98 protein-coding genes and 1 other annotated feature (2 of these 99 only partly in view) are annotated in these 115,343 nt (G+C 42.7%); of the genes, 71 read left to right on the top strand and 27 right to left on the bottom strand.

From position 1 onward, the window contains the following. The 8 genes from ACZ5Q0_RS04025 to ACZ5Q0_RS03990 all read left to right on the top strand — a co-directional run. Nucleotides 1–1,266 carry the end of an S-layer homology domain-containing protein gene (locus tag ACZ5Q0_RS04025; protein ID WP_447182741.1) on the top strand. 1,458 nt of this gene lie to the left of the window's left edge, so only the last 1,266 of its 2,724 coding nucleotides appear in the window; its start codon lies beyond the left edge, outside the window; the stop codon is at nucleotides 1,264–1,266. A gap of 1 nt (nucleotide 1,267) precedes the next feature. Then, nucleotides 1,268–2,380 (top strand): DUF4430 domain-containing protein, encoded by a 1,113-nt coding sequence (locus ACZ5Q0_RS04020; RefSeq protein ID WP_447182740.1) that lies wholly within the window; start codon nucleotides 1,268–1,270, stop codon nucleotides 2,378–2,380. A 108-nt stretch (nucleotides 2,381–2,488) separates the two neighbouring features. Further along, entirely contained in the window at nucleotides 2,489–3,316 is an 828-nt protein-coding gene (locus tag ACZ5Q0_RS04015) for an energy-coupling factor transporter transmembrane component T (protein WP_464827284.1), read from the top strand. Beyond that, on the top strand, nucleotides 3,304–5,001 hold the full coding sequence (locus ACZ5Q0_RS04010) for an ABC transporter ATP-binding protein (RefSeq protein ID WP_464827258.1): 1,698 nt from the start codon (nucleotides 3,304–3,306) through the stop codon (nucleotides 4,999–5,001). Before ACZ5Q0_RS04015 ends, ACZ5Q0_RS04010 begins: the two co-directional genes overlap by 13 nt. Before the next feature lie 171 nt (nucleotides 5,002–5,172). Beyond that, on the top strand, nucleotides 5,173–6,756 hold the full coding sequence (locus ACZ5Q0_RS04005) for an S-layer homology domain-containing protein (RefSeq protein WP_447182737.1): 1,584 nt from the start codon (nucleotides 5,173–5,175) through the stop codon (nucleotides 6,754–6,756). A gap of 12 nt (nucleotides 6,757–6,768) precedes the next feature. Further along, nucleotides 6,769–7,455: an ECF transporter S component gene (locus ACZ5Q0_RS04000; protein ID WP_447182736.1), complete on the top strand. Its 687-nt coding sequence runs from the start codon at nucleotides 6,769–6,771 to the stop codon at nucleotides 7,453–7,455. Nucleotides 7,456–7,685: 230 nt separating this feature from the next. Continuing rightward, nucleotides 7,686–8,567: an AAA family ATPase gene (locus ACZ5Q0_RS03995; RefSeq protein ID WP_447182735.1), complete on the top strand. Its 882-nt coding sequence runs from the start codon at nucleotides 7,686–7,688 to the stop codon at nucleotides 8,565–8,567. Between the two features lie 20 nt (nucleotides 8,568–8,587). Continuing rightward, complete coding sequence (locus ACZ5Q0_RS03990) at nucleotides 8,588–9,808, top strand: vWA domain-containing protein (RefSeq protein WP_447182734.1); 1,221 nt, start codon at nucleotides 8,588–8,590, stop codon at nucleotides 9,806–9,808. 196 nt (nucleotides 9,809–10,004) lie between these two features. Here ACZ5Q0_RS03990 and ACZ5Q0_RS03985 read toward each other — a convergent pair whose 3' ends face one another. From ACZ5Q0_RS03985 to ACZ5Q0_RS03925, 13 genes are all read right to left on the bottom strand, one after another. Next, nucleotides 10,005–10,538, bottom strand: a complete 534-nt coding sequence (locus ACZ5Q0_RS03985) for a nucleoside-triphosphatase (RefSeq protein WP_447182733.1) — start codon at nucleotides 10,536–10,538, stop codon at nucleotides 10,005–10,007. A gap of 2 nt (nucleotides 10,539–10,540) precedes the next feature. Then, nucleotides 10,541–11,620, bottom strand: a complete 1,080-nt coding sequence (locus tag ACZ5Q0_RS03980) for an ABC transporter substrate-binding protein (RefSeq protein ID WP_446819244.1) — start codon at nucleotides 11,618–11,620, stop codon at nucleotides 10,541–10,543. A 23-nt stretch (nucleotides 11,621–11,643) separates the two neighbouring features. After that, complete coding sequence (locus ACZ5Q0_RS03975) at nucleotides 11,644–12,426, bottom strand: ABC transporter ATP-binding protein (protein ID WP_446819245.1); 783 nt, start codon at nucleotides 12,424–12,426, stop codon at nucleotides 11,644–11,646. Continuing rightward, entirely contained in the window at nucleotides 12,423–13,460 is a 1,038-nt protein-coding gene (locus ACZ5Q0_RS03970) for a FecCD family ABC transporter permease (RefSeq protein WP_446819246.1), read from the bottom strand. The genes ACZ5Q0_RS03975 and ACZ5Q0_RS03970 overlap by 4 nt, the downstream gene beginning before the upstream one ends. Nucleotides 13,461–13,672: 212 nt before the next feature. Further along, entirely contained in the window at nucleotides 13,673–14,236 is a 564-nt protein-coding gene (locus tag ACZ5Q0_RS03965; RefSeq protein WP_447182732.1) for a TorD/DmsD family molecular chaperone, read from the bottom strand. Nucleotides 14,237–14,254: 18 nt separating this feature from the next. Further along, a complete protein-coding gene (locus tag ACZ5Q0_RS03960; RefSeq protein WP_446819248.1) occupies nucleotides 14,255–15,094 on the bottom strand; it encodes a hypothetical protein in 840 nt (279 codons plus the stop codon). Between the two features lie 15 nt (nucleotides 15,095–15,109). Beyond that, nucleotides 15,110–15,676 (bottom strand): 4Fe-4S dicluster domain-containing protein, encoded by a 567-nt coding sequence (locus tag ACZ5Q0_RS03955; protein WP_446819249.1) that lies wholly within the window; start codon nucleotides 15,674–15,676, stop codon nucleotides 15,110–15,112. 18 nt (nucleotides 15,677–15,694) lie between these two features. After that, complete coding sequence (locus tag ACZ5Q0_RS03950; protein ID WP_447182731.1) at nucleotides 15,695–18,106, bottom strand: molybdopterin-dependent oxidoreductase; 2,412 nt, start codon at nucleotides 18,104–18,106, stop codon at nucleotides 15,695–15,697. Nucleotides 18,107–18,124: 18 nt separating this feature from the next. Further along, nucleotides 18,125–19,255, bottom strand: coding sequence for an NADH-quinone oxidoreductase subunit I (locus ACZ5Q0_RS03945; RefSeq protein WP_446819251.1), 1,131 nt, complete (start codon nucleotides 19,253–19,255; stop codon nucleotides 18,125–18,127). Nucleotides 19,256–19,520: 265 nt separating this feature from the next. Beyond that, nucleotides 19,521–20,234, bottom strand: coding sequence for a FadR/GntR family transcriptional regulator (locus tag ACZ5Q0_RS03940; protein ID WP_446819252.1), 714 nt, complete (start codon nucleotides 20,232–20,234; stop codon nucleotides 19,521–19,523). Nucleotides 20,235–20,255: 21 nt separating this feature from the next. Beyond that, on the bottom strand, nucleotides 20,256–21,941 hold the full coding sequence (locus ACZ5Q0_RS03935) for a hydantoinase B/oxoprolinase family protein (RefSeq protein WP_446819253.1): 1,686 nt from the start codon (nucleotides 21,939–21,941) through the stop codon (nucleotides 20,256–20,258). Nucleotides 21,942–21,977: 36 nt separating this feature from the next. After that, nucleotides 21,978–24,029 carry a hydantoinase/oxoprolinase family protein gene (locus ACZ5Q0_RS03930; protein WP_446819254.1) on the bottom strand — a complete coding sequence of 684 codons (2,052 nt, stop codon included), beginning with the start codon at nucleotides 24,027–24,029 and terminating at the stop codon, nucleotides 21,978–21,980. An 89-nt stretch (nucleotides 24,030–24,118) separates the two neighbouring features. Beyond that, complete coding sequence (locus ACZ5Q0_RS03925; RefSeq protein ID WP_446819255.1) at nucleotides 24,119–26,119, bottom strand: oxidoreductase; 2,001 nt, start codon at nucleotides 26,117–26,119, stop codon at nucleotides 24,119–24,121. A 645-nt stretch (nucleotides 26,120–26,764) separates the two neighbouring features. On the opposite strand from ACZ5Q0_RS03925, the gene ACZ5Q0_RS03920 reads away from it, so the two are divergent. The 12 genes from ACZ5Q0_RS03920 (at nucleotide 26,765) to ACZ5Q0_RS03865 (ending at nucleotide 35,729) form a co-directional block, all read left to right on the top strand. Then, nucleotides 26,765–27,199 (top strand): hypothetical protein, encoded by a 435-nt coding sequence (locus tag ACZ5Q0_RS03920; protein ID WP_446819256.1) that lies wholly within the window; start codon nucleotides 26,765–26,767, stop codon nucleotides 27,197–27,199. Nucleotides 27,200–27,225: 26 nt separating this feature from the next. Further along, nucleotides 27,226–27,954: a CPBP family intramembrane glutamic endopeptidase gene (locus ACZ5Q0_RS03915; RefSeq protein WP_446819257.1), complete on the top strand. Its 729-nt coding sequence runs from the start codon at nucleotides 27,226–27,228 to the stop codon at nucleotides 27,952–27,954. A 127-nt stretch (nucleotides 27,955–28,081) separates the two neighbouring features. Further along, nucleotides 28,082–28,384 (top strand): FmdB family zinc ribbon protein, encoded by a 303-nt coding sequence (locus ACZ5Q0_RS03910; protein WP_446819258.1) that lies wholly within the window; start codon nucleotides 28,082–28,084, stop codon nucleotides 28,382–28,384. A 78-nt stretch (nucleotides 28,385–28,462) separates the two neighbouring features. Further along, nucleotides 28,463–29,188 (top strand): HAD family hydrolase, encoded by a 726-nt coding sequence (locus ACZ5Q0_RS03905; protein ID WP_464827257.1) that lies wholly within the window; start codon nucleotides 28,463–28,465, stop codon nucleotides 29,186–29,188. Nucleotides 29,189–29,202: 14 nt separating this feature from the next. Then, a complete protein-coding gene (locus ACZ5Q0_RS03900; protein ID WP_446819260.1) occupies nucleotides 29,203–29,475 on the top strand; it encodes a late competence development ComFB family protein in 273 nt (90 codons plus the stop codon). 6 nt (nucleotides 29,476–29,481) lie between these two features. Then, nucleotides 29,482–29,925, top strand: a complete 444-nt coding sequence (rnhA, locus tag ACZ5Q0_RS03895; protein WP_446819261.1) for a ribonuclease HI — start codon at nucleotides 29,482–29,484, stop codon at nucleotides 29,923–29,925. Nucleotides 29,926–29,954: 29 nt separating this feature from the next. Continuing rightward, complete coding sequence (locus ACZ5Q0_RS03890; protein ID WP_446819262.1) at nucleotides 29,955–30,617, top strand: YkgJ family cysteine cluster protein; 663 nt, start codon at nucleotides 29,955–29,957, stop codon at nucleotides 30,615–30,617. A gap of 407 nt (nucleotides 30,618–31,024) precedes the next feature. Beyond that, nucleotides 31,025–32,194: an ABC transporter substrate-binding protein gene (locus ACZ5Q0_RS03885; RefSeq protein WP_446820813.1), complete on the top strand. Its 1,170-nt coding sequence runs from the start codon at nucleotides 31,025–31,027 to the stop codon at nucleotides 32,192–32,194. A 129-nt stretch (nucleotides 32,195–32,323) separates the two neighbouring features. After that, complete coding sequence (locus tag ACZ5Q0_RS03880) at nucleotides 32,324–33,199, top strand: branched-chain amino acid ABC transporter permease (protein ID WP_446819263.1); 876 nt, start codon at nucleotides 32,324–32,326, stop codon at nucleotides 33,197–33,199. After that, nucleotides 33,200–34,096 (top strand): branched-chain amino acid ABC transporter permease, encoded by an 897-nt coding sequence (locus ACZ5Q0_RS03875; RefSeq protein WP_464827256.1) that lies wholly within the window; start codon nucleotides 33,200–33,202, stop codon nucleotides 34,094–34,096. Continuing rightward, entirely contained in the window at nucleotides 34,084–34,848 is a 765-nt protein-coding gene (locus ACZ5Q0_RS03870; RefSeq protein WP_446819265.1) for an ABC transporter ATP-binding protein, read from the top strand. Before ACZ5Q0_RS03875 ends, ACZ5Q0_RS03870 begins: the two co-directional genes overlap by 13 nt. Next, a complete protein-coding gene (locus ACZ5Q0_RS03865) occupies nucleotides 34,845–35,729 on the top strand; it encodes a DMT family transporter (protein WP_446819266.1) in 885 nt (294 codons plus the stop codon). The genes ACZ5Q0_RS03870 and ACZ5Q0_RS03865 overlap by 4 nt, the downstream gene beginning before the upstream one ends. Here the strand turns inward: ACZ5Q0_RS03865 and ACZ5Q0_RS03860 are convergent. Further along, nucleotides 35,726–36,682, bottom strand: a complete 957-nt coding sequence (locus ACZ5Q0_RS03860; RefSeq protein WP_447182729.1) for a SpoIID/LytB domain-containing protein — start codon at nucleotides 36,680–36,682, stop codon at nucleotides 35,726–35,728. The genes ACZ5Q0_RS03865 and ACZ5Q0_RS03860 overlap by 4 nt on opposite strands. A gap of 148 nt (nucleotides 36,683–36,830) precedes the next feature. Between ACZ5Q0_RS03860 and ACZ5Q0_RS03855 the strand changes: the two genes are divergently transcribed. From ACZ5Q0_RS03855 to ACZ5Q0_RS03845, 3 genes are all read left to right on the top strand, one after another. Next, nucleotides 36,831–37,289: a tRNA (cytidine(34)-2'-O)-methyltransferase gene (locus ACZ5Q0_RS03855; protein ID WP_446819268.1), complete on the top strand. Its 459-nt coding sequence runs from the start codon at nucleotides 36,831–36,833 to the stop codon at nucleotides 37,287–37,289. Nucleotides 37,290–37,480: 191 nt separating this feature from the next. Next, nucleotides 37,481–38,746, top strand: coding sequence for an HD-GYP domain-containing protein (locus tag ACZ5Q0_RS03850; RefSeq protein ID WP_447182728.1), 1,266 nt, complete (start codon nucleotides 37,481–37,483; stop codon nucleotides 38,744–38,746). A 47-nt stretch (nucleotides 38,747–38,793) separates the two neighbouring features. Continuing rightward, the gene (locus tag ACZ5Q0_RS03845) at nucleotides 38,794–39,711 is read left to right on the top strand and encodes a GGDEF domain-containing response regulator (RefSeq protein WP_446819270.1); all 918 of its coding nucleotides are present in this window, start codon (nucleotides 38,794–38,796) and stop codon (nucleotides 39,709–39,711) included. An 81-nt stretch (nucleotides 39,712–39,792) separates the two neighbouring features. On the opposite strand, the gene ACZ5Q0_RS03840 is transcribed toward ACZ5Q0_RS03845, so the two are convergent. After that, entirely contained in the window at nucleotides 39,793–39,966 is a 174-nt protein-coding gene (locus ACZ5Q0_RS03840) for a 4Fe-4S binding protein (protein ID WP_446819271.1), read from the bottom strand. 421 nt (nucleotides 39,967–40,387) lie between these two features. Between ACZ5Q0_RS03840 and ACZ5Q0_RS03835 the strand changes: the two genes are divergently transcribed. The 21 genes from ACZ5Q0_RS03835 (at nucleotide 40,388) to ACZ5Q0_RS03735 (ending at nucleotide 71,239) form a co-directional block, all read left to right on the top strand. Further along, on the top strand, nucleotides 40,388–41,050 hold the full coding sequence (locus ACZ5Q0_RS03835; RefSeq protein WP_447182727.1) for a thiamine diphosphokinase: 663 nt from the start codon (nucleotides 40,388–40,390) through the stop codon (nucleotides 41,048–41,050). A 47-nt stretch (nucleotides 41,051–41,097) separates the two neighbouring features. Continuing rightward, entirely contained in the window at nucleotides 41,098–41,967 is an 870-nt protein-coding gene (cdaA, locus tag ACZ5Q0_RS03830) for a diadenylate cyclase CdaA (RefSeq protein ID WP_447182726.1), read from the top strand. Further along, the gene (locus tag ACZ5Q0_RS03825; protein WP_446819274.1) at nucleotides 41,870–42,865 is read left to right on the top strand and encodes a CdaR family protein; all 996 of its coding nucleotides are present in this window, start codon (nucleotides 41,870–41,872) and stop codon (nucleotides 42,863–42,865) included. Before cdaA ends, ACZ5Q0_RS03825 begins: the two co-directional genes overlap by 98 nt. Next, nucleotides 42,862–44,511, top strand: coding sequence for an NAD(P)/FAD-dependent oxidoreductase (locus tag ACZ5Q0_RS03820; protein WP_447182725.1), 1,650 nt, complete (start codon nucleotides 42,862–42,864; stop codon nucleotides 44,509–44,511). Before ACZ5Q0_RS03825 ends, ACZ5Q0_RS03820 begins: the two co-directional genes overlap by 4 nt. Before the next feature lie 46 nt (nucleotides 44,512–44,557). After that, complete coding sequence (gene glmM / locus ACZ5Q0_RS03815) at nucleotides 44,558–45,910, top strand: phosphoglucosamine mutase (protein ID WP_447182724.1); 1,353 nt, start codon at nucleotides 44,558–44,560, stop codon at nucleotides 45,908–45,910. A 706-nt stretch (nucleotides 45,911–46,616) separates the two neighbouring features. Continuing rightward, nucleotides 46,617–48,434 (top strand): glutamine--fructose-6-phosphate transaminase (isomerizing), encoded by a 1,818-nt coding sequence (glmS, locus tag ACZ5Q0_RS03810; protein ID WP_447182723.1) that lies wholly within the window; start codon nucleotides 46,617–46,619, stop codon nucleotides 48,432–48,434. Between the two features lie 292 nt (nucleotides 48,435–48,726). Next, a complete protein-coding gene (locus ACZ5Q0_RS03805; protein ID WP_446819278.1) occupies nucleotides 48,727–48,939 on the top strand; it encodes a helix-turn-helix domain-containing protein in 213 nt (70 codons plus the stop codon). Nucleotides 48,940–48,978: 39 nt separating this feature from the next. Next, nucleotides 48,979–49,581 carry a DUF1819 family protein gene (locus ACZ5Q0_RS03800; protein WP_446819279.1) on the top strand — a complete coding sequence of 201 codons (603 nt, stop codon included), beginning with the start codon at nucleotides 48,979–48,981 and terminating at the stop codon, nucleotides 49,579–49,581. Further along, nucleotides 49,582–50,160: a DUF1788 domain-containing protein gene (locus ACZ5Q0_RS03795; protein WP_446819280.1), complete on the top strand. Its 579-nt coding sequence runs from the start codon at nucleotides 49,582–49,584 to the stop codon at nucleotides 50,158–50,160. Nucleotides 50,161–50,172: 12 nt separating this feature from the next. Further along, nucleotides 50,173–53,763, top strand: a complete 3,591-nt coding sequence (gene brxC / locus ACZ5Q0_RS03790; protein ID WP_446819281.1) for a BREX system P-loop protein BrxC — start codon at nucleotides 50,173–50,175, stop codon at nucleotides 53,761–53,763. Nucleotides 53,764–53,777: 14 nt separating this feature from the next. Next, on the top strand, nucleotides 53,778–57,425 hold the full coding sequence (pglX, locus tag ACZ5Q0_RS03785; protein WP_447182722.1) for a BREX-1 system adenine-specific DNA-methyltransferase PglX: 3,648 nt from the start codon (nucleotides 53,778–53,780) through the stop codon (nucleotides 57,423–57,425). 20 nt (nucleotides 57,426–57,445) lie between these two features. Further along, the gene (gene pglZ, locus ACZ5Q0_RS03780; protein WP_446819284.1) at nucleotides 57,446–59,968 is read left to right on the top strand and encodes a BREX-1 system phosphatase PglZ type A; all 2,523 of its coding nucleotides are present in this window, start codon (nucleotides 57,446–57,448) and stop codon (nucleotides 59,966–59,968) included. A gap of 12 nt (nucleotides 59,969–59,980) precedes the next feature. Beyond that, nucleotides 59,981–62,035 carry a protease Lon-related BREX system protein BrxL gene (gene brxL / locus ACZ5Q0_RS03775; RefSeq protein ID WP_446819285.1) on the top strand — a complete coding sequence of 685 codons (2,055 nt, stop codon included), beginning with the start codon at nucleotides 59,981–59,983 and terminating at the stop codon, nucleotides 62,033–62,035. A gap of 147 nt (nucleotides 62,036–62,182) precedes the next feature. Then, on the top strand, nucleotides 62,183–62,530 hold the full coding sequence (locus ACZ5Q0_RS03770) for a four-helix bundle copper-binding protein (RefSeq protein ID WP_446819286.1): 348 nt from the start codon (nucleotides 62,183–62,185) through the stop codon (nucleotides 62,528–62,530). Between the two features lie 247 nt (nucleotides 62,531–62,777). Further along, complete coding sequence (locus ACZ5Q0_RS03765) at nucleotides 62,778–62,930, top strand: hypothetical protein (protein WP_464827255.1); 153 nt, start codon at nucleotides 62,778–62,780, stop codon at nucleotides 62,928–62,930. A 221-nt stretch (nucleotides 62,931–63,151) separates the two neighbouring features. Beyond that, entirely contained in the window at nucleotides 63,152–64,669 is a 1,518-nt protein-coding gene (locus tag ACZ5Q0_RS03760; RefSeq protein ID WP_447182721.1) for a type I restriction-modification system subunit M, read from the top strand. Between the two features lies 1 nt (nucleotide 64,670). After that, nucleotides 64,671–64,931, top strand: coding sequence for a restriction endonuclease subunit S domain-containing protein (locus ACZ5Q0_RS03755; protein WP_447182720.1), 261 nt, complete (start codon nucleotides 64,671–64,673; stop codon nucleotides 64,929–64,931). Further along, nucleotides 64,874–65,929, top strand: a complete 1,056-nt coding sequence (locus tag ACZ5Q0_RS03750) for a restriction endonuclease subunit S (protein ID WP_447182864.1) — start codon at nucleotides 64,874–64,876, stop codon at nucleotides 65,927–65,929. The genes ACZ5Q0_RS03755 and ACZ5Q0_RS03750 overlap by 58 nt, the downstream gene beginning before the upstream one ends. Nucleotides 65,930–65,943: 14 nt before the next feature. Next, nucleotides 65,944–69,099 (top strand): type I restriction endonuclease subunit R, encoded by a 3,156-nt coding sequence (locus tag ACZ5Q0_RS03745; RefSeq protein ID WP_447182719.1) that lies wholly within the window; start codon nucleotides 65,944–65,946, stop codon nucleotides 69,097–69,099. 10 nt (nucleotides 69,100–69,109) lie between these two features. Further along, nucleotides 69,110–69,823: a M48 family metallopeptidase gene (locus ACZ5Q0_RS03740; protein WP_446819291.1), complete on the top strand. Its 714-nt coding sequence runs from the start codon at nucleotides 69,110–69,112 to the stop codon at nucleotides 69,821–69,823. A gap of 129 nt (nucleotides 69,824–69,952) precedes the next feature. After that, nucleotides 69,953–71,239, top strand: a complete 1,287-nt coding sequence (locus ACZ5Q0_RS03735) for a DUF4830 domain-containing protein (protein ID WP_446819292.1) — start codon at nucleotides 69,953–69,955, stop codon at nucleotides 71,237–71,239. A gap of 88 nt (nucleotides 71,240–71,327) precedes the next feature. Here the strand turns inward: ACZ5Q0_RS03735 and ACZ5Q0_RS03730 are convergent, their stop codons facing one another. From ACZ5Q0_RS03730 to ACZ5Q0_RS03720, 3 genes are read right to left on the bottom strand one after another with little or no spacing between them, the layout of a single operon-like run. Beyond that, entirely contained in the window at nucleotides 71,328–72,122 is a 795-nt protein-coding gene (locus tag ACZ5Q0_RS03730) for an ABC transporter ATP-binding protein (protein ID WP_446819294.1), read from the bottom strand. Then, nucleotides 72,122–73,036: an ABC transporter permease gene (locus ACZ5Q0_RS03725; protein ID WP_446819295.1), complete on the bottom strand. Its 915-nt coding sequence runs from the start codon at nucleotides 73,034–73,036 to the stop codon at nucleotides 72,122–72,124. Before ACZ5Q0_RS03725 ends, ACZ5Q0_RS03730 begins: the two co-directional genes overlap by 1 nt. 24 nt (nucleotides 73,037–73,060) lie before the next feature. Next, nucleotides 73,061–74,071, bottom strand: coding sequence for an ABC transporter substrate binding protein (locus ACZ5Q0_RS03720; RefSeq protein ID WP_446819296.1), 1,011 nt, complete (start codon nucleotides 74,069–74,071; stop codon nucleotides 73,061–73,063). 118 nt (nucleotides 74,072–74,189) lie between these two features. Continuing rightward, nucleotides 74,190–74,446: a binding site (T-box leader), on the bottom strand. 494 nt (nucleotides 74,447–74,940) lie between these two features. Here ACZ5Q0_RS03720 and ACZ5Q0_RS03715 point away from each other — a divergent pair. The 6 genes from ACZ5Q0_RS03715 to ACZ5Q0_RS03690 all read left to right on the top strand — a co-directional run bounded on the left by ACZ5Q0_RS03715 (nucleotide 74,941) and on the right by ACZ5Q0_RS03690 (nucleotide 84,696). Beyond that, a complete protein-coding gene (locus ACZ5Q0_RS03715) occupies nucleotides 74,941–75,630 on the top strand; it encodes a DUF1538 domain-containing protein (protein ID WP_446819297.1) in 690 nt (229 codons plus the stop codon). Further along, the gene (locus tag ACZ5Q0_RS03710; protein ID WP_447182718.1) at nucleotides 75,627–76,355 is read left to right on the top strand and encodes a DUF1538 domain-containing protein; all 729 of its coding nucleotides are present in this window, start codon (nucleotides 75,627–75,629) and stop codon (nucleotides 76,353–76,355) included. Before ACZ5Q0_RS03715 ends, ACZ5Q0_RS03710 begins: the two co-directional genes overlap by 4 nt. Next, complete coding sequence (locus ACZ5Q0_RS03705) at nucleotides 76,352–77,086, top strand: P-II family nitrogen regulator (RefSeq protein WP_446819299.1); 735 nt, start codon at nucleotides 76,352–76,354, stop codon at nucleotides 77,084–77,086. The genes ACZ5Q0_RS03710 and ACZ5Q0_RS03705 overlap by 4 nt, the downstream gene beginning before the upstream one ends. A 518-nt stretch (nucleotides 77,087–77,604) precedes the next feature. Then, nucleotides 77,605–78,489: a helix-turn-helix transcriptional regulator gene (locus tag ACZ5Q0_RS03700; protein WP_446819301.1), complete on the top strand. Its 885-nt coding sequence runs from the start codon at nucleotides 77,605–77,607 to the stop codon at nucleotides 78,487–78,489. 234 nt (nucleotides 78,490–78,723) lie between these two features. Next, entirely contained in the window at nucleotides 78,724–79,140 is a 417-nt protein-coding gene (locus ACZ5Q0_RS03695) for a hypothetical protein (protein ID WP_446819303.1), read from the top strand. A gap of 45 nt (nucleotides 79,141–79,185) precedes the next feature. Further along, on the top strand, nucleotides 79,186–84,696 hold the full coding sequence (locus ACZ5Q0_RS03690) for an Ig-like domain-containing protein (protein WP_447182863.1): 5,511 nt from the start codon (nucleotides 79,186–79,188) through the stop codon (nucleotides 84,694–84,696). A gap of 277 nt (nucleotides 84,697–84,973) precedes the next feature. On the opposite strand, the gene ACZ5Q0_RS03685 is transcribed toward ACZ5Q0_RS03690, so the two are convergent. Both ACZ5Q0_RS03685 and ACZ5Q0_RS03680 read right to left on the bottom strand, forming a co-directional pair. After that, the gene (locus ACZ5Q0_RS03685; protein WP_447182717.1) at nucleotides 84,974–86,518 is read right to left on the bottom strand and encodes a copper amine oxidase N-terminal domain-containing protein; all 1,545 of its coding nucleotides are present in this window, start codon (nucleotides 86,516–86,518) and stop codon (nucleotides 84,974–84,976) included. 406 nt (nucleotides 86,519–86,924) lie between these two features. Next, nucleotides 86,925–87,338 carry a MarR family winged helix-turn-helix transcriptional regulator gene (locus ACZ5Q0_RS03680; RefSeq protein WP_446819306.1) on the bottom strand — a complete coding sequence of 138 codons (414 nt, stop codon included), beginning with the start codon at nucleotides 87,336–87,338 and terminating at the stop codon, nucleotides 86,925–86,927. 579 nt (nucleotides 87,339–87,917) lie between these two features. Between ACZ5Q0_RS03680 and ACZ5Q0_RS03675 the strand changes: the two genes are divergently transcribed. Then, nucleotides 87,918–89,291: an aldehyde dehydrogenase gene (locus ACZ5Q0_RS03675; RefSeq protein WP_446819308.1), complete on the top strand. Its 1,374-nt coding sequence runs from the start codon at nucleotides 87,918–87,920 to the stop codon at nucleotides 89,289–89,291. A 168-nt stretch (nucleotides 89,292–89,459) separates the two neighbouring features. Next, nucleotides 89,460–90,032, top strand: coding sequence for a carbonic anhydrase (locus ACZ5Q0_RS03670; protein WP_464827254.1), 573 nt, complete (start codon nucleotides 89,460–89,462; stop codon nucleotides 90,030–90,032). 160 nt (nucleotides 90,033–90,192) lie between these two features. On the opposite strand, the gene ACZ5Q0_RS03665 is transcribed toward ACZ5Q0_RS03670, so the two are convergent. Continuing rightward, nucleotides 90,193–91,251 (bottom strand): DUF1646 family protein, encoded by a 1,059-nt coding sequence (locus tag ACZ5Q0_RS03665; RefSeq protein WP_446819311.1) that lies wholly within the window; start codon nucleotides 91,249–91,251, stop codon nucleotides 90,193–90,195. Between the two features lie 691 nt (nucleotides 91,252–91,942). Between ACZ5Q0_RS03665 and ACZ5Q0_RS03660 the strand changes: the two genes are divergently transcribed. The 7 genes from ACZ5Q0_RS03660 (at nucleotide 91,943) to ACZ5Q0_RS03630 (ending at nucleotide 96,410) form a co-directional block, all read left to right on the top strand. Further along, nucleotides 91,943–92,428, top strand: coding sequence for a hypothetical protein (locus ACZ5Q0_RS03660; protein ID WP_446819313.1), 486 nt, complete (start codon nucleotides 91,943–91,945; stop codon nucleotides 92,426–92,428). Nucleotides 92,429–92,771: 343 nt separating this feature from the next. Then, on the top strand, nucleotides 92,772–93,215 hold the full coding sequence (locus tag ACZ5Q0_RS03655) for an RrF2 family transcriptional regulator (protein ID WP_446819315.1): 444 nt from the start codon (nucleotides 92,772–92,774) through the stop codon (nucleotides 93,213–93,215). Nucleotides 93,216–93,594: 379 nt separating this feature from the next. Further along, complete coding sequence (locus ACZ5Q0_RS03650) at nucleotides 93,595–94,545, top strand: cation diffusion facilitator family transporter (protein WP_446819317.1); 951 nt, start codon at nucleotides 93,595–93,597, stop codon at nucleotides 94,543–94,545. 155 nt (nucleotides 94,546–94,700) lie between these two features. Further along, a complete protein-coding gene (locus tag ACZ5Q0_RS03645; RefSeq protein ID WP_446819318.1) occupies nucleotides 94,701–94,952 on the top strand; it encodes a hypothetical protein in 252 nt (83 codons plus the stop codon). A 188-nt stretch (nucleotides 94,953–95,140) separates the two neighbouring features. After that, entirely contained in the window at nucleotides 95,141–95,311 is a 171-nt protein-coding gene (locus tag ACZ5Q0_RS03640; RefSeq protein ID WP_446819319.1) for an H-type small acid-soluble spore protein, read from the top strand. A gap of 186 nt (nucleotides 95,312–95,497) precedes the next feature. Beyond that, on the top strand, nucleotides 95,498–95,944 hold the full coding sequence (locus ACZ5Q0_RS03635) for an MOSC domain-containing protein (protein ID WP_446819320.1): 447 nt from the start codon (nucleotides 95,498–95,500) through the stop codon (nucleotides 95,942–95,944). Nucleotides 95,945–96,221: 277 nt separating this feature from the next. Further along, nucleotides 96,222–96,410, top strand: coding sequence for a hypothetical protein (locus ACZ5Q0_RS03630; protein WP_446819321.1), 189 nt, complete (start codon nucleotides 96,222–96,224; stop codon nucleotides 96,408–96,410). A 301-nt stretch (nucleotides 96,411–96,711) separates the two neighbouring features. Here ACZ5Q0_RS03630 and ACZ5Q0_RS03625 read toward each other — a convergent pair whose 3' ends face one another. Next, nucleotides 96,712–97,377, bottom strand: a complete 666-nt coding sequence (locus ACZ5Q0_RS03625; RefSeq protein WP_446819322.1) for a LysE family transporter — start codon at nucleotides 97,375–97,377, stop codon at nucleotides 96,712–96,714. An 86-nt stretch (nucleotides 97,378–97,463) separates the two neighbouring features. Further along, entirely contained in the window at nucleotides 97,464–98,399 is a 936-nt protein-coding gene (locus ACZ5Q0_RS03620) for a ketopantoate reductase family protein (RefSeq protein ID WP_447182716.1), read from the bottom strand. 351 nt (nucleotides 98,400–98,750) lie between these two features. On the opposite strand from ACZ5Q0_RS03620, the gene ACZ5Q0_RS03615 reads away from it, so the two are divergent. Together ACZ5Q0_RS03615 and ACZ5Q0_RS03610 are read left to right on the top strand one after the other, a co-directional pair. Continuing rightward, nucleotides 98,751–99,914: a trypsin-like peptidase domain-containing protein gene (locus tag ACZ5Q0_RS03615; RefSeq protein ID WP_446819325.1), complete on the top strand. Its 1,164-nt coding sequence runs from the start codon at nucleotides 98,751–98,753 to the stop codon at nucleotides 99,912–99,914. A 92-nt stretch (nucleotides 99,915–100,006) separates the two neighbouring features. Beyond that, a complete protein-coding gene (locus ACZ5Q0_RS03610; protein WP_446819326.1) occupies nucleotides 100,007–101,302 on the top strand; it encodes a CCA tRNA nucleotidyltransferase in 1,296 nt (431 codons plus the stop codon). Nucleotides 101,303–101,335: 33 nt separating this feature from the next. On the opposite strand, the gene ACZ5Q0_RS03605 is transcribed toward ACZ5Q0_RS03610, so the two are convergent. Further along, entirely contained in the window at nucleotides 101,336–102,079 is a 744-nt protein-coding gene (locus ACZ5Q0_RS03605; RefSeq protein ID WP_446819327.1) for an SIR2 family NAD-dependent protein deacylase, read from the bottom strand. Between the two features lie 503 nt (nucleotides 102,080–102,582). Beyond that, a complete protein-coding gene (locus ACZ5Q0_RS03600) occupies nucleotides 102,583–104,394 on the bottom strand; it encodes an S-layer homology domain-containing protein (RefSeq protein WP_446819328.1) in 1,812 nt (603 codons plus the stop codon). A 483-nt stretch (nucleotides 104,395–104,877) separates the two neighbouring features. Here ACZ5Q0_RS03600 and yedF point away from each other — a divergent pair, with 483 nt between their 5' ends. The 7 genes from yedF (at nucleotide 104,878) to ACZ5Q0_RS03565 (ending at nucleotide 110,302) form a co-directional block, all read left to right on the top strand. After that, a complete protein-coding gene (gene yedF / locus ACZ5Q0_RS03595; RefSeq protein ID WP_446819329.1) occupies nucleotides 104,878–105,456 on the top strand; it encodes a sulfurtransferase-like selenium metabolism protein YedF in 579 nt (192 codons plus the stop codon). A 20-nt stretch (nucleotides 105,457–105,476) separates the two neighbouring features. Beyond that, nucleotides 105,477–106,622: an aminotransferase class V-fold PLP-dependent enzyme gene (locus ACZ5Q0_RS03590; RefSeq protein WP_446820714.1), complete on the top strand. Its 1,146-nt coding sequence runs from the start codon at nucleotides 105,477–105,479 to the stop codon at nucleotides 106,620–106,622. Nucleotides 106,623–106,773: 151 nt separating this feature from the next. Further along, complete coding sequence (locus ACZ5Q0_RS03585; RefSeq protein ID WP_446819330.1) at nucleotides 106,774–107,175, top strand: RrF2 family transcriptional regulator; 402 nt, start codon at nucleotides 106,774–106,776, stop codon at nucleotides 107,173–107,175. A 123-nt stretch (nucleotides 107,176–107,298) separates the two neighbouring features. Further along, nucleotides 107,299–108,918: a hydroxylamine reductase gene (gene hcp, locus ACZ5Q0_RS03580; RefSeq protein ID WP_446819332.1), complete on the top strand. Its 1,620-nt coding sequence runs from the start codon at nucleotides 107,299–107,301 to the stop codon at nucleotides 108,916–108,918. A 66-nt stretch (nucleotides 108,919–108,984) separates the two neighbouring features. Beyond that, nucleotides 108,985–109,308 carry a cupin domain-containing protein gene (locus ACZ5Q0_RS03575; RefSeq protein WP_446819333.1) on the top strand — a complete coding sequence of 108 codons (324 nt, stop codon included), beginning with the start codon at nucleotides 108,985–108,987 and terminating at the stop codon, nucleotides 109,306–109,308. 16 nt (nucleotides 109,309–109,324) lie between these two features. Beyond that, entirely contained in the window at nucleotides 109,325–109,834 is a 510-nt protein-coding gene (locus ACZ5Q0_RS03570; protein ID WP_446819334.1) for a CGGC domain-containing protein, read from the top strand. 87 nt (nucleotides 109,835–109,921) lie between these two features. Then, complete coding sequence (locus ACZ5Q0_RS03565) at nucleotides 109,922–110,302, top strand: ATP-binding protein (RefSeq protein WP_446819335.1); 381 nt, start codon at nucleotides 109,922–109,924, stop codon at nucleotides 110,300–110,302. 229 nt (nucleotides 110,303–110,531) lie between these two features. Here the strand turns inward: ACZ5Q0_RS03565 and ACZ5Q0_RS03560 are convergent, their stop codons facing one another. After that, on the bottom strand, nucleotides 110,532–110,918 hold the full coding sequence (locus ACZ5Q0_RS03560) for a hypothetical protein (protein ID WP_464827253.1): 387 nt from the start codon (nucleotides 110,916–110,918) through the stop codon (nucleotides 110,532–110,534). A gap of 26 nt (nucleotides 110,919–110,944) precedes the next feature. On the opposite strand from ACZ5Q0_RS03560, the gene ymfI reads away from it, so the two are divergent. The 3 genes from ymfI to ACZ5Q0_RS03545 are packed head-to-tail and all read left to right on the top strand — an operon-like array spanning nucleotide 110,945 to nucleotide 113,889. Further along, nucleotides 110,945–111,697: an elongation factor P 5-aminopentanone reductase gene (gene ymfI / locus ACZ5Q0_RS03555; protein ID WP_446819336.1), complete on the top strand. Its 753-nt coding sequence runs from the start codon at nucleotides 110,945–110,947 to the stop codon at nucleotides 111,695–111,697. Between the two features lie 42 nt (nucleotides 111,698–111,739). Beyond that, nucleotides 111,740–112,381, top strand: a complete 642-nt coding sequence (locus ACZ5Q0_RS03550; RefSeq protein ID WP_446819337.1) for an HAD family hydrolase — start codon at nucleotides 111,740–111,742, stop codon at nucleotides 112,379–112,381. A 41-nt stretch (nucleotides 112,382–112,422) separates the two neighbouring features. Next, nucleotides 112,423–113,889 carry a S41 family peptidase gene (locus ACZ5Q0_RS03545; protein WP_446819338.1) on the top strand — a complete coding sequence of 489 codons (1,467 nt, stop codon included), beginning with the start codon at nucleotides 112,423–112,425 and terminating at the stop codon, nucleotides 113,887–113,889. A gap of 159 nt (nucleotides 113,890–114,048) precedes the next feature. Here the strand turns inward: ACZ5Q0_RS03545 and ACZ5Q0_RS03540 are convergent, their stop codons facing one another. Next, nucleotides 114,049–115,343 carry the final stretch of a glycosyltransferase gene (locus ACZ5Q0_RS03540; RefSeq protein ID WP_464827252.1) on the bottom strand. The gene runs 1,468 nt beyond the window's last position, so only the last 1,295 of its 2,763 coding nucleotides appear in the window; its start codon lies off the right edge, out of view; its stop codon occupies nucleotides 114,049–114,051.

The raw sequence follows: 115,343 nt of genomic DNA, 5'->3' as shown, positions 1-115,343 counted from the left end.
GGAGGATTATTCCATCAGAAACCCGGCTATCCTATGAGCGGGTGGAAATACCGGGTAAATGGGGAGGATGCTGCTAAGGGAGCTTCTCTGTACCAGGTACAAGATGGAGATAGGATAGAATGGTACTATACATTAGATTATACCCGGGATGCTGATTATTCAGATAACCAGGCTGTTAAAAAGGAAGCAGATAAAAAACTGGATACTGATAAAGTAACCCATAAATTACAACAGTACCAGGTAGAGCTGAAAAACACAAAAGATCTAATGACCTTTGTAAACAACCTGCCTCTTTCTCTGGAACAAAGGTCCAAGCTTCACCAGGATTTTTCTGCTCATCAGGTGCAGATCAATAAGCAGATCAAACCTGAGGTTGAGACTGTGCTGACTGATGAGTTAGAGGAAGTGATACTTCTGATTCCAGCGGGGGCCACCGGGGAAACTTGGCAGGCCAGTATTAAGGAACTGGATAAAAACCAGGAACCAGGTCAGTTTGCAGTTATTACCAGGTCACCTGTATACCGGTTTGAGCCTTCTGGCCAGCAATTTAAACAGCCGGTAACTATTAGTTTACCATTGGATATGGCTGCCTATAATTATCTTGACAAGCTGGCGGTGGCCAGGTTTGATAATACGGAAAGAAAATGGAAAACTATACCCGGAATTATTGACCTGCAAGCAGGAAGAGCCTTTTTCCATACTGATTATTTTTCCGATTTTGCACTGGTGCAAAGGCCGGATCGGCTGGAATTCCCTGATTTATCAGAGGATTTTGACTGGGCTCGTGATGCGGTAGAGATCCTGGCTGGACAGGGTATCATCCAGGGAACGGGTTCTGGTTTTGAACCGGGGCGTTTGGTTAACCGAGGGGAATTTATCCAGATAGTGACTAAATCCCGGGGTATAGAGTGCAGTACATCAGAGCAGGTGTTTAGTGATGTGTCTGATGGGCATTGGGTAGCACCTGCAGCGACAGCGGCTTATGGCCATGGTCTAATAGCTGGTTATCCTGATGGCAGCTTTAAACCGGATCAGCCGATTAGCAGGGCCGAGGTTGCGGCTATTCTTTCCCGGGCAGCGGGCAGAGAGGATTTAGCTAATGGGGAAACTGGTGTTCCGCTGGACTGGGCTAAAAAAGCCTTAAAGTGGGCTTATGAGCAGGAAATCATAGCCAGTAGTTCGGGAATAGACGTGAATCGGGCTCAGGCAGCTACTGCTGTTTACAATTGGCTTAACCTTCTGCCGCAAAACAGTTGGGAGGAATAAAATGAGAAAATGGTTTACGGCTATATGTTTAGGGTTATGGATGCTAACTAGTGTTTTAGGATGTGGTGGAACGCTTCCTGCCCCTGATCGTCAAGCTACTGCGGTCAGTCAGTCAAGAGTTCAGAAAACCGGGATAAATGATGGGGCCGCTAAAAAAGCAGCCTTATCTAGTCAGCAGCCGCTATCAGATTCAAGGGCTCCTAATAACCCGGGAGCAGTTGGTGAAAAAGACAAATCGGCCGGGTTATCCCAGTCGGTAGATACTTTTCATCTGGTAGTAACCCGTGATTTTGGGGCGGAAACTTTATTTAACCAGCGCCTGGAAATCAGCGGTGGGGATAGTTTGATGGAAATCATGGATGCTGAGCTTAATCTGGACACCCGGTTTGGAGGCAGTTTTGTCAGCAGTATTAACGGTCTGGGCAACACATCAGGCGCTCAGGGCGGTGGTCCAAAAGACTGGTTCTTCTATATTAATGGTATATGTAGTGCTAAAGGAGCCAACGATTACCAGGTGCGCTCCGGGGATGTAATCTGGTGGGATTATCACGGTTGGTCCTATGGGCCGGGTATACCAGCGGTCATAGGCTCTTTTCCCGAACCGTTCCGGCATGGTTTTAACGGCCGCCGGGGGGCTACTACTATAATGTATATTGACAATGGCCAGGCTGGAGCGGAAAAGTTAGCCATGGCTCTGCGCAGTTCAGGAGTGAGTAGTGTAGAGGTTAAAAAGGCTAGTGAGGAAGCTCTTAAGAGCCGTTCTGGTCCGGTGATAATGGTAGGTACCTGGCCGGAATTGAAAACGATTAATTATTTAAATACTTTAAATGACTCTTATCGCAAAACGGGGATGTTTGTCCATTTCCAGCCGGCAGGTCTGGGACTACTTGATGTCCAGGGAAAGGCTGCTCGGGTATGGGAAGGCAGTGCTGGTGTAATTACTGCTACGGCCGGGGGACTAGGGGATGGTAACCCGTTATGGTTGGTAACCGGAACTGATCAGGGAGGACTGGAACAGGCGCTTAGTATTTTAATTAATAATCCCCAAAAGATCCAATTTTGCAATGCAGCGGCGGTTTTATCAGGGGAGGTTATTCCCCTGCCATTACGCTAAATAAGGCCGGACGGAAAGGATAGTTGTAAATTTGATGGATACTGAAAAAGGGAATGAGAAGTTTAAGTGCAACCAAAAGATTTTATTAATCACCTTCATCCCTTGACTATGACGTTTTTTACCTGTGCTATATTTGTTCTGGGATTAGTATTTTCACACCCTTTATATATTCTGGGGTTGTGGCTGGCGGTGATGGCAGTAGCTATTTCCGCCGGTCACCAGCAAACGTTACTGACGGCTTTAAAGTTTTCCCTGGTGATGGCCATTATTATCCTGGCGGTTAATGCACTTTTTTTACCGGCCGGGACTGAATTGGCAGCAATTAACTGGGGAAGGTTTAAACTCCGGGTTACCAGAGAGGCCTTGGCTTATGGGGCTGGTATGAGTTTACGATTATTTCTCCTTATCAGTGTTTTTGCTTTGTTTAACTGTTTAGTGGAGCCGGATCGCCTGCTGGCCCTTACCAGAGGAATCAAAAACAAAACTTTATTAATCATTATTCTGTGCCTGAGATTATTTCCTCTGGTAGTATTAGATTCTCGCCGTATTATAGAGGTGCAGCGCACCCGGGGACTGAAGATAATGCGAGGTAACCTGGTGGAAAGAATCCGGAGTTTAATACCGATTTTTTCGGTACTTTTATTAACCTCTCTGGAGCGTTCCACTCAAATGGCAGAGTGCCTTTATGTCCGGGGGTATGGCAGTGGACCACGCAGCGTTTATCATTTAGAATACTGGCACATAACTGATATAATACTGCTGCTAGTAATAATAGTCGCTTTTATAGGTGGTCTGCTTACAGCAGTTTGGGGTTGGTCTGTATATGATTATTATGCTGTTATACCCCAGGGATTATTGGTACACAGTGGCGCAGCCTGGGGGCTGGCAGCAGTTTTTGCCCTACCAGCCTTGATGAACTGGGGATGGAAAAGTTGATACAATTAGAAATTAACCATTTAACCTATAATTATCCGGACTCAGAGATACCTGCTTTGGACAATGTTAATCTGCAGGTTCAAGCTGGGGATTTTATTTTAATTACCGGAAAATCAGGCAGTGGTAAATCAACTTTACTAAGAGTGTTGGCCGGGCTGGTTCCGGATTTTTATGGGGGCCGTTTAAAAGGTAGTGTACGGTTAGATAATACAGCTTTATCAGATCTAAAGCGGCGGCAACTGGCTAGTAAAATCGGGATCCTGTTTCCAAACCCGGACAGTCAGCTGGTGATGAATCGGGTGGAAAGGGAGCTAGTATTCGGCATGGAAAATATGGGGGTAAATCCCCCATTAATAAAAAGGCGCTTAGTGGAAACAACTTCTGCCCTGGGTTTAACTGAATACCTGGATCGTCCGGTAGCTGAATTATCGGGTGGGGAGAAACAAAAGGTGGCCCTGGCGGGAACACTGATCACCCAGCCGGATATTTTGCTGCTGGATGAACCTATGGCCCAGCTAGACCCAGTAGCGGCTGAGGAGATACTCAGTATTATACGGCGATTAAACGAAGAGACCGGGATAACCATCATCATGACGGAGCAGCGTTTAGACCGCTGTTGCCATATAGCTGATGCGATTGTGGTAATGGAAGCCGGGAAAATTGTTGGCCAGGGAAAAAGCCCAGCCCGGTTAGCCAAATGGGCCATTACTAACAACCCGGCCCTGCTGCCACCCCTGGCCCAGGTTTTTGCCGGGGAGCGGTGGCCGGAAATCCCGGTTACCGTAAAGGAAGGGAGAAGAATTTTAAAATCCCTGGGAACATGGGCTGGGTCCAAGATAGAAGTAATAAGGTCGGTAGAAGTATGCCCCACCGGTCCTCCCATACTGGACATCGACCGGGCTAATTATACTTACCCCGGTGGTGGGCAGGCCCTGACAGATATCAGCCTTAAGGTATGGCCGGGTGATTTTATTGCTATTATGGGAGACAATGGGGCAGGTAAGAGTACCTTGTTAAAACTTATGAATGGACTGTATAGACCTACCCGGGGCCGGGTGATGGTTAATCATATAGATACCCGCAGAGCCGGGGTTGAAGAATTAGCCCCTATAGCCGGCTACCTTTCCCAAAATCCGGGTGATCATCTGTTTTTGCCATCGGTAAGAGAGGAAGTTACCTGGGCCGTAAAAGGAGATCCTGGCAGGGAATCCAGGGTGCAACCGTGGCTAAAGGCTTTTAACCTGCTGGACAAGGCGGATTATAACCCTCGTGATCTAAGTACTGGAGAACAACAGCGAGTGGTACTAGCTTCCATACTAGTGTCGGAACCTAAGTTATTGCTCCTGGATGAACCTACCCGGGGATTAGATTACCAGCTGAAACATGAGCTGGGAGTAATACTGGAGGATCTGGCCCGGCAGGGTACGGCAGTAGTAATGGTTTCCCATGATGTTGATTTTGTGGCAGAACATGCCAGCCGGGTGGCCTGGATGTCCCGGGGCCGGTTAGTGGATGAAGGGAGTAAATACAATGTGCTGGGAGGTTCAAACTTTTATTCGCCTCAGGTAGGACGCCTTTTTAGCCATATAGCCAGCCAGGTTATTACCGTGGAACAAGGACGTCAGGTTTTGCGGCACATTATTAACTCCAGTTCGGAGAAGAGGGGTTTTCAGGAGATCTTATAAGTGGATTACCGGATATAGGTGATACAGTGGAGGATTTACCTGTTTTTCTACGGGGTATTAGTGGATTAAACCGGTTATTCGAAGATTTAGCAGCAGCAGGCTTTCTATCTAGAAAATATCTACTCTGGTTTAGTGGCAATGATTATAACGAAGTAATAAGGAGGAATTTGTGTGGGATTAAAACGGATTGTTCCCGGGCTAGTTGTAGCCATAATGCTGGTATGTTCTATGATACCGCCGGCCTATGGAGAATCTAATGGCCCGGTTGCTAATAGCATTCAGCAGGCGGTAACTTATCTAAAAGGGGTGCAAAATCCAGATGGCGGTTTTCCCTGGCAGGACGGGGATGAAACTAGTGATCCGGTCGCTACTGCCTGGGTAGTTATGGCTTTAAAGGCAGCCGGGGAAGATTCCCAGGGGAATACCTGGACTAAGGAAGGTAAACACCCGGTGGATTATCTGTGCCAAAAAACCCACTTGCTGGAAACCACCTGTGATTATGCCCGCACTGGAATAGCTCTGGCCGGGAAGGACAGTCCGGCTCATCTGTTACAGAAAATAGAATCTTTTCAACAGCCTAATGGGCACTTTAGTCAAACTGCTCTAGGAGAAGACGGTTTTATCAACTCTCACATGTGGTCGATATTAGCCCTACATACTAACGGTGTAAAAATTAGTCATCCGGAAAAGGCTTTACAATGGCTTTTATCCCGGCAAAATGAAGATGGTGGATTTGGCTGGTATGAGAATTTAGATAGTGATGCTGATGACACGGCAGTAGCAGTTCAGGTCATGGCTATTCTAGGTGAGAAGCCGGGTCAATCAACTTCTCTACAAAAGGCCTTAAATTATCTGAAAACATGCCAGCAGGCTGATGGTGGTTTTAATTCCGGTTGGGCTGATCGCCAGTCTAATACTAGTACTAGTGCCTGGGTATTACAAGCTCTGACGGCTGCTGGAGAAGATCCGTATAGTCAGAAGTGGTCAGTTAAAGGTAATAATGTAGTCGATTATTTATTCAGTTGCCAGGATAAATCGGGCTCCTTTCGTTGGATAGCAGGTGAAAAGAGCGCCCCCCTCCAGAGTACTGCCTTTGCTTTATCGGCTCTATCCTCTTTATCGGAAGTATCTTCTCGTTGGCCTGGCCGTAAGGCAGAAGTCAACCCTGATCCCTGGGTGGATAGCACCCGGAAACTGGCGACAGATTCCCAGGTAGAGGACAGGACCAGTCTTTTTTCTGATTTATCCCCAAATCATTGGGCGTATCAGGCTATTGAAGGACTGGCGGTTAACGGAATCGTAAACGGTTACCCGGACAAAACTTTTCGACCTGGTCAATCAGTTAGCCGGGCTGAGTTTACCTGTATGCTGATAGGATCTCTAGGTATAGATGAGTCAGAGAAAACAAATGGGGTGGCTTTCCCGGATGTTAATCACTGGCACTGGGCGGCCAGCTATATAGGGAAAGCTCATCAGGAGGGATATATAACAGGGCGGCCGGAGGGATTATTTGATCCGGATGGATTAATCAGTGGAGCAGAACTGGCATCCATCCTGGTTCGGGTGATAGATCCTGTTACCCAGGACAATCATAACAACCTTCCTTACTGGTATTCCGGTTATGTACAAACTGCTGACCGATGGGGACTGCTGTATCCTGATTTTGATCCTAACCGATCGGCTACGCGAGCTGAATGTGCCTACAGTCTGGCCGCTATTCGCACCATTTATCAAGACCAGGTCCAGCAGCAATAAAAGGAATTGAATATGAATAACAAATTTATAATAGCACTGCTAGGTGCCCTTTTGATTTTGCTGGCTAGTATCATTCCCCACAATCCTTTGTATCAGGCTAACTGGGCCTTACTGACCTCCCTCATTGTGGTTGTGTTGCTGGTTATTATTTTTTGGACCTATGATAAATCATCGCTGGATCTACGGCAGATATCCTTTTTGGGTACTATAGCAGCAGTAGCTGCTGCTTCCCGGGTAGCCTTTGTCGGTATTGCCAGTGTTCAACCAGCTACTTTTATCATTATAATGACTGGATATATTTTTGGCGGCCAGGCTGGTTTCATAACTGGAGCAGTATGTGCCTTAGTATCTAACTTTTTTCTAGGACAGGGTCCCTGGACTCCCTGGCAGATGTTGGCCTGGGGTTTATGTGGATTTATAGCCTCCTGGGTAGGTAAACCAAATCAATTTCGCCTTTTCCCGCTGGCTTTTTTGGGAATATTCTGTGGTTACCTGTTTGGTATGGTCATGAATACCTGGCACTGGGTAGCACTAGTTTATCCCCTTAATATAAAGACATTTCTGGCTACCTATGCTGCCAGCCTTCCCTTCGATACCCTGCATGCGGCAGGCAACCTGGCCTTTGTAATATTTCTGGGCCACCCGGTTTACTCTATTCTATCCCGCTTCAAAACCAAAATGCCCAACATCCCAATCTAAGGAAGCGAGGGGACGGTCCCTTTGCTTCCCTTGGGTGTGAGGGTGTGATTCTGATAAGATGCCGAGAAAACGGAGCAAAAAGATCATCCCCTTTGCTTCCCTCTGGCTTTCACCTGGTTCGCTCCAACAACCCGCTGTTTAGGTGCGGGCGCGTTGACGCTTACTTTTATATTTGCTAGTATTTTAAAAGATTAAGGGGAAAATATTTATGGTTTGGAGGAAAAAATGGAATGGCAGCCAAAAAGGGAATAAGTTATCGGGGTTCATCTGATTACATAGCTTCAGATGAATTAATGAATGGGGTTAATATTGCCATAGCCTTACAAAAACCGTTGCTGATAAAAGGCGAACCTGGCACGGGTAAGACTATGCTGGCCCAGAGTATTGCTGATTCGTTGGGTATGGACCTTTTAATCTGGAACATTAAATCGACCACCAAGGCCCAAGAAGGATTATATGTATATGATACTGTACAGAGGCTCTATGATAGCCAGTTTGGGGATAATGATGTCTCCGATATCAAACGCTATATTAAGCTGGGCAAGATGGGGGAGGCCTTTGTAGCTGATAAACCGGTGGTGTTATTGATTGATGAAATTGATAAGGCGGATTTGGAGTTTCCCAATGACCTATTGTGGGAGCTTGACCAGATGAGTTTTTATATTCCCGAGACCAAGGAAACAATTACTGCGAAGAATCGACCGATTGTAATAATAACCAGTAACGCCGAAAAGGAATTACCGGACGCCTTTTTAAGAAGGTGTATCTTCCACTATATTGCTTTTCCTGATCCAGAAAGTATGGCACGTATAGTATCGGTACACCATCCTAACCTGGAAAAGCATCTTTTGGAGCAGGCTTTGGATACATTTTACATGCTGCGTAATATTCCTAATATTCAGAAGAAGCCTAGTACTAGTGAGTTAATTGACTGGTTACAGGCCCTGGTAGTAGGAGGGGTTAATCCCAATCGCATCAGATCCGAAATACCGTTTTTAGGGGTTCTGCTCAAGAAAAATGAAGATTTGGATACCTTGCTTAATATGCTTCACAATAAGGCTCAATCCCGTAATCAAAATATCAGAAATACCGTTAACCGGTACCGTTATTAACGGTTTTAAGAGGTAACTATATGTTTACGCATTTTTTTTACGTGCTCAAAAATTATGGAATTCCGGTATCCATGAACGAGTGGCAGGTACTCCTGGAAGCCCTGGAACAAGGTCTGGCCGGGTCTAGTCTAACCGAATTTTATTATCTATGTAGGGCAGTGCTGGTTAAGTCAGAGGCCCATTATGACCGTTTTGACGTGGCGTTTGCCAGTTATTTCGGTGATGTAGAAACTCCAGAAGGATTACCAGATAAAATATGGGAATGGCTGGATAAAGAGTTACCACCCCTGGAAATTACTGATGAAATGCGGCGTAAACACCAGCAGCTTGATTTAGATGAATTAAAACAGCTTCTGGAAAAAAGGCTGGCGGAACAAAATGAAGAACATCATGGCGGGAACCGCTGGATAGGTACCGGGGGAACCTCACCTTTTGGACATTCAGGTTATCATCCGGGTGGTATACGCATCGGTGGGCAATCCCGTAACCTGTCAGCCGTTAAGGTGGCCGGGATGAGAAGATTTCAGGAGTTCCGAACTGATGAGACCTTGGGGGTACGCCAATTTCAGGTAGCCTTACGCAAGTTACGCCAGTTTACTACTCGTTTAGAGGGAGCTAAAACTGAGCTGGATCTGGAGGGCACTATTGACCAGACCTGTAAAAATGCTGGCCGCCTGGAGCTGGTCTGGGATCGTCCCCGGGAAAATGGGATTAAGGTACTGCTGCTTATGGATTCAGGAGGATCTATGGTAGCCTATAGCCAGTTATGCAACCAATTGTTTACAGCAGTAAATCGTTCCCACCACTTTAAGGATCTGAAGGTTTTCTATTTTCATAACTGCATTTATGACTGGCTGTATCATGACCCGTCCTGCCGGCAAAGTGATTTTACGGAAACCGAGTATATATTACAAACTTATAGCACCGATTATCGGGTTATTCTTGTTGGTGATGCCAGTATGGCCCCCTATGAACTGACGCGGCCCGGGGGGATTATTGAATGGGATTTATACAACGAGCGGCCCGGACAGGAGTGGCTCAGCCGTCTGCGGCGCCGTTTTGAATATTCAGTATGGCTTAACCCGATCTCCCGCCAATATTGGGACTGGATGGATGGGGCCTTTACTATCCGCAAGATCGGTGAGATCTTTCCTATGGAAGAGCTCACTGTGGACGGGTTGGAACGAGCGATAAAAAGCTTACGAAGCCGGACGGCTGTCAACCCGGTAGTCCTAAAATAAAATACCCTGAAATACTAAAAGAGAGGGAGAACTCCCTCTCTTTTCATATAATAATATGCCCGGTATGATGGAGGAGGCAAGAAGACGGTTCCTTCACTCCCTTAAAAAGGGAAAAAGAAGCAAAGGGACCGTCCCCTTGCTTCCTAAGGAGGCGGGAAAGGGAAGCTGGATTCCCTTTTCCGCCTTTTGGGCGGGTTTAAACCTGCTCAAAAGGAGAGAACTTGTTTACTATATGGTTAAATAGCAGGCTTAATTCTGAACGGTTGGCAACTGTTACCTGTAAAACTTGCACATCATTTCTGGATTTTATGCTGTCTAAAAAGGAATTTTCTTTGGCTTTTAGGACCCCTATTACTGGTAATGGAGATGTCAACAGCTCAAAAACCATGCATTGAAAGCGGTAGGCCTGGGCCTCAAAGACGCCTAATTCATCCATGATTATTAGATCTGGCTGGGATCCCAGGCATTTTTGCAGAACAGAAACTCCATAAGTCTCAAAGGTTTCGGTTATGCCAGTTAGCCGGTCTTCATTATTGTAACGGCATATCCAGGGGATATCAGTATAGTCATCTGCCGTCAGGCTTTGTAGTATGAAACTGCGTTTGTTATCAACCCGGAGCCGGGGAATAGTTTTAAACCCGGCTATTGACCCTTTAAAATTGCTCAGGCTCCGATTGATTATAGTGCTTTTGCCTACCTGGATTTTCCCGGTTAAGAAAATGTTTTTCATTTCTACCTGGCCTTCTGGATAATTAACTTAGTTTCCTGGTCAGATAAATTATAAAATAGGAACTCTTTGTAAAACTGCTTCATATCTTTTTCCAGGTCAATACTATAATAATCTGGATATAATATCCCGGCCAGCCACTTTACTCCTAATAGACGCATAACAGAAGGAGGGCGGTTAATCCAGTCGTAAGGCGCATTGGGAATCTCGTAAACTTGTTGATTTTGTACAGCCTGCAGATTGTTCCATTTACTGCTATTCGTTATACTGTTATAAACCTCATGGTGGCGATCCCCATCAGTACTGATAATTATAACCTGGGGATCCCATAGCAATAGTTGTTCCAGGGAAACCTGCATTCTTCTGATATTTTCGCTTTCGTTAGGGTTAGCTACATTTAATCCTCCCGCCAAATCAATAGCTTCCGAATTTACGGTTCCTTTCCTTTCCGTCTCTAACCCTGCTGGGCCTTCGGCATAGTATATCCGAACCCGGTCATTTTCTGGGATGTTTTGCAACCACCGGTCAATTTCCTTCCAGGTGTTGGTACAGTAGTCGGCCAGTTTACCAGCCCGTTCCTCTTTTTCCAGCAGACCTCCTAGAAAACGGTAGGCCTGATCCATGTTTTTCAAACTTCCATCCACCATTAAAACTGGTATATCCAGCTGCTTTTGTATTGCATCAGCATCAGCAATGTACTGGGGGGATACATCCCCCATACTAATAATTACATCAGGGTGTACTTTAATAAGTTCCTCAATATTACCGGTATTGCTGTTGCCGTTCCATCGTCCCAGCACAGGCAAGTTATGGTATTCGGAAAGAATATATTTCTTTTCCTCATCTCGTAAAGGAGAATTCCACCCGGCTAGTTTTTCCGGAGCCAGGGTATAAACAAAAATACTACCTACCGAAGAAGTCGCATAAACTTTGTTAATGTGCCGGGGGATGCGGACCTCTCTACCGGCCATATCTTTAATCTCTACATAATCACTGTCACCAGTAGTTTCCGGGTTATTGCATCCTGTAACCGAAAACATCAGCAGCATAATCAACATGGACATCGCCATTAACCGTTTTAGCATAATACACCTCCAGGCAATCTTAATTAAGCCACTACGGGAACACAGATTCTTATTTCTTCACCGTCTTTATCAGTAGTATGAATTACTTCTACATTCACGTCATATACAAAACTTAAATTAGCCTCAGTAATTACTTCATCAGGTGAACCCACCATATAAACATGACGGTCTTTAAGCATCACTACTTTGCTGGCATAGTAAAAGGCATGGTCAGGAAAATGGGATGCCATAATGACCCCCAGCCCTAGGGATGCCAGTTTGTGGATATATTTTAATACCCGGGCCTGGTTACCAAAATCAAGGTTAGAAGTCGGTTCATCTAGTACTAATATTTCTGGCTCCTGGGCCAGAGCCCGGGCAATCAAGACCATCTGCCGCTCTCCACCGCTAAGCTCGGTAAAAATCCTTGGCTCCAGGTGTTCGATATCCAGCATCTGCATAGCTTGACGAGCAATATGAATATCATATTTAGAGGGAACGGCAAAGTTATTAATATGAGCAGTGCGTCCCATTAAAACAACATCCAAGACGCTGAATGGAAATGGGGGAGTGTGACACTGGGGGACATAGCCCAAAAACCTTGCTTTTTCCCGGCGGGTTAAATGGCTAATATTACGACCGTTGAGCAACACTTCTCCCTGGTAGGGCTTTAGAAGACCAAGGATAGCTTTTAAGAGGGTGGTTTTCCCGGTTCCATTAGGTCCAAGTAAACAAACTACCTCACCAGAATTAACATCCAGGGAGACATCGGAAAACACTTTATTTTGTTGATATCTAAAAGATAGTTCACGGGCTTCCAGTTTCACTGCCAACCCCTCCTGCCATTTGCTAACATATATAAGAAAAAAGGTGCTCCTATTAGTGAAGTAAGAATACCCAGGGGTATCTCTACTGATATAAGAGTACGGGCCAAAGTATCCACCAGGAGCAAGAACGAGCTGCCGATTAGTAGTGATACCGGTAAAAGAATCTTATAGTCTGGTCCGACAATGGCACGGGCTAGATGAGGGATAACTAGTCCTACCCATCCGATGATTCCGCTGATGGAAACTGCCGATGCAGTAAGCAAGGTAGCCGAACAAATTACCAATCCTCTTAAACGATGAGTATTAACCCCCATGGCTTCAGCTTCCTCATCACCAAAAGAGAGCACATTTAGTCGCCAACGAATGAGGTAGAGGGGAATTAACCCTACCAGCATAGGCAGTAATACAAACTTCATATCTCCAAAGTCCAAAGAAGCTAGGCTTCCCATTAACCAATAAGTGATGGCCGGCAATTTATTAAAAGGATCAGCAATATATTTAATCAAAGAAACCAGGGATGAAAACAGGGTCCCTACCAGAATTCCCCCCAGAGCCAGAATTAGTGCGGAATCATTTTTTCTTATCCTGGTGCTGATGATATAAGTTACTAAAACAGCTAACATACCAAAAAAGAAAGCTGACAACTGTATTCCCACCATGCCCCAGGAATTTACTATGGCTAAAGCTGCTCCGAAACCGGCCCCGGCCGAAGCTCCTAATATATCCGGGGATACCAGGGGATTTCTGAAAATTCCCTGGTAAGCGGTACCTGATACGGATAGAGCGGCACCGATTAACACTGCCCCTAGAATCCGAGGCAGGCGTATATCGAACACCACCGTTGCTATGGTGGAAGGGATAGTTAAAGGAGCTCCTGTTATCCTGGAAATTACCAGTGCTACTATTTGCTGTGGATATACCTGGTAACGACCCAGCATTAAAGCCACAAAAATCAGGAGTAACAAAGTAGCAATTAGGATGGGCTTCAGGCCCTTTATTGTTTTGGTATAAAATGTGATTGCTGGTTCTGCCATGTTTATACTCCTTTGAAGTAGACAGAAAATCTAAACTAGATAATGATACCGGGATATTAAATCCAACGTATCTTTCTTACGAATAGGCAGGTACCCCAAACTCTAAAATAATCCTTAGCATACTATCCGGGTCGACGCTTCTACCAGTTACAAAACCGCACAAGACGTCGACCTCGTTGATATGGTATGCTGTTATGATACTAGTCTTAAATTTAAACTTTCCGGTCAGTATAGGGCTCTGTTTGAAACATTTCCATCAACAAATCACTGGTAAATGAATACCAGGGATGGCGGCTGGCTTTTCTAACCTCCTGGGCAAAGGTAATAACCCATTGCCCCAGGTGCTTTTCGATAAATTGCTGTTTGTACTGCAAAAAATCACCCGCGGGGTTAGCAGCAGCCATAGCTTCTAGATAAGCCAGGAACCAGGTTTCTACTGCGATATGGTCGGGCATATCGCCAAAATCACTGGCTAGTTGTAAACCTGCTTCCAGGTAACTTTGGCTTACTTCTACTGCGGCCGGGCCTAATACGGTCCCTTTTTGCATACTTATTTCATGGCCCCGGTAAACAGATTCATAAGGAGGAACCTCTACATGGCTGGGCCCAACGAATAGGCGGCAATACTCCACTTCCAATTCATCCAAATCACTAGGAATAGGAGCAGTTTTTTTAAACGCTTCATCGTACAGACCTTGCTCGATAGCAGACAGTAACTCCTGATTAGGATAAGATAGTGCCAGAGCCAGTAATTCGTATCGATGTTGCCTAAGCATAAAATTCATCCTTTCCGACTAAAACAGGGGGCCTTTTACGGCTACGATAAAATGCATCATTTTTGAAGCAATTTCTCCGATTACTACACAGATTAGTCCAATGTTAAGAGCAGCTATCTGACTGTTTCCCTGACCTTTAAATGATTTTGCCATCAGATAAGCCGGAACCAGCAAACCGATAATTACCCGGACTAAGGTTCCTAACCAAACTGAAGGAACAGCTGTTCCCCGGGCAGCAAGAGCTGACATGACCATTCCTACCTGAGCTTCGTAAGCAATATTTATGATGATACTGACCAGAATCACCAGGAAAACCCCTACTGTAATTGAACGTAGAAAGTCGGATGATACTTCTTTAGCTGCCAGTACCAGGAACAATAGTCCACCCATCAGCAGCCCGGAAAGAATATCGACCAGTACTACCATGGTGGTATTCCAGGCGGGTATGGCTTGGGTAGAAGCATAAATCATACCCATGCAAATAAAGGTACCCACACCTGCCAGGACAGCTACATAAAGCAGGGGATCGATACGGTGAAGATCTTTTTGTTCCTTTTTTTTGGCTAGAAGGAAATAGAGCACAGTACAAGCGGTGAAAGCCCCGGCGAATAATCCTTCTCTTGACAACCAGGAACTAGGATTAGCGATCAGGTTCATAAATCTATCCATACGGCCTAGGTGAATTGTAGCGAAAGCTACTCCTAATACGGCTAAAACAACTGCTACCAGCAAAATTTTGGGGGCAGAAGCTCCAAAATTTTTGCGATCTATAATGCGGCCAACCGTAAACCAGACCATCAGTCCGATAGATGTTCCCAATAGCAGGTAACTTAATGCCAGGCTATAGGCTATTTCCATAATCTACTCGCCTCCTTAAAACACATAATGGGTTAATGGATGAGTACCCTGTTCTGGTAATAGTACTTTACTGCTGCGGTGATTAATCAACTGTGCTACCTCGGAATTGGGATCATTCAAATCGCCAAACTTAATGGCCCGGGTCGGACAGCATTTTACACACATGGGAAGTTCTCCTTTGTCTATGCGATGAGCACACATGGTACATTTATCGCTGACTCCGGCATCTTTATCAAATTGTGGGACATCATAGGGACATACCCAGGCACAGTACTGACAGCCAATGCATTTGCTTTTATCCAGATCAACGATACCATCTTCACGTTTGTGCATAGCACCGGAAGGGCATGACTTTACACAGGGAGCATCTTCACAATGCTGACATGGTACTGGAGTCCAATACATTTTCAGATTAGGGTAGACCCCGACCGGTTTGTCAAAATGTATATTTCCTTGCGGGTTTAGTACTCGCATCCGGGCTATCCCTAAGGGGACATTATTCTCCATCTTGCAAGCGACTGTGCAGGTTCGGCAACCTACGCACCTTTTCATATCAATAACCAGAGCATATTTTTTACTCATTATTCAGTCCCCCCTTTCTTAAGCTTTTTCAATTTCGACCAGATTGTCATATGGAGCATAGTTGCTTTCAAAAACGGCATCTTGAACTGGATTTAATTCCATATGAGTCAAAGAGGGCAGATGACCGTCTTTAAACTGTTTTTTCCAGAAGCCTTCGTAAATATTTACGCAACCTTCCTGCATACTTTCAGTGATACGTGCTCTTAAAACCACATGACCACGGTCGTTAAACACTTTGACCATATCGCCGTCTTTAATATTGCGTTTATCGGCATCGGCTTTACAGATATCCACTCTCGGTTCCGGATTGACTTCCTGAATCCAGGGTAGAGTTGCATGCTGGGAATGAACCGTAAATACACTATGAACATTCATAAAAGTAAGAGGATATTTTTCGGCTTTAGGCTTACGGTTACTTTCAAGTGGTTCTACATAAACGGGCAGGGATTCACCCAGTTCATGTAAAAAGTCCAGATAAATTTCCAGCTTACCCGATTTAGTAAAATACTTTTGATCTTCAAAAGGAATAAAATCTTCCGGATAAAGAGCTGAAGTTACTCCAGTTTCCCATAATTCCTTTTTATCAATATCGCGCAGGCGATCTTCCAGGAAATTATCGATGACTTCGTTGATACTGTCTTCTACTGACCCCCAGTACTTGCCATAACCCATACGTTCGGATATTTCCGCATATATGGTATGATCCTGCTTAGTTTCCCACATGGGTTTAATGCACTGTTTCCGTAACTGGAAATAGAAATTAGACCAGGAGGCTACTAGTTCACCTTCCTGCTCATACCAGGAACAGGCGGGCAGAACCACATCAGCATAAGTGGTAGCATCATTCATTAACTGTTCATTAACCACAATCAGCTCCAGCCGGGGAGCGATTTCATTGATAAACTTATTGTAATTAGGCATCTGGGTTCCGTAATTGTAATGGTTAAACCATATACCCCGGATCGGATAAGGTTCATCTTTAGGTATTTTTTCAAACATATGGCTGCCCACAACCATTTTTTCTTCATATCCTTCATCCAAACGAGGGTTTAACCAGCAGGGAGGAGTACCGGCGATAGTTTTAAATAGGGTACCTCCTGCCCAGGAAACCCCTCCACCTCTTTTGCCGTGGTTACCACATATAGCTCCCAGCAGGATAGCATTTCTAAAGGCTTGATGCCCTTGCCAGTAGCGATTAGCACCTTGGCTGATTTTAATAGCGGCTGGATTGGTGGTGGCATACTCAATAGCCAGTTTAGTAATAACTTCTACTGGTACTTCACATACCTGGCTGGCTTTTTCCGGTGTCCACCGGGAGATATAATCAGCAATTAAATCCCAGGCAGTACGACACTCCGCCCGGGTACCATCTGCCAGGGTTACTTCTACTTTGCCTGACAAGGCCTGGCCCGTACCTCCCCGGGGACGAATAGCACCAGTAACTGCATCAATTGCTATATACTCATCGGCACTGCCCCCATTCAGGTCGTTAGGGGTTAAGAACTGGCCGTTATCAGTACGGACCAGGTAAGGACCGGTAGTATTATCAGTTAAGAATTTTTTGTCATGCAAGTTTTTGTTTAATATAACGTTCATCATACCCAGCAATAAAGCTGCATCAGTTCCAGGGCGTAAAGGTACCCACTGATCGGCTTTAGCGGCAGTATTGGAAAAACGGGGATCGATGACGATTAGCTTCATACCATTTTCCTTAGCATCCCATATAAAACGGCTATCATTAAGAGCTGTTTCCGCATAGTTACAGGCAATGAAAATAGCCAGTTTCGAATTCATCAAATCCGGCCAGGGATGACCATCCTGCAGCATTCCGGTAGCAGGGAAAAAGCCTACATTAGAAGCTAAATCTCCCATAATACCAAGATTAGTCAAAATAGTACCTTTCATAACATTGGCAATCCGGTGGGAAATAAGCTGTCCAAACACACCATAGTCACCGGTCATGCTGATCCAGGACATAGCTCCGTCACCATATTTTTTCTGGATTGACTTAATTTTTTCAGCGATATAATCATAAGCCTCATCCCAGGATACTCGTTTCCATTTGCCTTCTCCCCGTTCTCCTACTCTCATCATGGGATATTTGACCCGGTCAGGGGAGTAGGTCTTCTGCATAGCGTTGGATATACCTTTCAGGCAAATCCGGTTATACCTGGGATCGGGAAACTCAGCCGGTTCTACCTTGACAATGCGTCCGTCTTTAACGTGTACCAGATGCCCGCAACTATTAACACAGTTGGGAGCACAGGTAGTACGTACCAGTTTTACGCCTTCTTCTGTGCTGGCAGCGGCCTTAGCCTGAGCCGGTTCAAAAACCTGGCTAAATTGACAGGCTCCATAGGTTACCGCGGCGGTGGCTGCCGAAGCCTTAACAAAGGTACGTCTATTCATCTTTAGCTTATTGTCTTCCACATACAGCACCTCCCATTGTTACATTGTTGATTCATGCCATGTGAGCCTCGGTTTATTACGGTTGTTACTGCACCTCATACATATTGGTTGACCAGTATCAGAGCAACTCCAAAAATGCTGTCCGCACTGGGAACAACGCCGGCGTTCACCCTCTAATAAAGGTATTCGCTGGGGTGGTGCATCATTGGGGATAGCCCAGTCTACGGTAATGGCCCTGGCCGGGCAGATGGCTGCACATAACCCACACATATTGCAGGCGGTCGGATCTACGGACAGTTGTACCGAGTCATCCCGTTGCACCATTTTCATGGCTCCCGACGGACAAAGTGTGGCACAACTGTTGCAAAAACTACAATCGGGTCCTATTTCCGGATGTCGTAAATAACCAGGTTCCAATATTTTTGCCTGGTCAGGATCCAGGTGGGATACAATATGGGTAAAGAGTTTACGACGCAGAGACAGGCTTTGGGCAAAGGGGTTATTCTCTTTATCTACCGTTTCCCCCAGAAGTAACTGAGCAGCAACCTGTTGAGCCTCCCGGGTAAAAGACCGGAGAAAACCTCTTCTGGTATAATCCACCGGCTGCTGATCGTTATCTATAAATTCCGGTGCCAAATCCTGAACCTGGAAGCAGTTGGCTTCAGGTGGGTAGATACGGGCCAACTTTTGCCAGGTATTATTCCAGTTAGTTTGGCCGGAATGGCAACTACAGCCTTTACAAACCTCCGGCTGGTAAAGTATACTAATCTTGGAAATATCTCGCCTTAACAGATAAAGAATTAACTCCGGGGTTAGTTCACCCAGGCAGTTAAGCTTGAGAGCATCTTTAATCGGAGCGGTATTATGACAGCTAATCCATAAACAGGGGCGCGGATCTTTGCCAGCGCTGATCACCTTGGCAACCGCGTCCCATAACTCATCCATGACTCCGGTGGGGCAGGCTACCGCACACAGCCCGCAGGCTATGCAATCTTTAATCTCTACGCGGTTTCCTTTTTGCTCTATACCCTGTACCGGGCAAACATCAACACAGGAGCTACATAGCTGTCTGCCCGTGCGCACATTAAGGCACAGATGGTTATGCAGGTTAATCTTACCTTTAGGGGTATTTTCCGGTTGATTAATGAGGTCCAGCAGTCTGGTCAGCATTTTTTCACCTCCTTTCACTGGCCAAAATTCATTGAAAAAATCACCCGGCTCTTACGCATTTAACTTTCGAGCCATCCCGACAAAACCCTTCGAAAGGTAAAAATGTTTACCGGTAATTGTAAAATAGGATTACATTTAAACAAAAAAGAGATGACCATTTGGTCATCTCTTTTGTTCACTAATCATGGAACGGGCGAAAAACAAAGGGAACAGTTGACTGTTCCCTTTGTTTTCGCCTTCTAATCCCCTTGCTGATACCTATTATCTATACTTTGAAGAAAACTCCGCTGGACATTTTTTTGTAGTAATCAAGGTGGTTAGACATGGCTTCTTCCGCCCGGCTCACATCTTGTTCCACTATAGCCTGGTAAATATTTAGCAGGCTTTGATTTAATACCTGTCTGGTTTTTTCCGGAGCCGGTACGGTCATGGCATATAATTCCTGCGCCATGGTGGTAGCGTGTATGGTAATGATAATCAATGGATTGTGGGTGGCAGCAGCTACCTGGCGATGAAATTCGATATCCTGGCTGTGGTATTCATAATCATTTAGGTCCTGATAATTAATAGGCAGAGCTGCTGCCATAGCCTGTATATCCTCTGCAGTGCGGCGCATAGCAGCCAGGCCACAACCTTTTACTTCGACCATAGAACGAATTTCGCTAAGATGAGTACTAGTGATCTGATTACTGTTAAGGGATAGGGCCAGATACCGGCCTAGATAATTGGTGACTTGTTCAATATTACTGCTGCTTACATACCAGCCCCCCTGACAGCCCTGTTTAGAGCGGAGAAGATTTTCTCTTTCTAAAGTCTGTAAGGCATTACGAACGGTAGGGCGGCTTACACCATATTCTTCAGCCAGGGCGGTCTCAGCCGGCAGCTTCTGTCCTAGCTTTAGTTCGCCCCGTAAAATGGAATTGACCAGATCCTCTGCTATTTGATCACTTACGTTGCGTATTTCGGTTGGTTTTTTCAAAAGGGATACCTCCTTGGACTCTTAATCCCTACTTTTAACACCTTTATAAAACCGGGCCACTGCTTCATCACTAATGTAACCAGCCTTAATATCGTGTTCAATTGCGGAGGTTAAACGTTCTTTTGCCGGTCCGTATCCTCCTCCTCCGCCAGCTACCTGTCGGAGAATGGTTCCCCGGGGAAGGGGACCTATCAGGTCTTTACCGGCCGGTTTGATTTTCTGACCATTTGGAAAAGTTATGTCCAGGCGGTTAGTACTACCTGGATGTCCCCCGGCTAATCCAAAAGCCGCAGCCTCAGGTACTATACCATCGCCAAAAATATTAGCATATATTTCTGCCTCGGTTATTTCAACGATAGTTTCTACTCCTAATCCACCCCGCCACTTGCCTGGGCCGGCTGAATCCCGGGCAAATTCAAACTGGTGAAATAAAACCGGGTTTTCCAGTTCGAACATTTCGGGATCCTGGGCGGTGATACCTCCGCCTCCACCAATTAAGCCCAGATGTGACCAGCCATCATACCTGCAGCTGGCACCGCTGCCTCCTTTACAGGCATTGATTAGCATATCAGCGAAGTGGCGCTGCCGGCGGGTATCATAGCCGGACAACATTACACACAAAAGGGGATTCCATCCGGCTGTAACTCTATGGGGAATAGCTTGAAATAAAGCCTTTAAAACTACTGCCCCGATCTGATCAGTTAAATGGTTACCAAAACCTGTAGCCGCTGGAAAAGCCGGGTTTAAAATACTACCCTCGGGAACGGTAAAACTTAACGGCTGCATCATACCTTGGTTTTTAGGAAAAACGTTTTCCAGACTCATCAGTAAGGCTAGTAGCGAACCAGAAACGGTTACTGCCAGGGGAGCATTAACATAACCTGAAGTCTGAGGGGAAGTGCCACTATAGTCAAAATTTATCCTTCCGTCCTGAACAGTTAAACAAAGCTGGATTTGTAAAACCTTTTCAGGATCTATGCCGTCACCAAAGACTGAATGAGAGGATTTATATATCCCTTCAGGGATGGCGGCAATCTGTTTTTTCATAGAAAGCTGAGAAGACTCAAATAGGTAAAACAGATTCGCAAAAAATTCAGAGCGGGTGTAATCATTAATTAGATTTTCTAATTCCTGTCTAGCCAGGTGGCAGGCTCCCATCATGGGTTTAATATCTTCTTTAACTATAGGAAGCCGTATATTGGCAAATACCAGATCCCATACATCACGGCGCAACTGACCCTTTTCACATATTTTAAGTGGGGTCAAACGTAAAGCCTCCTGCCAGATCTCCTGGGCGTGCGGGTTATAGCCACCTGCTACTGCTCCGCCTACGTCAGCCTGATGGGCATTTACGGCTACAAAGCAAATCAGCTCATTCTGCCAAAAAACTGGTTCTACTATCTTAACATCAGATGTCTGATTTCCACCGGTAAAAGGATCATTATGAATAATTACATCACCGGGATAAAGTTCTTTGGCAAAATAATCAGCGATAGCCTTTATCGAGGAAGGCACTGTATAAGCCATGATGGGTATAAACTCACTTTGCTCCCAAATACCACCGTCTGGGCCATAGATGCCGGTACAAAAATCCCGGGCTTCACTCAGATTAAGTGAACGACAACTATGTATCATAGCCATAGCCATCTGGCGAGTAACTGATTTTAATTTTTTTTGCATGACTGCAGCCGATATGGGATCCACCATTGCAGTTACCATCTCCTTAATACATAGCCAGGCACTTTACCCGATTTGTTCCATGATAAAACTATTATCGTCTGGACAGGAGAGAACGAATCCGGTAGGTACTACTACGGTAGAATGGCGCTGTTCTATAAGAGCCGGACCGAACAGCTTGTAACCGGGATATAGAGCGTCACCGTCATAGACGGGAATCTCCATATAAGAACCTACTTCCTCCAGGCAAGCTAAACGGCTGCCTTTTAAAATTAGATGCCGATTATTTTTAACTTCATTTTTAAAAATAGGTGGCTGCCAGCTAGTGCCCTGAACGACAATAGAGAGACCTACTATTTCGATTTCTGTATCCAAATCAGCCAGATCATATCCGTAGGTATTATAGTGATGATTATGGAACAAATTACTTAGTACCTGGCTATCCAACCGATCAAATTCCAGGATGTCCAACCCTAGCTCGTAATGCTGGCCCTGATAACGAAGAAAAATCTTTTTTTTAGTTACAGACAGGCTTTCATAAGGGGCCTGCTGTAAGGCATAAGACCATAATTTCCCATAAAGTGATTCTAACTCTAACCAATCAAAATCATTAATAGAATGAAAATAGTACTGGTAATAATCACGTCGGTAACTGCAGCAAAGCATACCCAGGGCACACATAACCGATGATTCACGGGGAAGGATCAATCGGCGAATTCCTAGTTCTTTAGCCACATAAGCCGCGTGCAGCGGACCCGCCCCGCCACCGACTACCAGAGTCATGTGCCGGGGATCATAACCCTTTTCCAAAGTAATCTCTTTGATTCCGGCTGCCATTTCAGTGTTTACCATCCGGTAAATTCCCTGGGCAGCGGTAACTATGTCAATATTTAATGGATCAGCGATGTTAGTTTTTATAGCTTGGCAGGCAGCCTCAGTGTCTAACTGTAAACGTCCTGCTAAAAAATAATCGGGATTAATGAGTCCAAGGACTAAATCGGCATCAGTACAAGTAGGATGTTGTCCACCTGACTGGTAACAAGCCGGGCCGGGCCAGGCCCCTGCACTGGATGGACCCACATGAAGTAATCCCCCATTATCTACCCAGGCAATACTTCCACCGCCGGCACCGATGGTATTTATATCAATTACGGGCATACCTAGCCAAAGTCCATCTATAGTAGCGCAATCACTCATCCCCGGAGTACCAGCTTGGACCAGGGAAACATCAAAACTAGTCCCCCCCATATCCATAACAATGGCGTTTTCTATCTGAATACTGGTCGAGAGATATTTGACCAGGGCTGTACCAGCCGCTGGTCCTGACAACAGGCTCATAACTGGTAACTGTAGGGCCTGGTCAACTGCTACCGTACCTCCATTGGACTGCATGATAAGCATATTACCATTAAAACCGGCTAGTCTTAATAGGTCTAATAGCTGAGTTAAATAACTTTGCAAAACAGGGGCAACATAAGCATCCAAAACCGTAGTACTTACCCGGCGGTACATATGTACCCGGGGCAGAACCTGGTGGCTGAGGCTTATGTGTACCCCGGGTAAAAACTGTCTGACTAATGCGGCTAAAGCCTGCTCATGTTCAGGATTTATATAACTATGAGCCAGGGTAATCGCTATGGACTCAATGTTCTGGTCGGCTAATTCCTGTAATTGTTGCTGGGTATGTTCGTGATCAAGGGGTCTAAGAACCTGCCCTAAGTAGTCCATCCGTTCCCGAATAGGAATGCGCCACCATCTTTCTATCAGGGGGTCAGGGGAGCTGCGGTGATTATTGTATACGTCATCTCGCACGCCCTGGCGCATTTCCAATAAATCGATTAAACCTTCTGTAGTTAATAAAGCAGTCCGGGCACCGCTACGAGTCAAAACTGCATTTGTAGCAACGGTTGTACCATGCACGATCAAATCAACCTGGCCTAAAAACTGGGATAAAGTCATATTTATTTCCTGGGCTAATTGTTCCAGCCCGGAGATAATACCATAATCAGGGGAAACGGGGCTAGACAGAGATTTATAACTCATATAAGAGGTATCATTCCCAATCATAAAATAATCTATAAAAGTACCGCCTGCATCAATTCCTAAAGTATAACCCATCTTGATACCTCCTTAGGAAGCAGGGGGACATCCCTTGTTTCCCATTTGCTTTTCCCGCAAAGGGGACCGTCCTCTTGTTTCCTATTATTTTATATTACCTGGTTAACCAGTTCAAAGGTGTCGTGGATAGCATCTAATACCTGGGCAGGTTGGCGGGCATCTCCCAGTAAATATAGCTGGGGTACGCTGCCTTCCAGCAGGGAAAATAGTTGTTTACTGGATTGGCTGCCGGTAGCGGTAACTACAGTATCGGCCGGGAGCCAGCGGCGTGAACCATTATGTTCAACCTGAATTCGCCCTGGTTCTAGGGAGATTACTTTGGTTTGGTCATACATATTTACTCCCAGTAGGTTAAGATGTTTAAGGGTGGCCCAGCGTTGTCCCTTTAGCATATCACGGGCCCATCCGCGTTTCATTTCCACCAGGTGTATCTGGTAGGCCCCCCTGGTTAGTAGCTGTCTCAGGATGTCGGGTTCCTCTGCCTGGTGCAGCAGCATAAAACTAAGGGCTTCCGGGCTGATGGTTCCCTGGGTAGCCAGGTAAAGTGCAGTTTCGCAACCGGTTGAACCACCGCCTATGACTACTATATTAGGGCCCTTAACGGATTGCCCCTTCAGGACTGACCAGGCATCGATGACCGTGCACTGATCTTTTGCCGGTAGGGCAGGTTCATGTGGTTCAGCACCGGTAGCTATGAATACTATCTCTGGTTCCATACTCATAATCGTCTCGGGAGTAGCATTTGTGCTGTATCGGATGGAAACATGTAATTCCTTTAGTTCTTCTTCATAAAATTCAATCAGGCTTTTAAATTCGCTTTTTCCCGGAGGAACAGCAGCAATATTCCATTGCCCACCTACAGTAGCCTTTTTTTCTAACAAAGTTACCTGGTGTCCTTTTAATGCGGCTATCCGGGCTGCTTCCAACCCAGCCGGGCCGCCCCCAATTACTAATACATTTTTTGTAGAGGATGGTATCCGTAATTCCCTGGGTGCTTCCAGACCCGCCTGGGGGTTTATTGCACAGGTGACCCCCAGTTTTTGAGCTTCCGGGTTAAATACGCTTTCCAGGCAGTTCATGCAGGCAATGCAGGGGCGGATTCTTTTAGACTGGCCGTTACGGGCTTTGTTCCCCCAGTAGGGATCAGCTAAAAAGCCCCGCACCACAGATACTAAATCAGCTTGACCCCACTGCAATATCTGTTCAGCTACCTCCGGGTTATTTATTCGGTTACCTGCTGCTACAGGTATACTGACACATTCTTTTATTTTTCCGGCCAGGTAGGCATAGTTACCCCGGGGGACCTCGGCTTGTATTTGGGGAACGCGGGACTGATGCCAGCCTCCAGTTACATTAAGCAGGTTAAGGGAGGCTTTTTCTAATTCCCGGGCAAAAACTTGTAGTTCCTTCCAGGTGTTACTTCCCGGAACGAAGTCATTACCACTTAAACGCATACTGATAGGCATATCTGGGCCCACAGCACTACGTATGGCCTGTATTACTTCCAGACCGAAGCGCATGCGATTTTCCATATTGTTTCCGTAGTGATCCTTGCGCTGGTTAGTTAAAGGGGACAGAAACTGGCTGATCAGGTAGCCGGTACTGCCTATGACCTCTACCAGATCATATCCGGCTTTCTTAGCCCTGCCGGCAGCCTGGGCGAAAGTTTGTAGCAGGTTTTGGATATCTTCTATGGATAGCTCGCGGGGGATTTGCCTGGTTAATCCTGAGGGAACCGGGGAAGGAGCAACTACTTCGTAGCCACCAAGGTAAGCCTGGGAATAGGCTCCCGAATGAAAAAGCTGAATGCCAATTCCGGCTCCGCCTGCCTTGACCCTGGATACCAGTTCCTGGTGACCAGGTATAAATTCGTCAGCGTGGATTGATACAAATCCGCCATAAACACCAGCCGGCTCTATAGCGGTTCCCCCAACCATTACCAGTCCGGCTCCTCCCCGGGATCTTTCTTCATAAAAGCGGATAAGGCGTTCATTAACTTTTCCATCGGGGCTATAGGAAAGGTGCATGGCAGAGAGGATGATTCTGTTTCTCAATCTCAGTTTACCTATATCGATGGTTTCAAAAAGCATAACATTCCTCCTATTGTCAAAATACAGTATAATTACCAGCTTACCGATAGAGCATAGCAACTATGTTTTCTACCAGTAGTATACCTCAGGTTTACTTAAAATGCTCAGCCCCTATATATTTTTATTATCAAATATCAATAAGCGTACTATAATTTTTTACCACATAAACCAGGTGGGCGAAATTTTTTATGGTTAAGGGAATAAATCATCGCAGATAAGGAGAGCACGAGAGAATTAAACTCTATCTAAATGGGGATAAGACGATAACAACAACATATTCCCAAATAAGGAAGCCTAACAAGTTATCCGTAATACTGCAGCCTAAATAGGGAGATAGGGAACTATAGCCGGAATATGCATAATCTGGAGACAGGTAGCCCGCTTGTAGGAATATACAGGCTATAATAAAGATATTCCGGAAGGTTTTTTAAACAGGGAGAATGGGGATTATTCCTATGGGGTATTTATTTTAGAGTGGTTATTTTATAATGATTTGGAGGAGTAGATATCTTGAAGGGATAAGCTAAAGATAAGTTATTAAGTCTTTTTAACCAGTACTAAGATCTAAAGAGTTTTTTCTTAGGCTTTGAATATAGTTGGGCTTTTTGCTATAGTGTTTAAACAATTGGTGGGAAAGGTAGTGTAATGATGGCAGTAACCCTGGGGCTCTTTGCCGGAGTCATCTTTTTACTGTACTCAATATATTTTATTCAGATTATAAAAGGCTCTCCAGGAGAATTTGAAACGGATTTGCTTAAAAGTTTTGCCGCCTGGATGATAGAAAAAGGGCCGGCTGCCCGGGGACAGGTATGGCGCATGATAGGGTTCTCAGCTATTTTGGAGATTATATATTTTGTACTAGTATTTACCGTTATATCTAATCCGGTTATGCAAATGGTTACCGGTTTTTTTACGGGTGTAGAGGTTATTCACTTATCCAAGGTAAGCCTGGCTTTTAGACGATTCTTCCAGGGGAAGAGTATGCTAAAAGAGGTATTCAACTGGCGGATAGAAAGATTGAGTGCGGTTTTCTTTTTCACTCATTCACTACTGGTTATTTTTAGCCTGATCTGGGGTTAAAAAACCGGAGGACTTACTGGAAGGGGATGTATAATCTGGCTAAAGTATACAGAAAACCTCCCTGGGGGTTATTTGATATTATCATCGTATACCTGGGTATAATTTTGGCCGGAATTATTTTTGGCATGCACGGTGACGGGTTATTAATTTGGCTTACTCGTTTTGGGATTAAAGATACTCCTTTAATGTATTTTATTCTGGGATTTATGGTGCAATTTACGGCTACCATACTATTAGTAATTATCATGGCAGGTATCCGGGGGGCCAGTTTAAAAGATCTGGGGATAAATATTCCCGGTGGCAGGTTGTTTGTAACTTATGGTCTAATCGGGGGTATGGGACTACTTCTTATCATATTGATTTTAAGCTACCCGGTAAACTTGTTACAGCCCGATATTCAACCCCAGGTATTTGAGCAAATGCTGCGTTCCACAATCTCTGGCCCGTCTTTTTTAGTATTGTTTATTATGGGGGCGGTGCTGGCACCACTATCAGAAGAACTTTTTTACCGGGGAATGATTTATCCGGTGCTGCGTTATCCCTTGGGGCCGATCTGGGGAGCCTTAGTAGCTGGATTAATCTTTGGGGCGGCCCACTGGGATGTATGGAGGGCTATACCCCTGGCCGTAGGGGGAGTAGTATTATGCTATCTCTATGAAAAATCCGGCAGCATATTTGTAACCGCCCTGGCCCATGGTATCTGGAATGGGATTATGGCAGGGGCTGTTTATATCAGTATGACCCATGTGGTGTAAAAGTAGATTGACAAACACCAGCAGGAGTACTATAAAAATTAAATAGGATTATCTCTATTCCTGTTTCCTTAAGCCATATTTATATGTAGCTATTTTAATTTATAAAACTGTTAGGGGAGGTTCTATCATGCCCATCTATGATTATAAATGCGAAAAGTGCGGTCGTTTCGAAAAAATGCAAAAGATAACCGAATCGGCCTTAACTGAATGTCCTACTTGTGGTGGTCAAGTCCAGCGTTTGATCAGCAAAAATGTAGGTATTATGTTTAAAGGTTCCGGGTTTTATTGTACTGACCATAACCGGATTAAGGACCAGGCCCGCAGCCTAAATAAAGAACGCCAGAAAGATAATCAGGCCTTACTAGATGGAGATGTAAAGGGGTTTGTGGAACAGTCTGAGAGTACTACCAAAAAGGTAATGGATGTATAACTCCCCGGCCAGGGGGTTTTTTATTATTTAAGCAGTTACGCAGGATTTTAGCCGGGTATGCCGTAATGTACTGTTAGAATGGCATATGAGGTGATTTTTTTGCTAAAAGCTATAACCTTTGATTTTTGGAATACGTTATATAAAGGACCAGCTGATGCAGTATTGGATAATAGCCGGGCTAAGAATGTGCAAAAAGTTTTAGCTCCTCTGGGGTATCAGTTTACCATCGAGGAAATAAGCCGGGCCTTTAAACAGGGATGGAAAACTGCCTACCAGCGGCAAAGGTGGTATGGTGAAGATATAGGCCCCCGGGGTCAGGTAGCATGTATTGTGGATGAACTGGGATTAAAGCTGGACAAAGATAACTACGAAGAGCTTTATCAGGTTTATACCCGTACTTTATTACAGGTCCCGCCCCAGTTAAATGATGATGTCCGGCAAACTCTGCCGGTACTAGCCCAGAAATACCAATTAGCCGTTATTTGCAATACCGGGGCTAGTCCTGGAACTATCCTGCGTCAAATTCTTAATAAGGATGGCATTGGTATTTATTTTAACTACCTGGTATTTTCCGATGAAGTAAAGTTTGCTAAGCCTAATCCCCGTATTTTTTCTTATACGTTGGATTATCTTAAGGTTAAAAATACCTGGGCAGCCCATATCGGAGATGATGTAGTAACAGATGTGATCGGGGCTCGTAAAGCGGGAATGACAGCTATCTGGTTATGCCCTTCTCCATCCTGGCCAGTTTTGGAAGCTGACTACCATATTGAAAGAGTGGGACAACTGCTCAATATAATTTAAGGCGTGATAAACTTATGAAGATTAAAAATATAGCTGAGGATATGGTCTGGCAGGAACTGGACACAGTTTTAAAGGCTAAACCAGGTGCCTGCGATTGCAGCAAATGCCGGGCTGATATTGCTGCTTATGCTCTTAACCATATACAGCCTCGCTACGTAGTCAGTAATACTGGAGCTACTATTACCAGGGCGGAATTTCTGGATCGGGATCTTCATACGGTGGTTATAGTAGCCCTGGCGGAAGCTGTAGAAGTGGTGACTAAAAACCCTCGCCACGACAGGGAGTAACTTATGATGAAAGAAGTAGTTATTTATACGGATGGTGCCTGCTCAGGTAACCCTGGGCCGGGTGGCTGGGCAGCTGTTTTGTTATTTGGTGAGCATCAAAAAGAAATCAGTGGTGCTGAAAAGCTGACTACTAACCAGCGTATGGAACTAAGGGCCATTATTGAGGGGCTAAAAGCCTTAAAGGTTACCGGCTGGAAGGTAGTTGTTAATACTGATAGTGCTTATGTGGTCAATGCTTTTAAGCAAGACTGGATTTCCCGGTGGCGTAAAAACGGGTGGAAGAACAGCCGCAAGGAAGATGTAGCTAACCAGGATTTATGGAAGGAACTTCTGGGGCTAATGGAAAAAAACCGAGTGTGCATAGAAAAAGTAAAAGGCCATGCTGGAGATCACTGGAACGAACGTTGTGATGAACTGGCCCGCCAGGCCAGCAAGCAAAGCGATGATTAACATTAATCCAGCCGGGGTGGTCGAAGAAGATGTTATATAAAAACAGCCGCATAGAAGTCTACCAGGCCGAGGAAAATGGCAGATTATCTATAGGAATCAGGGTGCATAGTGATGATGCTTCTCTGGCCGATCTTTTGGAGGTATGGCAGCCTTTATGTGATGATACCCGAATATTTAAAAGTTACGGGGTGAATAACCATTCGGCCTGCCGGGGTTGTACGAATAACTGTTGTAATACTGCTTATGTTATTCCGGATTTAATTTCTTTTAAAAAAATGGCCGCCTACCTAAAATCTGATTACCCTTCCTTTATTAATCGTTATTTTCAGGCAGAAAAGGTTTCCCGGGGGCTTTTACGCATGGTGCCTGAGCCATGCATATTTTTAAAGGAGCGCATTTGTGAGATATACCCGGTAAGGTCATTAATCTGCCGTTTCTACCTATGCAGTCCCTTACTGGGTGACACTGAGCAACTAATCTATTCTATTACCTGGACGGGTATTACGGCTACGCTTTTATTTGCCCAGGGCCGGGGACTTATACCACCATTAACCGGGAATGGAATAACCAGTTTTGACCGTTTATTTATTAATCTTTTCACAGAATATAGATCTGATCCCAAGGTGGAGCTGTTTTTAAAAGCCAAAAATTATGAAGATATTCCCCTTAAACCTTTTATACACAGTCTCTGAAAAAATCTGCCAGATTTTTACTACCTGCCAAATTTGTAGAGAGCCAAATGGTCGGTAACGGGCAAACCAACTGTCAAGTTATGTAAAATTGGCAGTTTTCTCGTATATAGGGAGGATTTTTGCTTACTAAAAGGAATAAATAATCTGTTATACTTTTTTAGATGAGCGGAGGTGGAAGGCGAACAACATCCCGAATAAAATACCTGGTGCGATTTATCAGGTGATAAATCGAGGGTATCATAGTGCATAAATATTCCTTTTATTTTCACGGTGACAACCTGGAGAGCGGCAGGTTATACAATATAATCTTGTTTTAAACCATGCCTTTAGCAGGTACATATTTATGCCAAGAATATTTAAGAAGGCCGGCGTTATTATAGTGTTTTCTAGCAACAGGGAGGGGACATATATTGAGAGGCAAAGGAAAAGCCAGATGGGCGGTAATTTTATCTCTAGTTTTAGTTTTCGCACTATTAGCAGGTTGTGGTGGGGGCAGTTCAAGTTCTGATGTAATTAAGCTAGGGTTTTTAGGAGCTAAAACCGGAGATGTAGCTAATTATGGAATACCTGGTGAAAAGGGTATGAAAATGGCTATCGAGGAACTAAATGCTAATGGTGGTGTCCTGGGTAAAGAGGTAGTCGGTATATACGAGGATAATAAGGGAGACAGTTCAGAGATTGCTAACATATCTCAGAAGTATATTACCCGGGATAAAGTAGTAGCTTTGGTAGGAGATCCCTGCACCGGGTTAACCAAAATTGCAGCTGATATAGCCCAGAAGAACGGGGTAGTATTATTTTCAGCTGGTGCTACAGGAGACGGAGTAGTGGAAATTGGGGACTTTGTATTCCGTAATACCTTACTGGATATTTTTGCAACTCCGGTAGTAGTAGACTGGATGATGAATGACCGGGGGTGGAAAAACGTAGCAGTTATTACTTCATTAAATAATGGGTATAGTACTGCCTTAACTCCAGTATTTAAAAAAGCCCTACTGGATAAAGGTGCGAATATTGTAATGGAAGACAGCATCAATGATAAGGAAACCGATTTTAGTGCCCAGATTACCAAACTTAAAGGAACCGGAGCGGACGTAATCGTATTTACCGGCTACTATACTGAAGCAGCTCTAATTATGAAGGAAGCCAAAAAACAAAGTCTAGATATTTCTCTAGTTGGCGGCGATGGGCTGTATGGTCAGGACCTGGCTAAACTGGGTGGGGAGGCTGTAGCGGGAAAAGTTATTTTCTATTGCGGCTTTTCCACTGATCAACCTAGTCCGGAAACTGCTAAATTTTTGAAAAACTATCGCCAGAAATATAATGAGGATCCCGATATGTTTGCCGCCCAGTATTATGATGCGGTGATGATACTGGCTCAGGCCATGGAAAAGGCCAAAAGCAGTGATCCTAAGGTATTCAAGGATGAATTGGCTAAACTTAAGGATTATCCAGGGGTGTCAGGTAACACCACCTTCCGTGAGGATCGTGAACCTATTAAAAGTCCGGTCTTCTTGCTAACGGTAAAAGACGGGAAGTTTGCTCTGGTTGACAAAATACCAGTTAACGTCGAGTAAACAGTTGCATTCTTCAAATGGCCCGCCCTTTACGGACGGGCCATTATTGAGACTATATAGAGTTTAAAACAGGCCTAATTTATCTGTGCTAAACTGTGTATAGTCAAATTGCAACAGGGGAGGAAGCTTATGTTCTGGGAGCAACTGTTAAACGGTATTACCCTGGGCAGTACCTATGCCCTTATAGCCCTGGGGTATACCATGGTATATGGCATTATTCAGTTAATTAACTTTGCCCATGGTGAAGTTTACATGATCGGGGCTTTTGTGGGCCTTTTTATGGTCAGTGCTTTAGGACTGAATATATTTATCGCGCTTTTAGGGGCCATGCTGTGTTGTATGGTCCTGGGGATGTTTATTGAGAGGGTGGCTTACCGGCCTTTAAGGGGGAAGTCTACCCGTCTTTCTGCTCTGATCAGTGCTATTGGAGTTTCGATTTTTCTTTCTACCCTTATGGCTCTGATTGCCAAAACTAATACCCGCAGCTATCCTGAAGTTATTGCTCGTCATACCTATCATTTAGGGGCTATGGATATTTCTTCATTACAGATAATTATCCTGGGTGTCTCTGCTATTCTGATGGTAGGCCTTCAGTTTATGATCCAGAAAACCCGTATTGGTAAAGCTATGCGTGCTTCCTCCCAGGATCTGGATGCTTCTTTTTTAATGGGGATTAACGTAAACCGGGTAATTTCTTTTACATTTGCTATCGGATCAGCTCTAGCTGCAGCTGGTGGGGTTATGGTAGGCATTTACTATAATGCGGTATGGCCTTATATGGGTATGATGGCTGGTTTGAAGGCGTTTGCTGCAGCGGTTTTAGGCGGTATTGGTTCCATACCCGGGGCTATGATTGGGGGTATAACCCTGGGAGTTATGGAAATCATGGGGGTGGCTTACTTGTCATCCTCCTACAAAGATGCTATTGCCTTTGGCATTCTCATACTAGTGTTGCTAGTTCGGCCCCAGGGGATACTGGGCCAAAAGATGACCAAAAAAGTGTAGGTGAAGAATTTGGACGCATATTTGATGCAATATATTGATCCATATTATTTAAGAATACTTATTTTAATAGGCATTAATATCATTCTGGCTCTGGGGCTTAATATCATTACCGGGGTAACCGGACAACTATCCATGGGACATGCTGGATTTATGAGTTTAGGAGCATATACATCGGCAATCCTTTCATTGCAGTTAGGAGTACCCTTCTGGATAGCCTTATTAGGGGGGGCCTTTATGGCAGCCTTTTTTGGCTTTTTAATAGGTATTCCTACCCTCCGATTGGAAGGTGACTACCTGGCCATGGTAACCATAGGTTTTGCGGAAATTATCAGGGTGTTTTTCCTGAATTTTGAACCCGGGGGTAAGGCGGTTGGTCTAGCTGGGATTCCGCAGAATACCAATTTTTCCGTGGTAGTCCTTCTGGTGATAATAGTCATTTTCTTAAATGCCCGGCTGTTAAACTCCCGGATGGGAAGAGCCTTGTATGCTATCAGAGAAGACGAAATTGCGGCCGAGTCCTGCGGAGTTAATACTACCGGTTTTAAGGTTATGGCTTTTGCTTTGGGATCCTTTCTAGGCGGACTGGGGGGTGGCTTATATGCCCACTATATGTTTTTTATCAATCCTCAGGACTTCGGTTTTATGAAATCTATTGAATTGTTGAATATGGTAGTTCTAGGTGGTATGGGTAGTATCCCCGGTACTATCCTGGGGGCCATTATTCTTACCTTGGCCCCGGAACTTTTAAGGGTAGTAGCTGAGTATCGCCTGCTGTTCTACGGAGCTTTACTAGTTATTTTGATGATTTTCCGGCCTAACGGTTTACTGGGGGATGTGCGTATATATGATATCCGTAAGCGCTGGTGGAAAAAAGAGGTGAAAACATGTCAATCCTGACCCTGCAGGAAATAAGCCAGGAATTTGGCGGGCTGCGCGCCCTGAATGCTGTGGACCTGATGGTAGAGGAAAAGCAGATTTACGGTATTATTGGACCTAACGGTGCAGGAAAGACGACTCTTTTTAATATTATCACCGGAATCTATATTCCCACCGAAGGTACGCTGATGTTTAAAGATCAAAAACTCAACGGTATCGCCCCATACCGGATTGCCCGGCTAGGTATTGCCCGGACTTTTCAGAATATTCGTTTGTTTCCTAAGCTGTCGGTGCTGGATAATGTCCGGGTAGGCAGACATGGTATAACCCGCAGCGGTTTATTAAACAGTATGTTGAGCTTGCCGTGGGCCCGTCGTGAAGAAAAGGAAATAAGGGAAAAGGCCGGCTACCTGTTGGACTTAGTAGGGCTTTATGACAAATCTATGGAGTATGCCGTTAATCTGGCCTACGGAGAGCAAAGGCGCTTGGAGATTGCCAGGGCCTTAGCTTTAGACCCTAGCCTGCTTCTGTTGGATGAGCCGGCGGCCGGGATGAATAGTACCGAAAAGGTTGAACTAATGGAGCTGATTTATAATATTCGGGAAAAAATGAGTTTAACCATTCTGCTGGTTGAACACGATATGAACCTGGTTATGAATATATGTGAACGGATTGCCGTTCTTGATTACGGCAGGAAGATCGCTGACGGTTCGCCTGAGCAGGTAAAAAACGACGAAAGAGTCATTCAATCTTATCTGGGTGTGGAAGCATGAGAAACACCCCGGTATACCTGGCCATAGTTTTCGGAGTAGTTTGTATGTCTACTTCGTCTATAATGATCCGGCTTTGTAGTGCACCAGCTATGGCTATTGCCTTGTACCGGGTGATATTTACTGTAGGGATAGCTGCCGCCCTGGAAGGCAAATATATTAAAAGCCATATCGCCCGGATAGAACACCGGGATCTTCTTTTTATTGTGGGGTCGGGATTTTTTCTGGCCCTGCATTTTGCATTTTGGATTACTTCGCTGGAATACACCAGCGTTTCCAGTTCAGTATTGTTTACTAACCTGCAGGTTATTTTTGTACTTATATTCTCGGCCTTTTTTTTAAAGGAAAAAGTTAACAGCCGGGTATTGGGGGGAATTTTGATTGCCCTGACCGGCAGTGCCCTGATTGCAGGTGGTGATTGGCAAATGGGCCGATTTATAGGGGATATGTTGGCTCTGGCCAGTGGATTTTTTGTAGCTATTTATTTTCTCATTGGCAGAAATATTAGAGCTCGGGTAAGAACTATAACTTATACATTGCTAATCTCCGCTGTGGCCGGGTTGGTTTTGCTGATCAGTTGCCTGGGGATGGGAACTCAGCTTACAGGTTTTCCCGGACTGGACTGGCTGTTATTTATCCTTATGGCACTAGGGCCAGGAATTGGAGGACATACTGTTCTTAACTGGGCATTAAAATATGTAAAGGCTCCCGTAGTCGCAGTTTCTATTTTGGGGGAAGCGGTGGGAGCCAGTATATTAGCCTACTTAATTTTTAATGAAGCTCTGTTGTGGTACCAGTTAATAGGCGGAGCCTTTATTTTAACCGGAATCTATACTGCGGTTGCTAATGAGCGTACAGGTACCACTGGAAACGCAAAAATTTAACTATATAGCTGGGTAAACTGTACCCGGGGAAAATAGTGCTGCACAATGGTACGGGCCTGGTGCCCTTTTTTAGCCATAGCCCAGGCTCCCCACTGTTCCATGCCTACCCCATGTCCCCAGCCACTGCCTTTAAAGACAATATCATTACCTTGTAGCTTTACACTGTTCAGGTTGGTGGAATAAAGACGGTCAAATCCTATTTCCTGGCGCAGGTCTACCGCTTTAATGGAAGCCTTACCAGCGCTGATGGTAGTTGCCCTGCCCGAGGGACCCCGTTCACTTATCTTAATATCGTCCAGGTTACCGGCCTGGCTGCCCATGATATTTTTTACCTTCCAGCGGGGCACCTTAACCGTCCAATTACGGTATTTGGCTGGAGCATATTTAATACCTTCAGTTTTAACTGAGACTATATAAGGAGTTTTGCGGGCTAATTTTGGAAAGCCCTCTGCCATAGTAGCCGTTTTTCCATCGGAAGCTGCGTGGAACAAAGCGTGAACAAATTTACCCTGGTAGGTCAATACCTGCCCCCGGGTTTCTTCCACAGCCCGGGATATATCAGGGGTAATCATCTTAGGGTCGTAGGCCTGAAATTCAGTATGATTATCACTGGCATCCGTATTATGCTTATCACGGGTCCCGTTTTCATACTCTAGTAATGCCAGGGTGGTGGTGCGGGCTACAATGGCCTGAGCTTTCAAAGCCTCCAGGGGGAATTTAGGACCTATTTCCGCTGCTACCACTCCTTTAAGATATTCTTCTAATTTTATTTCCTCGGTTTTCCCGGTTTCACTACGATAAAGGCTAATAGTAGGTTCTTGTTTATATTTAGCTACTTCCGGGGCCAGGCGGGGAGCTTCAGGTTTTTTAGCCTGTTTTTGACATCCGGCCAGGGTAAATAATAGGGCGGTAACTAGGATTCCCGCCAGCCATTTTTTAGGTAATGGTAACACTCCCATCTCTCCTTTAGTTTTTTTTAGTTTTTCCCGGGTGATTTTTGTTATGAGTGGCAATGTTTTGTATAATTTTTTTAGGTTTTATTAGCAATCAGCCGTAACGGCGCTAATGAATAAATAATTCCAACTAGGGAGGGACCATCTTTTGCATATTGTTCTGGTCGAACCGGAAATACCCCAGAATACTGGTAACATCGCTCGTACCTGTGCCCTAACCCGTTCTACATTACATCTGGTCAAACCACTTGGTTTTTCTATTTCCGATCGCTATTTAAAAAGGGCGGGGCTGGATTATTGGGACAAAGTAGAGGTTAAAGTATGGGAGAATTTTGAGGAGGTTTTATATCATTATCCGGAGGGTAATAAATACCTGGCTACCACTAAAGCTGAACACTCCTACCATGAGGTTAATTACAGCCTAAGTGATATGGTGGTTTTTGGAGCGGAAAGCCGGGGCTTATCTCCATCGATTTTAAAAAGGTTTCCGGAGCAGCTTATACGGATTCCTATGCTGGATATAGGGCGCTCCTTGAACTTAAGTAACTCGGCAGCCATAATTATTTATGAAGCTTTGCGCCAGATGAATTTTCCGGGATTAAGATAAAAACAGGCATTAGAGGAGGAAAGAGGCTAATTAATGCCGGCTTTTTCTGCTTATTACTGTAAGATGTGAAATCCAGGGTAAGTAGTATAATATTATTGTGGACCTGGACTTACGGAAAAATCATGCAGGGGAACGAACATTATCCAGGAATCAATATAATCCCATATCAACTGTTAAATAGGGAGGTAGTTATGCTACTTAAAGAACCCGATATTGGTTTATTGGATCTTAGTGTGAGCTTGTCTGAGGCAGTGGACCTGGTGAGTCCTAATGTGGCTAATCATCATAAACAGGTAGCCTATATTGCATCCAGTATTGCGGCTCAGGTGGGAATGAATGAAAATCAGCAAGCAGATCTGGCTATGGCCGGGGCTTTACACGATATAGGGGCTTTATCTCTGGAAGAAAGAGTCAATGCGCTGAATTTTGAGGATACTATGGCTTCTGAACATGCCGAAATTGGTTACCAGTTATTAAAACAGTTCCAGCCATTAGCACAGGTGGCTAAGCTGATTCGTTACCATCATACTAATTGGAACAGTGTTCATGGTAAAGAAATGCCGGAAGAGCTAGTCCCAGAAGGCAGCCATATCCTGCATCTGGCGGACCGGATCTCCGTATTGATTAGCCCACAAGCCTGTATTCTGGAACAGGTGGATAATGTGGTAAACAGGATAAAGAAATATAGCGGCACCCGTTTTGTGCCTGAGTATGTGGATGCTTTTAGGGAATTATCTCAATGCGAATACTTCTGGATGGATATCAGATCGCCATCCATTAATTACATACTTTCCCGACGATTTCATGGTAACAGAATAAGGCTAACCATGGATGATTTGATTGATCTGGCCAAAATATTTGCCCGCATTATAGACTTCAGGAGTCCTTTGAATGCTACCCATTCCAGCGGGGTAGCTACAGTAGCAGAAACCCTGGTACGTAAAGTGGGTTTTTCCGAGCTGGAATCTAAAATGATGAGGGCAGCCGGGTATTTTCATGATCTGGGCAAACTGGCCGTTCCTCCTCATATATTGGAAAAGCCAGGCCGGTTAACTGAGCGGGAGTTTTTAGTTATAAAACAGCATCCTTACTATACTTACAGTATTCTGGGGAATTTTAAAGAACTGAATATTATCAATGCCTGGGCATCTTTCCATCACGAACGTCTGGATGGGTCAGGTTATCCTTTTCATTTAAAAGAAAAGGATCTGCCGGTTGGCTCCCAGATCATGGCTGTAGCTGACGTATTTACTGCTATCAGTGAAGACCGTCCTTACCGCTCGGGAATGAACCACCAGGAAGCGGAAAAAACCTTGTACAGGATGGTAGCTGATGGAGCCATCAATAATGATGTAGTCCGGTTATTGTTTACCAATTATGAAGAAATAAATCAAGCCAGAATTGAGGCCCAATTAGCGTCTGCTCATGAATATCAGAACCTGAAGGATCCTATGTAATTATTAATGATGCTAGTAGATGTTTAAATTATTTGGAGTTGATGAGTGTGAAGGTTTTAATAGCTGATGATGATGCATTATCCCGGCATATACTGCAAGATGCTCTATGCTCCTGGGGGTATGAGGTTATGGTTACCTGCAATGGGGATGAAGCCTGGCAGGTTCTAAAACAGGATAAATATCCTAACCTGGTGATTCTTGATTGGGTAATGCCCGGTCTGGAGGGCATAGAAATATGTCAGCGTATCCGGCAAAGGTGTAAGGCGCGCTATATTTATGTAATTATGCTTACTGCCCGGAACAGTCATGAGGATATAGTCCGGGGCCTGGAAGCGGGAGCAGATGATTATATGGTCAAGCCCTTCCATCATGAAGAACTTAAATCCCGGCTTAAAATTGGACGACGGGTTATCGAACTGGAGGAGCGTATTTTGCAGATGGCCCGTACAGACTATCTGACTGGTTTGCTAAACCGGGGTGCCTTTATGGAAAGATTAGAGGGTGAGATTAGCCGGTCCTGGAGGGATGGACAAAACCTGGGGATCATTATTATAGATATTGATCACTTTAAGGCGGTTAATGATCGCTATGGACACCAGGTAGGTGATCTGGTTTTACGGGATTTTAGTCACTGTTTGGCTAGTATGTGCCGGAGTTATGATTTTGTAGGGCGTTATGGGGGAGAAGAGTTTATCGTTAGCTTGCCCGGGGCTGATTGCCAGGAAACCACCCAGGTAGCAGAAAGAATCCGCCAGCGGGTAGCAGAAAATACCACCTATACCGCGGAAGCAGGTATAAAGGTTACGGCCAGTTTTGGTATTGCCGCCATTATGCCTGAACAGATTAAAAATGCTGATGAGCTGATTTATAAAGCGGATCAGGCATTGTATGAGGCTAAAGAAAGGGGAAGAAATCAGGTAGTCCGCTGCAGAAGCTGTAAATACGGGTGCAGTAGAACTAAATAAAAAAGTGAGAAGTATAAAAAACCCGGCAAAGCCGGGTTTTTTTAGCGAGATTAAAATAAAAGTTGGGGTGATGCCCAATAATTACTCGCCTGGCTGGGGTGCCTCTACCGGACACACATCAGCGCAGGAACCACACTCGGTGCAGAGCTCAGGATCAATTTCGTATTTATCGTCTCCCTCGCTGATGGCTTCTACGGGGCATTCGTCAGCACATACTCCGCAGGAAATGCATTCATCGGTTATTACATAAGACATAGTGTTACCTCCTTTGCTACAAATCAATTAATTGCATTATAGTTAACGCATTTTTTTTTGTCAATTAAGTAGACCAAAAACCCAAAAGCCAGGTGAAAATAGTACTAATCAGGCCTAACATACTAAACCGCGCAGTATTGCATTATTGAATAGGGGACATTATACCCGCCTGACCAGGGGAATTAAACAAAATCATTTATATTTATACCATACTTCAGTACTTTTTATATCGTCAATAATAAGACTAACCAGGAAGGTGGCAGGTTTATATAATTAAAAGGCAGCAAGTAGGGATTAACTTTGCCTGGCCTATAATTCTGTTATAATATGTAGCATAGATTATAGACATAAATTTGATTATATAATGTTAGTTTGATCGAGGGTTTCACAGTGAAGAAATTGATATACAGGAGAACTGATCATGAAAGCGGTAATTATGGCTAATGGGGAATATGGATCCCTTAATGGTTATAAATCTATATTCAAGGACCTGGACCTTATTATATGTTCAGACGGAGGTGCTAACTACGCCTATCAAATAGGCCTAGTGCCTGATTATATTGTTGGCGATATGGACTCTATTGCCCCGGAGGTCAGAGAACATTATAACCGTATGCAGGTGCCGTTAAAAAGATATCCTAAAAGGAAGGACTTTACTGATACCCAGTTAGCCATGTCCCTGGCGGAAAACCTGGGAGTAAACCAGATAGTGTTTACTGGTACTATTGGTAAGCGCCTTGATCATACCCTTTCTAATCTTTATTGTTGTCTGGAACAAGTCCACAAAGGTCTAAAGGTCATGCATTACCACCCGGATTACCAGGTATATTTGTTTACAGGGAAATTGGAGATACAAGGAAAGCCCGGGGACATTGTTTCCGTATTAGCTCTTAGTGATTGTTGTCAGGGAGTTTCGGAAAAAGGATTTCAGTATCCTTTGGAAGATGTAGTACTAGAGAAAAAAAACCCCTACGCCATTTCTAATGTTCTAGCTGATACCGTGGGTATAATAACGGTACAGGAAGGAATTCTGGCCGTTATTCACTACCGGGAAATTACCCCATCATCCGGTGACAGCTTATAGGACGTATTTGGATTTTAGGTAAATATCATTTACGGAGGTCAGGGTAGTTGGATCTCAGCTTTTTATCCGGGGTTTTTGCCAGCCCCTGGGATATTATCCGCAGCTTAATAGACATAGCGATAGTTGCCTATATATTTTATCGGATCCTGGGGGTAATTCGCGGAACACGGGCAGAACAGCTCTTAAAAGGGCTGACCATTTTGCTGGTGTTTTCTGTTGCCGCCAGTGCCATTAAACTGGAAATGGTAAACTGGCTTATTGAAAAGTTATGGATCTTGTTTGCTATTACTTTGCCAATCGTTTTTCAGCCTGAATTACGTCGTCTGTTGGAACAGCTAGGGCGGGGAAGGTTCTTTATGCATGGCCGTGATGCCCGGGAGGAAATGGCAGAATACCAAAATGTTATACGTGAGATCGGAGATGCTGCTGCCGTACTATCCCGCAACCGGGTAGGGGCTTTGATTATTCTTACCCGGGATACTGATATCAATGAATACCTGGATAGCGGAGTACACATGGATTCGCTAGTGTCTTCCGGTTTATTAATTAATATTTTTGTTCCCAATACTCCCCTACATGACGGGGCGGTTGTTATTAGCGGCGGGCGTATCCAGCGGGCCGCCTGTTTTATTCCCTTAAGTGATAATCCATACCTTGACAAGGAATTAGGTACCAGGCACCGGGCCGGACTAGGAATTACCGAAGTCTCTGATGCCATAGCAGTTATTGTATCTGAGGAAACCGGAGCTATTTCCGTGGCAGTAGGTGGAAGATTACAGCGCTATCTAGATACAGGAGGCTTAAAGGAGCTGTTAAAAGATGAAATGGGAAGCCGGGAACGGTGGACCGATGCCTTCCGGAGAAGGCGGTCGGGTGGGGGAGAAGCCCCATCAGAAGAAGAGAACCACCAGTCTTAAAATTGTATCTGTTTTTCTCGCTGTTCTCCTCTGGTTTTATGTAATGAATCAGGGACAGTTAAGCGGGGCTACCAATATTATTTCCACTAGACTGGAATATCGCAACGTGGCTGAAGGACTCACAATAGAAGGACCGGAAAATATTTCGGTTAAGCTGTGGGGAGCATTTCAACCGGCAGAAGAGGTTAAGGCCTATGTAGATTTGAACGGGCTGGGAGAAGGTACCTATCAGTTACCGGTTAATGTGGATACGGTCCGGGGTGCGATGTTTAGCACACCACAGCCGAGAACAGTTCAGGTGGAAGTAAAAAAACTAAAAGAACATATTGTATCGGTGCGTTATGAAATAATTCATAATCCGCCGGCTGGTTACCAAGTACTTGATGTAGTAACGGTTCCTGATCGCTGTGTAGTTAAAGGGGAACACGAAGCGGTCAGCCGGGTAAGTTCGGTAATTAGCCCGGTTAACTTAGCTAATGTTACGGACTTAACCACTTTTTCTTCCCGCTTAATCCCCCGGGATGTTAACGGCAATGTAGTTACCGGGGTACGCATTGTACCTGAAACAGTTAAGTTTTATGCGGTGGTAATACCTGATCAGACCAGCCAGAAGGTGCCGGTGAAGGCAATGTTTAGCGGCACCCTGGAAAGTGGTTATGAGATGGGGGAAGTACTAGTAAATCCTAATATGTTAGCTGTTTTAGGAACGCCCCAGCAGGTTAAGAAAATCGCGGAGTTATCTACAAAAGCTATTGATTTAAACGGGAAAAAGTCTTCTTTTACTGAAGTGGTTGATGTAGCCGTCCCCGGGGATATCAAGGTTTATCCAGCCCAAGTTACGGTTAGTGTACAGATTATTGAATCCCCTACTAAGCCGGTTAAAGAGGAAGAAGAATGAAGCTGCGTATACGAGGTATCAGATTACCCCTGGATTATGAGGAACAGGATCTAATCCAGGCGGCAGCCCGCCGGGTAGGTTTAAAGGCAGCCGACTTAAAAAGCCTGGTCAAAGTAAAAAAGGCTGTGGATGCCAGACGGCGCCAGGTTGTTTTTACCTATACAGTAGATGTGGAGCTAGCTGATGATGCTAAACTGGTGCAGGACAAGCTGGACTCGCCGGAGATTACGGTAATAGTCCCCCGGGATAACCTGGTATTAGTACCCGGGCAGCAGTCCTTGCCCCATTCTCCAGTTATTGTAGGTTCTGGGCCAGCCGGGCTTTTCTGTGCATTATTACTAGCCCGTCATGGTTATTGTCCGGTGATAATTGAACGGGGAGAAGATGTGGATCGGCGGATAGAAAAGGTGGAAACCTTCTGGCAGCAGGGAATATTAGATTCTTCCTCTAATACCCAGTTTGGAGAAGGAGGAGCAGGTACCTTTTCCGATGGGAAGCTGACGACCCGTATTGGTGATCTGCGTATTAACTATGTGCTTAAAACCTTTGTTGATCATGGTGCAGATGAGGAGATATTATACCTGAAAAAACCCCACGTAGGTACAGATGTAATTCGTAAAGTAGTAAAAAACATCCGGCAGGAGATTCTGGATCGGGGTGGTCAGGTCTATTTTAAAGCCTGCCTTACTGATATAAGTATTAACCAAACCTATCTGGAAAGCATAATTATAAACAATCAGGTAGAGCTAGACTGTTCGGTACTAGTTTTAGCAGTGGGGCACAGTGCCCGGGATCTTTATCGCCTGTTGGAGAAAAAGGGCGTAACACTAACCCCGAAAGCCTTTGCGGTAGGAGTACGGGCCGAGCATCCTCAGGATTTTATTGACCAGACTCAATATGGTGATTATGCTAGCCACCCCCGGCTGGGAGCAGCCGATTATCATCTTACTTACCAGGACCGGGCTAGGGGGCGTTCCCTGTACACTTTTTGCATGTGCCCGGGGGGATATGTCATTGGGGCAGCCTCATCACCGGGTCAGGTAGTGACTAATGGCATGAGCTTTCGGGCCCGTAATTCAGGAATAGCTAATAGTGCCCTGGTGGTTACTGTAGATCCACGGGATTGGAACTATACCCCTTTAGGGGGAATGGATTTCCAGGAAAAACTGGAGTACCGTGCCTTTGCAATGGGAGGAGATAACTATCAGGCTCCTGCGCAAAAGATGGTCGACTTCCTTAACCGAACCCGCAGCCAGGATTTGAAGGGATCTATAGCCACCTTTAAGCCTGGAGTAGTACCGGTTAACTTATGGGATTTACTGCCCCGGGAAATTTGTCAGGTATTAGAGCAGGGATTAAGATACTGGAACCGCAAAATGCAAGGCTTTATTCATAACCAGGCAGTTCTTACTGGAGTAGAAACTCGTACCTCAGCCCCTTTACGCATAGAGCGAAGTACTGAGCTTAATTCTCTCAATGTGAAAAATCTTTACCCATGCGGAGAGGGGGCCGGCTATGCCGGAGGAATTATTAGTGCGGCTGTGGACGGTCTGCGGGTGGCAGAACAGGTGGTGCAAACCTACCGTAAACCGGAAGGTATAATACAATTGGATGACCCGACCATAATTAATGCCCGTACCCTGTAAGAGTCCGGGCTAATATACTGTATATGTGTTAGGAGGTAGGATTAAAGTGGGGATTTTGTTTGGCACTGATGGTGTTAGAGGTATTGCCAATGTAGAACTAACCCCGGAGAAGGCTTTTGCTCTGGGCCGGGCAGGAAGCTATGTCCTCGCTAAGCGAAGTGGCGGGGATCGGCCGCGTATTCTGGTAGGTAAGGATACCCGCATATCCGGGGATATGTTAGAAGCAGCTCTGGTGGCTGGTATTTGTTCAACTGGTGCCGATGTACTGACAGCGGGAGTAATTCCGACCCCGGCAGTAGCTTATTTAACGCAAAAGTACAGGGCATCCTGCGGAATAGTTATTTCTGCTTCTCATAACCCGGTAGAAGATAACGGTATAAAATTTTTTGGCTCCAGCGGCTACAAGTTACCTGATGACATCGAAGCAGAGATTGAAGAATTAGTACTAAGTGGAACGGAAGGGTTACCACGTCCCAACGGCAAGGATATCGGCCAGGTCTATGATGTTCATGAAGCCCTTAACAATTACCTGTCTTTTATCAGCAGTTGTTATGATCTAAATGAAGACTTGGCAGATCTTAGTATTGTGGTAGATTGTGCCAATGGAGCTGTCTATAAAGCAGGGCCGGAACTGTGGACGCGCCTGGGAGCCCGGGTTATACCCATTAACCACACCCCTAATGGTGTTAATATTAATGATCGCTGTGGTTCCACTCATACCGGGGGACTAAAACGAGCAGTGGTCGAACATAAAGCTGATCTGGGGATAGCCTATGATGGGGATGCGGATCGCTGTATAGTAGTAGATGAACGTGGTGATGAGCTGGACGGAGATTATATAATGGTGATCTGTGCGCTGGATATGCAGCGGCGGGGACTGCTCAAACCTTCTCAGGTAGTAGCTACAGTAATGAGTAATATAGGTCTGGATATTGCCTTGCGGCGTGAGGGTGTTGAAGTAGTAAGCTGCAAGGTAGGTGACCGTTATGTACTGGAAAAGATGCAAGAAACCGGTGCTCTGCTAGGGGGAGAACAGTCTGGACATGTGATTTTCCTCCAACATGCTACTACTGGAGATGGACTGCTTACTTCTCTTAAATTAGTAGAAGCCTTAAAACGCAGTGGATTAACTTTATCCGAGCTGGCCCGGGAAATGGAAAAACAACCCCAGTTATTAGTCAATCTGCGCCTTGAGAACAAAGAGGAAATACTCTCGCATCCAGCTGTTGCCGAAGCCATCAAACAGGCGGAGGGAAAATTAGGGGAATGGGGAAAACTGGTAGTCAGACCTTCGGGAACCGAACCCCTGGTACGTCTCATGGCCCAGGGACCAGAACATTATCTATTGGAGGAAGTGATTGGCGAGATAAGGGAAGTTATCGAAAGGGTGCAGGATTAAAGCTGTTAAACCTGACCAGGGTTTGCTAAACAGCATCAAGAGTAACTTTTGGTAAATGGAGGTGATAGCCTATCTTTGTTAAAGATTTAAGCGCCTGACCCGGAATTATCCATAAGCAGGGTAACCGGGTGACGAGGAGGGGATTTATCGAAATATTCGGCGGATGATCCCCCGGTGTACCACCATCGAAAGTACCGTTCCAAAACCGTGTAGTAATATGCGAACAAAAGCGGTATATGTGGAAACTCCTAAATACCTAACCTTAAAAAGGGCCTGCTCTGGCAGAGCCTGCCCCGGGCTGGGAAGTAAGCAGATGAGTAGCTTAAGCTTCCCGATTCCAGGTCTTTTTTCCCTGTAAAAACGTGGATATAGTTAACCGGATCTATGTCACCTTGGTGACCTGGTCGTCCTATGCCATGGATACGGAAACCATTTAAAGGGTTTTCTGGGATAAATAGCACAATATTAGAAACAATTCTTTAAGCCGGACCTTAATAAAGAATCTGGCAGATAGAAGGATAGTTGCGACTATGTAAACAGAGAAAAACCTCGAAGAAAAGGTTAAGGGTTAACTAAGCAAAAGATTATGACCAGGGGTATAGCTGGTATATTCATTAATATACCGCCCTTTGGGAATATTAAGTTATGCTTAGCTGGACATTTTCACGAGGGGTCTTACCTGAAATAATAGGGAGAGATTAGATATATGTGCGGAATTATGGGATATATCGGACGCAAGAATGGCGTACCGGTTATAATAAATGGTCTTAGCAAACTGGAATACCGCGGCTACGATTCAGCTGGGATATGCATACTGCAGGATAACCAGCTTAAGGTGGTCAAAAAAAAGGGACGCCTGGCTGAGATGGTGCAGGCCCTGGGAGAATCGCCGCAGAGTTCACTGGGAATCGGGCATACCCGCTGGGCTACCCACGGCGTTCCCAGTGATACTAATGCTCATCCTCATCTGGATTGTCAGGGACGGATTGCATTAGTACACAATGGCATCATTGAGAATTATGCCTTACTGCGTAAAGAGCTTATTTTAGAAGGGCATGACTTTGTTTCCGAAACGGATACTGAGGTCTTAGTTCACCTGATAGAAAAATATTACCAGGGCTCATTGGAAGTAGCTCTGCGCCAGGCCTTAACTCAGGTACAGGGAGCTTATGCTCTGGCGGTTATCTGTAGTGATGAACCAGATAAGATAGTGGTAGCTAAAAAAGACAGCCCCCTGATTATAGGACTAGGCGAAAATGAAAACTTTATAGCTTCGGATATTACTGCTATTTTAGGACATACCACATCAGCATATATTCTGGAAGATAACCAATTGGCGGTAGTAACGGCTGATAAGGTGACTATTACCGATCAGGCCGGTAACCTGGTGGAAAAGGACATATTCCCGGTTACCTGGGACCCGATTTCCGCAGAAAAAGGTGGCTATGATCACTTTATGCTAAAGGAAATCCACGAACAGCCTGAAGCAGTACGGCAGACCATGGGGGGTAAGATAAAACAGGGCCGGGTCGATCTGGATGATCCGGAAATTGAGGGCCTATTTGCCGGGGTGAAAAAAATATATATGGTAGCCTGTGGTACGGCTTACCATGCTGGTTTGGTAGGGCGTATTGCCATTGAAAAACTGGCCCGTATCCCGGTGGAAACGGATATTGCTTCTGAATTTCGCTATAGGGAAGTTCTCTGGGAACCTGACCAGCTTATGATTGTCATCAGCCAGTCGGGAGAAACCGCCGATACCCTAGCCGCCCTGCGGGAAGCTAAACGCAACGGGATTAAAGTACTGGCCATTACTAATGTGGTAGGCAGTTCCATGGCCCGGGAAGCCGATAAGGTTATCTATACCTATGCCGGGCCGGAAATAGCGGTGGCCTCCACCAAAGCTTATACAACCCAACTGGTGCTTATGTACCTCCTGGGCCTGCACCTGGCCCGTATCCGGGGAACTATGGATGAAAAAGAACTGGTCCAACTGGGCCGGCAATTAGCGGGAATCGATGTCTGTATCGAAAAAGTGCTGCAACAGGAGCCGAAAATAAAAGAACTGGCCCGGCGTTATACCGGAGTTCAGGACACTTTCTTTTTAGGGCGGGGTTTCGATTATGCAGTAGCTATGGAGGGGGCCCTCAAGTTAAAAGAAATCTCCTATATCCATGCCGAGGCTTATGCTGCCGGAGAACTAAAACACGGTCCTTTAGCCTTGATATTTGAAGGGGTACCGGTATTAACCCTGATAAGCCAGGATTCCCTGGTGGAAAAATCCATGTCCAACATCAAGGAAGTCAAAGCCCGGGGTGCAGTTGTTATCGCCATCTGCAAAGAAAACCTGCAGGAGGAATGTCAGGAATGTGACGAACAAATCCTTTTACCTAACATAAACCCTATCCTGGCTCCCATCGTCGCCGTTGTCCCCCTGCAGATCTTCGCCTACTACATGGCCGTTAACCGGGGAGCCGACGTAGATAAACCCCGCAACCTGGCTAAAAGTGTGACGGTGGAATAGGGGGAGCGGTATAAGGCCATGTCATTGTAATATTAAAATAAAGTTTGATTTTTTATAATAAAGTTTGTCCCAATTCAATTCATTATCCCTCTCCTATTTAGTAGGAGGGGGATTTATTTATTAATGCGCCAAAAGGTAATTGATTAAAAAAGAATACTAAAAAAGTATACTAAAATCTCCGGGAAATAAGAAAAAATCGCAAATTAATATACACTTCTATTGAGAATAACAAAATATATGGTAAAATATAACATATATGCTTTTAAATATTAAAATCAAGAGGTATTAAATTATGGACGTATGCTATAATAAACTATTTAAACTGTTAATTGATAAAGGTATGAAAAAAACTGACTTGCGAATATTAACCGGAATCAGTCCCAACACCTTGACAAAGTTATCAAAGAATAAATACGTTTCAATGGAAGTTTTAGTCAAGATATGCCGTGCGTTGGATTGTGATTTCGGGGATATTGTTGAAGTAGTGAAAAGTTCTGAAAAATGAAAAGCAAACTAATAAGACAAAATATCAGGTGAAATAGATATGGAAAGAAAAGAATATAGTGCAGGAATGGTTAAGCTATCTTTCTGGTTTTGCGAGTTTCGTAAAGTAATTAGACTGCTTGAGAGCGGAAAAACTCTGGTGGAAATTAAGAAATTAAATTTAGAGGAAAATATATTCTCTGCTCCTACACAGGCAAGGGCAATTCAAATTTTTAATACAGTTTCGAATCGTGTAAAAGGTTTAGATTCGTCGTTTTATAAACTATTCGAGAATAGCGATCTGTCCACGCAAAAAATTATTGTACTAATCGCAATTATGCAGACGGATAGGCTATTCTTTGATTTTGTTTATGAGGTTTATAGAGAAAAACTGATTATTGGCAATGACGATATGGCCGATAGCGATATCCGAATTTTCTTTAAGAACAAGCAATTGCAGAGTGAAAAGGTTGCAAAATGGACAGATTATACGCTTAAACGGTTGGGCACCTGTTATAAGACAATGCTTATGGAAGCTGGTTTGATAGGTCGCTCTTCCGGAACTAGAAAAATTTTAAAACCTATTTTAGATAATGCTTTGGAAGAATGTCTTAGAAGCAATGGCATGGAAATAACAATTCGTGCCTTAACGGGGGTGAGATAAATGCCTAGTTTGGAAGAAAGATTAGACAAAGCCGAGCGTATGATGAAAACGCCTAGTTTTCGCCAGAATAAAGGCCTTGGAAATGAAGTCGGCTATTACATTTTTGATTACCCAGCAGAGCAAGAATTAGTCGTTAGAGAACGAATCGAATATTTGAAAGCAAAAAATGCAAAGTCTACCGATGGTTTTGAATTGGTAGTCTTTGATCTTTATGATATTGTGATCGATATACTGGAGCAGGAAGGATTTATGGAGCAGTGCTTCCAGTTTGAAAAGAACAAAGGGATGGCTCACATCGTAAAGGCAGTCGGAAATTTACTGCAGATCGATAATGATGCTGGCATGATTGTTCAGTATATTCAGGAGCGTACACCGGAGGAGGCAGTTATATTTTTAACCGGCATCGGAAAATGCTATCCGTTACTTCGGTCACACAAGATATTAAACAACTTACATCAAGTGATTGACCGTGTGCCCGTTGTGATGTTTTACCCGGGAAAATATGACGGGCAGGAGCTGGTCCTTTTTTCCGAAATTAAAGACGACAACTATTATAGAGCATTCCGGCTCGTTGATTAAGGAGTGTGAGCAATGATTATCAAAGATATGTTTGCAAAACCGATTGATCGGGATATTAAAGGCGTTATCAAAGTTGGTCAGGGTGATGAAACAAATATCCGGCAGGAGCTTGAAGAATACGTTGTTACAAGAGAGCTGCAAAAACATTTTGCAGACTTTTTTGGAAGCTACAAGAAAGGAATAATTGGCGATACCGATAAAATGGGCGTTTGGATATCTGGTTTTTTTGGTAGTGGTAAATCTCACTTTCTGAAAATTCTTTCCTACCTGCTTGGTAATGTTGAAGTGGATGGGAAAAAAGCAATTGACTATTTTGTTGAAGACAATAAAATCATTGATCCAATGGTACTAGCTGACATGAAGCTAGCTACTGGTGTACCTACCGATGTTATCCTATTTAATATTGATTCCAAAAGCGAAATGACCGGCAAACAATCCAAGGATGCGATCGTCTCTGTTTTTCTGAAAGTATTCAATGAAATGCAGGGATTTTGTGGTTCTGTTCCTTTTCTAGCTGATCTGGAAAGACAACTTGTTGAAAAAGGTCGTTATGCTGAATTCAAAGGATTGTTTGAAGAACAATTGGGGAAACCGTGGGAAGAATCCCGGCGTAAATTTTATTTCATTCAGGACAGTATTGTTGATGTTCTTAATAAAATGGGGTTCATGAGTGAGGCAGCCGCCCGTAACTGGTGCGAAAAAGCAACTGAACCTTATAATATCAGTATTGAAAACTTTGCCCGGTTGGTAAAGGAATATCTTAGCCATAAAGATGATAACTATCATATTGTTTTTCTGGTGGATGAGATCGGTCAATACATAGGTGATGATTCCAAATTAATGCTTGATCTGCAAACCGTAACTGAGGATTTGGGTACGGCTTGTCATGGTAAGGTCTGGATCGTTGTGACCAGCCAGCAGGATATTGATTCTATAACAAAGATCAAAGGCAATGATTTCTCGAAAATTCAGGGGCGTTTTGATACCCGTCTCTCTCTTTCCTCAGCTAACGTCGATGAGGTTATTAAGAAGAGAATTCTGGATAAAAACATGACTGCTGAACAAACCCTTAGGCTGCTCTATGAACAGAAGTCTACTATTATCAAAAACCTGATTGTATTTAATGATGGCGTAGAGAAAAAACTGTATGCTGATGACAGTGAATTTGCTGCCGTTTATCCTTTTGTACCTTATCAGTTTAACCTGCTGGGCAGTGTCCTGACTTCCATCAGAACTCATGGAGCGTCAGGTAAGCATCTGTCAGAGGGTGAACGTTCCATGATTGCTTTGTTCAAGGAATCAGCAGTAAAACTGATGGAGTGTCCTGTTGGTACGCTTATTCCATTCAATGTGTTCTATGATGCCCTGCACCAGTTCCTGGATCACAGCCATAAGGGTGTGATAAGCCGCGCTATGGACAACAGCTATATAAATCCTGATAAACTTGAAGAGTGTTTTGCCGTTAACGTTTTGAAAACACTGTTTATGATTAAGTACGTCAAAGAGATAACGGCTAACATCGAAAATATTACAAGTCTAATGATCTCCGATCTTGATACCGACAGAATAGAACTAAAAAAGCAGGTTGAAGAAGCTCTGAAAATACTTGCCCGTCAAATGTTAGTTCAGAAGAATGGTGATATCTATGTGTTCCTGACCGATGAGGAACAGGAAATCAATCGGGAAATAGACAGCCAGAATGTTGAGATGGCCGAGATAATAAATAAGGTTTCCGAGCTTATTTTTGAAGATATTTTCAGTGATAAAAAATACCGATATCCATCGTTTAATGGAAGGTATAGCTTTGCTTTTAATCAGATTGTGGATGATCGTCCCTATAGGGCAAATCAAAGCCACGATATTGGTGTAAAGGTACTTACCCCGTACTCTGAATATGGCTCCGAAGATACCACTTTGCGAATGATATCAGGTCAGAGCAAGGAAGTTCTTGTGGTACTACCTGATGATTCTGCTTTTTTGGATGAAATTAGAAGTGCATTAAAAATCGAAAAATACCTGCGACTGACTACATCAAGCAGGGTAATGAAATTCGAGCAGATTAAAGAAGCCAAACGTGCAGAGATGAGGGAACGGAATAGCAATGCCAAGCTTTTTCTTATTGAATCTATGAAAAATGCAGATATCTATGTAAATGGCGATAAAGCCCAGATCGGTACAAAGGATGTGGCCGCTAGAATCAATGATGCCCTTGGCCGTTTAGTTTCTACTGTATACCATAAGCTGCCTTATATTGATACAGCCATGAGCGAAGCTAATATACGGGCAATGTTCAAGACCTCAAATCAGCAGACTCTTACGCTGGAAGGCGGTACAGAACCGAATATCCATGCACTTAATGATATGTTGAGTTTTATTTCTGCTAATTCTGCCATGCACATTAAAACTTCCATGAAAAGCCTGATGGATCGCTTTATGAAAGCACCTTATGGTTTCGTGGAAGATGATGTGGAATGGCTCGTTGCCAAACTATTCAAGAACGGCGATATTTCCTTTACTGTTAATGGCAGCAGTGTTACCCTACTTAATAAATCTGAGGATGAAATTATTCGTTATATTACCAAAAAAGAATTTGTTGAGAAACTTTTGACCGAAAAGCGTGAAAAGGCCAATGAAACCCAGAAGAAAGCTGCTCGTGAGGTCATGAAGGAATTATTTGATGTTTCCAGCGTTAATGACGATGATGATTCCATGATGCGTTCATTCCAAACATACAGTCAGAACGTAATCAACGAACTTGAGAAATACGAAATAATGTATAAGAACCAACCTCTGCCTGGCAAAAAGACGGTTTCAGAAGGTAAGAACTTGCTTCGAGCGATAACTCAAATTCAATCTCCAATGGAATTCTTTAAAAAAGTTAATTCTGATAGAGACGATTACCTAGATTTTGCTGAGGATTATGAACCTATAAAGTCATTTTTTGCCGGTGAACAGAAGATTATCTTTGAACGTGCCCTGCGTTTAATGAAGACTTATGATGAAAGCAAAACTTTCATTGTGGATGAAAAAGTTGAAGAATACGTTGCTTCTATAAAGGCTATTTTGAAAAAGCATTCTCCATATAGTGAGATCCCTAAACTGCCTGAACTAATCGATAAATTCACCGATGCTTATATGCGTGTTTTATCTAATATGGAAGCTCCTGTACTTGCAGCTATTGATGATGCAAAAGCCAGAGTATTTGAAGTCCTTAACACTAAGCCATATAAATCTGAGCTAAATGATCGTTATACTAAACTGTTTGCTGAAATTTATGATAAGGCGAATCATTGCAATAATGTAGCCACATTGCAGAATATCAAAGTTGAAGCAGATGCTTTAAAAGTTAGACTCCTCAATGAAATATCAAAAAAGGATGAGAAGATAGCTGAGGGATGGGTTCCTCACGGAGGCAGGGGTACAACAGAGCGAAAACCTCAACCTAAGATTAAGAAAAGAAAAAATATTAGTATCAAGACTATTAATCTGTCTACCTCGTGGCAAATTGAGACAGTACAGGATGTTGACAAGTATATAGTTACTCTAAGAGAGCGAATTCTTAAAGAGCTAGATGAGGATACCATTGTCAATATTGAGTTCTAAAGGAGAAACCGCAGATGAATAAAACAGCAATTAAAAACTTTGCAATATGGGCAAGAAATAAGCTTATTGCAGATATTACATATAAAGCAGGACTGCTGGGTATTACGGATAAGGAAATAAAAAGCCCACTTCCACAGTCAACAAAGGATGTCCAGTTTTTTGATATTGGTACCAAAGAACCTTATTCAATCACTGGAGTAGAGATCGAGCAGCGCAGGAAACTGGTGGAGACTATTCAACAAAAGGAGAGACAGTCTGATTATAACACTGCCTATAAAGGCGTTATTGAAGAGGTTGCTTATACATGGTTTAACCGTCTGATTGCCGTGCGCTTCATGGAGGTTAACGACTACCTTCCATCCCGCGTGCGAGTACTTTCTTCTGAGAGCAGCACGAAGATTGAACCCGATTTGGTAACTTCACCTTTTGACGCTGATTTGGACTATACTCCTTATGAAAAAGATCGTATCATGCAGCTAAAAAATGATAATCAATTGGATGAGTTGTTCCGTATGCTCTTTATAAAACAGTGCAACGCATTGAATGCTATTTTGCCGGAATTATTTGAGAAAACTAACGACTATACTGAATTACTGATGAATGTGTCATTTACGGACAAGGATGGTGTGGTCTACCATCTGGTGCATGATATTCCAGAGGATGACTTTAATATAGAAAAAGAAGGGCAGGTTGAGATTATTGGCTGGCTGTACCAGTATTACAATACTGAACCGAAGGATGAAACTTTCGCCCTACTGAAAAAGAATGTAAAGATTACCAAGGAGCGTATTCCGGCTGCTACTCAGTTGTTTACACCACATTGGATTGTGCGCTATATGGTGGAGAACAGCCTTGGCCGTCTTTGGCTCGAAGGTCATCCAAATGGTACTCTTAAATCTGAGTGGAAATATTATCTGGATGAAGCCGAACAGGAACCGGAGGTTCAGGCTCAACTGGATACAATAAGAGAAGAATATAAGAATATTAAGCCAGAAAATATTAAGATTATTGATCCCTGTATGGGAAGTGGTCATATCCTCGTGTATGCTTTTGATGTTTTGATGCAAATATATGAGAGCTATGGCTATAACCAACGTGATGCAGCAAAGAGCATTATGGAAAATAACCTCTATGGATTAGATATTGATAACCGCGCATATCAGCTTGCTTATTTTGCCATAATGATGAAGGCTAGGCAGTATAATCGGCGTATTTTAAATGACGAAATTACCATCCATGTCTATGCTATTCAGGAGAGCAATGACGTAAATCGTGGTCATTTGAAATACTTCGGTGCAGGTATGGATGAGATGGAGCTTAATACTGCAAGGCTTCAAATGCAGAGTCTGCTGGATACATTTACCGACGCCAAGGAATACGGCTCTATTCTAAACATAGAGAACTATAACTGGAAGCTGCTCTACCAGTTCGTTGAAATCTTGGATATGACCGGCCAGATGACGCTGGATACTGTTGGTATTGATAATACCAAAAAACAATTACGCTTATTGGTGGAAACTGGTATGACTATGGCACAGAAATATGATGTTGTTGTAACCAACCCACCGTATATGGGCAGTAGTGGTATGGGAGTAAAGTTATCTGATTTTGTGAAAAAGAACTATCCTGATAGCAAGAGTGATTTGTTTGCGGTATTTATTGAACGCTGCGGTCAGATGACAAAGAAGAACTGCTATCAAGCGATGATTACACAGCATGCCTGGATGTTCTTGTCCAGTTTTGAAAAACTGCGCAAGAAGATTTTACTAAAAGAAATTGTAAACATGGCTCACCTTGGTGCACGAGCATTTGAAGAGATCGGCGGTGAAGTAGTGCAAACCACCAGCTTCGTGCTTCGAAGCAGTTGTTTAAATGATTACCAGGGTAGCTATACCCGTCTAGTGGACTACGGTAGCCAGCAGGAAAAAGAATCTACCTTTCTTGCCAAAAAGAACATCTATACTGCTAAACAAGAAAATTTCTCAAAAATCCCTGGTATGCCTATTGCTTATTGGATGAGTAAAAATTGGATAACCTTGTTTGAAAAACAAATATCTATTGAAACGTATATGAACTTAAAAAAGGGAATGAGCACCGGTGATAATGAAAGGTTTATAAAATATTGGTATGAACCAAGTATAACTAAAGTTGGTCGTGCTCTATCATCTGAAGAAGCAAAAGGTTCATCATATACATGGTTTCCAATAAACAGCGGAGGACCTTATAGGAAATGGTTTGGAAATAATTATTATGTAACTAATTGGGCCAATGATGGAGAAAAAATGAAAGCAAACGCGGTGAAATTAAACCATGGTGCCCATTGGTCAAGATACATTGTTAATGTTGATAAATTCTTTGTTCCCGGAATAACTTGGTCTGCAATTACTTCAAATAAAATAGGAGTTAGAGCGTTTGGTAATGGTTTTTTATTTTCAAGTGCAAGTATGTGTGGTTTTGGTGAAAAGCAAGAGTTTGTCCTTTCATTGTTAAACAGTAATGTGGCGATGCAGATATTAACTGTATTAGCACCAACAATAAACTTTGGTCCCGAACAAGTTAAGAAAATACCATGCATCATAGATAAAGAATCTATTATTGTCGAAATAGTCAATCAAAATATAAATATATCAAAGATTGATTGGGATAACTTCGAAACAAGCTGGGATTTTGTGAGGCATCCATTACTTATCTATAAGACAAATGGTTTAATCAGAGATGCCTTTATGTATTGGTCTAGGTTTACAGAAAAACAATTTGTCCGACTTAAAGCCAATGAAGAAGAATTAAATCGCATCTTTATTGATATCTATGGCTTACAGGATGAGCTAACCCCCGAAGTTGATGATAAGGATGTCACTGTTGCCCGGATTTATGATTCAAAGGAAGATATCCCTGAAAGCATGAAGGGAAATAATTATGTACTTACCAAAAGTGATGTAATTAAGTCTTTCATTTCCTATGCCGTTGGTTGTATGTTTGGTCGTTATAGCCTTGATGTAGAGGGACTTGTTTATGCTGGTGGGGATTGGGATGATAGCAAATACGACACATTTATTCCGGACAAAGATAATATACTTCCTATTACTGATGAGGAGTACTTTGAGGATGATGTAGGTTTGTTCTGCGCTTTCTTAAAAAAGACTTTTGGAACAGAAACCTTAGAAGAAAATCTTGATTTTATTGCAAAGGCTTTGGGCAATAAAGGCAATAGTTCACGAGAAATTATCCGCAATTATTTTTTAAAAGATTTCTTCAAAGATCACTGCAAGATTTATAAGAAGAGGCCAATATACTGGCTATTTGACAGTGGTAAAGCAGATGGGTTTAAAGCTCTGATATATATGCACAGATATAATGAAGATACCATCGGAAACTTACGTATTGATTATCTTCACCGGATGCAGCGGGTTTATGAAAGTGAGATTTCTAGAATGCAGGAAACCATTGAGAACAGCACCAATGCTCGTGAGGTGACTGCCGCCCAAAAACGCAAGGAAAAGCTAACAAAGCAATTGAAAGAAACTAAGGACTATGATGAGAAAATCGCTCACCTCGCCCTTGCACGTATTGCTATTGATTTAGACGATGGCGTGAAAGTCAATTACGAAAAAGTTCAGACTGGTACCGATGGCAAAAAACTTAAAGTTTTGGCAAAAATCTAGTATGGAAAGGAGGGGGCACAGTGGTTGAACTAAATTTAAAACAAATAACGGATAAGCTCAATGTGGAATTTAACGGAGAAACACGTAAGCTGGTCTTCTGGTACGATGATAAAGCAGAGTTTGCAGAAGATATAGATACATTAGTACTGGTCAATGCCAAGGTTTATCACCTAGAGCCAGATAACCAGTTTTATACTAAATACTTTCTTGAAAAACAGGATTGTACGACCAACTATCTGATCTATGCCCCTTTTCCGAAGCCTGCGGTGCGGGACAATCATCTGGAGGATACGCTGCTTTATTCCAAACAGTTCTTTGCGGATCGTGCATCCTTGCTTATGGTTGACCTTGGAATTGACGCCAAGTATAAACCGGTCATTCAAAAATATATCAAGTTTTTCCGGGCAAAGGATAGAACCCAACGGTTTTATAATCTGGAGATTGAAAAATTCACCAGAGATACCATTGAGATTGCCTTAATGAGTGCACTATGTAAAACAAGGATAGCTTCTTTTGAGGAAATTGTTCGTGTCATCCTAACCGATGGTGAGCTGGAAGATAATAAATTCCTCAATGAATTTGATAAGTACGATCTGCTTCCTGCTTTTTGGCGGTTTTGTGAGCAACAATTCGGTTATAACGATATGAAGCCCACCCTTGAAAAGTTGGTGATTACTCTCTTTATAACTTATACAGAGCGGTCTATACAAGGGGAAGTGCCGGAAGCATGGAAAAGCTTTGTATCCTATAAGCCCGGCAGTATAATTGCTTTCCTGGATAACCTGATGAATAACGTGTTTTACCGCGAGCGATTTAATGAACTATCTGCTCATGCAGCGGTGAGACTCAATGCCTTTGCCGCCCTGGAAACTTATGAACCAGAAGCATTGTTGAACTGTGATACCTTTGCAGTAGTTGACCGCTTTATTATTGGTTGGGTCAGAGAACGTCTAATGGCTGAGGATACCGGAGCAAATCTGGAAGGTATAACCATCCCTGAAGTGTGTCAGAAGCGAAAAAAAATGCACTTTGGCAAAGACTATCAGGAGCAGTATCAGTTGCTAGAAAATGCCTATCATCTGATTCAAGCTGCCAAATACAACTGTCCGGATGACTTCAAGGAAATTGTAGATCAATACCGTTCCTCTGATTGCCTGATTGATACCGCTTATCGGAATTTCTATTACTGGTTTGACCAACTCACGGACAATGTTGCTTTTGAGCATTTGCGTGATCTGGTAGAGAACATTTATACCAATGAATATCTGTCTAAACTAATTACAAAGTGGAACACCAGTCTTATCAGCGAGGAAGCAATGACCGTGTTGCCTTTACAACGGTATTTCTATTCACGATATATCCGTAGCTGCAAGGAGCGAGTAGTTGTCATTATTTCCGATGCCATGCGTTATGAGATTGGTCGTTCTTTATGGGCAAAATTACAGGATGATGCTAAATGTTCAGCCAAGCTGGAAGCTATGCTCAGTGTACTACCCTCCTATACAAGACTTGGTATGGCCGCATTACTGCCGCACAAGTCTTTGGAGATGACCGCTGATTTCTGTGTGCTGACAGATGGATCAGTGTGCGATGATTTGAAACAGCGGGAAGTAATTCTTCAAAATTATAACCCCAGCAGTCGCTGTGTACAGTTTGATGATATAAAGGCGATGAAGCGGACTGCGATCCGTCAGGTGTTTGCTGGTATGGATGTTATTTACATATACCATAATCAGATAGATGCCCGTGGCGATAAGCTCAATACAGAAAATGAGGTATTTATTGCCTGTGAGGAAGCAATAAATGAAATCCATGATCTCATTAAACGGTTGACCGATCATGTTAGTGCTACCCATTACATTGTGACTGCCGATCATGGCTTTATCTATAAACGGGATAAGCTCCAAGAGAGTGACAAAATTACTAATGTTGCTGAAAAAGGTGCTTTTGTTAATCGCCGCTTTATTGTATCGGATAAGGCTGTTGAGGACGATGGTATTTGTTCTATACCGATGGGCAGAATCCTGGGTAATGATGATAGTAAGATGGTTTCTTTCCCAATCAGTTCCAACGTATTCAAAGTGGCTGGTGGCGGTCAAAACTATGTGCATGGAGGTTCTTCTCCACAGGAAATGATTATACCAGTTATAGATATTAAGACTAAAAAAGGCCATAAGGCTACTCGTATTGTTCAGATTACACTAGTCAGCATGGTACAGAAGATTACTAACCTCATTACTACGCTGGAATTCATCCAGACCGAGCCGGTTAGCGATGTAGTCAAGGCAACCAGCTATAAGATTTTTTTCACTTCTGAGGATAATGAGAAAATCTCCAACGGGAACATATATGTAGCAGATCGGAGAGAGGCTGATCCGCAAAAGCGAATCTTCCGTCTGCGTTTCAATTTCAAAAACAAACAATATGATAAGTCAAAACGCTACTATCTGGTGGCATATGACGAAAAAAATGATTTAGAAATCCTACGTCATGCAGTAGTTATGGATGTTGCCTTCGCCAATGACTTTGGATTTAACGTATAAGGTGGTGATAATATGAAAGATTATCAGCAGGAAAATGAAATAGGGCTAATGGAAAAGCTGAAAATTTATTTTTCCGGAAAGATTGTCCGCAAGGACCTGACCAAGAAAATCAAGGAAGGTGCAAATGTACCGGTTTATGTGCTGGAATATCTCCTGGGAATGTACTGCTCTTCGATGAACGAAGAAGAAATAGAAGCTGGTGTACATAATGTAAAGCAGATTTTGGCTGAGAACTACGTGCGTCCGGATGAAGCGCAGAAAATAATCTCAAAGCTTCGTGAAAGAGGCAGTTATACCGTCATAGATAAAGTGTCTGTGAAGTTAAATTATAAAAGTGATATATATGAATCCGAGTTTTCCAACTTAGGGCTTAAAGGTGTTCCTATTGCAGAGAAGTATGTTTCTGACTTTGAGCGGCTTTTATGTGGCGGTATCTGGTGCATTGTCCAGATGGAATATTTCTATGATGAGGCAGATAAAAATCGCTCTCCATTTATTATTCATAAGCTTACACCGATACAGATGCCCAGTCTTGATCTTGATGAAGTTAAGGCTGCCAGAGCAAATTTTACCGAAGAGGAATGGATTGATCTGGTACTCAGAAGTACCGGAATGGAACCTTCTCAGTTTGATAAGCGGGAAAAATGGCTGCACTTAGCCAGACTGATTCCGCTGATTGAAAACAACTATAATCTTTGCGAACTTGGGCCGAGAGGTACAGGAAAATCTCATATTTATAAGGAGATTAGCCCAAACAGCATTCTGGTCTCCGGCGGTCAGACTACGGTTGCCAACCTGTTTTACAATATGAGCACTAAAACTATAGGTTTGGTGGGATTATGGGATTGTGTGGCCTTCGATGAAGTTGCTGGGATCAAGTTCAAGGATCAAGACGGCGTTCAGATTATGAAAGATTACATGGCTTCCGGTTCTTTCGCAAGGGGGAAGGAAGAAAAAAACGCTTATGCTTCAATGGTGTTTGTCGGCAATATTAATCAGAGTGTAGATGTAATTTTAAAGACTTCTCATTTATTTGAACCGTTCCCGGAAGCAATGGCATATGATACAGCTTTTTTGGATCGTATGCACTGCTACATCCCCGGCTGGGAAATTCCCAAATACCGGCCCGAATATTTTACTAATGATTATGGCTTTATTACAGACTATTTTTCTGAGATCATGCGAGAGCTGCGGAAAATTTCTTATGCAGATGCTTATGACCAATATTTTAAGCTAGGTAACAATCTGAACCAGCGTGATGTTATTGCAGTGAAAAAGACGGTATCCGGTCTAGTAAAGCTGATTTATCCAGACGGGCAGTTTACGAAGGAAAATATAGAAGAAATATTGCGGTTTGCACTGGAGATGCGACGCAGAGTAAAAGAGCAGCTGAAAAAGATTGGCGGCATGGAGTTTTATGACGTGAACTTTTCTTATATTGATAATGAGACCTTTAGTGAAGAATATGTAACTGTACCTGAACAGGGCGGTGGTAAGCTAATCCCGGAAGGTATAGGAAAGCCAGGTCATATCTATACTGTTTCTCATGGTAGATCTGGAATGATTGGCGTATATAAGCTGGAAACGCAGATGATTGCTGGTAGTGGTAAGTTCGAGAGAACCGGTATCGGTTCGGATCGTGAAGCAAAGGAAGCGGTCGATACCGCTTACAGATATTTGAAAGCCAACGGGAGAAATATTAGTGCTTCCATCAGCACTACCACCAAAGATTATCTTATGCACGTTCAAGATCTAAATGGTATAGGGATGACCAAGCATCTAACCTTGCCGGCTGTTGTAGCAATATGCTCTGTTGCTCTAAATAAACCGACTTTAAGCAGTGTTGTAGTTCTAGGTGATTTAAGTATTGGCGGCACGATTATCAAGGTTAATGAACTTGCCAATACCTTACAGGTTTGCCTGGACAGTGGTGCTAAAAAAATCCTGATTCCAATTACATCAGCAGCTGATTTAGGTACTGTACCGTCGGAACTGATTGGTTGCTTTAATATTATCTTCTACCAGAGCGCTGAAGACGCTGTGTATAAGGCACTTGGTGTGGAATAACAGTCCGAGGCAGAAAATTTCCCTATACCCGTTAATTTACTTCCAATCGGAACGATCTTGTAAATTGTGCATACCTTTCACATAAATTCTTTGTTCATCGGGCAAAATAAATGGTGGTTGATATATGAATATAAAGGAGGATGACTAATGCCAACTGTGGAAACTTCAGTTGCCCGGTATCAGGCTTGTATTGATGCCTGCACCAAATGCTTACAGGTATGCAACGAATGCTTTAATTCCTGCTTGCAGGAACCCGATGCAAAAGCCAGGGCGAACTGCATCAAAATGCTTAGACTATGTGCAGATGTATGTAACCTGGCTGTTCAGGCCATGACCATGAATCATACAGAGGCCAAATATATTTGTAATGTATGCAGGACTATTTGTGATGCCTGCGCCACAGAATGCATGATGTTTAAAGACCAACATTGTCAAAAATGTGCCCAAGTTTGCCATGAATGTGCAAATGAATGTGCCAGAATGACCCAAATGTAAAAGTAAAATTATTAATGAAAAACGGAAAAACGGAAGAATAAAACCATCTCTATAGATCCACCATTAGAGATGGTTTTTATAGTGCGAGTATTGCTGCCGAGGTTACTATTGAATAAGAGGATATTCTTTTGGTCTATACAAAGCAGATTAAAAGAATATCCTCTTATTTTTTGGGTGATATAACCAATGACGGGGCCAGGTCGGCTATAACAAGATGGGATTTTTCCAAAGACGTTTGCCAAAAGCAGTGTTAAGGACGTGGATTCACGGGTTGGTAATAAGGGGTCATGCCCTGGGACACTCTCAAAGACAAGGCCGAATGCTGGGCCGGTTAGCTAAAGTGATCACTATGGTTGATGTAAAAGGAGCCGCAATGAACCTGTCTACTGCATTATGCTAAAATATAAGACAATAACTAAAATCGGATTTATTTGGATACCGCTATACCCGAAAGGTATAAAATTTCCAAACCTTAATTCAGTATGTTGGCGCATGAATAACCCTGCCATGAAAAACAAACTAGCTTGGTTTAATTAAAATAGAAAGCGTGGTAGGGGCAATTACTTGGTCCTTTTAGGATGCAAAGAAACATTTATTCTGGATAGTATGGAGCGTGAGATAATGGAGAAATTGACTCTGCAACAGCTGGAATCAATCCTGTGGAAGGCGGCGGATATCCTGCGGGGAGAGCTTAATGCAGCTGAATATAAGGATTACATTTTTGGTTTGTTATTTTTAAAATATATGAATGATAATTTTGCCGTAGAGAGAAGGAAGTTGTTTAAAGATTTTTCTTCTCAGGGTATAGATAATGATGAGGTAGAGGAACTGCTTAAAGCTTCTTCTATCTATGAGAATTTTTTTGTTCCTGAAAGAGCCCAGTGGGATAGTTTAAAAAACCTGACTTTAAATATTGGTCCTGAGATGGACAAGGCTTTTAAAGCGATAGAAGATGAGCCCAGAAACTCGGAGCTTATAGGTGTATTAACTACCGCCAATTACAATGATAAAGAAAAAGTATCAGATAAGAAGTTATCACAGCTTTTGATACTATTTGACTCAGTAAATCTGGCCAATGAGAACTTAGAGAATAATGATGTCCTGGGTGATGCTTATCAGTATTTGATAAAAACCTTTGCGGATGATGGTGGTGCCAAAGGGGGAGAATTTTATACTCCTTATGAAGTGAGAAAACTGCTGGTCAGACTGGTTAAGCCGGTTGAGGAAGATAGGATATATGATCCTACTGTCGGGTCGGGTGGTTTCCTTATAGAGAGTATCAAGTACATAGAGGAACAGGGTGGGAATCCCCACAATGTTTCGTTATTTGGGCAGGAAATAAACCTTAGCACCTGGGCAATATGCAAGATGAATATGCTTTTTCATAATGCCCGGGGTGCTGATATAAGAAAAGGTGATACTATACGTAATCCTATGCACCGGGAGGGGGGCGTTTTAAAAACCTTTGATAAGGTTCTGGCTAATCCTCCCTTCAGTCTAAAGAACTGGGGACAGGAAGAAGCCAAGGCTGATGCCTATAACAGGTTTCCATACGGAGTGCCGCCAAAATCATATGGTGATCTGGGTTTTGTATGTCACATGATAGCCAGTCTTAATGACAAAGGCAAAATGGGAACAGTAATCCCTCACGGGGTACTTTTCCGGGGTGGTGCCGAAGGGAAAATACGTAAAGGCTTTATAAAAGATGATTTAATTGAAGCCGTAATAGGTTTACCTGCCAATGTTTTCTACGGGACAGGTATTCCGGCTGCTTTATTAATTATTAATAAAAGTAAGCCTCAGGAGCGCAAAGGCAAAGTCCTGTTCATAGATGCTAGTCAGGGTTTTGTTAAGGACGGAAATAAGAACAAACTGCGGGATGAGGATGTAGAAAAGATTATACAGACTTTCGATGAATTTCAGGATGTAGATAAGTATGCTGAAGTAGCGGATATAGAGCCTATTAAGGAAAATGATTATAACCTGAACATAAGCAGGTATGTGGATACCACCGAAGAAGAAGAACCGGTGGATATACCTGCTGTAATAAAGGAGATACAGGAGTTGAAAGCCAGTTTTAAGGAGACAGAGAAGAAGCTGAATGGTTATTTGAAAGAACTAGGGTTTGAGGAGATATAGGGTGATAAGTGGTATGAGAGAAGGACATAAACATACTGAGTTAGGTATTATACCGGATAATTGGGGAATTTGCAGGTTTAAAGAAGTTGCTAAGATAAGTCAGGGTTTGCAGATCGCAATATCTGATAGGTATAAAGATTACAAAGAAAACAGATATGTGTATGTTACGGTACAGTACATAAATGACAGAGAAACCCTGAAAATATTTATTATATTGAATCCCCTAGCAAAAACGTTATTTGCTTCAAGGATGATATCTTAGTTTCTAGAACAGGAAATACAGGAATAATCGTTACTGGCATTGAGGGCGTATTTCATAATAACTTTTTTAAGGTGGATTTTAACAGATCATTACTGCTTAGGGACTATTTATTCTATTTTCTAAAGTCTCATCCAATACAAAAGCTCATAAAACAATATGCGGGGATTACAACAATTCCTGATTTAAACCATGGTGATTTTTATAGAATACCAGTACTTCTTCCCCCCCTCCCTGAGCAGAAGAAGATTGCTGAAATTCTCTCTACCGTTGATGAGCAGATTAAGCAGACCGATGCCCTTATAGAGAAGACCAAAGAACTTAAAAAAGGTCTCATGCAGCAGCTTCTGACTAAAGGTATAGGCCATACACGTTTTAAAAAGGCAGAATTTGGGGAGATTCCGGAGGAGTGGGAATTATTTAAAATTGGGGATATAGTAGATGTCATGATTGGGGGTACTCCCAGTAGGAAGGAACCTCGGTATTGGGATACTGCTAAAAAGACAAATAATATCTGGGTTTCTATAAAGGATTTAACATCGACTGGCAGATACGTTTCTGATAGTACAGAATATATTACTGATGTAGGCATAGCTAACTCAAATGTAAAGCTTATACCGGAAAAAACAGTTTTAATGAGTTTTAAATTAACCATAGGTAAAACAGCAATTACTAAGTGTTCACTATATACAAATGAAGCGATTGCTGCCTTTAAAATTAATGATTCACAAATAGTTGATTATTTATTTCTTTTTTATATTCTCCCCCATCTAACATACGATGCAGATACAGCTATAAAGGGTGCGACTTTAAACAAACAGAAGCTATTAGATGGTATAATACCATTACCTAATATTCAAGAGCAAAGAAATATAGCTTCCGTATTAATGTCAATTGATAATTGTTTGGATGAATACATTCAAATTAAAAACACCTTTCAACTTCTTAAACAAGGCCTCATGCAGAAACTCCTTACAGGCCAAATAAGGGTACAGGTGTAACAGGGGGTGAGAGAATGGCGTACCTGGGGAACGAAGAAACCCTGGTGGAGCTTCCGGCGATAGAATACATAACGGAAAAACTGAAATACGAATTCATTTATGGGGATAAGCTGACTCCTGAAGAGGGCGAAAGAGAGTCTTTTAATGATGTTATTCTGGTAGAAAGGCTTAGAAGATCGTTAAAGAAGTTAAATCCCTGGATGGATGAAGGTAATCTTAATAAAGGAGTACGTTTTCTTACCCGGGCAGATAGCCTGGGAACCAACCTGCTGGAGATTAATGAGAAGATATATGATGCCATAGTAAACCTCACCTATGCCCTGGAACAGGACCTTGATGGCAGTGGTCAGAAGAAGTTTCACACGGTTAAGTTTATTGACTGGGATAATCCAGATAACAATGATTTTCTGGTAACTAGACAGTTTAAGATACAGGGACCGAATGAGAAGGCTATTCCTGATATCGTTATATTCATTAATGGTATTCCGGTAGTGGTGATAGAATGTAAATCGCCATTTCTAGAGAAAAGTAAGAACGCTAAGATGGGCAAGCATGAAGCCTACATTCAGTTAAGACGCTATATGGATGCCAGGGATGATACTACTGTAGTCGAAGGAGTTCCCCGGCTTTTTTATACCAATTTTTTTACGGTAATACTTAATAAATACCATGCTTATACGGGAACGATAAGCTCTCAGTATGGTCATTACCTGGAATGGAAAGACCCTTATCCCTTTAAAATAAAGGACATAGCAGAAGTTGAAAACTGTGGGCAAAATATTCTTTTACAGGGGATGCTGGAGAAGAAGAACCTTTTGGATATTATGCAAAATTTCATTTTATATGAAACTGATAATGCCTCCAGTATCCGGGTAAAAAAGATCTGCCGCTACCAGCAGTACCGGGCAGCGAATAAAGCTCTGGAGCGATTGGTATCTGGCAGGGATTCCCGTTCCCGGGGTGGGGTAGTCTGGCATACTCAGGGTTCAGGCAAATCTTTAACTATGGTGTTCCTAGCCAGAAAAATAAGAAGAGTGCCGGAATTAGCTGATGCGACTATAGTTGTAGTCACTGACCGTATTGATCTGGATAAACAGATTTACCATACTTTTATGAGGACTTTATCAACTATAACTACTCCGATAAGGGCAGAAAGTGTTAAAGAGATGAAAGAGCTTCTCTCTAAAGCTCAGCCGCAGATTATCATGACTACTATACAGAAGTTTGAAAGTGAAAAGGAAGAAAATCAAGTTTTGTATGACAGCCGGCAGAAATCAGCTCTCCATTATGAAAAACCCTTCCCGGTTTTAACCACTAAATCTAATGTTATAGTCTTAGCAGATGAAGCCCACCGGAGCCAGTATAAGACTATGGCCATGAACATGAGAAATGCCTTACCTCATGCTGCCTTTATAGGTTTTACAGGTACGCCTATTGACCGGGAGGATAAATCAACCCCCCGGCAGTTTGGCGGTTATATTGATAAGTATTCTATTCAGCAGGCGGTAGAAGACGGGGCTACGGTACCTATTATCTATGAAGGAAGAAGGCCGGATTTACAGATAAAAGCCGATACCCTGGAGGAACTTTTTGAAGAGGCTTTTGAAGATAAGACTGAGGAAGAAAAAGAAGCTATTAAGCAGAAATATGCTAATAAACAGGCTATTGTGGAAGCGGAGGACAGGATAGATGATATAGCCCAGGATATTTTACAACACTACAAAAAACAAGTATATCCGGAAGGATTTAAAGCCCAGGTAGTATGTGTATCCCGGGAAGCCTGTGTGAAATACTATAATGCCTTGAACAAACATATGAATGATATTATTGGTGATGATCTGGAAGCCAGGATCATCTTTTCCAGTAACCTTAATGATGAACCCCACCTGAAAGAACATCATACCACCAAAGCGGAACAGGATAAAATTATAAACCGGTTTTTACAACCCTTATCTAGGGACAAGCTAGCTTTTCTTATTGTAAAAGATATGCTTTTAACGGGTTTTGATGCTCCGGTGGAACAGGTCATGTATATGGATAGACCTTTAAAAGAACATGCTCTGTTGCAGGCTATTGCCAGAGTCAACCGAATCTGTGGTGATAACAAAAAATGCGGTTATGTGGTAGATTATTATGGGGTTTCTAACTTCCTGGAGGAAGCCCTGGCCATATTTAATAAGGATGAATTGGGCAATCCTATGCGATCTATGGATGAAGTCTACCATCAGATGCTGACCTACCGGGAAGCCGTTATGGGCATATTTAAGGGTACGGATAAAAATGATCTTGATGCTCTGGTTAACAAAATTAAACCCGAGGACAAAAGAGCTGAATTTATGCTGGCCTATAAACGGTTTGCCACTTGTATGGAGCAGATTTTACCGAATTATGTGCCTATGGAAAACATTAATGATTTAAGATGGTTGTCATACATTAGAGCTGCTGCCAAGGCTAGATTTGAACCGGAAAAAGACCTGGATATTGCCGACTGCGGGCAGAAGGTTAAGGAAATCATCTCGGAGCACCTTGAGTCCCAGGGAGTAAAACAGTGGATAAAACCCCTTACCCTGTTTGATAAGGATTTTGCCGGAAAATTAAAAAGCCTTAAATCTGATGAAGCCCAGGCTTCGGCTATGGAACACGCTATCAAGCATGTAATTCATGTGAAAATAGATGAAAACCCCGTTTACTATACTAGCTTGCTGGAAAAACTGCAAAAAATATTAGATGAAACTAAAAACAACTGGATAGAGCGGAAAAAACGGCTGGAAGAGTTTATGAACCAGGAAGTTAAAAAAGGTGAAGAGGAAATGGCGCAGGCTCTGGGATTTACTAAAAAAGAAGAGTTTGCCTTTTTTGAAGTGGTGAAAAAGCATCTTCTGGAACCAGAGCAGTCTCCAGATGGCATAGTAGCCGAAGGAGGAACCGAGTACATAACCTTGGATATTATTGATCTAGCTAAGTCCATAGCTATGGATGTAGCAGGTGTTGTAAAGAAAAACTATGTGATTGACTGGACTACTAATCCTACTAAGACTCAGGATATAGAAAGAGCCATATTTTTAATGCTTAGTAAAAAATATTTCAAGCAGATAAAGTTAGATAAGAGAAAACAATTAGTTCAGCCCCTGCTTCAGCTAGCCAGGAAACACTATGCAGTAATAGATTAAGGAGAATAGGATGCAGCGGTCTTTTCAGTATGGGGATATCATTATAAAGTTTGATTTATCTTACAGCCGGCGAAAGAGTATTTCTATATCAGTTGAAGCACCGGGTAAGGTTAGTGTTGTGGCCCCCATGGGTTTATCTGAATATGAAACGATTAATATAGTTAAAAGCAAAGCCAGATGGATTATACAAAAGCTATATGAGGTCAGGGATGTAAAAACTGTCCCTATTAATAAGGATTTTGTTAATGGAGAATCTTTCCTGTACCTAGGTAGAAATTATTCTTTGCAGCTTAAGGTTGATACAACATTGAAAAAACCGGTTGTAAAGCTATACCAGGGTAAATTCATGGTAAATACCCCCACCCGGGATGAAGAGGCGATAAAGAAAGCTATGGAATCCTGGTATCGTAGTAAAGCCCGGGAGCAGATCGAAAAACGGCTTAAATTTTACCAGCCTAAAGTAGGGGTAAAACCTGCCCGGGTTATGATTAAAGATCAGAAAAAAAGGTGGGGAAGCTGTAGTTCTAAGGGTAATCTCAATTTTAATTGGCGGTCGGTGATGGCTCCTTCTCCGGTTCTGGATTATATTATCGTACATGAGCTCTGCCACCTGGTCCATCTTAATCATTCCCGTGAGTTTTGGAACCTGGTATCCGCCATACTTCCTGACTACGGGAACCGGAAGGACTGGTTGAGGAAAAATGGGGTGAGGTTGAAACTGTAACTCCTTGTTTGGCTGAACAGTTTACAAAAAGTTTCATATAAGTACGCTTAGCAATTATTCCATAAATCAAGCGCTTGTAGGTATACTACTATTAATAACCTATCAAATGGTTAAGGGAGGGGTAAGCAGTTGTATAGACGATGTTGGCTGTTTTTGTTAATTGCTGCCACATTTTTTTTAATAGGCTGTAATGAAGTATCTAATGTTCAAGTTTCGCCACCGGACCGGTCACCAGATAAACTACATAAAATTAGCGATATAATTAAGGATATTGCTGAAATTGAAATAATTTTCGATACTAGTGAACCTTATCAAGATGAGGCAGAACCTATAGTAATCAAAGATGAGAAGATGGTAAATGATATTATAACTATGATAAAGGCTAGTAAACCATTAAGAGATGAATATAAAATTAACCACATGAGTGGAATGGCCCATAAAAATAATAAGCTGATTATTACCGGAAAAAATGGGACCCAAAAGGAGATAGAGTTTGCTTATGATACGCTCTATGAAGTAGGGTATATGGAAGTTGAGGGGATAAGGATTGAGCCTGATTATGATTTTTTCAGATATATTGCAGATTTAAACGAATATACTAATCCTGATACCCGTATTGACCGGCAGGTAGTGCAGGTATTTGATGACTATAACTGGACAGTTGACTACAGAATAAATAGTTTAAATGAGAAATTACCAGATAATCTTAAACATAAGGCAGGAGAATATCCGGTAAAGGTATACTGGGCTTACAATAATGAACTTTCTAAACAAAGCGGGTTTGATTTTACTGATTATCTGGGCAAGGATGTAATGGTGGAGATTTACCGGCTGAGGGAACCACTGCCTGAATCTATGAAACCTCGGAGAGATGCGAGAGGAATTATTCTCAAATACAATGATCAGATTATAGGAGCATATATTGATGCTGGCCGGCATGATTCTTTTGCCTGTTCCCTCGATAGAAAGAGTTTAAGTGATATTACGGGTAGCCAATGGGACAGATGGATTGCAGATTATATTGATTATGAGGATGAATTAGAAACTAGGCTGTCCCAGATGGAACCTGAGGATGTTATCAGAGAGTATTACCAGGCATTAGACCGGCAGGATACAAAAATGGCCTGGGGATGTTTGACCAGGAGAAATTTATCTCAGCATTTATCCTCTAACTTGAATAATCAATATCTTTTCAATAAGGATGAGAATGTAGATTATAATCTTAAGAAGGCCAAGTTATTAGAAATAAAAGAGTTTCAGGCTGAACCTGACTGGTTAGGATACCAGGTAAATGTTGATTTTGATTTTAAACAACCAATAACAGCTGATGATGGAATAGCGCCCCGGTTTATTAAAATGAAGCAAGAGTCTGAAAAAAGCGGCTGGAGGATTGACGATATTGGTACCGGGCCATGATATTTAAGCCGTCCCCAAGTACTTTAGATAAGATACTGGGGGCGGCTTTTATTGGATTTAGGCCTTTGCTAATAATCTGGTACTATGGTTAGCTTAACAACAGTCTATCATTATCCAGTTCGGTACCGCTTTTTTTGCCGAATTGTTCGATTAGTCTTTCCACGGTCATTTCTTCCCGTTCTTTTCCCTGCAGATCCAGAATAATGCGGCCTTCATGCATCATGATGGTACGAGTGCCAAATTCTAAGGCAGCTTTCATGTTATGAGTAACCATAATGGTACATAGATTCTGTTCGGAAACTATCTGCCGGGTAAGCTCCAGGACTTTTTTAGCTATAGATGGGTCTAGGGCGGCAGTATGTTCATCGAGCAGGAGCAGTTTTGGTTTAACCAGGGTTGCCATTAGAAGTGTCAGGGCTTGCCGTTGCCCGCCGGAGAGCAGGCCCACTTTTTGCTTCATTCTATTTTCCAGATCCAGATCTAATAATGATAGGTGTTCCTGAAAACGCTTTATATCTTTTTTCTTTATACCTGGTCTTAATCCGTGAGGTTTACCTTTGGCATAGGCGATGGCCAGGTTTTCTTCAATGCTCATGTCATGGGCGGTGCCTTTAAGGGGATCCTGGAATACCCTGCCGATATAGCGGGAACGTTTGTGTTCAGGGCTATAGGAGATGTCTATGGAATCAAGCCGGATACTGCCGGCGTCGATTTCATAGACCCCGGCAATACAGTTTAACAGGGTAGTTTTACCAGCTCCATTACCACCGATAACAGTTACAAATTCGCCTTCTTGAAGGGATAGATTAATAGCTTGAAGGGCGGCTTTTTGGTTGCTAGTTCCGTGGCCAAATGTTTTGCTTAACCCGTTTATAAAAAGCATTAGATTTTTCCTCCTGCCCCTGGCTTTCTGGCTGCTGTTCTGATTTTATACCGGGCCAGTTTTTCTTTAATAACCGGCATGGATAATGCCAGTGCAACAATTACGGCGGAAACCAGTTTTAGGTCGGTAGGCGGCATACCCAGTTCCAGGGCTAATGTGATAACAAATCTGTAGAGCAGGGCCCCAAGAATGACGGCCATCAGCCTGCGTAGCAGGGAACGGGTTCCGAATATTACCTCGCCTATGATTACAGAGGCCAGACCGATGATTACCATGCCGACTCCCATGCTGATGTCAGCAAAAGATTGATACTGAGCAATTAATGCTCCGGAAAGGGCGACTAGTCCATTGGAAATGGCCAGGCCAATGAGTATGGTAGTATCGGTATTTACCCCCAGGGCCCTTACCATTTGAGGATTATCCCCTGTAGCCCGGAGGACAAAGCCTAATTTAGTCTTTAAAAATAAATACAAGAGCATGACTACGATTAACAGTACCACCGCAGGTATAATGAGCTGGCTGTAATCCTGTAGAGCTGTATTATCCAAAAGGCTGAACAAGGTAGTTTTGTTTAAGAGGGGAATATTGGCTCTGTTCTCCATGACTCGTAAATTTACAGAATAGAGTCCCAGCATTACCAGAATTCCCGCCAGCAGGGGTTGAATTTTTAATTTAGTATGGAGCAGGGCGGTAACCGATCCGGCCAGGCACCCTGCTATAAATGCTAATCCTATTCCTGCCAAGGGCTGATCTGTACTGCACATGGTAGCTGAAAAGGCTGCCCCCAGTACAAAACTGTTATCAACCGTTAAGTCAGGTATATTAAGTGTTCTAAAGGATAGAAAAACCCCTAAAGCCATGATGGCATATATGATTCCTAACTCCAAAGAGCCCTGTAACACCAGTAAGGTCATGGTAAGTAAACCCCTTTATATAGTTTAGTTTCCAAAGGTCTGTGCTGCTTCTTTTAATATATCATCAGGTATTGTAATGCCAATGGCCTGGGCAGTAGCAGTGTTAATATAAATATCTATATCAGTCATAGTTTTTACCGCCATATCGCCGGGGTTTTTGCCCTTTAAAATTTCAACGGCCATGTGAGCAGTTTCCTGACCCAGCACCGGATAGTTGATTCCATAGGTGGCTAGACCGCCGTCTTTTACCATAGAGTCAGCCCCTACATAGACGGGGATTTTGGCTTTATTGGCTACCTGGGATACTACCGGCATGGCGGAAGCAATAGTATTATCAATAGGGGAAAAGATGGTATCCACCTTACTAGTCAGAGAAGTAGCCGCCTGTTGTACTTCAGATGAATTGGTTACGGTAGCCTCCACAACGGTTAGTCCATTATTTTTAGCATATTCTTTTAGGTTGTTTATTACCGATATGGAATTGGTTTCGCTGGAATTATATAGCGCACCGATAGTTTTAATGTTAGGGGTAATACGTTGGGCCAATTCCATGATTTTTTCCGCAGATACAGCGTCTGAGGTGCCGGTTACATTGCCCCCGGGTTTCTCCATGTTCCTTACCAGACCAGCTTCCAGAGGGTCAGTACAGGCGGAAAACAAGACGGGTATATCTTTAGTTTCACCAACGGCTGCCTGGGCTGATGGAGTGGCTATGGCTACGATAAGATCGTATTGGTTATTGACAAACTTTTGACAGATGGTCTTAAGATTAGTCTGATCGCCTTGGGCGTTTTGATAGTCGATAATAATGTTATCACCGTCCTGGTAGCCCTTCTCGGCTAACTCGTTAACAAAAGACTCCCTGATAGTATTAAGGGACGGATGCTCAACAATCTGCACAATACCAATTTTCAGCTTTCCCTCCTGGTCAGCATTAGCGTCTTGAGGGGTTTTATTTGCCCCGCATCCCGACACTAAACTAAACAACAGCATCGATACACATACCAGAATTGCTACCCGTACCAACTTTTTCATGATCTATTCCTCCCTATAAATAATTTAATATGGGGGGCTGAACATCTGCAATAAATATTCATCCACTATTATGAATAGGCCAGGATTGGTACCGGAAGAACAAAAAACACCTGCCCTAATAAAGGACAGGTGTTAGAACCTGCGGTACCACCTTAATTGATGCACAAATATAATGCATCCTCTCTTGTAGAGTGCCAACACACCCCCTGCCCGTTAACGCTGGCATTGCGTCAGAAGCTACTAGAGATCATAAACGATCTTTTTCACTCTGCCCTCCGAGGTCCATTTGTCCACTCCATGACCTGCCGGTATTCCACCCTCTCCGGCTCTCTGTATGGCTGGGTTGTGGTTTTACTTCCTCTTCAACAGTTTATAGAAATTTTAGCTACAGATTGCCTGAGTTGTCAATGGCAATTTAAGGAAGCAGGGGCAGACCTCAAGTAGCAGCAGAAGTATTTCTGCAATTATCTGCAATTATCGGTATAGTGAGTAATCATCTCTTTTATATAGTAAGGGATACCTCTAGTAAAAGTACCTCGCATTCTTTTGCGGTCTTACTTTGTGCGATTACTTCTTAGTTATTTATCCGACAGTATAAAGTCCTTATCCAACTATACAAATAACTCTAATCCACATATTTTCGCCTGATGGCTCATTAGAATAATTTCTATCTAACAGTACCAATAACAGCGAGTTTTTTAGGTAGCATAACGAATATTAAAAGGCCAAGATGGGCCTTATAATACTTCCGGTAGGACTGGTATAATAGAGAAGTGATCTTTTGGCCCATCGGAAAACGGAACTAAAAATGAGTAACATTATCCCATCATCCATACACTAAATAATCCATTAACTTAAGGAGGAGATGCATGCAAAAGATTAAGGGTATTGTACGGGAAGTAATCTATTCGGTGTTACCAATAACAGTTTTTGTCAGCATACTGCAGATTCTGCTTCATGTTTCCGGTGAGGATTTTTTGCAGTTTATGGTGGGAGTCATTTTGATTACCGCGGGACTAATTTTGTTTCTATTAGGGGTTAATCTGGGACTGCTTCCGGTTGGTGAGGCTATCGGATCGGCATTGCCTAAAACAGGGAAATTGTGGATGATAATTATATCCGTTTTTTTAGTTGGTTTTGTGGTTACAGTGGCAGATCCTAATGTCAGGGTTTTAGCTACCCAGCTGGATGTGGTATCTGGTGGGGCAGTGCCTAAAAGTTTGTTGATAGTTACTGTATCTTTAGGGGCGGCGATTTATGTAGGCCTAGCTATATTAAGAATAATTGTTGGCATTCCTATTAAGTATCTTTTCCTGGCCAGTTATTGCCTGGTTTTTTTGTTGGCGGCTTTTACCCCTAAAGTATTTATACCTATTTCTTTAGATTCCGGGTGGGCCACTACCGGGCCTATGCTGGTGCCATTTATTTTGGCTCTGGGGCTGGGAGTTGCCTCGGTTTTAAGAAGTGGGAACGCTTCTGATGAAGGATTTGGCCTGATAGGATTAGCCTCAATTGGACCTACTTTAGCAGTATTAATTCTGGGAGTGGTTTACGGTTGACCAATATTCAAATATTCAATGGTTTTGGCAATGTTTTAGTAGAAGTAGCCTGGGCACTTATCCCCTTAGGATTGATACTTGTAACTGCCCAAGCTTTTTTGTTAAAATTACCCAAACAGGAACTTTTAAAGATGGTTAAAGGCTTATTGCTAACCTATATAGGTTTATCCTTATTCCTGCAAGGGGTTTATATCGGATTTATGCCGGCCGGAGAACGAATGGGAATAGCCCTGGGAAGTTTAAGTTCTAAGTGGGTATTGATACCTATGGGATTAATGCTGGGGTTTGTTACTGCATTTGCGGAGCCGGCAGTACATGTTCTTACTGCCCAAGTGGAAAAAGCGTCAGGTGGATATATTCCCCAACCGATCATGCTTTATACCCTGTCAGTAGGAGTAGCAGTTTCTGTTGCTATGGCTATGGCCCGTATAGTATGGGGGATACCTATACTATACATAGTGGTTCCTGGTTACCTGGCTATTTTTATTATGGTGCACTATTCAACTCAGTCGTTTATTGCTATTGCGTTTGATTCTGGAGGGGTAGTAACTGGCCCTATGACAGCTACTTTTATTTTAGCTATGACACTGGGCATCGCTTCAGCGGTAGACGGGCGCAATCCACTGATCGATGGGTTTGGCATAATTGCCCTGGTGGCACTAGCCCCAATTTTAGCTGTGTTAATTCTAGGATTGCTATACCGGCAGAAGGGGGAAGCAGAATGACCGAAGCCTTATACGGGTATAAGCTTCTAATAACGGTTGTCAACCGGGGGATAGCCCGCAAGGTAGTGGAAGCCACCAAAAAGGCCGGGGCTCGAGGTGGAACTACTATTATGGGACTAGGCACCGGGAGTAGAGATATAACTAAAATTTTCGGCATTCCGGTAGAAACGGAAAAGGAAATCATTTTTACAGTAGTATTTTTAGACCAGGCCCAGAGTATTCTGGAGACTATTGTTGCGGCTGGTAAGCTAGATAAACCTGGTCATGGCATAGTCTTTGTTGTTGATATTAACCAAGTGGCCGGTATTAACCAGATGTTTATTCCTGATAATGATAAGAGTTATCGGGAAACGGAGGGAATAGGAATGAAGGACAGTAATGAGATAAGTTACGATTTGATTATAACCATTGTTAACAAAGGTGATGCCCAGAAAGTAACTGAGGCATCGAAACAGGCCGGTGCTGAAGGTGGAACCATTATGTTTGGCCGGGGAACCGGGATACATGAAAAGGCTAAACTATTTGGTATCAGCATTGAACCGGAAAAAGAAATTGTCCTTACTTTAATTAACCGCCAGAAATCTGATGAAGTCCTGGCTGCGATAATAGAAAAAGCTAATCTTAATAAGCCCGGCAAAGGCATTGCTTTTGTTTTGGAAGTAGAAAAAGTGGCGGGTATTAATCATGCCCTAAATCAGATGATTAAGGAAAGTATAGCCCAGAAGAGCTAAGCTTCAATTAGGGGATTATCCTGAAGTCCCCTAATTTTTTGCATGGGGGTATTATATTTTAAGTAATCTATATTTATAAGGTGGACTGGTTCCCTTAGGCCTACTTTCAGGGGTGAATTTAAACGTTTTTGTTTATACTGCGGAAAGGCTAGTGGGAAGCTGAAGCTTCCTCTACCGGCTACTGGCGCTAAGCTTCCTCTACTGGCTACTAGCGCTGAAGCTTCCTCTACTGGCTACTAGCGCTGAAGCTTCCTCTACTGGCTACTGGCGCTGAAGCTTCCTCTACTGGCTACTGGCGCTGAAGATTCCTCTACTGGCTACTGGCGCTGAAGATTCCCCTACTGGCACCTTCGTTGCTATTCTAAGTGTGTTTTAGTTTGATCTGTTTTTTAAGTAATAATATTATCTCCAAAGACTGGATTACATGGCATAATTGATAATAAGTTAACATACTAGTGCTATTATGGATTAGAGCGAGCGAAACTAATTGCCAATCCTTTTAGAGGCATGGAGGTAGTATGAGCGGACACTTTGATTATTTTATACAGAACATTTCTCAAGACATTCATTCCCGAACGAAAACATACCTAAGTCCTAACCTGGTCATTTTTGAGCCGGAAAGCTATATTTTCGGCCAAAAGGCGTTTTTTGAGGATTATCATTTTCTTTTACTTTACTCCACGCCGCCCCTGGCTAAGATGGGCAAAAATCAGTACCAGTTTCGGAAAGGGGGTCTGGTTTGTTTTGAGCCAGGTACGGACTTAACGGTTCTCCCGGCATCTAATCATAGACATCCACCTAAATATCTGGATATTACTGTAAAAAAGGAATTTTTCCAACAGGTAGCATCTGAAGTAAGCCGAACTGATCAAATAAATTTCAAAAGAATAGAATCTGCTTTTAGTTATCGCTTAGTGGAAGTGATATCCAGTTTTAAAAATGAAATGCTTTTATATGGTAAAAGTTGTCCACTAATGGTGGACAGTATCGCCACTCAAATCGCAGTACAATTATTACGTGATGTAAATGGTGACATATCAGTTGGTAGAGCTACTATTTTAAAAGACCAACAGGCTATTAAAAATGCTATTGATTATATGCAAAGCTATTACAATTGCAGCATTACAATTACGGACATCTGCCAAACTGTGTATTTAAGCCCCAATTACTTTATTAGATGCTTTAAAGAACATACGGGTAAAACGCCTTACCAATATCTGATGGAGATTCGCATAAAAAATGCCCAACGAATGCTAAAAAACCCCGACTATTTGGTTGGAGAAATAGCTACTTTATGTGGTTTCGTCAACTCAGGGCATTTTGCTACCCTCTTTAAACGATATGTGGGCATACCGCCTACTGATTATAGGAAGAAAATATTTGGATCGAATATTCCAGAATAAATAAGGAAGCTATTATAACTGCCGTTTACGCATCGTAGACGGCAGTTGTTTTTTTAGTAGTTTCTGAAACAAGGAGCAATTATTTTTGAAAAGAATTACCCGGTTTCCTGTGGTACGTTAAAGGCAAAATGGGAAAGGGGTGATAGGTTGCGAAAAGTTAACCATATTCTCCTAATAATTATACTGTTGGCATTGTTTTGCATAATCGGTTGTGGCAATTCGGAAGAAAACCTTATGTTAGATAGTTCGGTGCAGTCAGAGGATAAAGCTGATAAAGAAAGCGCGGAAATTGCGAACAAGAACCAAACAAATATTAATGTCAGTCTGGGTAAGGTTGGGAACCAACTAAGCCTCCTCGAAGCGTATCCAAAAGATGAAATTCCTCTCCTGGATGATGCCAATATCATCAATGTTAATGATACTGGTACTAATAAATCAATAAGCATAGTATTTAAGACTGATAAATCAATGGATGAAGCGATTGCATTTTATAAAGATCTTTTTGCAAAAGGCACAATTAATATGCAGGCTGAAGTAGATAATGGGTATTTGATTGATGCGACTACCAACAATTATGAGGCTGTAGTAACCTTCAGCTTAACTAATGAAAAAGAGAATAGCATCATGATTAATGTAGTGCCTAAAGAATAGATTCTTTAGGCTTGGACGGATTGGAGGGTATTTAATTTGCATACTGTGATTTCTTATCAAAGAAAATTTGCCTATATTGCTATGTTAGCTTTTATGATGACGATTATCTTTTTTTCACCGCATACAGCCTATGCTAAATCAGTAACTATTAAGGATATCCAGGGTCATTGGGCTGAGCAAACTATTCAGAATATGGTGGATAACGGTATTGTGGCCGGCAATCCAGACGGAACTTTTAAACCGGAAGGGAAAATTACCCGGGCAGAGTTTGCTACCCTGCTAGTCAAAGCATATAAGCTAAGCGGCAGTGGCAAAGTATTTGCCGATACTAGTTCTCATTGGGCGAAAGACTATATAGCTATTGCCAGTGCTAATAGCATTGTCAATGGTTACAATGATGGTGAATTTGGCCCCAATGATCTCATTACCCGTGAACAGACGGCAGTGATGATTGTTAAAGCCGCCCAACTAGAGCCATCTAACGCTACTTTAAGCTTTGCAGACAGTGCCAAGATTTCAACGTGGGCAAGTAATGCAGTAGCTGCCGCTTATGCTAATCAGATTATCAAAGGGCTGCCAGATGGCCGTTTTGCCCCTCAGGATAATGCTACTCGTGCTCAGGCCGTTGTTGTTATTAATGCCGCTCTGAATGCCCGGGTAACTCCATCGGTTGCGGTAGAACCAGAACAGGACTATAGCCTAATCGAAAAAGCCGGCAGTTACGGACCGGCGGCGGGAAGCCAAACTATAAACGGTAATGTAACGGTAAAAGCAAAAGATGTTACCCTGGAAAATCTCCGTATTAAGGGAGATCTTATCATCGCCGAAGAGGTAGGCGATGGTGATGTTATTTTAAATAAGGTCATGGTGGAAGGTAAGACCTACATCCGTGGCGGAGGTCAAGATAGTATCTACATTAATGGGGGAAAACACTCTGAAATTATTGTCGAAAAAACTGCCGGCGGACAGGTGCGCATTGTAGTAGTCGATGTCCAGGGAATAAAAGTAACCATTGCTGAAAACGCCGAAAACGAAAAAGTTATGCTCCAGGGACAGTTTAAGAGCGTAACCATAAAAGCGGATGACGTTAAAATCACCACTCAGGAAGATACTGGAATAGACGAAGTCAAAGTCCAGAAGGGGCTTAAGGGCATTAATGTGGAGCTCGCCAAAGGCAGCAGTGTAAAAGGAATGATTCTCGATTCTAAAACCACTATTAAAGGTGAGGGGACTATTAAGGAAGCCAGCGGAGAGAAAGTTAAGGAGACTACTTTTCAAAAGCAACCTGATAAAATCGTTACGAAGTCAAGTGGAGGCAGAGGCGGAGGTGGTCCTGCTACTCCTTCTACTACGGCTGAGGTAAGTTCTGTAGATGCGCTTAATAAAGCATTGAATGACAGTAATATTAAGACTATAAATTTTACGAATAACATTAAAGCTAATGTGGAGATAAAAAGGCTGCCTAACACTATTAACTTTGGCAGCTACGCACTTGATGGGGACTTGAAGATCACTACCAATGATAAGGGAACCATGATTTTAAGCGGTAATACTAGTCCATGCATAAAGGGAAACTTAACTGTGAATGCCCCAAATGCAACCATAGCTAATAAGATTAAGGTGGGTGGAATTATCAATATAGTTGCAGTTGCCCCTAATAGCTGGAATGAAGAAGCTGACGGTAATAGCCTAAATATTCAGGCTGAAAATGCCTCGATCAACATTACAGGGCAAGTTAACACCTTAGTAGTAAATGTATCAGTTAGAGTCAATGTAGCGGGTACAGGTAACGTTACAGAAGTTACATTTAATGCTTCGGCGGAAATAACTGGTGGCGGGAGCATTGAATCTGCTGTAATAAATGTAACCGGAGTAAAAATAGATATAGCTCCACAGCAGACAACCCTGGGCGAAGGCACAACCGTAGAGATTGGCGGTTCACAAAGGGATACGGCCTGGATTGATACCCAAAATGCTATCAACGCTTTAAGCAAACAAATACAAAAAGCAGATGATCTATTCGCATCAACTCCAGAAGGAGATCAACCTGGTCAGGCATCTCAAACCGCCAGACTAGATTTTAAAACAGCAATTAATGCTGCCAAAGCGGTAAACAGCAATTCTAATTCTAGCGCGGAGGAAATTAAGGCCGCCACCAATGCATTGACAACTGCTACAGCAGCCTTTGAAGCAGTGTTAGTAAAGGAAGTACCCGTTATTGGAGTATTCATCGATCAAACATCGATTGGCTTGGAAGTGGGCCAAAGTGAAAACTTAATAGCAATAGTACAGCCGGAAAATGCCAGCAACAAAGCTGTGGCCTGGTCCAGCAGTAATCCCGAAATAGCAACAGTGGATAACACTGGTAAGGTGACAGGGTTTAAGGCTGGGACAACAACTATTGCTGCAACTACGGCAGATGGTAATAAGACTGCCGATTGCCTGGTAACCGTAGTTGATATCTCTATATTGGCAATAACAGGCGTAGCAATTATACCCGATATAATAAATATAGAAAAAGGCACTAGCATAGAAGCCTTAGGTTTACCAACCCAAATAGAGGTAATGATTACTGGTGGAGAAAAGAGAACAGTAGATGTTACCTGGAATGACGGTATCCCCCAGTATAATCCCAATCAGGTAGGGGACTACACATTCTATGGCACCTTGACTAACCTGCCTACTGGTGTCACTAACCCATCCCACCATAAAGCAACCGTAAAGGTAATCGTAATAGCATCCCTGGAAGACAATACCCCACCAGTCATGACCCGGTTGGGAAATGAAACCGTAATCCTTAACGTTGGGGAAACCTATATAGAACCAGGAGTTACAGCTATTGATGACAATGATGGCGATATCACTAGTAACATAGTTAGAACCATTGTAATTGATGCCACAGGATCTAATAGGGATGAAGTGGATACATCGGAAGGGTGTAGTTATACTATTCACTATAATATTATGGACTTTTTCGGCAATACTGCCGAAGTGACCAGAAAAGTAATCGTAATAGAAAAAGTAAGGGAAATCACTGTATCAAGCCAGGATGGAATAACTACGATACTAAAGAGCCAAACCCTACAAATGCAAGCCACGATAACCCGGGACACTGCTACCAATAAAGAGGTAACCTGGTCGGTAGAACCTGGCACCGGAACTGCAACCATAGATAATGATGGCTTATTAACAGCAACTGGTGCGGGTACAGTGACCGTTAAAGCTACAGCTAAGGATGGTTCAGGCATCGTAGGAGAAATAGGGATTACAATAAAGGAAAGCAGTATACCAGTAACTGATGTATTCATGGGAGTATCCTCAGAATATATTGAAGTTGGTAAGGATGTGACTTTGCTGGCTATAGTGCAACCGGAAAATGCCAGTAACAAAGCAGTAACCTGGTCTAGTAGTAATACCGAGATAGCCACAGTTGATAGCACTGGTAAAGTGACTGGGCTTAAGGCTGGGATAGCAACTATTATGGTAACTACAGCAGATGGGAATAAATCGGCTACCTGTGAAGTAATGGTGGAAGATCCGACTGTCCATGATGCATCATTAGCATCATTTAAAGTAGCAGATAGGAATGTATTAGACCTGCCGAATATAGAAGTGAATGATCCGGAAAATGACGCAGGGGCAACTTTGGAAAACAACTTTGCCAATAGGTTTGGTATTAGTGCCAGAGCAGATTTGGATGGTACAACGGTAACAATAATAGTCAATAATGAAGTGGTAGCTGATCCTGCCAACTATGGAGTTAACGCAGGCGATGTTATTGTTGTAACCCTTAATGTCCAGGGTATTGTAACAAAATACTATAAAGTGACGGTAGCAGCTGTACAGGGACCTGAACCTCCAGCAGCTCCTGAAGCAAGTGCCGTTACCATTACACAGCCGATAGAAAATGCCGCTATTGGACAAACGAATATTACCATTGCAACTAACCTGGAGTTCAGAATAACAGATGCAGCCGGTATTGAAAAACAAGGTTGGACAGATGGAACAGGGGAAGCCCTGGCCACCACAGCTAATCCAGCCTTAGCAGCTGGTGATAAACTTGAAGTCAGGGTCAAGGAAGCCCTGCCTGTCCTAGCGGGGGATATTTATACTTATATAGTACAAACTGATGATATTGGTACGGGCAATGAAAAAGCTGGAGCGGCATTAGCTGCAGTGGAAGCAGCGGAACAGGCCGTGGCAGCCTTTACAGAGGGCGTTTATTCTGAAACTGATCTGGAAAATGCCGGAGATTTAAGATATGCAGCCCTGGGGAAAATTAATTTACTGGATGATGGTGACCTAAAGACGGCTTTAATGGCTAGACACAATAAAGTAAGTGAAATTTTAAGGATTTACAATGAATTGCTGGATGAATATGATGGCTTGGTTGCAAAATATACCAAGTTCCAAAACCTAACTACCAATGAAGTTTTAATTAAAAAATATACTATAGGCTCCGGTGGCAGTTTAAGAACGGTATTTACCTGGGAATCAACCAATTCAGAGTTAACCGAGATTACTGAAAGAGGCGATAATGAATACAACTTGGTAATCTATCGACCCGATAACACAGCAGGAGATGCTGTAACAGCATTAGACTTAACCATTACTCTGACCAGCTATGAACTACAATCCACTTATATATTAAAAAAATCTTTCCCCATAACCATTGCGGCATTTACTGAAGCAGAACAGGCTGTCATAGATGCTGCCTGGAAGAAGGTAAATGATGCGATAGCAGATTTTAATGTAGCTTTTACAGATGATATGTATGATAGCACTGCAGCGAAAAATTTATATGCAACGGCCCTGGAACCAGCCCTTGATGCTATTAGCGCTGTTTTTGATTCAAATGTTGGATGGTATGGAAATATTGATTTATTAGACGAAGCTCTTATTCCTATCAGGAGCCTTCTTGATGCTATGGAGAGTATTATCCTTGATATCGAAGGTGATGGAACCGAGGATGAACCGGGAATATCACCTATTTCAGATGAGTATATCTGGTTGACGCAAACAGGCTATGATACTATCCCTTCCAATGTAATAACAGCATGGACATCCAGCCACTCTGATATTGTCTCAACTGATGGCCAAGTAACTAGACCAGTAGGAGCTGACGTCGATATTACATTATCACTTACTCTAACCGCCGATGAATATATTTTGCAAAATGAGTTTACAGTAACAGTTCTGGCTATAGACCCTAGGGATGCCGCTCTGGAGGAGCTAATAATAGGCGGTGTTACAGCAGAGGATATGGCAGGTGCCGAAAATAACGGTAAGGTTTTAGTGAAATGGACTCCGCTTACTGGAGCACAAATTGAAGAAACGGGAGCATTGGGATATACAGTATTTTATAACGACGGTATAGATTCTTACGGGTCTATAGACGTGGAAGATCCTAGAGCAGATAAACTGGAAGTAACCGATCTGATAGCGGATAGGGAATACAGCTTTTGGATTATATCTTATAATGAAACTTGTGAGTCTGCCTGGATCGAAGAAGCCCAAGCTCAAGCCACACCTTTTGATGAACTCATTGAACCATAACGTTATCGGATTGATTATTTGCAAATAAAAAGACAATCATAATTACTGCCGTTTACAGATAGGAGACGGCAGTAATTTCTTAAGGGGAAAAACTCACAATAGTATTAGAATCAGGTAAATTTTTTTGTTTATCAAGTTGTTTATTGGTCTATAAACAAAAGACCCTCTGCTATTATATGTTAGCAGAGGGTCTTTTGCTTTATTTGGTCTACTTTTATTTTCCTAACGAGTGATTAGTCCTGCGGTTCCAATTAACAAGAGGATTTTTTAATCGTCGCTATTTTTCTACAAGCTGGTTGTTTAAGAATACTTCCTTGGTTTCGGGATGGTAGGATACTTCATAACCTAGTGCTTCGGCAATAAATCTAAGGGGTACATAAGTAACGTCGCCTTTAATAAGGGGGGCGCTATCCATTTCTTTATCTTGGCCATTGAGAGTATACTGCTTTTGGCCTATATTCATAATTATGTTTTTATTAGCAGTGCTCATGGTTACTGTGGCCGGAGGGTTCCAGTTAACTTCATAACCCAGGGAATCACCTAGTTCCCTAACCGGAACTAGAATACGATCAGATTCTATAAACGGGGCATTAACAAAGGGGATATGATACTGATCGTTGACATTTACTGTTATCGCCTTTGCTGCCGGTTCTGGACTGTTTAGTGCATCTGGCTCCAGCTCATCCATATCCATACTATTATCTGCGGTTAATACTGGAGCAGTAAAATTCACTTTATTTTTAAACTGTTGGTCGATATTAAAATCAGCGGCCAGGTTTACGGGCATACCCTCCATATTACCAGTAAGGTTAAGATTACCTTTAAGAGTGGATTTATCTTGGCTGGTCAGGGAATCAGCGGTTAGTTTTACGGTTACATTTTTTTCGTCAGCCGGAGATTTAAAACTTATAACCATATTCACAGTTGAAGAAATCTGAGCTGACTGGATATTTGATTTACTGTTAAGTTTACAGTCCATAATCATATTTTCATCACTATAGCCAAAATCCCAATCTGCAATCCCTTTTTCCGGACTTATTTGGGTTTTGCATTTACGAATTTTTAAATTCTGCGATACCTTTAGGAAGGAAACATCCTTATCAGTTTCAACCGTGGTAAGGTTTTTCACTATTTCATTTTTGTCTATAGTAGGGTCTAATGCGGCCATTTGTTCGGCTAGTTCAGCAATAAATTTTTCATCCTGGAAATTCTTTGCGATAAGGACTAATGATGGCTTATCAATATTCATTTCGGCTGTATTTCCCTGGGAGGTGAAACATGTATCAGGTATAGCTTCAAATATCGTTTTTACCAGTTCCATAGCTGCTTCTTGTTTACTGGACTGGTCCATAATGGTCTGCAGTTCAGCAAAGCTAAAGCCTTCTAATTTAGTGTAAACATATTTAATGTTTTCCGCGGGCATTTCCATTTGGGGATTAACTTTTGCTATAGAGTTTAGGGATTCCACCGGAATAATCATAGTATCACCAATAATATAGAACGCTAAGTTAATTTCCTGTGGTGTACTACCATCTACACTGCCATCGACCACGAAAAAGGCTTTATCATTTTTTACGTCCATATCATATTTCAGGTTAGCTTTGATATTCTGGAAGCCTAATGTCTGGAAGGTTTCACCATTGATGTGTAGGTGGATTACACCGCTTAAGGGACGGTTGAAGTTAAACTGCATTTGTTTATCCTGCTGAATTTGAATGTTTTCCAGGTACAAAGTCTTCCCTGGGCTGCTGGCCACAGCGGTAAAGGGGAGGGCAAGAGTAAGAACAAATGCTAGTAACAATAGTAAAATGGTCTTCTTCATATTCAATAACTCCTTATATAATATTGTGATAATGCCATCTGTAAGTATACTGTGGTAAATCTCGAAATTCAAGGAAGCATTTTTTGCTTCCTTTTATATCAAATGATAATGGAAAAGATTTATAAATGCTGCTTTGCATATTGAGGTTATTTAGGGAAACTGCATTCAAGAAAAGAATAGTTTCTGAAAGAGTATTGGCATATAAACAAGGAAAAACATTCATTAAACGATTAAAAAGAGTTATGGAAAATGGCTGTTAAATACCGGCAATCTTATCTTTTGGATTCTTATTAGTTTGTCATTGAATAATAGGATCCAAAGCCAACAAAGGGCCGATTCTCCGGTTCTTGCCGGAGAATCGGCCCTTTGTTCCTCATTCCAGAATTAACCCTACTAACTCGTTTAATTATGCTTCACTTAATTCCAATAAAAAAGATCTAAATGTTTCCCACTTATCGTTATCAATTTTAGCCAGAAATTTATCATTGGCCCTGATGATCGCTTCGGTTACGGGTTTTTCCAGACTCCGGCCTTTATCAGTAAGTAGTATTTGAAGTGCTCGCCGGTCATTCGGGTCAGTTGTTTTTAATATCAATCCTTTACTTTCCATTCTATCCAGATGGGTGGTCATAGTAGAATAGTCTAGTGATAAACGGTTAGCCAGGTTTTTCGAGGTTTGTCCGTCTTTATCCCATAGACATCTGAGCAAAGCGTATTGCACGGGTGTTACATTATATTCACTAAGTTCAGCTTTAAAGGCCTGATAAACATGCTGTTGTGCCTTGGTTAATGAAAAATTTAAACATTCCTCTAGGTCCATTTTGCTCCCCCCTTAGTTCTTACTATATATTCTACCCTAATAAGTAAAATATGTGGAATGGCAAGAGTAGCATATCAAAATGTTTTATACTAAATAATATTTTATTAAAGGATATTGCGGGCAGATAACGTGGATTTAATCGTTTTAACGCCATTTTACGCTCTTACTGCTACAGTATAGCTGGTATATAAAAATGTTGGTATACAAAAAGTTGGTTGACACATAGCTTCATATCCATATAAAATAGATATAGAAGAACTATGAGTTTGCTGGTCAGAAACTGATAAATTTTTCGTAATACTAGTACAGGAATACTGCAACATGTTATTAATGTCTGCGATGGGCAGTTAACATAAAGCGAGGGGGAACTCCCTCTACCCCTTCAAATTTGGCTTTACTAATATTTTCCTTTTTATATAAGGTGTAATCACTATAGCGATTACACCTTTCTTGTTTCTGGTAATAAAATTCAAGGTGAGTTGCTATGTCAGCAAACGGGGTATTAAAATTTTAGTTGCTATATAATATAAGGAAAAAGCCGGGGCTACCAAGATTTCCTGGTGTTGAAAGGGGTTATCAATGTCTGCTATTAAGAAAGCACTGGAAAAGCAAAGGGAGTATTTTAACAGTGGTAAAACCAGGCCAGTCAGTTTTCGTATTGAGCAATTAAAAAGGCTAAAAAAAGCTGTTACCGATAATGAAAAGCACATAATGGAAGCCTTGCAAAAAGACCTTAACAAAGCGCCTTTTGAAGCTTATGCTACTGAAGTAGGAATGGTTTTAGAAGAGATAAACTATGCCCTTAAACATCTGCCGGCCTGGGTAAAACCAAAAAAGGTTAAGACCCCGATAATGCATTTTCTCTCTACTAGTTATACAGTTGCTGATCCTTATGGAGTTGTCTTGATCATATCACCCTGGAATTATCCTTTCCAACTAAGTATAGCGCCGCTGGTGGGGGCGATAGCAGGTGGAAACTGTGCGGTTATTAAACCTTCGGAGTTTTCTTTCCACACCTCGGCTTTCCTGGCCCAATTAGTAAGAGATTATTTTGGGGAAGAATTTCTTACAGTAATTGAAGGAGACCAGGAAACGAGTCAAGCATTGCTAGCGGAAAGATTTGACTATATTTTTTTTACTGGAAGTGTAAAGGTAGGTAAAGTGGTCATGGCGGCAGCAGCCCAAAACCTTACTCCACTAACACTGGAATTAGGCGGCAAGAGCCCCTGTATAGTAGCCGGTGATGCCGATGTTGAATTGGCAGCCAAAAGAATTGTATGGGGTAAGTTCTTAAATGCCGGGCAAACCTGTGTGGCCCCAGATTATTTAATGGTGCATAAAGACATAAAAAATCAATTGATTGCCAAGATGCACCAATATATTCGGCAGTTTTATGGGGAAGATCCCAGTAACAATGAAGAGTTCCCTAAAATCATTAACCAGAACCATTTCTTAAGACTTATTAATCTCATGCAAAGTGGAACTATTGTCGCCGGGGGAGAAATTAACCAGGCTAGGATGTGCATAGCTCCTACTGTTATTGATTATGTAAGCTGGGATGATCCTATTATGCAGGAGGAGATATTTGGGCCACTGTTGCCGATTTTGGAATTTAATGACCTGGAGGAAGTTATTGCGGTGGTAAACCGTCATTCCAAACCACTGGCCCTGTACCTTTTTACTAACTGTCCAGGAAATGAGCGGGAAATAATAGAGCGGGTTTCATTTGGTGGTGGTTGTATTAATGATACGATTGTGCACCTGGCTACCTCCTATATGCCATTTGGCGGGGTAGGGGAAAGTGGTATGGGGAAATACCATGGAAAGGCCAGTTTTGAAACCTTTACACATACTAAAAGTGTTTTAAAAAAATCCCTGTATATAGATATACCCCTTCGTTATCCACCCTACCGGAATAACCTTGCCCTGGTTAAAAGATTTTTAGGCAGGTAGGATTAGCCGGTCTGGTTGTCTTATCCAGTTTGGATTACACCAACAAATAAAGGAAAATAAGGAAACCTGTAGAATAAGATCACTAACACAAAGTGGAGGTGCTTGTTAATCATGGAAAACAAGGGTGTTAGTGGGCAGACATCAGACATTTACCAAAGACCTGCATTAGTGACGTCTCCAGAGGAGGCGAAAAGCCTGCTACTGGAAGGTAACCGGCGGTTTGTTGCCGGAGGGGCATTGATCAAGGACATTACCAGTGACAAACGTAATGAACTGGTTCTTAAAGGGCAAAAGCCTTTTGCCGTAGTACTAACCTGTTCTGATTCACGTGTACCTCCGGAACTGGTATTTGATCAGGGATTAGGCGATCTTTTTGTCATCAGGGTGGCTGGTAATGTAGTAGATCAGACGGTTATGAGTAGTGTGTTGTATGGGGCGGAACATCTCCAGGCTCCCCTGGTGCTAGTCCTGGGACATGACCATTGCGGTGCGGTAAAGGCAACCGTTGACGGGGAGGAGGTTCCCGGTATCTCTAATAAAATTAAACCATTGGTGGATAGACGTAAGTCGGAAGGAATTACTGGTGACAGCCTGTGCCGGAAGGTTGAAGATGATAATATTGAAGCGGTATTAGTTGAAATTACAAATAACTCCGAAATTAAGCATCTGTTGCAAGAAGGTCAACTAAAAGTACTGGCGGCTAAGTACAATCTCCAATCTGGTGAAGTAGAGCTGTTTTAAAAATATTTTAAAGAATACCAAAAAAATGCCCGGTAGACCAGTACCGAGCATTTGGCGGCGAACCGCCTAGTATATAGTTTGACGTCGGCAAGCACTAGCCGTCATTACTAGCTTAGTGAGGGGACTTAATATTGTCCCCGTTTGTTTTAAGCAGTCTCACTTAAAAGAGGATCATGTAGAATGCTCCCATAACTATCAGGCCAAAAGGGGTTCCGATTACTGCCCATTCTTTCATGGAGATGCGCAGTTTGGATGCGGAAATGATGTTGGGTATATTACCTGGAATTAGCATTCCACCGCTAATTAGTAAACCCATTAATATAGCCTTAATCTGGTGAGTACTCATCTGAGCGCTTATTTCCGCAGCCGTCAGGGTAGCATTATCCAGAACTGCTGATACCATATTGGCCCAGTAGAGGATATGGTAATCTAATTTTAGTATATAGGCATCTATGAGGGGTTGAAAACCCTGGCCCAGGAATACCAGTGCCATAACAAACAGATAAACTTTTAGTGCTCTAATTATAATACCTTTCCAGGTTTCGCCTTCTAATTCTGGTTCACTGTCAGCCTCGACGGTGAGAGCTGCATCGGTTTGTGATAAGTTTTCAGATTCACCCTTCCCCTGAACGCGGTAGGTATAAAGTCCTCCCAAAACACCGAGAGCAATGACTGCCGGTATAATATAACGTCCCAAAAGGGTAAGCAGATAGAAAAAGTTTTGGTTTAACTTTGAAATAGCAATAGTAGCCAGGGGTTCACCGATAGGTGTCAAGGCTGCCCCTAAACCGATACCGTAACAAGCTATCACGCATACTACAATTTTATTGCGGCGAGGCAGTGGTAGCAGAGAGATTAACTCTACTAGAACAATAGCTGCCACTATGGCGGTAATGATACTGGAGATTAACCCCAGAACAGTAATAATTGTAAATACCACCAGCGGAAGGGGTATTCTTTTAAAAACACCCGCCATCAGGGTAGTGAATTTCTCCTGGGCTATGAAGAATAGGGCCCCAGCAACAAAAACAGCCAGGGTTATCCAGATAGGTTCTTTAAGGGCTTCCAGCACCAGAGGTAGCTGTAGATGGCCGGAAATAGCTACGGCCGCAACGCCCATAACGAACAGAAAAGCTTCCAGGTTTTCTTCTACCTTTTTAAAGGCGAAGGGAAGTATTAATACCGCTGCCAGAATAATAATTAGAGATGTGATTACCACTTCAAGTCCTCCTTTGATTAATAATGAAAACTGCAAATGACAATGTAATCGCATTTCTTATCTGGCCAGGATAAGTATGACTGTATACAAAAAGGGTGGGTAATATCATTTAATGATAGTTACCCACCCCAGTAACCGATTTCTCATGACGGAATATTTCATATCATTACCGACTTAGAAATACCCGTCCCGTGAACCCCCGCTTTCGCAAGGGCCACTTTGACCGTAAATACATATTTAGCTTTTATCGCAATGTAATTATAACATGGTTTATTCAATAGTTAAAGGGGGACATTTTTCCTATAAAATTTTGTTTTGCCATATCTTATAATTAAAGGTTTCAATATGAAGTAACTATCTTGATCATTACTATTTGAGCAAGGTAAACACGCTGTAAAGGCAAAAAAACTAACAGGAGCTGGTGATACTCAAGGTTGCGATTAGGTTAAGATGGGTATTTGAGTTAAACCATTATAATTATTTTGCACTCTAATGACAGTAGGGAAGAATACTGTAATTGGGATGGTAATATGAGATAAGCTTTCCTGGTATACTACAGTTATCAGCGGTCAAATTAAAAGCCTTTATTATAATGTTAAATATACTGTTAAAAAGGTAACCTAGTAAAGAAGGCAGGATTCATCCGAAAATTTAGCGAATTATTATAACCGAAAAGAAAGGGGGATGGAGCATGAAAGCCAGAAATCTCGTTGCTTATGCCTCCCTGGGCCTACTCATAATAGGAATAATAGTGGTGGGTGCGTTTTCCTTAGAGTATCTTCGGGAGTATCAGTCCACCCATTACCAGGGATCTTACCGGTACCTGGCGCTGCTTATAATATTACCGCTGTTAATCGGGGCCTTGCTGGGGGGAGAAGCCTGCTTAACTCGTTCTAAAAGGTCAGGGGTATGGTTAATCAACTGGTATAAACTATTGTTTATAGGAGGGCCACCCTTGGTACTAATCGTGGTAAGCCTCCTGCATCTATCAGGAATATGTTCTTTACCAGGTAAGTGGGCTAGGGCTATATGGGGACATAATTTTTTTATTATTATTAATGCCTTTGTAATGGGATATGCTATTACCGGTAGTTGGCATAAAAGGGATAAGGATAATATTTACGTAAATTCCTGGAATGATGTTCACTATTCTGGTAGTCTTAACTCATTCAAATAAGTTTAACATTATAACCCTGGAACGTTGTCCAGGGTTATTTTTAGATCTAAATAGGGAGGCTTTCCGTTAATTCTTTCCTAAACAAATGTTAAAGAAGTAGGGTTTACTCTACCTTAAACAGCTGATGGAGCGGTGAAGTCCTCCTTAAATATATGTTTAAGGAATAAAATGCACATTGCCTATAGCTATACTAGGGATTATAATAAAACTAATTATTGTACATAAATGGCATAGTGGGAAATAGCGTAAACTTCAGGTAGATAAGTAGAAGGGGAGCATGTCTCTATTATCCATTCATGGAATATCTGGTAAGTGATAAATGATATATCAGGAGGGTAAACCCATGAGGCTTTCAACCAAAGGAAGATACGGGCTGCGGGCTATGGTGGAAATAGCTAACCATCAGGAGAACGGACCAGTACCTATGCATAGTATAGCCGAGCAGCAGAGTTTATCAGAAAGGTACCTGGAGCAATTACTTATTCCGCTTAAGCAGGCTGGTTTGGTAAGAAGTGTACGCGGTGCACAAGGAGGTTATATTTTAGGACGCCACCCTAAAGAAATCACGGCTGGGGACGTTATAAGGGTTTTAGAAGGACCAATCGGGCCGGTAGATTGTATAAGCGAGGCCTTTCCTGAGGAATGTAATCGGGCTGAACAATGTGTAACCCGTATAGTCTGGTGCCAGGTAAGAGATGCCATCAAGGATGTACTGGATTCATTTACCTTGGAAGACCTGATGAAGGAATCGCAATCTATGGTAGCTGAATTGGAAGAAAAGGAATAATTTTAGCAGGGGCCTGGTAAATGGCATAATTGACCAGTTAATCAGCTGAATTTTAGGCCTGTACTTATAAAAAGGCACATGATGGAGAGGGATTTTTTCAGGTTATTCCATTAAATAGATCCAAATGGGTAATGAATGTATAAAAATATATTGCGGACAGTCATTTTTTAAAAAATTTAAAAAATGATTGCCTTTACAGTTATCAAATGGTATGATGTTTAATAACTTAATATAAAAGTCAGGCCGCTTATTAAATGGGCTGGGCCCTATGGGCAGCGGAAATTACCGTGGGACTACAATATTTTTATTGCAGTTCGACGGTAATTTTTTTTAACTGGGGTAAAGCTAATAACAATTATTTTACTGGGAGTGGGATAATGTGGATAAATTTACGGTGGAAATCAACAATTTATTAGTTGGCAAGGTGATGAGGGATAAAGCCAAAATTGATAAAATCAATGAACCTTTGCAAAGAAGAAAGATTGCTTATCTGGAGGCATGGGTTAGCATAATCGGTAATCTGGTTCTGGCCGTTATTAAGGTAATCTTTGGCGTGATGATAAATAGTATTTCACTTATTGCTGATGCAGCCCATACTGCCTCAGATGTTTTAACCTCCCTAGTAGTTATTTTAGGATTTAAACTTTCATCTATGCCGGCCGACGAGAAACATCCTCATGGTCATGGGCGTATTGAATTTATAGCTACTATGATTATATCCCTTATGCTGATGGGTGTAGGGGTAAAGTTTTGCGTAGATTCCTATGGTAGATTCTTAGATAATACCCCGGTTACCGGTAGCTTCCTGGTAGCAGTTATCATGGTGTTAGCCGGCCTGTTTAAGGAATGGATGTCACGTATGTCTATAGACCTAGGGCAAAGAATCAATTCCTCGGCTTTGGTTGCTGATGCCTGGCATCACCGTACAGACGCTATTGCTTCCGTATTGGTTGCTGTAGCCATTGTGGCCTCTGGTTACGGGTATTATCGGGTAGATGCTATTCTCGGTCTGGCCGTTTCAGCTTTGATCATATTTACAGGTATTGAAATATTTAAGGAATCTGGTTCAAAATTAATCGGTGAAAGCACTACCGAACAATTGGATGAGATTAATCAGCTGGCAATGACTATTCCTGGGGTGGTTGCCACCCATGATATTAGTGTACACGACTACGGGGCTAATAAAGCCATCTCTATTCACATTGAGGTCGATCAGAAGTTATCCATAAATCAGGCTCATGATATAGCTCATGAGGTAGAGGAGACTATAAACAAAAGTTTATACGCTTTAACTACGGTTCATATTGATACAGTACGCAACTATTCATAATATCTTAATATTAGTTTAGTGCAAATAGTTTACCAATAGTCAGGCATAGGCCGGACCCTATAGCGGACAGCGTAGGAACGCGGGGCTTTTTTAAGTCCCGCGTTTAAAAAAAAGGTTGTCTTTAGGTTTAGAGGTTTTTGAAAGGGGAGTATCTGATGAGGAAGAGATGTGGTCCCCATGTAAACTGCTCTGGCGTGGTGATGTTTAAACCAGATGCGGCGAGAGAGACTGTTACCTGTACCGGAACAGCCACAATAATTCCTTTAAGATCTGGTCAATATTCTGAATGGGAAGATAGCTGTTTTACTGATGGTTGTTGCCTTTGGGAATGTACAGACCGGAAACTGTTTACTAATCGGAGTATACCTATCGAAAAATTGATATTAATTGCTGAGCTTATTAAATAATTTATGAGAATGGAAAAAGGTAGGCTTACCAGCTTATGTAATAGAGCTACTTATAAACGGAATAGTAACTTAAGGAGTACAAGGGGTTTTTTGAAATATCAGGATTTATTATTAAGATATAGGAGCCGGTATTAATAATTTTGCTCTGGCTGCGGAATGCTAGGAAAAAAGTATCGAGGTGAAATATTATGCTGGCTAATCGGGCCCAGGAAATAATGAATGCCCGGGAAAAAATTGCTGTATTTTATGAAGGACACCCAGTATGGATAGAAAATATAGAAGGGGACTCAGCCCAGGTAAGGCTAATAGATAGGGGGCAAAGTCTAAAAGTACCGGTAAATATGTTAGCTGAGGGGTAGGTCCTTAACCAAAATATATTAAAATGTCTGAAGGACCCCAGGATCACATTAAAGTATATGTTCTGGGGTCTTTCGCTTCCTATGTAATGCGTTTGCATATAGTTATTGGGTAGTTATAATAAAAATAATAGGTTCATACAGGTTTAGTTTATGATGAGTGCATAAATAATAGTGGAGGGTTATTTTATGGCTGAAACTACTGGAACCGTACTGGCCGTGAATGTTTCTAGGAAAACAGGGGAAAAAAAGTATAATGTTGGGAAGGCTTTTCTGGATGTGAATCTGGGTATTGGTATGGATGCTCATAGCGGTCCGTGGCATCGGCAGATCAGCCTTCTATCCTGGTCCAGTTTTGAAAAAATGCGAGCATTGGGAGCAGATGTGGATTATGGAGGGTTTGCTGAGAATTTGACGGTTGATGGGGTGGAGGTTAGTACTTTGCCAGTGGGAACCAGGATTAGTACAGGCGAAGCAGTTTTGGAGATTACTCAGATTGGGAAGTCCTGTCACAATAAAGCTTGTGCAATTAAGCAAAAAACCGGAACTTGTGTGATGCCTCGCGAAGGTGTTTTTGCCCGGGTAATTACGCCGGGATGGGTGAAAGTCGGGGATTGTATTAGCCTAGTGAAATAACAGGCAGAGGGGGAGCAGGGAAGGAAGCAAGGGGACCATCCCCTTGTTCCTTCAGGGTTATTTTAACGGCAGGGGAGTGGACTTTATTCAGATAGCGCAGTAAGATGAAGATAGAAAGGTAAATAGATTTCGGGACGTTACCATATCCATTAGATCACGTGTTCTATGTGAAAGGGAGGTGTGGTAGTCGGGACGATGAGGCGAGTAGTAAAGAGGTGAACTGCTCGTTTTTTTGTTATATGCCGGTAAGGCATTAATGAAAAGGAAGGTGACTGCCATGTTTAAATATTGGTGGGAAAAGGTAGTCCAATATATCAGGAAGCACCTGGCCTTGTCGCAGCCCTGGGGCCATGAGCAGGATCTGTATTTTCGTATATGGTTGTTTCAAAGGGGATTACACGTGGATCTGGATAGTGGAGGGCCCGGAAAAAATAATGCTGATAAAAATACCCAAGTCCAGTTATAGAATAGTAAGCCAATTGTATTGACCTGCTTTAAGAGCAGGTTTTTTTTGTAAACGGGCAGTTTGGTTAAGTCGTATTAATAATGGGAGCCGGTTAGATGTATAAAATTGAATTGTGATTTTCCGGCAAAAATCCAATAACTTTGTTTTGAATGTAAATTGAGTAGGACAACGTAGGCGAAGTATGGCCATTATAGAAACATCCTACCAAGGAGCAGCAGACGGAGCGAGTGACGGATGTGGAATGAGGACGGTGGAATAGGAGTAAGACTAACATAATACAACTTTTTGTACGAGGAATCAATTAGGTAATAATAATTTTATTGATACCGGTGTATATAAAAAATATGCCCAGGCCGCCTAGAAAAACTCCGCACAGGAGTAAAATCAGGCGGAACAAAGATGGTTTTAAAAAACGCTTTCCACCGGCAACTACTGCGGCAATAAAAGAATACCAGATTAGATCAGATATTATATGTCCGGTAAAAAAGGCAGCTACACCCTGGTAGCCAGTTTGTATAGCTATAGTCAGGTAGCCTAAACCGACTGTGGCCCACCAAACAAACCAGTAGGGATTAGCTAATGAAACTAAAATCCCGGCTGGGAAGGGATGCATTAATCTTCCTTTACCGGCCTGAGCCTCCTGGCGGGAAGGCAGGTGAATCTTATCTAACCGAACCTCTTTTACCATATTGTAACCTAGAAAAACCAGAAAGAATCCCCCAATAATTGCGATAGAACTGGTGACAGCCCGCTGGGAAAGAAAGCTGGATGCACCGGCCAGCAGGGAGACAACTACTAATAGTTCGAGAAGGGCATGCCCGAGTACGGTAAGTGGGCCGGCGCTGGCTCCCCGTTCAGTACTGGATGCGATTGTGTAGGTTAACAGGGGGCCAGGCATCATTGCACCCGAAAGGCCTACCACAAAAGAGGTGACAAAAAGAGCGCCCATCTGCACTAATTTCCTCACCTCCATTCTTCCTAAAATTATTAGCCGCTGTTCTTTATAATAGTACAGTATAGTCTTATATTATAATAATATTGTCTTAAGTTTGGCTAGATTGATTCTCGGGCTTTCAAAAGTTGAGTGATTACAGCATTAACCGGGGTTGGAACTCCCAGGCGTTTACCCAGAGCAGCTACTGCACCGTTAAGAGCATCTATTTCGGTTTTTCGACCCCGTTGAATATCCTGTAACATGGAGGCATGGTGTCCACCGGTAGAGGGGAGCAGGGTGGTATAAAAAACCTGGAGATAAGCATTGGCATCAGGCCATAGGGTAGGCTGATCCATGGCTTTTAAGACAGCAAATATTTCTTCGATAATGGCATCCATTAGTCGGCGGGTAGACTCCATTTCTCCTAGTTGGCCATAGTTTACTTCCAAAATGGCACCCAGGGGGTTAAGGGCTGAATTGTAGATTATTTTGGCCCAAAGATATTGCATTATTTCAGCGGTAGCACGGGTGGGGATACCGGCCTGGGTAAACATGACGGCTAATTCCTCCAGATAGGAAGAGTCAATAGAGTTAGAGGGAGATCCAATAGCCACATCATCAGCGATGACGGTTACCAGAGAATGCCCTGGATTAATAGTTTCTGCCCCAAAAATTATTCGGCCCATAATGACATGATCTTCCGGTAGGTATTGTTTAGCTGCTTCAAAATTACCATAACCATTTTGCGCTAAAATTATATAAGGAAAAGGTTTTAAGTATTGGCCCAGTTGTTGGGCTATATTAGGTGTTTCATAGCTTTTTACGGTTACAATGGCCAGGTCAAATTGAAGGCAGTTTAGTTCGTCTAAGGAAGTGGCCACCTGGTCGGGATAAACCTGATGATTGCCCCATATTCCTTCAACCTGCAGTCCTTGTTGGTTTATAGCTTCTACTACCGGTTCCCTATCAATACCGTAAACTTCATGTCCGGATTGTTTTAATAGGCCGGCATATACGGTTCCCAAGGCTCCCATTCCAAACACCAGTATCTTCATAATAAATCACACCTTCGATCTTTATTTTTCATGCGCTAGTATGTTTAGTTGGCAACGTAGATTGATTAATGTAAAATCCGGGTAGTTCCGGGTAGTTTTATATTGAGTATTATAAACTATTAAAAAAAATTAATCAGGTAGGGATGCCGTTTGGGGTGTAATTTTTAGTAATGCTTACGAATGTGTGCAAATGTGCGCATTTATAAAAAAGCAATCCATATTTTGGCTTTATTTTTTGTATAATGAAACTTGAGTCACTGTAATGCAGGTGGTAGCATAAAAATAAACTAATTATAACCGGGTATGAAAAGAAAATTTAATATAATACTTATAGGAAGGGAGATGTAACCGGTGAAAAAACAATGGCTAAAATTCATAGCGATATTTTTGGCGGCTTTTGTTCTGGGGGGAGCAGTAGTTGCTTATAATGCAGGGATACCAATTCTGGCTGGTTTTAATGGAGAACAACCGGCCCGGCTGGCGGAGGCTTCCAATAATGATGCGGGTTCACTCCTGCCGATAGCAAGCGGACCGTTAAATGTAGCTGACATCGCGGCTAAATCTGGCCCGGCGATAGTCAACATAAAAGCCAAAGTCAAGGTAAGTTCTGGCATGGATAATCCTTTCTTTAATGATCCCTTTTTCCGGGAATTTTTTGGCGATCAGTTTAGGCTTATGCCCAGTCCACGTTATGAGACTGGTATTGGTACTGGTTTTATTATCTCACCAGATGGTTATATTCTAACTAACCAGCATGTCATTAATAATGCGGTTGAGGTTAGTGTACAGATTAGCGGCAAGCAAAATGAGATTCCTGCCCAGGTGGTAGGACAGGACTATGAGTTGGATCTGGCAGTGTTAAAGATTGATGGGAACAACTATCCTACATTACCGATGGGTGATTCCAACAAAATGCGGGTAGGGGAATGGGTAGTAGCTATCGGACAACCGTTTGGATTGGATCATACCGTTACTGCCGGGGTTATTTCCGCTAAAGGAAGGCCTATAAGCATACAGGATCGCAATTATAAAAACCTAATTCAAACGGATGCAGCTATCAACCCGGGTAATAGTGGTGGTCCATTATTAAACATGCAGGGCCAGGTAATAGGTATAAACACGGCTGTTAACGCTCAGGCTCAAGGAATTGGTTTTGCGATACCTATTAATACAGCCCGGGAGGTACTAGATGATTTAAAAAATGGTAACAAGGTACTCAGGGCTTATTTAGGTATTAGCATGGTGGACCTTAATAATGAAATTCGTAGTGAACTGAATTTACCGGCTGATACTAATGGAGTAGTAGTAATGAAGGTTATGCAGGGTAGTCCGGCCGCACAAGGTGGATTACAATACCTGGATACAATTGTAGCTATAGACGGTAAAAATATAACTGCGGCTACTGAGGTACAAGCGACAGTAGAAAGCAAAAAACCAGGAGATCAGATGAAGCTAGAGGTGATCCGTCAGGGTAACCGGGTGAACCTGACCGTAGTTTTACAACCTAAGCCATAGATAGTATAAATAGAAAGTCGAAAAAGACCCACAGCCAGGGGTCTTTTTTTCTAAGTATTCTCGTTTAATATCGCTGGAATGGAGGTAGGTTTTTGGAAGCCCCGCACTTATTAAAGCAAATTATACTTGATTTAACCAACCTAGGGGGCAGAGTCTTTTATACTGGCGGTTATGTAAGAGACCACCTTTTAGGGATAAAAAGTCATGATATTGATGTAGAAATTTTTGGACTGAGACGGGAACATGTTATAAAAACACTATCTTCTTACGGTGAGTGCCAACTGGTAGGGGCGAGTTTTCCCATATTAAAATTAAAAGGCTATCCATACTGGGATTTTATAGTGGTTGATCAGGAAGGTTTTACTCCTTATGATTCCTGCCAGCGTAGGGATTTCACAATTAATGCCCTGCTGATGGATGCGTTGAGTGGAGAAATCATCGATTATGTAAATGGCCGGCAAGACCTGGCTAAGGGACTGATCCGTCCTACCTGTTCACAAGTTTTTGAACAAGATCCCCTGCGGGCTTATCGAGCCATGCAGCTAGCAGCCCGTATGAATTTACACATAGAAGAATCGACCCTAGATATTATAGGACAGGTAAATCTCCAGGGGATTGCCAAAGAGCGGATATTTATTGAATTTAGTAAACTTCTTCAAGCCCCGTTACCTTCTACCGGGTTGCGCTATATGCAGGAGTCTGGAATATTATCACAAAATCATCCCCTACTGCAATGTTTGGTGGGGTGCGGCCAGTCACCGGAGCATCACCCGGAGGGAGATGTCTGGGAACATACCCTGCTAGTTGTTAACCGGGCTGCAGAACTTAAAGTACAGTCTGGCCAACCGGAAGTGTTTATGTTTGCAGCCCTTTTACATGATATTGGTAAACCGTTAGTGACCAGAGCGGAGGCCAGTAAAGTTACGGCCTATGGTCATGATGTGGAAGGGGCTCGTCTGGCCCGGGTATTTCTGGAAGATATGACTTCTAATCGGAAGTTTATCGGGGCAGTAAGCCGGCTGGTTAGAGAACATATGCAGCCGGTTTTATTATTTAAACAGCGCCATCAGGTTTCTGATCGAGCTATTCGTAAATTAGTAGCCCGGGTAAAAGTCCGGGAGCTATTATTGCTGGCCCAGGCGGATTTCCAGGGAAGAGGTCATGAAAGACATTTTGAACCAGTCAGGGACTGGTTATTAGGAAGAATAGATAATCTGGGTTTAGATCCTGACCAGGAAATAAACCCAGTGGTACGTGGAAAAGACCTGGTGGCTATGGGCCTAAAACCAGGTCCCGCATTTAAACGTATTCTTGATGGAGCTTATGAAGCTCAACTGGAAGGGAAAACCCGCTCGGAAATTTTACGCCAAATAAAACGTGAAACCTGATGAATTATCTTTTGATCTTTTTATCCTACCGTTTTAAAGTAAACGATTAACCTTTTCTAATAGGTCGCCGGTATGATTAGTATCAAATTTAATCTGGGCGGCATGATCCATATAGGTAGGCCCTTTGTTAATAATAACTAGATCCTGAGTAAAAGTGCTAAACTCCCTGACAAATCCGGCCAATGGATAAACAGTTAATGAGGAACCAATCACAATTACTAACCGGGCTGATAAAATCATTTCCCGGGCATCTATATAGCTGTAGATTTGTTCCCCGAATAATACTACATCAGGCTTCAGTATAGTATTGCATTGGGAACAACGGGGTACAACCTCAGGATAATTATCTACATAAGAGGTTTCATATTCTGCCTGACAATGTCGGGCTGGGCAAACGTAGCGCTCGGCATTACCATGGATAGGAATTACTTTTTTACTACCAGCTTTTTGGTGGAGGTTATCGATGTTTTGCGTTACTACCCCATATATATGACCATTTTTCTCCATATCGGCCAGAACAACATGAGCTTTGCTGGGTTCTACCGGGGGAAAATGAAAATACTGCCGATAAAACTTATAGAATTCTTCGGGCTGACGGCGGAAAAAATCAATATTTATAATACGCATTACCCGGTCTTCGCCCAGTTTACGGTAAATCCCATTCTGACCACGAAAATCAGGAATACCAGCTTCGGTACTAATGCCGGCACCAGTTACTACTACAGTCCGGGGAGAGTTTTTTATTAACCCGGCTAATTTGCTAATGTTTTGATCCATAAACTTCCCTCCATTCAGAACCTGAACCACCAATCCAATCTATTAATAATTTTTATTTCCCCATTAAACTATACCATTTTAGTGTTATCTATGGAACGGAGTGCTGGAACAACCAGTAAAATATAACAAATACAGGGGGCTCCAAGGGGCCCTGGGTAAGGCTAACCTTGTGGAGGAAAAGGGATAAAGGCGAATCCAGAACCGTAATTAATCTCGTTACTTAGGCAATAGACTAGAAGAAAAACCTGCGCTGACCACAAACTAGAGTCCGGGCTTTTCTGGAAGATTCAGGTTAGCCTTACCAAGGCTCCGGGTAGTACTACCCAGAGCGCTCTAGTATTTTGATGAATTTCATCTTCACCAGGGAAACTTACGTATGTACTGCCACAGCTTGACGTTCCTGGTGTTTTAGATGGAAAAAGGGGAAGAACTCGGGAGAGTTCTTCCCCTTTTCGAGGGAGTTATTAAGTAGAGCAGGCATTAAGTGAGAGCGCGAAGTTTGGTTAATTTTCTGCCTTATACTCAATCGTAGCAGTATACCAGGTACCATCCTGTTTAATCAGGAAAACATGGCTGCCTTCCTGCTGGTCATTTACTTTAAACCACAGGTTGGTATCAGTATTAGGAGTAAGTTCGCTAACCTTTCCATCTGGTTTAATCTGATACATTTTTGTAAAACTAGATAAGTCTAGATCGCCCAGACGGTATTCCAGGTAGCTGTTGCCATCCTGTTTTCCCTGGCTACCAGTAGCGATAGCATCCACAGACAGCGGGGCTTTCCATTTTAGAACGGCAGTATAGGTAGTATCCTCTTTATCAGTAACGGTAAGGGTATAATTACCGCTTTCCTTTTGTACGTTAAACCAGAGGCTACTGTCGGTGTTAGGGGTTAATACCACGGGCATTTTATCATTTTGTGCTAAGGTAATTGATTTAACGTTGTCTTCTTTTAGACTTATGGTTTTATCATCTACTTCAAGGGCATATTCTTGATATACCTTGCCATCGTGGGTACCAATATTACCGGTAAAATCCAGGGTACCTTCTACTACCTCTTCTTTCTCAACAACAGTAATTTCATAGCGAGCCGATTTGCTGACTTCATTACGGGTGGCTTTGGCGATAATAGTTACGGTTCCGGTTTTATCATCGGATGCTGTTACTAACCCATCTTTTACAGTTGCCAGGGTGGAATCATCACTTTCCCAGGAAACATCTTTATTATTGGTACCATCAGAATAGGTTACCTTGGCAGTGAGCTGTACGGTTTCACCCTGAACTACTTTGTCACTACCGGTGATTTCAACCTTTACTGGAACAGCATCTTCAGCAGGTTCTTGGCCAGATAAGATTCTTTCCATAATGGAGGCTATTTCAGCACGGGTAATAGCACTGTTGGGGTTGAATTTTCCACTGGGAGTTCCCGAGATAATCCCTGCTTCATAGGCGGCCATGATATAACCTACATCTTCCTTGGAGAGAAGGATGCCATCCTTAAAAGGCAATTCAGAGACATCAACCGGAGTTAGTTCCAGGGATTTGGCAATCCAAACTACTGCGGTGGCCCGGTCAGCCTGTACTTGAGAATGGAAACGGTTCAGGTTTATGATACCTTTGTGAGCAGCTTTAGAATAAGCACCCCGTACCCATTCCAGTATGTCCTTGTCTTTTTCTTCAATATTAGTATCTTCATCCTGGATGTCTTCATCGTTTTCGTTGTCCTCATTTACCAGGCGCATAATCAGGGAAATGGTTTCTGCCTGGGTTATGGGGCGGTCAGGCTTAAAAGTCCCATCCGGGTATCCTTTGAATAGACCGGATGCTATAAGCTTACTGACTGATTTCTTGGCCCAGTGGTTGTTAGTGTCGGTAAATACCTGCTGTTCAGAATCTGTTTGCAATTCAAACTGGGCTTGGATTTTTTGGTTAACTTTAAACTTTTGTTGTCCCGGAGCTTTACCAGCTTTGTTTTGCTCCTTTTCGGCCTGTTTGGTTTCTTTCAACTCTTGCTTAATTGCTTGGGAAGCTTCTTTTTCAGCCTGTTTAGCTTCTTTCAACTCTTGCTTAATTGCTTGGGAAGCTTCCTTTTCAGCCTGTTTAGCCTCTTTCAGCTCTTGCTTAGCTTCCTGTTTAGCCTCCTTTTCAGCTTTTTTCTCCGTAGTTTGCTGCTCTGATTGAGTTTGTTTCTTTTCCTGTACTTTGACCTTATTCTGCTGCCCGGGAGGGGTGCTGGAATCAGGCTTAGCCAGGGCCATTCCTCCCGACAACGTAAAGACCATAATTAACGACAAAGCAGCTGTGAAAATCTTTTTCACTATACATCCCCCTTTCATGTATCTATAACATATATACGTAATACTAATGGGAATTTTGGGGTGAGGTGATAAAATTCTGGTAAGGTATACCTGCCCACCAAAAGCACCGGGTGGCATTTACCTCGTCTAATCCGTACTGCATATGGGTAGCAGTTCACCTCAGTAATGAAATCTAGTCATTTCGTGCTTCCTGGTTGGGTTGAACCCTATTGTTCTTGTCATAAACCCGGGGAATAACAGTCGCCTGAAGTATAACCGTAGGTTATTTATCATATAAGATCATGTGTGATATATTTAGGTTGATAGGGGCATTTACTGTACCTATTGCCGCAGGTGCTATTTCAGTAAATCTTTGTTATCAAGAGCAAACCGGGATTGGTATATTGGTGATTATTTGTTTGTCAGCCTGGCAAAAGTTTGTGCTATCTTTAAATCCTAATATCGGCTTTTTTATGGATGAATTACAGAAAGGGAAGGTGTATAATGAGTCGAATCGTTGATGCCCGGGGGTTAAATTGTCCTCAACCGGTTATTATGACTAAAAAGGCTATGGACGAAGGGGACAACGAACTGGTTACAATTGTAGATCAGACGGCCGCCCTGGAAAATGTTAGCCGCCTGGCTAAGAGCCAGGGTTATGAAATAGAGGTGGAAGAAAAAGGTGGAGATTACCATATAAACATGGTTCGTCCTGCTTCAACCGTAAAAATGGAGGCAGATCTTCAGGAGAATGTGGCTATTCTCATCACTAGCCGCTTTTTTGGTCAGGGTGATGAGGAACTGGGCAAGATATTAATGCGTAGTTTTCTCTATTCTTTGAGCGAAATGCATGGCAGGATTACTGATATCATATTTATGAATAGTGGAGTATTCCTTACTACGGAAGGATCAGAGGTACTAGATATATTAATAGGTCTGGCTGAGGAAGGAGCGGAAGTACTTTCCTGTGGTACCTGCCTGGACTTCTATGGATTAAAGGATAAACTGGCGGTAGGAAGCGTTACTAATATGTATACGGCTACGGAAATACTCGCTTCCGCTTCCCGTTCAATTACTCTTTAAGAAAGGAGTTTCCCATGGAAATGATCTACCTGGATAATGCGGCCACTACCTATCCAAAACCGGAGCAGGTCTATATAGCTATGGATCATTTTAATCGTTATCTGGGCGGTAATCCAGGTCGGGGTAGCCATCAGCAGACCCTAAAAGCCGGGTCAGTATTGCTAGATTCCAGAGAAGCACTGGCTCGCCTGTTCAACATTGCGGATAGTTCCCGGATTGCTTTTACCCAGAACATCACTGATTCTCTTAATATAGGATTAAAAGGTATTATTAAACCAGGGGATCATGTAATAACTACCTCCATGGAGCATAATGCTATAGCTCGACCTCTCCATTATTTAAGACAAGCAGGAGTAGAATGGACAGCGGTAAACTGCAGCCCTGATGGAAGTTTGGATCCAGAGGATATCCGCAGGGCCATTAAATCCAACACCCGAATGATTTGTATGTTGCATGCTTCTAATGTTGCCGGAACTATTATGCCAGTGCCTGAGGTAGGATGTATAGCAAATGATAAGGGACTGATTTTTATGGTGGATTCCGCTCAGACTGCTGGAGTTCTTCCTATCGATGTAGTAGCTTACCATATAGATATACTTGCTTTTACTGGGCATAAGGGACTGTTAGGCCCTCAGGGTACCGGGGGACTTTACGTTCGGCCTGGACTTACGGTAAATCCTCTTAAACAAGGGGGGACGGGTTCTATGTCAGAATACCTGGAACAACCAGCTCTTATGCCTGACCTCCTGGAAAGTGGTACACCTAATACGCCAGGGATTGCTGGCTTACAGGCGGGCGTGAAGTTTATAGAAACTACTGGACTGGAAAATATTCGCCGGCATGAGCAGCAACTTACCGATATGCTTATAAATGGCCTCTGTGAGATTCCAGAAGTGAAGATTTACGGTCCTTTGGATAGCAATAAGCAGACAGCGGTAGTGTCCATTAATATAGGGGATATGGACAGTGGCGAACTTAGTATGGCCCTGGAATATGAATACGGAATCGATACCCGTTCGGGTCTGCACTGTGCGCCATTAGCACACCGTACTCTGGGGACTATGGAACAGGGTTCCTGCCGGTTAAGCCCGGGTTTTTTTACTACTCATGAGGATATCAATACGGTTATCAAAGCGGTGCATACTATAGCTAACCATAATAAGTAGAGGTTTATAACTAGGCCGTCAGGTGCTTATTCAGTGTTGGGGAGATAAAAAATTTTCTATTTAGCAAAATAGTACTTGCCAAATAATAAAATATAAGCTATCCTCTAATTAGACAAAGGGGACTAAAAAGGTCTACAAAGGATGAAGCAAAATGCAAATTACCCGACAAACTGAGTATGCTATTAAAACCCTATTACAACTGGCGAAAGTTCCTTTCGGAGAGGTACTACCTACCAGGTTTATTTCTGAACAGCAGGATATACCGGAGGATTTCCTGAAAAAAACCATTAGATTATTGGTGCTTGCTGATCTGGTTGCAACCCAGAGGGGTACCGGAGGGGGAGTGCGGTTGGTCAGGAGAGCAGATGAGATTACCCTGTTGGATATCATCACTGCTATTGAAGGACCGCTAGCTTTAAATGTTTGCTTGGTACCTGGATACCAGTGCCCTAACCAGCCGGGATGTCCTTTGTCAAAGGCTCTAAGGCGGGCTCAGGAGGCTCTGGTAGCAGAGTTACAGAAGGAAAGCCTGGCCGATATGTTAAAATTATAATAATTAAGAAATTGTCCCAACTAGATATTTAGTCATCTAAATTAGACTAAAAAGGTCTAATTAATCATTAGTTTCCATGATGTTTTAATAGTCCCCTTACATATTGAGAGGAGGAATTGTTAAATGTTTTGTAATCAGTGTGAACAGACTTCCCGGGGAGTAGCCTGCACTATTGCAGGAGTTTGTGGTAAGAAAGCAGATACCGCTGCTATGCAGGATTTATTGCTTCATGCTCTCAAAGATTTAAGTACTTATGTGATTAAGGCCAGGGAAAATGGACTGGTAGTAGATAAAGGGGTGGGCCGTTTTACTGCCGAGGCCCTGTTTGCCACCCTGACCAATGTTAATTTTGATCCGGCCAGACTTCAGGAATATATTATAAAATGTCAGCAAATAAAAATTGAATTAAAAGAGGGGCTGGATAAAGCCGGCTATCAGGTTACAAAGGTCGGTTTTGAACCGATTGGCACCCTGGAGGAAATGATCCAGCGGGGTGAGCAAAAAGGTTACCTGGTGGACCTTGACCAGAATGAAGATATTCGTTCTCTGCAGGAAATACTGGTACATGGACTTAAAGGAGTAGCAGCCTATGCCCATCATGCGGCTATTCTGGGACGGGAGGATGATCGGCTTTACAGATTTTTCTATGAAGCCTTGGCGGCAACTAATGACCGTGATAAAGATTTATCCTTCTGGTTGGATATGGTGCTCAAGTGCGGGGAAATTAACCTGCTGGCCATGGAAATGCTAGATGACGGGAATACATCTTACTTCGGTCATCCGGTTCCTACCAGTGTACCTTTGGGACATAAGGCGGGGAAAAGCATACTGGTATCAGGGCATGATCTGTATGATTTAAAACTTTTATTGGAAGCGACCCAGGGAACGGGTATTAATATTTACACCCACGGAGAAATGCTTCCGGCTCATGGTTATCCAGAACTTAAGAAATATCCTCATTTTTATGGTCACTTTGGGACTGCTTGGCAGAATCAAAAACAGGAATTTGCAGAATTTCCGGGGCCTATTCTTATGACTACCAACTGCCTGTTGGAACCTAAAGACAGTTATTTTAACAGTATTTTTACTACCGGTCCAGTAGCCTGGCCAGGAGTTCAACACTTAACCAATAGCAATTTTGGGATGCTTATTGATAAGGCTTTATCAATGCCTGGTTTTAGTGAAGATAGTGATCGCGGTAGTGTTATGGTAGGCTTTGCCCGTAATGCAGTATTATCAGTTGCGGATAAGATAATTGAAATGGTTAAGAACGGTGAGGTTCGCCACTTTTTCCTGGTAGGAGGATGTGATGGGGCTAGATCCAGCCGGAGTTATTATACTGATTTTGTAAAAAATACTCCTCAGGATACCCTGGTACTTACACTGGGATGTGGAAAGTTCCGCTTCTTTGACCAGAAGCTGGGTAGTATTCAGGAGATTCCGCGTTTGCTCGATTTAGGACAGTGCAATGATGCTTACTCAGCTATACAGATAGCCCTGGCTTTAGCTAATGCATTTGACTGTGGGGTCAATGATCTGCCATTATCTCTGGTTCTTTCCTGGTTTGAGCAGAAGGCCGTATCAATTTTACTAAGCCTGCTCTATCTGGGTATTAAGGATATCCGGCTTGGACCTACTCTGCCGGCTTTTATTTCACCGGGAGTCTTGGATGTTCTAGTTAAAAACTTCGATATTAAGCCAATTTCTTCTGTAGATGCGGATTTAGCAGCTATTCTTGGTTAGAATATAAAACGGGGGGCGAGCTACAGGCTCGCTCCAACTATCCCCATAAAGAAAGGAGAATTTCGAATGGAAATAGTAAACAGTGCTCAGGTTTTAAGTATGGCTGAAGCGGTTGAGTACCAAAAAGATGCAGTGGTTAGCAAAATAATTATGGGTGCTCCCGGGGGAAATGTTACCTTATTTGCATTTGATGCCGGACAAGGACTTAGTGAACATACCGCCCCCTTTGATGCCCTGGTCTGTATCCTGGATGGCGAGGCGGAAGTGAAGATAAAAGGTGAACCGTTCCGCCTCATCCAGGGGGAAATGATTATTATGCCGGCTAATGAACCCCATGCCCTGGATGCTATAAAGCCGTTTAAAATGATGCTGGTGATGATTAAATCATAAAGATGGAGTGAGCTAAATGAAGTGGGATGAGGACGCCTTACGGGAAATGGATAAGGTTCCCTCTTTTGTACGCGGGATGGCCAGGCGGGCGGTGGAAAAAGAGGTGCGTTCTGAGGGCCGAAAACAGGTAACCGTAGAGGATGTACGCAGCAGTCGGGAAAAACACATCTCTTTTGCCGAAGATCAAGGGGGAGCAAAAAAGACTAAAATCGCGGTAGTACGCTGTGAAACTGTATCTGAGGTTTGTCCTGGAGTGGCTTGTTTTAAGGCGTTTAATAAACGGCACCGGTATTTTTCCGAATATGATGAAAATACTGAAGTGATAGGCTTTGTTACCTGCGGTGGGTGTCCAGGCAGGAGAGTTTCCCGCTTGGCAGACAGTCTTAAAAAACATGGGGTAGATGTAATTCATCTTTCTTCTTGTATGTATTTGGATGATGACTATCCTGCCTGTCCCCACCGGGATGAGATCAGGAAAACAATTGAGGCCAAAGGAATAAAAGTGGTCACCGGTACGCACCACTAAATATAAGCTTTCTAATATTAAAGTTAGGTATTATGGAAAATATTCCGAAATGGACGGACTTATAGAAATGGACGGGATGGATGCCAAATGAGAAAAAGAACAATTGTAAAAATCGATGATAAATTATGCAATGGTTGTGGAGCCTGTATTAGTCCTTGTGCTGAAGGGGCTTTAATGCTGGAAAATGGTAAGGCCCGGGTCATAAGGGAAGAACTTTGTGATGGTGCAGGGGTTTGTATTGGCATATGCCCGACTGGGGCATTATCATTACAGGTTAGGGAGGCAGAAGAGTTTTCCGAAGAAGCAGTTAAGCTGCATCGATCGGCCACCGGCCAGGGGACCTATATACCTCAGCACTGTGTTTCCTGCGGAGCCAGTGAGGATGAAACCTATTTACTGGCTATAAAGAACCGGGGCGAATCATTATGGTTCTGTACCCGTTGTTTACCACGTCTTATTCACGGGTAATTATTACCAGAAAAAAAGTGCCTCAAACAGCTTGATTACTGAACTTTGAGCAATTATAATAAAGGTAGGTGGCGGAGAGCTAGAAGTCGTTCGCGGTTAGTATTAAATCTATAAGGTAGTCCTGAGTTCTTTACCACTTAGTATTTTAGAAAATTTTATGTTACCAAGGTTAATGTCACTTTAGTCAGATAAATCCAAAAAAGTTTGTTTCGAGGCGGTTTGTATTTGGTTATTCAGGTTTTCCTGTTGTATAGAGAATCTGCTGTCCGCCACCTAACTGAATAGGATTAGAAAATACCAATTCCGCTTTTAAAAGCGGAATTTTTTTTGAGCACAGGAAGGGCGGGGGCGGTCCTTTTGCTTCTTTTCCCCTTTTTAAGGAAGAAGGAAGCACAGGAAGGGCCGTCCCTGCCCTTCCTGGTTTTGTTTCACAATTTTCTTTAAGAGATGTTAAGATTGAAAGACAGGCTTGTCTTACTATGATGTGGTATAAAGGGTGGCAAACGATGTTAATTTTAATCCATTTTAATAAATCACGTAAATCTAAGGGAAGGCTGCCGCATTGATGTAAGGTATTAGCTGGAAAAGATACAATAAGAATGTTAGCATAACACAAATATTATTAATGGGGAGTTGAAATAGGTGACAGCATCACTTGCCGGGCAGGTTTGCCTGGTTACCGGGGCTGGACGGGGAATAGGTGCACAGATAGCCCGCCAGGTTGGTTCATTAGGGGCGCGGATAGCGGTTCATTATTATAGGTCGGAAGAGGAAGCTTATTTGCTGGTAAATGAATTAAGGGAAAAAGGTATCGATGCCATAGCTGTTCGGGGAGATATTACCCAGTCTGTAGAGGTAGAACGGGTATTCCGAAAAGTGGAAGAAAATCTGGGTAAGGTTAACCTGCTGGTTAATAATGCCGGTGTTTCCCTGCGGGCTTTAATTACTGAGACTACAGAAGAACAGTGGTATACGGTTATGGATACTAATTTAAAAGGTACTTTTCTATGTTGTCGCCGGGCTTTGCCGGATATGATAACCCGGCGGTTTGGCAAAATTATAAATATTGCTTCCCTGTGGGGGGTGACCGGTGCTTCTTATGAAAGTATTTACGCCACTTCTAAGGGGGGTATGATTGTTTTAACCCGTTCCCTGGCAAGAGAAGTAGGACCTTCTGGTATTACTGTGAATGCTATTGCACCTGGTCCCATAGAAACTCCCATGTTAGCAAGTGAACTTGATCAACAGGAAATGAAGGATTTAGCAGGCCAAATTCCGGTAGGAAGATTGGGCCGGCCTGCTGATGTAGCCAGCCTGTGTGCCTATCTTCTTTCCCCACAGGCCGATTTTATAAATGGGCAGGTAATCGGGGTGGATGGTGGTTGGCTAGTATAAAAAATTATCGTTCCTGGTGGAGAAGTGGAGGCAAAGATTTAAGTGAAGGATTATCAAACTATTCTTTTTGATTTAGATGGTACCCTGACTGACCCCAAGGAGGGTATTACAAAATCGGTACAATACGCGCTTAATAAGTCAGGTATTAAGGTTCCTGAACAGGATGAGCTGGTTAAATTTATCGGACCTCCTCTAGTAGAATCTTTTCGAAAATTTTTCCAGTTAGGACATGACCAGGCCTGGAAAGCGGTAGAGTACTACCGGGAATATTTCAGTGTACGCGGTATGTACGAAAATGAAGTCTACCCTGGAATAGACAACCTTTTAAAAGATTTAAGCGAACAGGGTAAATGTTTAGCGGTAGCCACTTCGAAACCAACTATATATTCTGAACGCATCTTAGAATATTTTAAACTGGATAAATACTTTTCCCTGGTGATAGGCAGTAATCTGGATGGAAGCCGAGTGGTAAAAAAGGAGATTATAGAAATCGCCCAGGCCGGGAAGGACCCAGGGCAAACCGTTATGGTAGGGGATAGGATGCATGATGTAGTAGGAGCCCATCATAATGGGATAGATTCTATTGCGGTAGCTTATGGTTATGGGAGCATTGAAGAGCTTACTAATGCTGATCCAACTTATCTGGTGAAAACCGTACAGGAACTAGGAAAGCTGCTGTTGTAGATTAAAGATTATAGCAACTTTAGCCGGGAGGGAAAAAGCTCATGAAAGATAAACTGATGGTCATTTTGCTGGTTGCGTTGCTGGTAACCGGATGTTGCACTAATGCTGCGGTAGCAGCCGGTCCCGAGGATATAGACACTGAATACCTGCAAGGGGTCATGCGTTTTATAAAGGATAACTATAGCCAGGAAATAGATCGCCAGCCTTTTATAGAGAATACAGTACGGGCTATGTTCCATGGGCTGGATGATTATACTGAATTCTTTTCCCGGGAGGAAGCCCATCGTTTTATGGATGATTACCGGGGGGGATATGAAGGTATCGGGGTAATCTTAATGGAAAATCATGATTCTATAGTAATTGCCCATGTCTTTCCGGGGTCCCCTGCCCAAAGAGCCGGATTGTTACCTGGTGATCGCCTTGTATCAGTGGATGGCGAACCGGTGGGGAAAAGTTCCGCTACCAGCATATCCGGAAAAATCAAAGGGGAAAGCGGAACCATAGTTTATTTAGGTATAGTTAGGCCTGGTGGTCAGCAGGCTATTTATCCTGTAAACCGGGCGGCGGTTAAAATCAGTCCGGTCAGATTAGAAGTAAATGAAGATGTGGCTTATGTGGTTTTAGAATCTTTTAATAGCTATGCACCCGAGTGCCTGCAAGAGGCTTTGCAGGAAATTGATAGTTATAATATCAATAAAATAATTTTGGATTTGCGTGGTAATGGGGGTGGAGGTGTAGATCAGGCGGTGGAGATTGCTGAACATTTTGTCCCCGGCGAAATAACTACCCTTAGTTTTAAGCAGAGCCAAAAACAGGATGTAACTTATGTTTCCAATCTTAAAAATATTAAATATCAGCTGGTGGTATTAGTTGACCGTGAAACTGCCAGTGCTTCGGAAATACTGGCTGGAGCTATTCAAGATAGTGGTGCGGGGGTATTAGTAGGAGAACCTACCTTTGGTAAGGCCCGGGTGCAAAGTTTTATGCCTATTTTAACCCCGGAGGCATACCAGAAATACCGTAATCAAGGCATTGACTCGGTGAGTGCCTATGATTTAGTAGTTAATAACCATATCAACCTGCGGGAAAATGAGCTGTTAGGATGGGCGAAGGTTACCACGGGAATATATTATACTCCCTCTGGCAGGAATATTGATGGTGAAGGTCTACATCCTGATTTTATTACCGGTGATATTAAAGTGGTGCGGGATGTTGATATTCGCAGTATAACCCGGCTTACCCGTAGTATGAAGCCGGGTTTAGGGAGTATATCACTTGATGTGCTCAATGCCGAAAAAATACTGCGTATGAGCGGCTATGATGTGGGGGTACCCGATCTGGAGATGGATGCGGCTACAGTTGAAGCCCTGTCTCGTTTTCAGGAGGACTACCGTTTAAATCCCGGTGGAGTCCTGGATTTTGCTACCCAGGATGCCTTAAATCATCAATTAAATAAATTAAGGACCCAATATGATAACGCCTACCGTAAAGCATTGGAACTGTTTTAAGGATGAGATGAGCTGTGGTATGGATACGCAGCTTAGAGAAGGGCGGTATTTAACTGGTATAAAAACAGTTAAATGCCGCCCTTTTACTATAGAAAACAATCAAGTGCTTTGATGTAAACCGGGCCGCAGGTTGTAAAGGCTGAGCGGGATGATTTTTGGTTATGGGGTACGGTCGGAGGGTGAAGTTTCGATTATATATATTTTTCTCGGCTCAGGCTTAGGAGAGGGGATAACTACTTGGCAGCTAAGGCAATTAACCTGTTGGGGGTTAATAAAATCGTACAGGTAGTTGAAAGTAACTGTATCTAATACAGCTAGAATCCGCTGGTTGGGTTGGTCTTTTATATATTCTAACCATTGATCTTTAACAGGTTCTGGGGAGTCTGCAGATAACATTAAAAATGATTGCCCTTGCAGAGTGAGGAGTCCAGGCAAGGGGGAGTTTTCCAGTGGTAATTGATTATCCAACACAATAGTTGTATGGTCCTTTTCCGGGACCGTTTCAATGAGAGATATAATATCCAGAGCCATACGGTTAGAAGCGTTGGTATTAGCTACATTGCGGCAGTAATTATAGAATGGGAAAAGCTGGGCCAAGATTAATAATATAGCTATAGTGGGAGCAGCTACCCTGAGGGCGGGATAAAAACGGTCTGTCCAGGTACTGCGGGAGATACGGTGGTAAATAAGGACAATGGCTGAGGCTATCGAAAGGATACTGCATAATACCAGGGGCATTATGTAACGGGTAGAAATGAAGAAAGCATAGCGTTGATTAAACATGGGGATAGCCAGGGTTCCTGCCAGCAATAACCATACCGGGAGATTGTAAGGTTTTTTCCAGTTGTAAATAATTCCTATTACCAAAAGGATCAGGGTAGCTGTAAAAATAGGGTTAAGGAAATAGTTGCTTACATCTGGGTAACGGGTGTAAGCGGAACTCAGGGTGCGGAACAGATCCACTAATAAATTGCCCAGGTTAGCCAGGTAGGAAAATGGAGTTAGGTTAGTTTCCAGGGCATAGGTTTTATACTTAAGCCAGTGCAGGCTGCCACCACGAGTGAGGATATTAAAGTAAATCATATTAGCATAACCGGTTACAAAAGCTAAGGCTGCCAATAGGTAGCTATGTGGGCTAATACGACTAGACGATCTAAATGAGGGTCTTAAAACGTAGATTAAGACTACCGGTATAAAAATGATAACTGAGGAGTGAGTTTGCAAAGTTAAGGCCCACAGAAATGCGGAGATGATTAACCAGCCCCCTGATTTCTTTTTTTCCGTTAACAGGGTAGCTAGCATGGCCAGGGTAAAAAAGAAGGGGGTGGTAGAGTTGGACCAGGCCATATGGGTTACCAGAATATGCATACCATTAGTTAATAATAAGCCGGCTGCCAACCAGGCGGTTCCTACCCCATAGATGTGCCGGGCTAAATAGAAAACAAGAACTACGG

This window comes from Syntrophomonas erecta subsp. sporosyntropha, assembly GCF_055395365.1.
The sequence above is the reverse complement of the archived record's forward strand: the minus strand, read 5'-3'. Positions and strand labels throughout refer to the sequence as shown.

Excerpts from the sequence above, each read along its gene's own strand:
- ACZ5Q0_RS04020 (WP_447182740.1), top strand. The coding sequence starts at position 1,268 with ATGAGAAAATGGTTTACGGCTATATGTTTAGGGTTATGGATGCTAACT.
- ACZ5Q0_RS04015 (WP_464827284.1), top strand. The coding sequence starts at position 2,489 with ATGACGTTTTTTACCTGTGCTATATTTGTTCTGGGATTAGTATTTTCA.
- ACZ5Q0_RS04010 (WP_464827258.1), top strand. The coding sequence starts at position 3,304 with ATGGAAAAGTTGATACAATTAGAAATTAACCATTTAACCTATAATTAT.
- ACZ5Q0_RS04000 (WP_447182736.1), top strand. The coding sequence starts at position 6,769 with ATGAATAACAAATTTATAATAGCACTGCTAGGTGCCCTTTTGATTTTG.
- ACZ5Q0_RS03995 (WP_447182735.1), top strand. The coding sequence starts at position 7,686 with ATGGCAGCCAAAAAGGGAATAAGTTATCGGGGTTCATCTGATTACATA.
- ACZ5Q0_RS03990 (WP_447182734.1), top strand. The coding sequence starts at position 8,588 with ATGTTTACGCATTTTTTTTACGTGCTCAAAAATTATGGAATTCCGGTA.
- ACZ5Q0_RS03985 (WP_447182733.1), bottom strand. The coding sequence starts at position 10,538 with ATGAAAAACATTTTCTTAACCGGGAAAATCCAGGTAGGCAAAAGCACT.
- ACZ5Q0_RS03980 (WP_446819244.1), bottom strand. The coding sequence starts at position 11,620 with ATGCTAAAACGGTTAATGGCGATGTCCATGTTGATTATGCTGCTGATG.
- ACZ5Q0_RS03970 (WP_446819246.1), bottom strand. The coding sequence starts at position 13,460 with ATGGCAGAACCAGCAATCACATTTTATACCAAAACAATAAAGGGCCTG.
- ACZ5Q0_RS03965 (WP_447182732.1), bottom strand. The coding sequence starts at position 14,236 with ATGCTTAGGCAACATCGATACGAATTACTGGCTCTGGCACTATCTTAT.
- ACZ5Q0_RS03960 (WP_446819248.1), bottom strand. The coding sequence starts at position 15,094 with ATGGAAATAGCCTATAGCCTGGCATTAAGTTACCTGCTATTGGGAACA.
- ACZ5Q0_RS03955 (WP_446819249.1), bottom strand. The coding sequence starts at position 15,676 with ATGAGTAAAAAATATGCTCTGGTTATTGATATGAAAAGGTGCGTAGGT.
- ACZ5Q0_RS03945 (WP_446819251.1), bottom strand. The coding sequence starts at position 19,255 with ATGCTGACCAGACTGCTGGACCTCATTAATCAACCGGAAAATACCCCT.
- ACZ5Q0_RS03935 (WP_446819253.1), bottom strand. The coding sequence starts at position 21,941 with ATGGTGGATCCCATATCGGCTGCAGTCATGCAAAAAAAATTAAAATCA.
- ACZ5Q0_RS03930 (WP_446819254.1), bottom strand. The coding sequence starts at position 24,029 with ATGGGTTATACTTTAGGAATTGATGCAGGCGGTACTTTTATAGATTAT.
- ACZ5Q0_RS03925 (WP_446819255.1), bottom strand. The coding sequence starts at position 26,119 with ATGCTTTTTGAAACCATCGATATAGGTAAACTGAGATTGAGAAACAGA.
- ACZ5Q0_RS03920 (WP_446819256.1), top strand. The coding sequence starts at position 26,765 with ATGATGGCAGTAACCCTGGGGCTCTTTGCCGGAGTCATCTTTTTACTG.
- ACZ5Q0_RS03915 (WP_446819257.1), top strand. The coding sequence starts at position 27,226 with ATGTATAATCTGGCTAAAGTATACAGAAAACCTCCCTGGGGGTTATTT.
- ACZ5Q0_RS03910 (WP_446819258.1), top strand. The coding sequence starts at position 28,082 with ATGCCCATCTATGATTATAAATGCGAAAAGTGCGGTCGTTTCGAAAAA.
- ACZ5Q0_RS03905 (WP_464827257.1), top strand. The coding sequence starts at position 28,463 with ATGGCATATGAGGTGATTTTTTTGCTAAAAGCTATAACCTTTGATTTT.
- ACZ5Q0_RS03900 (WP_446819260.1), top strand. The coding sequence starts at position 29,203 with ATGAAGATTAAAAATATAGCTGAGGATATGGTCTGGCAGGAACTGGAC.
- rnhA (WP_446819261.1), top strand. The coding sequence starts at position 29,482 with ATGAAAGAAGTAGTTATTTATACGGATGGTGCCTGCTCAGGTAACCCT.
- ACZ5Q0_RS03890 (WP_446819262.1), top strand. The coding sequence starts at position 29,955 with ATGTTATATAAAAACAGCCGCATAGAAGTCTACCAGGCCGAGGAAAAT.
- ACZ5Q0_RS03880 (WP_446819263.1), top strand. The coding sequence starts at position 32,324 with ATGTTCTGGGAGCAACTGTTAAACGGTATTACCCTGGGCAGTACCTAT.
- ACZ5Q0_RS03870 (WP_446819265.1), top strand. The coding sequence starts at position 34,084 with ATGTCAATCCTGACCCTGCAGGAAATAAGCCAGGAATTTGGCGGGCTG.
- ACZ5Q0_RS03865 (WP_446819266.1), top strand. The coding sequence starts at position 34,845 with ATGAGAAACACCCCGGTATACCTGGCCATAGTTTTCGGAGTAGTTTGT.
- ACZ5Q0_RS03850 (WP_447182728.1), top strand. The coding sequence starts at position 37,481 with ATGCTACTTAAAGAACCCGATATTGGTTTATTGGATCTTAGTGTGAGC.
- ACZ5Q0_RS03840 (WP_446819271.1), bottom strand. The coding sequence starts at position 39,966 with ATGTCTTATGTAATAACCGATGAATGCATTTCCTGCGGAGTATGTGCT.
- ACZ5Q0_RS03835 (WP_447182727.1), top strand. The coding sequence starts at position 40,388 with ATGAAAGCGGTAATTATGGCTAATGGGGAATATGGATCCCTTAATGGT.
- ACZ5Q0_RS03825 (WP_446819274.1), top strand. The coding sequence starts at position 41,870 with ATGAAATGGGAAGCCGGGAACGGTGGACCGATGCCTTCCGGAGAAGGC.
- ACZ5Q0_RS03820 (WP_447182725.1), top strand. The coding sequence starts at position 42,862 with ATGAAGCTGCGTATACGAGGTATCAGATTACCCCTGGATTATGAGGAA.
- glmS (WP_447182723.1), top strand. The coding sequence starts at position 46,617 with ATGTGCGGAATTATGGGATATATCGGACGCAAGAATGGCGTACCGGTT.
- ACZ5Q0_RS03805 (WP_446819278.1), top strand. The coding sequence starts at position 48,727 with ATGGACGTATGCTATAATAAACTATTTAAACTGTTAATTGATAAAGGT.
- ACZ5Q0_RS03800 (WP_446819279.1), top strand. The coding sequence starts at position 48,979 with ATGGAAAGAAAAGAATATAGTGCAGGAATGGTTAAGCTATCTTTCTGG.
- ACZ5Q0_RS03795 (WP_446819280.1), top strand. The coding sequence starts at position 49,582 with ATGCCTAGTTTGGAAGAAAGATTAGACAAAGCCGAGCGTATGATGAAA.
- brxC (WP_446819281.1), top strand. The coding sequence starts at position 50,173 with ATGATTATCAAAGATATGTTTGCAAAACCGATTGATCGGGATATTAAA.
- pglX (WP_447182722.1), top strand. The coding sequence starts at position 53,778 with ATGAATAAAACAGCAATTAAAAACTTTGCAATATGGGCAAGAAATAAG.
- brxL (WP_446819285.1), top strand. The coding sequence starts at position 59,981 with ATGAAAGATTATCAGCAGGAAAATGAAATAGGGCTAATGGAAAAGCTG.
- ACZ5Q0_RS03770 (WP_446819286.1), top strand. The coding sequence starts at position 62,183 with ATGCCAACTGTGGAAACTTCAGTTGCCCGGTATCAGGCTTGTATTGAT.
- ACZ5Q0_RS03760 (WP_447182721.1), top strand. The coding sequence starts at position 63,152 with ATGGAGAAATTGACTCTGCAACAGCTGGAATCAATCCTGTGGAAGGCG.
- ACZ5Q0_RS03745 (WP_447182719.1), top strand. The coding sequence starts at position 65,944 with ATGGCGTACCTGGGGAACGAAGAAACCCTGGTGGAGCTTCCGGCGATA.
- ACZ5Q0_RS03740 (WP_446819291.1), top strand. The coding sequence starts at position 69,110 with ATGCAGCGGTCTTTTCAGTATGGGGATATCATTATAAAGTTTGATTTA.
- ACZ5Q0_RS03730 (WP_446819294.1), bottom strand. The coding sequence starts at position 72,122 with ATGCTTTTTATAAACGGGTTAAGCAAAACATTTGGCCACGGAACTAGC.
- ACZ5Q0_RS03725 (WP_446819295.1), bottom strand. The coding sequence starts at position 73,036 with ATGACCTTACTGGTGTTACAGGGCTCTTTGGAGTTAGGAATCATATAT.
- ACZ5Q0_RS03720 (WP_446819296.1), bottom strand. The coding sequence starts at position 74,071 with ATGAAAAAGTTGGTACGGGTAGCAATTCTGGTATGTGTATCGATGCTG.
- ACZ5Q0_RS03715 (WP_446819297.1), top strand. The coding sequence starts at position 74,941 with ATGCAAAAGATTAAGGGTATTGTACGGGAAGTAATCTATTCGGTGTTA.
- ACZ5Q0_RS03705 (WP_446819299.1), top strand. The coding sequence starts at position 76,352 with ATGACCGAAGCCTTATACGGGTATAAGCTTCTAATAACGGTTGTCAAC.
- ACZ5Q0_RS03700 (WP_446819301.1), top strand. The coding sequence starts at position 77,605 with ATGAGCGGACACTTTGATTATTTTATACAGAACATTTCTCAAGACATT.
- ACZ5Q0_RS03695 (WP_446819303.1), top strand. The coding sequence starts at position 78,724 with ATGTTAGATAGTTCGGTGCAGTCAGAGGATAAAGCTGATAAAGAAAGC.
- ACZ5Q0_RS03685 (WP_447182717.1), bottom strand. The coding sequence starts at position 86,518 with ATGAAGAAGACCATTTTACTATTGTTACTAGCATTTGTTCTTACTCTT.
- ACZ5Q0_RS03680 (WP_446819306.1), bottom strand. The coding sequence starts at position 87,338 with ATGGACCTAGAGGAATGTTTAAATTTTTCATTAACCAAGGCACAACAG.
- ACZ5Q0_RS03675 (WP_446819308.1), top strand. The coding sequence starts at position 87,918 with ATGTCTGCTATTAAGAAAGCACTGGAAAAGCAAAGGGAGTATTTTAAC.
- ACZ5Q0_RS03660 (WP_446819313.1), top strand. The coding sequence starts at position 91,943 with ATGAAAGCCAGAAATCTCGTTGCTTATGCCTCCCTGGGCCTACTCATA.
- ACZ5Q0_RS03655 (WP_446819315.1), top strand. The coding sequence starts at position 92,772 with ATGAGGCTTTCAACCAAAGGAAGATACGGGCTGCGGGCTATGGTGGAA.
- ACZ5Q0_RS03645 (WP_446819318.1), top strand. The coding sequence starts at position 94,701 with ATGAGGAAGAGATGTGGTCCCCATGTAAACTGCTCTGGCGTGGTGATG.
- ACZ5Q0_RS03640 (WP_446819319.1), top strand. The coding sequence starts at position 95,141 with ATGCTGGCTAATCGGGCCCAGGAAATAATGAATGCCCGGGAAAAAATT.
- ACZ5Q0_RS03635 (WP_446819320.1), top strand. The coding sequence starts at position 95,498 with ATGGCTGAAACTACTGGAACCGTACTGGCCGTGAATGTTTCTAGGAAA.
- ACZ5Q0_RS03630 (WP_446819321.1), top strand. The coding sequence starts at position 96,222 with ATGTTTAAATATTGGTGGGAAAAGGTAGTCCAATATATCAGGAAGCAC.
- ACZ5Q0_RS03620 (WP_447182716.1), bottom strand. The coding sequence starts at position 98,399 with ATGAAGATACTGGTGTTTGGAATGGGAGCCTTGGGAACCGTATATGCC.
- ACZ5Q0_RS03605 (WP_446819327.1), bottom strand. The coding sequence starts at position 102,079 with ATGGATCAAAACATTAGCAAATTAGCCGGGTTAATAAAAAACTCTCCC.
- yedF (WP_446819329.1), top strand. The coding sequence starts at position 104,878 with ATGAGTCGAATCGTTGATGCCCGGGGGTTAAATTGTCCTCAACCGGTT.
- ACZ5Q0_RS03590 (WP_446820714.1), top strand. The coding sequence starts at position 105,477 with ATGATCTACCTGGATAATGCGGCCACTACCTATCCAAAACCGGAGCAG.
- ACZ5Q0_RS03585 (WP_446819330.1), top strand. The coding sequence starts at position 106,774 with ATGCAAATTACCCGACAAACTGAGTATGCTATTAAAACCCTATTACAA.
- hcp (WP_446819332.1), top strand. The coding sequence starts at position 107,299 with ATGTTTTGTAATCAGTGTGAACAGACTTCCCGGGGAGTAGCCTGCACT.
- ACZ5Q0_RS03575 (WP_446819333.1), top strand. The coding sequence starts at position 108,985 with ATGGAAATAGTAAACAGTGCTCAGGTTTTAAGTATGGCTGAAGCGGTT.
- ACZ5Q0_RS03570 (WP_446819334.1), top strand. The coding sequence starts at position 109,325 with ATGAAGTGGGATGAGGACGCCTTACGGGAAATGGATAAGGTTCCCTCT.
- ACZ5Q0_RS03565 (WP_446819335.1), top strand. The coding sequence starts at position 109,922 with ATGAGAAAAAGAACAATTGTAAAAATCGATGATAAATTATGCAATGGT.
- ACZ5Q0_RS03545 (WP_446819338.1), top strand. The coding sequence starts at position 112,423 with ATGAAAGATAAACTGATGGTCATTTTGCTGGTTGCGTTGCTGGTAACC.